Source organism: Flavobacterium aquicola (genome assembly GCF_003385115.1).
GTDB classification, from domain to species: Bacteria; Bacteroidota; Bacteroidia; order Flavobacteriales; family Flavobacteriaceae; genus Flavobacterium; species Flavobacterium aquicola.
Window position 1 is genome coordinate 1 of record NZ_QUNI01000007.1, and the last position, 115343, is coordinate 115343.

The 115343-nt window shown below is 34.4% G+C and carries 93 protein-coding genes and 1 tRNA gene (1 of these 94 running past the window's edge); 51 read left to right on the forward strand and 43 right to left on the reverse strand.

Going from position 1 to position 115343, the window contains the following annotated elements; genetic code table 11:
• The first annotated feature begins 407 nt into the window (after positions 1–407).
• The 6 genes from C8P67_RS22140 to C8P67_RS12780 all read left to right on the forward strand — a co-directional run bounded on the left by C8P67_RS22140 (position 408) and on the right by C8P67_RS12780 (position 11692).
• Entirely contained in the window at positions 408–548 is a 141-nt protein-coding gene (locus C8P67_RS22140) for a hypothetical protein (protein ID WP_170141462.1), read from the forward strand.
• Between the two features lie 1407 nt (positions 549–1955).
• Complete coding sequence (locus C8P67_RS12760) at positions 1956–5042, forward strand: SusC/RagA family TonB-linked outer membrane protein (RefSeq protein WP_115813571.1); 3087 nt, start codon at positions 1956–1958, stop codon at positions 5040–5042.
• A 30-nt stretch (positions 5043–5072) separates the two neighbouring features.
• Complete coding sequence (locus tag C8P67_RS12765; RefSeq protein ID WP_115813572.1) at positions 5073–6602, forward strand: RagB/SusD family nutrient uptake outer membrane protein; 1530 nt, start codon at positions 5073–5075, stop codon at positions 6600–6602.
• Positions 6603–6863: 261 nt separating this feature from the next.
• A complete protein-coding gene (locus C8P67_RS12770) occupies positions 6864–8324 on the forward strand; it encodes a glycoside hydrolase family 30 protein (protein ID WP_115813573.1) in 1461 nt (486 codons plus the stop codon).
• A gap of 46 nt (positions 8325–8370) precedes the next feature.
• Positions 8371–10638: a glycoside hydrolase family 3 N-terminal domain-containing protein gene (locus tag C8P67_RS12775; RefSeq protein ID WP_115813574.1), complete on the forward strand. Its 2268-nt coding sequence runs from the start codon at positions 8371–8373 to the stop codon at positions 10636–10638.
• A 211-nt stretch (positions 10639–10849) separates the two neighbouring features.
• Positions 10850–11692: an endonuclease/exonuclease/phosphatase family protein gene (locus C8P67_RS12780; protein ID WP_115813575.1), complete on the forward strand. Its 843-nt coding sequence runs from the start codon at positions 10850–10852 to the stop codon at positions 11690–11692.
• Positions 11693–11875: 183 nt separating this feature from the next.
• Here the strand turns inward: C8P67_RS12780 and C8P67_RS12785 are convergent, their stop codons facing one another.
• Complete coding sequence (locus C8P67_RS12785; RefSeq protein ID WP_115813576.1) at positions 11876–14761, reverse strand: helix-turn-helix and ligand-binding sensor domain-containing protein; 2886 nt, start codon at positions 14759–14761, stop codon at positions 11876–11878.
• 324 nt (positions 14762–15085) lie between these two features.
• On the opposite strand from C8P67_RS12785, the gene C8P67_RS12790 reads away from it, so the two are divergent.
• The 11 genes from C8P67_RS12790 to C8P67_RS12840 all read left to right on the forward strand — a co-directional run bounded on the left by C8P67_RS12790 (position 15086) and on the right by C8P67_RS12840 (position 33370).
• Positions 15086–18214 carry a SusC/RagA family TonB-linked outer membrane protein gene (locus C8P67_RS12790; protein ID WP_115813577.1) on the forward strand — a complete coding sequence of 1043 codons (3129 nt, stop codon included), beginning with the start codon at positions 15086–15088 and terminating at the stop codon, positions 18212–18214.
• A 12-nt stretch (positions 18215–18226) separates the two neighbouring features.
• Entirely contained in the window at positions 18227–19738 is a 1512-nt protein-coding gene (locus tag C8P67_RS12795; protein WP_115813578.1) for a RagB/SusD family nutrient uptake outer membrane protein, read from the forward strand.
• A gap of 17 nt (positions 19739–19755) precedes the next feature.
• The gene (locus tag C8P67_RS12800) at positions 19756–20622 is read left to right on the forward strand and encodes a hypothetical protein (RefSeq protein WP_115813579.1); all 867 of its coding nucleotides are present in this window, start codon (positions 19756–19758) and stop codon (positions 20620–20622) included.
• A 118-nt stretch (positions 20623–20740) separates the two neighbouring features.
• Positions 20741–21808 carry a glycoside hydrolase family 16 protein gene (locus tag C8P67_RS12805; protein ID WP_115813580.1) on the forward strand — a complete coding sequence of 356 codons (1068 nt, stop codon included), beginning with the start codon at positions 20741–20743 and terminating at the stop codon, positions 21806–21808.
• Positions 21809–21999: 191 nt separating this feature from the next.
• A complete protein-coding gene (locus C8P67_RS12810; protein WP_115813581.1) occupies positions 22000–23460 on the forward strand; it encodes a glycoside hydrolase family 30 protein in 1461 nt (486 codons plus the stop codon).
• A 29-nt stretch (positions 23461–23489) separates the two neighbouring features.
• Positions 23490–24947 (forward strand): glycoside hydrolase family 30 protein, encoded by a 1458-nt coding sequence (locus tag C8P67_RS12815; RefSeq protein WP_115813582.1) that lies wholly within the window; start codon positions 23490–23492, stop codon positions 24945–24947.
• 6 nt (positions 24948–24953) lie between these two features.
• A complete protein-coding gene (locus tag C8P67_RS12820) occupies positions 24954–27365 on the forward strand; it encodes a cellulase family glycosylhydrolase (RefSeq protein WP_115813583.1) in 2412 nt (803 codons plus the stop codon).
• A 15-nt stretch (positions 27366–27380) separates the two neighbouring features.
• Positions 27381–29108, forward strand: coding sequence for a cellulase family glycosylhydrolase (locus C8P67_RS12825; protein WP_115813584.1), 1728 nt, complete (start codon positions 27381–27383; stop codon positions 29106–29108).
• Positions 29109–29180: 72 nt separating this feature from the next.
• Positions 29181–30545, forward strand: coding sequence for an ADP-ribosylglycohydrolase family protein (locus C8P67_RS12830; RefSeq protein ID WP_115813585.1), 1365 nt, complete (start codon positions 29181–29183; stop codon positions 30543–30545).
• Between the two features lie 11 nt (positions 30546–30556).
• The gene (gene bglX, locus C8P67_RS12835) at positions 30557–32773 is read left to right on the forward strand and encodes a beta-glucosidase BglX (RefSeq protein ID WP_115813784.1); all 2217 of its coding nucleotides are present in this window, start codon (positions 30557–30559) and stop codon (positions 32771–32773) included.
• A gap of 195 nt (positions 32774–32968) precedes the next feature.
• Positions 32969–33370: a DUF2059 domain-containing protein gene (locus C8P67_RS12840; protein ID WP_115813586.1), complete on the forward strand. Its 402-nt coding sequence runs from the start codon at positions 32969–32971 to the stop codon at positions 33368–33370.
• A gap of 286 nt (positions 33371–33656) precedes the next feature.
• Here C8P67_RS12840 and C8P67_RS12845 read toward each other — a convergent pair whose 3' ends face one another.
• On the reverse strand, positions 33657–35984 hold the full coding sequence (locus C8P67_RS12845) for a glycoside hydrolase family 3 C-terminal domain-containing protein (protein ID WP_211319913.1): 2328 nt from the start codon (positions 35982–35984) through the stop codon (positions 33657–33659).
• Between the two features lie 250 nt (positions 35985–36234).
• Between C8P67_RS12845 and C8P67_RS12850 the strand changes: the two genes are divergently transcribed.
• Positions 36235–36990, forward strand: coding sequence for an NUDIX hydrolase (locus C8P67_RS12850; RefSeq protein WP_115813587.1), 756 nt, complete (start codon positions 36235–36237; stop codon positions 36988–36990).
• Between the two features lie 70 nt (positions 36991–37060).
• On the opposite strand, the gene C8P67_RS12855 is transcribed toward C8P67_RS12850, so the two are convergent.
• From C8P67_RS12855 to C8P67_RS12875, 5 genes are all read right to left on the reverse strand, one after another.
• On the reverse strand, positions 37061–38371 hold the full coding sequence (locus C8P67_RS12855; RefSeq protein ID WP_115813588.1) for a TolC family protein: 1311 nt from the start codon (positions 38369–38371) through the stop codon (positions 37061–37063).
• On the reverse strand, positions 38364–40784 hold the full coding sequence (locus C8P67_RS12860) for an ABC transporter permease (protein WP_115813589.1): 2421 nt from the start codon (positions 40782–40784) through the stop codon (positions 38364–38366). The genes C8P67_RS12855 and C8P67_RS12860 overlap by 8 nt, the downstream gene beginning before the upstream one ends.
• Before the next feature lie 2 nt (positions 40785–40786).
• On the reverse strand, positions 40787–43216 hold the full coding sequence (locus C8P67_RS12865; RefSeq protein WP_115813590.1) for an ABC transporter permease: 2430 nt from the start codon (positions 43214–43216) through the stop codon (positions 40787–40789).
• Between the two features lie 103 nt (positions 43217–43319).
• Entirely contained in the window at positions 43320–44021 is a 702-nt protein-coding gene (locus C8P67_RS12870) for an ABC transporter ATP-binding protein (protein WP_115813591.1), read from the reverse strand.
• A gap of 55 nt (positions 44022–44076) precedes the next feature.
• Positions 44077–45315 carry an efflux RND transporter periplasmic adaptor subunit gene (locus C8P67_RS12875; protein WP_115813592.1) on the reverse strand — a complete coding sequence of 413 codons (1239 nt, stop codon included), beginning with the start codon at positions 45313–45315 and terminating at the stop codon, positions 44077–44079.
• A 140-nt stretch (positions 45316–45455) separates the two neighbouring features.
• On the opposite strand from C8P67_RS12875, the gene C8P67_RS12880 reads away from it, so the two are divergent.
• Both C8P67_RS12880 and C8P67_RS12885 read left to right on the forward strand, forming a co-directional pair.
• Positions 45456–46805, forward strand: a complete 1350-nt coding sequence (locus tag C8P67_RS12880) for a sigma-54-dependent transcriptional regulator (RefSeq protein ID WP_115813593.1) — start codon at positions 45456–45458, stop codon at positions 46803–46805.
• Between the two features lies 1 nt (position 46806).
• Positions 46807–48144: a sensor histidine kinase gene (locus C8P67_RS12885; protein ID WP_115813594.1), complete on the forward strand. Its 1338-nt coding sequence runs from the start codon at positions 46807–46809 to the stop codon at positions 48142–48144.
• 68 nt (positions 48145–48212) lie between these two features.
• Here C8P67_RS12885 and C8P67_RS12890 read toward each other — a convergent pair.
• From C8P67_RS12890 to C8P67_RS12900, 3 genes are all read right to left on the reverse strand, one after another.
• Positions 48213–48290, reverse strand: a tRNA-Val gene (locus tag C8P67_RS12890).
• Between the two features lie 173 nt (positions 48291–48463).
• Entirely contained in the window at positions 48464–48817 is a 354-nt protein-coding gene (locus C8P67_RS12895) for a DUF1772 domain-containing protein (protein ID WP_317125452.1), read from the reverse strand.
• A gap of 339 nt (positions 48818–49156) precedes the next feature.
• Entirely contained in the window at positions 49157–50407 is a 1251-nt protein-coding gene (locus C8P67_RS12900) for a glycosyltransferase (RefSeq protein WP_115813596.1), read from the reverse strand.
• Between the two features lie 108 nt (positions 50408–50515).
• On the opposite strand from C8P67_RS12900, the gene miaE reads away from it, so the two are divergent.
• Together miaE and C8P67_RS12910 are read left to right on the forward strand one after the other, a co-directional pair.
• Positions 50516–51097, forward strand: coding sequence for a tRNA-(ms[2]io[6]A)-hydroxylase (miaE, locus tag C8P67_RS12905; protein WP_115813597.1), 582 nt, complete (start codon positions 50516–50518; stop codon positions 51095–51097).
• Between the two features lie 57 nt (positions 51098–51154).
• Positions 51155–53911, forward strand: coding sequence for an AsmA family protein (locus C8P67_RS12910; protein ID WP_115813598.1), 2757 nt, complete (start codon positions 51155–51157; stop codon positions 53909–53911).
• Between the two features lie 73 nt (positions 53912–53984).
• On the opposite strand, the gene C8P67_RS12915 is transcribed toward C8P67_RS12910, so the two are convergent.
• Positions 53985–54560 (reverse strand): hypothetical protein, encoded by a 576-nt coding sequence (locus C8P67_RS12915; protein ID WP_147298234.1) that lies wholly within the window; start codon positions 54558–54560, stop codon positions 53985–53987.
• 364 nt (positions 54561–54924) lie between these two features.
• Here C8P67_RS12915 and C8P67_RS12920 point away from each other — a divergent pair, with 364 nt between their 5' ends.
• Genes C8P67_RS12920 through C8P67_RS12930 form a run of 3 tightly spaced genes read left to right on the forward strand, consistent with a single transcriptional unit; the run spans position 54925 to position 57479 of the window.
• The gene (locus tag C8P67_RS12920) at positions 54925–55719 is read left to right on the forward strand and encodes an MlaE family ABC transporter permease (protein WP_115813600.1); all 795 of its coding nucleotides are present in this window, start codon (positions 54925–54927) and stop codon (positions 55717–55719) included.
• A gap of 2 nt (positions 55720–55721) precedes the next feature.
• A complete protein-coding gene (locus C8P67_RS12925) occupies positions 55722–56498 on the forward strand; it encodes an ABC transporter ATP-binding protein (RefSeq protein ID WP_115813601.1) in 777 nt (258 codons plus the stop codon).
• Between the two features lie 3 nt (positions 56499–56501).
• A complete protein-coding gene (locus C8P67_RS12930) occupies positions 56502–57479 on the forward strand; it encodes an MlaD family protein (RefSeq protein ID WP_115813602.1) in 978 nt (325 codons plus the stop codon).
• Between the two features lie 97 nt (positions 57480–57576).
• On the opposite strand, the gene C8P67_RS12935 is transcribed toward C8P67_RS12930, so the two are convergent.
• Positions 57577–58275: a hypothetical protein gene (locus C8P67_RS12935; protein ID WP_147298235.1), complete on the reverse strand. Its 699-nt coding sequence runs from the start codon at positions 58273–58275 to the stop codon at positions 57577–57579.
• A 214-nt stretch (positions 58276–58489) separates the two neighbouring features.
• Positions 58490–59725 (reverse strand): bifunctional folylpolyglutamate synthase/dihydrofolate synthase, encoded by a 1236-nt coding sequence (locus C8P67_RS12940; RefSeq protein WP_115813604.1) that lies wholly within the window; start codon positions 59723–59725, stop codon positions 58490–58492.
• 129 nt (positions 59726–59854) lie between these two features.
• Between C8P67_RS12940 and C8P67_RS12945 the strand changes: the two genes are divergently transcribed.
• From C8P67_RS12945 to C8P67_RS12955, 3 genes are all read left to right on the forward strand, one after another.
• Positions 59855–60547, forward strand: coding sequence for a MotA/TolQ/ExbB proton channel family protein (locus C8P67_RS12945; protein ID WP_115813605.1), 693 nt, complete (start codon positions 59855–59857; stop codon positions 60545–60547).
• Between the two features lie 3 nt (positions 60548–60550).
• Positions 60551–60946: an ExbD/TolR family protein gene (locus tag C8P67_RS12950; RefSeq protein WP_115813606.1), complete on the forward strand. Its 396-nt coding sequence runs from the start codon at positions 60551–60553 to the stop codon at positions 60944–60946.
• Between the two features lie 395 nt (positions 60947–61341).
• Complete coding sequence (locus tag C8P67_RS12955) at positions 61342–62496, forward strand: Gfo/Idh/MocA family protein (protein ID WP_115813786.1); 1155 nt, start codon at positions 61342–61344, stop codon at positions 62494–62496.
• A gap of 173 nt (positions 62497–62669) precedes the next feature.
• Here the strand turns inward: C8P67_RS12955 and C8P67_RS12960 are convergent, their stop codons facing one another.
• From C8P67_RS12960 to C8P67_RS12975, 4 genes are all read right to left on the reverse strand, one after another.
• Positions 62670–63572: an energy transducer TonB gene (locus C8P67_RS12960; protein ID WP_115813607.1), complete on the reverse strand. Its 903-nt coding sequence runs from the start codon at positions 63570–63572 to the stop codon at positions 62670–62672.
• A 167-nt stretch (positions 63573–63739) separates the two neighbouring features.
• A complete protein-coding gene (locus tag C8P67_RS12965) occupies positions 63740–64966 on the reverse strand; it encodes a Glu/Leu/Phe/Val dehydrogenase dimerization domain-containing protein (RefSeq protein WP_115813608.1) in 1227 nt (408 codons plus the stop codon).
• Between the two features lie 257 nt (positions 64967–65223).
• A complete protein-coding gene (locus C8P67_RS12970; RefSeq protein ID WP_115813609.1) occupies positions 65224–65811 on the reverse strand; it encodes a chalcone isomerase family protein in 588 nt (195 codons plus the stop codon).
• A gap of 250 nt (positions 65812–66061) precedes the next feature.
• Positions 66062–67144 (reverse strand): anhydro-N-acetylmuramic acid kinase, encoded by a 1083-nt coding sequence (locus tag C8P67_RS12975; RefSeq protein ID WP_115813610.1) that lies wholly within the window; start codon positions 67142–67144, stop codon positions 66062–66064.
• A 97-nt stretch (positions 67145–67241) separates the two neighbouring features.
• Here C8P67_RS12975 and C8P67_RS12980 point away from each other — a divergent pair, with 97 nt between their 5' ends.
• The 12 genes from C8P67_RS12980 to C8P67_RS13035 all read left to right on the forward strand — a co-directional run bounded on the left by C8P67_RS12980 (position 67242) and on the right by C8P67_RS13035 (position 75848).
• On the forward strand, positions 67242–68381 hold the full coding sequence (locus C8P67_RS12980) for an acyl-CoA dehydrogenase family protein (RefSeq protein ID WP_115813611.1): 1140 nt from the start codon (positions 67242–67244) through the stop codon (positions 68379–68381).
• Positions 68382–68504: 123 nt separating this feature from the next.
• Positions 68505–69182 (forward strand): Crp/Fnr family transcriptional regulator, encoded by a 678-nt coding sequence (locus C8P67_RS12985; RefSeq protein WP_115813612.1) that lies wholly within the window; start codon positions 68505–68507, stop codon positions 69180–69182.
• A 152-nt stretch (positions 69183–69334) separates the two neighbouring features.
• Positions 69335–69871, forward strand: a complete 537-nt coding sequence (locus C8P67_RS12990; protein WP_115813613.1) for a carboxymuconolactone decarboxylase family protein — start codon at positions 69335–69337, stop codon at positions 69869–69871.
• A gap of 153 nt (positions 69872–70024) precedes the next feature.
• Positions 70025–70438 (forward strand): nuclear transport factor 2 family protein, encoded by a 414-nt coding sequence (locus C8P67_RS12995; protein ID WP_211319914.1) that lies wholly within the window; start codon positions 70025–70027, stop codon positions 70436–70438.
• 5 nt (positions 70439–70443) lie between these two features.
• The gene (locus C8P67_RS13000) at positions 70444–71073 is read left to right on the forward strand and encodes a pyridoxamine 5'-phosphate oxidase family protein (protein WP_115813614.1); all 630 of its coding nucleotides are present in this window, start codon (positions 70444–70446) and stop codon (positions 71071–71073) included.
• Positions 71074–71097: 24 nt separating this feature from the next.
• Entirely contained in the window at positions 71098–71979 is an 882-nt protein-coding gene (locus C8P67_RS13005; RefSeq protein WP_115813615.1) for a helix-turn-helix domain-containing protein, read from the forward strand.
• Between the two features lie 96 nt (positions 71980–72075).
• On the forward strand, positions 72076–72537 hold the full coding sequence (locus C8P67_RS13010; protein WP_115813616.1) for a YHS domain-containing (seleno)protein: 462 nt from the start codon (positions 72076–72078) through the stop codon (positions 72535–72537).
• Between the two features lie 6 nt (positions 72538–72543).
• Positions 72544–72933: a DoxX family protein gene (locus C8P67_RS13015; RefSeq protein ID WP_115813617.1), complete on the forward strand. Its 390-nt coding sequence runs from the start codon at positions 72544–72546 to the stop codon at positions 72931–72933.
• 1 nt (position 72934) lies between these two features.
• Positions 72935–73423: a DinB family protein gene (locus C8P67_RS13020; RefSeq protein WP_115813618.1), complete on the forward strand. Its 489-nt coding sequence runs from the start codon at positions 72935–72937 to the stop codon at positions 73421–73423.
• A complete protein-coding gene (locus C8P67_RS13025) occupies positions 73411–74121 on the forward strand; it encodes an NRDE family protein (protein ID WP_115813619.1) in 711 nt (236 codons plus the stop codon). The genes C8P67_RS13020 and C8P67_RS13025 overlap by 13 nt, the downstream gene beginning before the upstream one ends.
• A gap of 50 nt (positions 74122–74171) precedes the next feature.
• Positions 74172–75209 carry an ATP-grasp domain-containing protein gene (locus C8P67_RS13030; protein ID WP_115813620.1) on the forward strand — a complete coding sequence of 346 codons (1038 nt, stop codon included), beginning with the start codon at positions 74172–74174 and terminating at the stop codon, positions 75207–75209.
• Positions 75210–75848 (forward strand): hypothetical protein, encoded by a 639-nt coding sequence (locus C8P67_RS13035; RefSeq protein WP_115813621.1) that lies wholly within the window; start codon positions 75210–75212, stop codon positions 75846–75848.
• 2 nt (positions 75849–75850) lie between these two features.
• Here C8P67_RS13035 and C8P67_RS13040 read toward each other — a convergent pair whose 3' ends face one another.
• Complete coding sequence (locus C8P67_RS13040) at positions 75851–76420, reverse strand: GNAT family acetyltransferase (protein ID WP_115813622.1); 570 nt, start codon at positions 76418–76420, stop codon at positions 75851–75853.
• 125 nt (positions 76421–76545) lie between these two features.
• On the opposite strand from C8P67_RS13040, the gene C8P67_RS13045 reads away from it, so the two are divergent.
• The 3 genes from C8P67_RS13045 to C8P67_RS13055 all read left to right on the forward strand — a co-directional run bounded on the left by C8P67_RS13045 (position 76546) and on the right by C8P67_RS13055 (position 79010).
• Positions 76546–77223, forward strand: coding sequence for an SDR family NAD(P)-dependent oxidoreductase (locus C8P67_RS13045; RefSeq protein WP_115813788.1), 678 nt, complete (start codon positions 76546–76548; stop codon positions 77221–77223).
• Between the two features lie 94 nt (positions 77224–77317).
• Positions 77318–77917, forward strand: a complete 600-nt coding sequence (locus tag C8P67_RS13050) for a SprT-like domain-containing protein (protein ID WP_115813623.1) — start codon at positions 77318–77320, stop codon at positions 77915–77917.
• 37 nt (positions 77918–77954) lie between these two features.
• Positions 77955–79010 carry a mannose-1-phosphate guanylyltransferase gene (locus tag C8P67_RS13055; RefSeq protein WP_115813624.1) on the forward strand — a complete coding sequence of 352 codons (1056 nt, stop codon included), beginning with the start codon at positions 77955–77957 and terminating at the stop codon, positions 79008–79010.
• 101 nt (positions 79011–79111) lie between these two features.
• Here C8P67_RS13055 and C8P67_RS13060 read toward each other — a convergent pair whose 3' ends face one another.
• From C8P67_RS13060 to C8P67_RS22145, 12 genes are all read right to left on the reverse strand, one after another.
• Positions 79112–79873, reverse strand: a complete 762-nt coding sequence (locus tag C8P67_RS13060) for an ABC transporter ATP-binding protein (RefSeq protein ID WP_115813625.1) — start codon at positions 79871–79873, stop codon at positions 79112–79114.
• Positions 79870–80619, reverse strand: coding sequence for an MlaE family ABC transporter permease (locus tag C8P67_RS13065; RefSeq protein ID WP_115813626.1), 750 nt, complete (start codon positions 80617–80619; stop codon positions 79870–79872). Before C8P67_RS13065 ends, C8P67_RS13060 begins: the two co-directional genes overlap by 4 nt.
• 106 nt (positions 80620–80725) lie before the next feature.
• Positions 80726–81574, reverse strand: a complete 849-nt coding sequence (locus tag C8P67_RS13070) for a glycosyltransferase (protein ID WP_115813627.1) — start codon at positions 81572–81574, stop codon at positions 80726–80728.
• Between the two features lie 102 nt (positions 81575–81676).
• Positions 81677–82336 carry a WG repeat-containing protein gene (locus tag C8P67_RS13075; RefSeq protein ID WP_115813628.1) on the reverse strand — a complete coding sequence of 220 codons (660 nt, stop codon included), beginning with the start codon at positions 82334–82336 and terminating at the stop codon, positions 81677–81679.
• Positions 82337–82535: 199 nt separating this feature from the next.
• Positions 82536–83063, reverse strand: a complete 528-nt coding sequence (locus tag C8P67_RS13080; protein ID WP_115813629.1) for a methyltransferase domain-containing protein — start codon at positions 83061–83063, stop codon at positions 82536–82538.
• A 183-nt stretch (positions 83064–83246) separates the two neighbouring features.
• The gene (locus C8P67_RS13085) at positions 83247–84305 is read right to left on the reverse strand and encodes a 3-oxoacyl-ACP synthase III family protein (RefSeq protein WP_115813789.1); all 1059 of its coding nucleotides are present in this window, start codon (positions 84303–84305) and stop codon (positions 83247–83249) included.
• Between the two features lie 388 nt (positions 84306–84693).
• Positions 84694–85332 carry a hypothetical protein gene (locus tag C8P67_RS13090; protein ID WP_115813630.1) on the reverse strand — a complete coding sequence of 213 codons (639 nt, stop codon included), beginning with the start codon at positions 85330–85332 and terminating at the stop codon, positions 84694–84696.
• Between the two features lie 379 nt (positions 85333–85711).
• Complete coding sequence (locus tag C8P67_RS13095) at positions 85712–86257, reverse strand: glycosyl-4,4'-diaponeurosporenoate acyltransferase CrtO family protein (RefSeq protein ID WP_115813631.1); 546 nt, start codon at positions 86255–86257, stop codon at positions 85712–85714.
• 748 nt (positions 86258–87005) lie between these two features.
• The gene (locus C8P67_RS13100; RefSeq protein WP_245980448.1) at positions 87006–88001 is read right to left on the reverse strand and encodes a phosphotransferase; all 996 of its coding nucleotides are present in this window, start codon (positions 87999–88001) and stop codon (positions 87006–87008) included.
• 178 nt (positions 88002–88179) lie between these two features.
• A complete protein-coding gene (locus C8P67_RS13105; RefSeq protein ID WP_115813633.1) occupies positions 88180–89187 on the reverse strand; it encodes a hypothetical protein in 1008 nt (335 codons plus the stop codon).
• Positions 89188–89486: 299 nt separating this feature from the next.
• A complete protein-coding gene (locus C8P67_RS13110; protein ID WP_115813634.1) occupies positions 89487–89969 on the reverse strand; it encodes a hypothetical protein in 483 nt (160 codons plus the stop codon).
• Positions 89970–90113: 144 nt separating this feature from the next.
• Complete coding sequence (locus C8P67_RS22145) at positions 90114–90278, reverse strand: hypothetical protein (RefSeq protein ID WP_170141463.1); 165 nt, start codon at positions 90276–90278, stop codon at positions 90114–90116.
• Positions 90279–90891: 613 nt separating this feature from the next.
• Between C8P67_RS22145 and C8P67_RS13115 the strand changes: the two genes are divergently transcribed.
• A complete protein-coding gene (locus C8P67_RS13115; protein WP_115813635.1) occupies positions 90892–91644 on the forward strand; it encodes a DUF3667 domain-containing protein in 753 nt (250 codons plus the stop codon).
• Positions 91645–92062: 418 nt separating this feature from the next.
• Here the strand turns inward: C8P67_RS13115 and gcvP are convergent, their stop codons facing one another.
• A complete protein-coding gene (gcvP, locus tag C8P67_RS13125) occupies positions 92063–94912 on the reverse strand; it encodes an aminomethyl-transferring glycine dehydrogenase (protein ID WP_115813637.1) in 2850 nt (949 codons plus the stop codon).
• A gap of 240 nt (positions 94913–95152) precedes the next feature.
• Here gcvP and C8P67_RS13130 point away from each other — a divergent pair, with 240 nt between their 5' ends.
• Entirely contained in the window at positions 95153–95965 is an 813-nt protein-coding gene (locus tag C8P67_RS13130) for a UbiA prenyltransferase family protein (protein ID WP_115813638.1), read from the forward strand.
• A 171-nt stretch (positions 95966–96136) separates the two neighbouring features.
• A complete protein-coding gene (locus C8P67_RS13135) occupies positions 96137–97255 on the forward strand; it encodes an ATP-binding protein (protein WP_115813639.1) in 1119 nt (372 codons plus the stop codon).
• On the opposite strand, the gene C8P67_RS13140 is transcribed toward C8P67_RS13135, so the two are convergent.
• The 9 genes from C8P67_RS13140 to C8P67_RS13180 all read right to left on the reverse strand — a co-directional run bounded on the left by C8P67_RS13140 (position 97233) and on the right by C8P67_RS13180 (position 106022).
• Complete coding sequence (locus C8P67_RS13140; protein WP_115813790.1) at positions 97233–97700, reverse strand: SRPBCC family protein; 468 nt, start codon at positions 97698–97700, stop codon at positions 97233–97235. The genes C8P67_RS13135 and C8P67_RS13140 overlap by 23 nt on opposite strands.
• A gap of 60 nt (positions 97701–97760) precedes the next feature.
• Positions 97761–98147, reverse strand: coding sequence for a hypothetical protein (locus C8P67_RS13145; protein ID WP_115813640.1), 387 nt, complete (start codon positions 98145–98147; stop codon positions 97761–97763).
• Positions 98148–98165: 18 nt separating this feature from the next.
• The gene (locus C8P67_RS13150; RefSeq protein ID WP_115813641.1) at positions 98166–98513 is read right to left on the reverse strand and encodes a hypothetical protein; all 348 of its coding nucleotides are present in this window, start codon (positions 98511–98513) and stop codon (positions 98166–98168) included.
• Between the two features lie 65 nt (positions 98514–98578).
• Positions 98579–99082 carry a GbsR/MarR family transcriptional regulator gene (locus C8P67_RS13155; protein WP_115813642.1) on the reverse strand — a complete coding sequence of 168 codons (504 nt, stop codon included), beginning with the start codon at positions 99080–99082 and terminating at the stop codon, positions 98579–98581.
• A 145-nt stretch (positions 99083–99227) separates the two neighbouring features.
• Positions 99228–101255 (reverse strand): M3 family metallopeptidase, encoded by a 2028-nt coding sequence (locus C8P67_RS13160; protein WP_115813643.1) that lies wholly within the window; start codon positions 101253–101255, stop codon positions 99228–99230.
• Positions 101256–101543: 288 nt separating this feature from the next.
• Complete coding sequence (gene purE / locus C8P67_RS13165) at positions 101544–102029, reverse strand: 5-(carboxyamino)imidazole ribonucleotide mutase (RefSeq protein WP_115813644.1); 486 nt, start codon at positions 102027–102029, stop codon at positions 101544–101546.
• A gap of 95 nt (positions 102030–102124) precedes the next feature.
• On the reverse strand, positions 102125–103276 hold the full coding sequence (locus C8P67_RS13170; RefSeq protein ID WP_115813645.1) for a 5-(carboxyamino)imidazole ribonucleotide synthase: 1152 nt from the start codon (positions 103274–103276) through the stop codon (positions 102125–102127).
• An 80-nt stretch (positions 103277–103356) separates the two neighbouring features.
• Entirely contained in the window at positions 103357–103908 is a 552-nt protein-coding gene (locus C8P67_RS13175) for a hypothetical protein (protein WP_115813646.1), read from the reverse strand.
• A gap of 23 nt (positions 103909–103931) precedes the next feature.
• Positions 103932–106022 carry a TonB-dependent receptor gene (locus C8P67_RS13180; RefSeq protein WP_115813647.1) on the reverse strand — a complete coding sequence of 697 codons (2091 nt, stop codon included), beginning with the start codon at positions 106020–106022 and terminating at the stop codon, positions 103932–103934.
• Positions 106023–106258: 236 nt separating this feature from the next.
• Here C8P67_RS13180 and hpt point away from each other — a divergent pair, with 236 nt between their 5' ends.
• The 5 genes from hpt (at position 106259) to C8P67_RS13205 (ending at position 112552) form a co-directional block, all read left to right on the forward strand.
• On the forward strand, positions 106259–106792 hold the full coding sequence (gene hpt, locus C8P67_RS13185) for a hypoxanthine phosphoribosyltransferase (RefSeq protein ID WP_115813791.1): 534 nt from the start codon (positions 106259–106261) through the stop codon (positions 106790–106792).
• Positions 106793–106824: 32 nt separating this feature from the next.
• Positions 106825–107397 (forward strand): adenylate kinase, encoded by a 573-nt coding sequence (locus C8P67_RS13190; protein ID WP_115813648.1) that lies wholly within the window; start codon positions 106825–106827, stop codon positions 107395–107397.
• A 209-nt stretch (positions 107398–107606) separates the two neighbouring features.
• On the forward strand, positions 107607–108881 hold the full coding sequence (locus tag C8P67_RS13195) for a hemolysin family protein (protein ID WP_115813649.1): 1275 nt from the start codon (positions 107607–107609) through the stop codon (positions 108879–108881).
• 145 nt (positions 108882–109026) lie between these two features.
• Complete coding sequence (gene obgE, locus C8P67_RS13200; RefSeq protein WP_115813650.1) at positions 109027–110028, forward strand: GTPase ObgE; 1002 nt, start codon at positions 109027–109029, stop codon at positions 110026–110028.
• 154 nt (positions 110029–110182) lie between these two features.
• Complete coding sequence (locus tag C8P67_RS13205; RefSeq protein ID WP_115813651.1) at positions 110183–112552, forward strand: T9SS type B sorting domain-containing protein; 2370 nt, start codon at positions 110183–110185, stop codon at positions 112550–112552.
• Positions 112553–112690: 138 nt separating this feature from the next.
• Here C8P67_RS13205 and C8P67_RS13210 read toward each other — a convergent pair whose 3' ends face one another.
• The 3 genes from C8P67_RS13210 to C8P67_RS13220 form a co-directional block, all read right to left on the reverse strand.
• The gene (locus C8P67_RS13210) at positions 112691–113683 is read right to left on the reverse strand and encodes a glycosyltransferase family protein (RefSeq protein WP_115813652.1); all 993 of its coding nucleotides are present in this window, start codon (positions 113681–113683) and stop codon (positions 112691–112693) included.
• A 48-nt stretch (positions 113684–113731) separates the two neighbouring features.
• Positions 113732–114547, reverse strand: coding sequence for a UDP-2,3-diacylglucosamine diphosphatase (locus C8P67_RS13215; RefSeq protein ID WP_115813653.1), 816 nt, complete (start codon positions 114545–114547; stop codon positions 113732–113734).
• Between the two features lie 121 nt (positions 114548–114668).
• Positions 114669–115343, reverse strand: partial view of an alpha-2-macroglobulin family protein gene (locus tag C8P67_RS13220; RefSeq protein WP_115813654.1) — the end only. The gene runs 5637 nt beyond the window's last position; the window shows 675 of its 6312 coding nt (coding positions 5638–6312); its start codon lies off the right edge, out of view; it ends in the stop codon at positions 114669–114671.

A 115343-nucleotide genomic window follows, 5' to 3' on the forward strand; every position in this document is an offset into this window, starting at 1 on the left:
ATGATAATTCAAATTTCATTCTCGAATGAAAAAATGAGGGACTTTCAGTCCCTCGTAAAACAAACCTCTGCACTTTCAGTGCAGAGTGGTTTAGTTATAAAAAACTCAAAAAAAGCACTACCCAACTTGAAAAAGCCTCCTAAATAATAAAATGGATAATCAGGAAAACAAAGAGGGATTTAAATGTAAAGTGTTGGTAATTATTTATCTCAAATGATAAAAATGTTTCTGATTCCCAATAGGTAATTTATTGGATAATTGAAAAAGATTTCTTTGATAAAGTCTCCACTTTTGGAATTGGGTTTCATTAATGAGGCATATTGGTTTTTGATGGAGCTTATTTTTCAAATGACATTTGCTTAGTAGTTTGTAAATGCTTTCATTTTGAGTTAATACAACTTTACATAATGACTAATAGAGAACATTTTGAAGAGATCGCTGAAGGTTTTTTGAATCTTTTGAATATGGGAATCAAAATAAAAAGGATTATATCCGATGGAGACAAAGCATCTGTAAAAGCTATTAAAATTTCCTCGCCAAGTCTCTAAAGAATGCTAGGTTCATATCTTACGGATGTATAGTACCTAGAACCCTCAGCATAGATTTGGTTTTGAACTTAATTAGATTGCCGTTAAAATCCACCACATTTATTCAGAATGTTAAAAGGTAATTATAGCTCATAGAACTGGTCAATGGGAAGGGTAGTATAGGAAGTTCATTAACCAAAAATGATATAATATCTAAACAGGATGGTACTGGTACATCCATAAAAATGATTAGAAGGTCGTCTATCATCTAGCAAGAAGGTATTGTCTTACATCTTCTTGTATTTTGAATGCTGGTAGAATACCCAGATCAATAAATTTTATAGATGTTTCGGATGTTTAGAAGGTAATTTAAACATTCATAGTAACTTAAGCTTACTTAGTGCAAAGAATTTATTGAAATGGAAAATCAAATCTGTATAGGTTTTGAGATATGCTGACTTCATATGACAGTGTTACAGTAGATGTTTTGTTGATTTCTTTTTTCAATGCCAATGCATCACTAATTTTTCATCTATAAAATGAAATGCTATTTGAATTCTGTCTTTTGTTATGGCTGATCTCTTAACTCCTACAAAAGTATTCCTGATGCTGATATGGACCTTTTTCATTTTGTTTTCAGGATATTTACAAGTTATTAAATACAGTAGTTGGAAATGAATCTCTTTAAGCAAAATATTAGAATAAAAGCTCTAATTTTTTGTGCATTTTATTACATATGAATAGGTGTTATAAAACTTGAATAAAATAATTGATCCCTCATGAATCATTTCATTGTGAGAACCTATAATTATTCAAGATAATTTACTACAAATTAATGCTTAGATTATATAAATAAACTATCAGTTGTTTTCATGTTTAGAAAGTTTTAATCTCGAGAGTTCGATTAGTTTATATTACACATAAAGTGAATTAATCATCATTTTCATTTTAAACATTAATAATGTGAGAAGAATTTATTGAATTAAGATTTTATAATGTTATTATTAATTAAGTACGGGATATTTATCTACTTAATAATCTTTAAAAATCATATAAATAAAATATTTCGTTCAGGTGGGTGATATTGCTAATTTATTAGTTAATGTATGAAATTTTTGCATAATACTCAGTACTGATATTATTTTAACATTATTACCTATTTTTTATATATTATTTATCTTATAAATATGGTCCTATTTTGAATTTGTAATTTTGTAGGTTTATTTAATAAATTAACAATTTAATAACAAATTATTTTACATTTTAAATAATTGATTTTTAGTTTTTTATATATCTTATGATGTGTTTTTATAATGGAGTATTTCTTGATTTGATGTGTTTTTGTAAAGTTTTTATATTACTGATATTATTATTTTTGTCTTATTATTGCTTCAAATTATTAATTAATTAACCAAAATTTTAAGAAAAATGAAATTAACAAGATTGTTTATTTTTTGTGTTTCTTCATTACTTTTTACGGTTATCATGCAAGCGCAGGACATAACTATAAATGGAAAAGTGAATGATGAAAAAGGAATGCCTATTCCGGGAGCTTCTATTTTAATAAAAGGGACAGCTACAGCTGCTTCCTCAGATTTTGATGGTAAGTTTGAAATTAAAGCACCATCAGACGGTACTTTAACGATTAGTTTTATTGGGTATGGAACTTCAAATGTACAGATTGACGGTAGAACTCAAATTACAGTGCAGTTAAAATCTGAATCACAAAATTTGAATGAAGTTGTAGTTGTTGGGTATGGTACTCAAAAAAAGAGTGTTGTAACAGGAGCAATTTCTTCAATAAAAGCGGATCAGTTATCTCACTTATCCGTTGGTAATACTGCACAGGCATTGCAAGGGCAAACAGCTGGTGTTACGGTTTTACCTCAGTCAGGTGCTCCAGGAGCGGGGACTAAGATTCGTATTCGTGGTGCTGGATCAAATGGTAATTCCGATCCAATTTATGTTGTAGATGGAATGCGTACCAGTAATATTGATTACTTGGATCCAAACGATATAGAGAAGATTGAGATTTTAAAAGATGCTGCTTCAGCAGCAATTTATGGAGCTGATGGAGGTAATGGCGTTGTAATGGTTACAACTAAAAAAGGTAAAGCTGGTTCTATGAATGTGTCATTCAGTACGCAATTTGGTTTTCAATCTCTAAGAACTAAACTGGATATGATGGATGCTAATGAGTATGTTCATTGGATTAATGAAACTAACCCATCTGGAGCTCACCCGAGCGTTACAGAATGGTCTGGTAAAAGAGGAACTAATTGGGTTGATGAAGCTGCAGAAGACGCTGCGCCTATGTCCCACACTACTCTTCAGATATCTGGCGGGAATGAGGTATCAACATTTATGCTTTCAGGTAACTTTTTTACTCAAGATGGGCTTTTTGGAGGGGATAAAACCAATTTCAATCGTACTACCGTGAGATTTAACTCTAATCATAAAATTAGTAAGTATCTTGAAGCAGGTGAAAATTTCTCTTATTCTGTAAACAAGCGTAAGGCTTTCACAGAAGATGATAGTTTCAATGGAGTTATGAATCATGCTATGCTGTTGGATCCTACAACTCCTGTTTATTATCCAAGTGGAAGTACTTTGCCTGCGCATGTACAGACATATTTAACTGATAATCGCCCTCTAATAAAGAATGGAAATGGAGAATATTACGGTCTTTCTCAATATGTTCAGGGAGAAATTGCGAATCCAGTGGGTCAGATTGCTATTGATAATGGTCAAAATGTTGAAACTAAAATTATAGGGAATGTTTATGCTAATATCAAACCTATTAGCGGACTTGTTATTACTACACGTTATGGTATTGAGCAGCGTTTTACTAATTTTGAGGATTGGAATCCAAAATACTGGTGGAATTCACAAAAACAAACCGATACAAATACTAAGACATTCAACCATTCTGAGTTTAAAACTTGGCTTTGGGAAAATTTTGCAACTTACAGCAAAACAATTGATAAACATGAATTCTCTGGTATGTTAGGAATGTCGGCTCAAGAAACTGAATCTAGTTATTTGAATACTACTACCAGCGGTATGATTAAAGAAGGTGATACTTGGGCGCAAGTTGGAGAAACTCCTGTAAAAGGTACTGTTGCTGGAAATAAATACCCTACGTCTATGAATTCTTATTTTGGACGTGTTACTTATTCCTATGATAATAGATATTTGTTTCAAGCTTCTTTGAGAAATGACAATTCCTCACTTTTTGCACCAGATAAGCGTGCAGGTTATTTCCCGGCGGTATCTGCAGGATGGGTGATTTCAAATGAAGCTTTTTGGAAGGTTGAAGCTATTAATCAGTTAAAGTTTAGAGCTTCTTGGGGACAAAATGGATCAACATCTAATATTAGTGCTGGTCAATGGAACGCACTTATTACAAAAGATGGTTTAAAATATCCTGATGCACTTGGTAACTATCTTCCTGTTGGAGAGTTAAAAGTTTTACCTAATGAAAATATTACATGGGAAACAACTGAGCAGACTGATTTTGGATTTGATGTAAGAGCTTTAGAGAATAGATTAACATTAGGTTTTGATTATTATAACAAAGTAACTAAAGATTTATTAACACCTTCATCGCCTCCTCCGTCAATAGGTCAATTGCCACCATATGCAAATGCTGGAGATGTGACTAATAAAGGAATTGAAATAGAATTAGGGTGGAGAGAACAAAAGAAAGATTTCGGTTATGGCATAAACTTTAATTTCACTACTATGAAAAATGAAGTTACCTATTTGAATCCTTTACTTGATAGAGTGAATGGAGCAGAGATTCCAACATTAGGAACTGTTACCGTTTTTGAATTAGGTCAGCCAGTTTGGTACTTTAGAGGATATAAAACAGATGGTATTTACCAAAATCAGGCGCAAATTGACGCTTACAAAGCAAGTTTAGGTCATGTTACAACTTACAGTCCAGTACCTGGAGATCCAATTGTAGTTGATGCAAATGGTGATGGTGATATCAATTCTAGCGATAAAACATATATTGGATCCCCTCATCCAGATTTTATGATTGCTTCAACTATTGATTTAGACTATAAAGGTTTTGATTTTAAATTGTTTTTGCAAGGTGCTTTTGGAGGTGAAAACTTTATGGCATTATCTAGAACTGACCTTTCTTACACCAATCGCCCATCATTCTTTTATAATGACAGATGGACTAAAGAAGGAAGTACCAATAGTTTTCCAAGAGCTTCTACATCAGACCCGTATACCTATTCTAGTGATTTAATGGTTCAAGATGCGTCTTATGTAAAAATTAAACAAATTCAGTTAGGATATAATTTTAAAAGTGGTTTAATTAAACAACTGGGAATGACAAGCTTAAGATTTTATTTATCGTTAGATGATTGGTTTACATTTACTAAGTACAAAGGAATTGATCCAGAGGTAGGAAGTTTTAATAACAACTCTCAGGGTATTGACAGAGGTTTATATCCTACAGCTAGCCGTTTTATGACAGGCCTATCAGCAACATTTTAATTTTACGACAATTACTATAATTATATAACAATGAAAAGAATAATTTATAAATTATCAATTATTACAGGTTTAGTATTGATGCTAACTGCTTGTGACAAAGATTTCTTAGACAAACCATCTTATGGTCTTATAGATGCGAGTGATTATTATAAGACGGATCAAGATTTGCAGGAAGGTGTTTTGGCCTGTTATGATGCTTTACAATGGGCTTATGGCACAGACTGGAATTCCATGTTTGTTGTAAGAGCGTTTCCTTCTGATGAATCACATGCAGGAGGTGGTGACCAAGCGGATCAGCCAGCATACCAGGAATTGGATAATTTCTCATATACAGCAGAAAACAAACCAATTGAACATTCATTTCAAGGAATGTATTTTGGTATAATGAGAGCTAATGCAATTATTAACATTGCAGTGGGAGATACTCCAACAAGAGTGCATTTGATAGCAGAAGCTAAGGCTCTGAGAGCTTACTGTTACTTTGAATTGGTTTCAATGTGGGGCGGTGTGCCAATAAGACTGAAGCAAACTACAGGAAGTGAGTTTGCAATGGCAAAATCTACACCAGAGGAAGTGTATGCTCAAATACATAAAGACTTAGATGAAGCGATTCCAAACCTGCCTAAAAAGAGTGAGTACTCCGCAGCAATGCGTTTTAGAATGTCACAAGGTACTGCTTGGGCTTTGAAAGGAAAGGCTTTTTTATATCAAAAAAAGTATGCAGAATCAGCTAAGGCTTTTGATGAAGTGATTAAATCAGCAGAATACGCACTAGTACCAGATTACTCAAAGATATTCTTAAAAGGACAGGAATTTGGTGTAGAATCTTTATTTGAAATTGGTTATAGTGAAACTGGCGGGAATGATTGGGGTAATTTTCAATGGGGAGGAAGCCGCGCTATGGAAAATCAAATTAACTGGCAATTGATGGGGCCAAGAGATACTAAATTTGATGGCGGGGATACTGGACTTGCAGATGGCTGGGGATTTAATTACCCGACTGCTAAATTAGCACAGGCTTTTATTGATGAAGGGGATGTTGTTAGAAGAAAGGCCTCAATATTATCAGTGGCTGAATTAGAGGCTGAAGGTGGAGAATGGACAGCGGCACCTGGAGAACAATGGGGAATGGATGGCTACTTCAGACTTAAATATGGTACATTAACTGCTGAAACTGCAGGACCTGCTACTGCATTAAACTATGGTACAAACATTCGAGCAATTAGATATGCAGACGTTTTATTAATGGCTGCTGAGGCAAACTTTTTGGCTAGCAATACAGGGGTGGCACAAGGTTATTTAAATTTAGTGCGTGATAGGGTAGGCTTGCCATTTAAAGCTATCAACATGGATGCAATTAAAACAGAGAGAAAATTGGAATTAGCATTTGAGGGTTTCAGATTTCTTGATTTAGTTCGTTGGGGAGATGCTGCAACTGTATTGAAAGGCCAAGGGTTTACTAAAAACGGAAACTTTTTCGAAGGTAAACATAACTTGTTTCCAATACCAGATACTGAAGTTAAGAATAACAAATTGATGGTGCAAAATCCAAATTGGTAATTTATTATTGTAGCTAAAAGCAGTGTTTTTAAAATACTGCTTTTAGTTTATTACACGTTGATAAAAACTAAAAAATGTTATTTATTTACTTTTTTTGCAAAAGTGTTTGTAGAGAGTAGATTATATTACATAAAGATTAATTTGAGTTTTGAGTTAAATTAGTTAGGTTTTAAATAGCTCATTATCGTAGTGATTATGAGCTATTTTTTAATTGATGTGATGATTCTAAAAGATTGAAATATAAAAAAGAATAATAAGGCAATGAAAAAAAATGACTTAATAATTATTTTTGTTTGCTTTTCTTTGTCTGCTTTTTCACAGCAGAAAAGCCAAAAACAAAACATTAAATATACCACATCAAACAAAGAAATTTTAGTATACACTACAGCCGAGAATACAAAAAACCGTTTAACCTCTACTGCAAATTTGAAGTTTGAACCTTCTAGACAACCTATAGAAACTGAAATTGCCGTATTTGTTGAACCTGATATCACCTTTCAGGATTTTATTGGAATTGGAGGGGCGATAACAGATGCAAGTGCCGAAATTTTTGCTCAATTATCAAAAGAAAAACAGGAGGAACTCTTAAATGCTTATTATTCTTCAGAGAAAGGAATTGGCTACTCACTATTGAGAACAACCATTCATAGCTCTGATTTTGGGAGTGGCAGCTATACTTATATAAACGAGGGAGACAAAGACTTAAAAACATTTTCTATTGATCCGGATAAAAAATACCGCCTTCCAATGATTAAAAGAGCTATTGCCATCGCTGGAGGAAAATTATTGACCTATGCTACTCCTTGGTCGCCGCCAGCATTTATGAAAACCACTAATAATATGCTTAAAGGAGGAGTTTTGCTTCCTGAGTTTTATCAGGAGTGGGCCAATTACTATACTAAATTTATTAAGGCATATGAGAAGGAGGGAGTTCCAATTTGGGGCACTTCAACTCAAAATGAGCCTTTAGCTACACAAACTTGGGAATCGTGTTTGTATACTGCTGAAGGAGAGAGAGATTTTATTAAAAATTATTTGGGACCTACTTTGAAAAAAGAAGGATTGGGTGATAAAAAAATTGTGATATGGGATCATAATCGTGATTTGATGTATCATAGAGCTAATGTAATTTATTCAGATCCTGATGCGTCAAGATATGTATGGGGCTTAGGTTTTCACTGGTATGAAACCTGGACTGGTGCTTCGCAAAATTTTGATAATGTTAAGAAAGTTAAAGAAGCTTATCCAGATAAAAATTTAATGTTTACAGAAGGCTGCCTAGAGAAATTTGATGCAGCAAAATACCAATTTTGGACAAATGCGGAACGTTATGGAATTGCTATGATTAATGATTTCAATAATGGAACTGCTGCCTGGACGGACTGGAATATTTTATTAGACCAGCATGGAGGTCCAAATCATGTTGGTAATTTCTGTTTTGCACCAATTCATGCCGATACCAGTACAGGAGAATTAATATACACTCCTTCGTATTATTATATTGGACATTTTTCTAAATTTATAAAACAGAATGCAAAAAGAGTAAGTTCAGCAGTGAGCAGAACGACTTTGTCGAGTACTTCGTTTATCAATACTGATGGCAAAGTAGTAACTGTTATTATGAATGCAACCAACAATCCTGTGGACTATAATTTATTTGTGCATGATTCGAAAGCCAAATTGCAGATTCCAGCGCATGGCATTCAAACATTAGTATATTAACATAATTAAAATTGAAGATTTTAAGGTCTTCTGAAAAGTAATAAAAATGAAAAAGAAAATTCTATTTATTTGCGCTTTATCCTTTTACAGCGTATCATGGTCTCAATCTTCAAATGCAAAGTCAGCTGAAATTAATGCTAAAGTTTCGGAATTAATTTCAAAGATGACATTGGAAGAAAAAGTGGGACAAATGACTCAAATCACCGTTACCATATTTGAAAAGCAAGGTGCAAAAGGTGTATTCGATATCGAAAAATTAAAAAATGGAATCCAAACCCATCATATTGGTTCCATATTGAATGTGCCAAATCCAGGCGCTCCAACTCTGCAAAAATGGCAGGAAACGATGAATGTTATATCAGGCGAAGCAATTAAAACAAGGCTCAAAATCCCTGTTTTATATGGTATAGATGCTATTCATGGAGCAAGTTATACTACCGGGGCAACATTGTTTCCTCAGCAAATTGGTTTAGCAGCTACATTTAATACTGAGTTGGTAAAGCGCAGTGCGCAAATTTCGGCTTATGAAACTAGAGCTTCTTCCATCCCTTGGGTGTTTTCGCCCGACTTGGATTTTCCTAGAAATCCTGCTTGGTCTAGAATGTGGGAATCCTTTGGCGAAGATGCTTATTTATCATCCCAAATGGCAGTTGCTTTAGTTGATGGTTTTGAAGGTGATAACAATGTTGGTTCAAAATATAGCGTAGCTTCCTGCATGAAACACTACATTGGCTATGGCAGTACAACAACAGGAAAAGATAGGACTCCCAGCATCATTCCAGAGCGCCTCTTGAGACAATATGATTTAACCATTTATCAGGCAGCAATTAAGGCGGGAGCAAAAAGCGTTATGGTAAGTTCTGGAGAAATTAATGGAACTCCGGTACATGCGAGCAAACATTTACTGACCGACATTCTTAAAAATGAGCTTGGTTTTTCAGGTGTGATTGTAACAGATTGGAAGGATATTATTTATTTGCACACACGTCACAAAGTGGCAGAGACTCAGAGAGAGGCTGTCCGTATGGCTGTTATGGCCGGAATTGATATGAGCATGGTTCCAGAGGATTATTCATTTTATACTCTTTTACTGGATTTAGTCCAAAAAGGAGAAGTGCCAATGTCTCGTATAGATGATGCTGTTTCTCGTATTTTGAAAATGAAATTTGAATTGAATTTGTTTCAAAATACGGTAGCTAATTTAAAAGATTATCCCAAATTTGGTTCGGCAGAACATATTGAGGAAGCATATAAAACAGCTGCAGAATCCATTACATTGCTAAAAAATGACAAGTCAGTTTTGCCTTTGGATAAAAATGAAAAAATTTTAGTTACAGGAGCAACTGCCAACAGCATGAAATACTTGAACGGAGGCTGGTCTTATACTTGGCAAGGCGAAAATTCAGATACGTATGCAGCAGATAAATTTACCATTTTAGAAGCTTTTCAAAACAAATTAGGTGAAGAAAATGTATTGTATACAAAAGGTGCCGACCTGGAAATTGAAGATGATGGCGAAATTCAGAAAGCAGTTGATTTAGCTAAAAATGCTTCAAAAATTGTATTATGTCTGGGCGAAAAAAACTATACTGAAACGCCTGGAGATATCAGTGATTTGTACATGAGTAAATCTCAAATAAAGCTGGCATTAGCTTTGGCGAAATTGAACAAACCAATTGTTCTGGTTTTAAATGAAGGAAGGCCAAGACTGATTAGCGATTTTGCTGATCATATGAGTGCAGTTCTACAATGTTATTTACCAGGAAATGAAGGAGCAAGAGCTTTGGTTGATATTCTTTATGGCGATGTAAATCCAAGTGGAAGATTGCCTTACAATTATCCAAAATATCCAAATTCATTAGAAAAATATAATAGAAAATATACTGAAAGTATTTCTGAAGGAGAACAAAATGATGATGCTAAATATGAAAAGAGCTATTCACCACAATTTGAATTTGGTACTGGCTTGTCATACACTACTTTTAAATATTCAAACTTAAAAATTGATAAAGCTGAAATTTCTAGTTCAGATGATGTAAATGTTTCGGTAACGGTAACAAACTCAGGAAGCAAAGCAGGAAAAGAAACTGTTTTGTTGTACTTATCAGATAATTTCGCGACTATTACACCTGAATTTAAATCATTGAAAAGGTTTCAAAAAATTAATTTAGCACCAAATGAATCAAAAACAGTAACCTTTACTTTGAATCAGAAAGATCTACAGTTTGTGAACAATGATTTAAAATGGGTTGCAGAAAAAGGAACTTTTACAATTCGAGTTGCTGATCTGAATCAAGACTTTTTGCTTAAATAAGAATAACTAAAGCAGAGATTGTTAATTATCGCTTAATTTAATGTTAAGCGATAATTTTTAATAGAAAATATTACATTTTTACTGGAGTTTTAATGCTTTTTACTATGATAGATGGGATTTCGAATCACGCTTTATCTTTTTAATTTTAGGAGTTCATATGTATAAATTATATAAATTTATTAGATGAAATAAAATCTTAATAATTGAGAATATGAACAAAAGAAATATTGCTTTGACAATTTGTTTTGGTTTGATGAATTTTTTTGTACAAGCCCAAACCTTAAAAATAATGACTTATAATATTCGATTAGATGTAGCTTCGGATGGGGAGAATGATTGGACGCATCGAAAAGATTTTTTTAATGGACAGCTTCAGTTTTATGCTCCAGACATTTTTGGGGTTCAAGAAGCAAAGCCAAATCAGGTATTGGACATAGCCGATGCACTTCCGCAATATGGGTATGTAGGAATAGGAAGGGATGGAATTGGAAAGGGCGAATCTTCTAATATTTTTTATGCTAAAGAAAAATTCAAAGTAATAGAATCTAGTACTTTCTGGTTATCCGATACTCCCGACGTTATTTCAATGGGGTGGGATGCAGCCTGCAACAGAGTCTGTACTTATGCACTTTTAAAAAATGTCAAAAATAATAAGCTGATCTGGATTTTTAATACCCATTTGGATCACATAGGCGAACAAGCCAGGACTAAGGGACTAGAATTAATTCTATCAAGAATAGAAAAATTAAACAAGAACAAATATCCTGTTATTTTAATGGGAGATTTCAATTCAGAACCCGAAACAGAACGTATAATTGCATTGAAAAGCAAAATGGATGATGCCCGAACGGTTTCGAAAGAAAAACCTTTTGGACCATATGGGACTTTTAATAATTTTAAATACAATGAAGGTGCAGGACCATTGATTGACTACATTTTTATATCCAAAGGAAAAGCGCTTACAGTTAATAAATACGCTGTTTTATCGGATGCTAAAGATTTGAAATATCCATCAGATCATTTTCCAGTCTTTGTCGAAATTAATTATAAATAACAAGCAGTTTCTTGATTGAAACGATAAAATATTATATGATTTTGACTTGCATGCCACTCCTGGAGGTCAAGGAAAGATGCTGCAATATCTGCTAAGATGATTTAAAATCATCACTCTGGGAGAAGTAATGCAAATCAGCAAAGAATTGAGGCTGTTTCACGAGTGAGACAGCCTCTTTTTTATCTATTTTATACTCATGAAATACCCGATTAAGTTTTCTTTTTGATTTAGTTCCAGTTTTTTTCTTAATCGATATCTGGCCAAATCGACTCCTCCTGTAGATATATTCATAAATTCTGCAATTTCTTTGGTTGACATATTCATTAATAAATAGGTTGCCAAATCCATTTCCCTTGGAGTAATGGAAGGATGTTTCTCCTTTAATTTTTTAAGAAATTCGAAGTGGACATTTTTCAGGTGCTTTTCGAGATCTTTCCAGCTTTTGTCTGTATTTACTTCTTTGACAATACTCCGGTTTAGTTTAGTAAATTGATTTTTTGTTGCTTCGTCAAATGAGCTTGTGTTTATGTCTTTTAGTTTATGAATGATACCGTTTAGTATTTTATTTTTCTTGACGACCTGCAATGTGTTATTTACTAGCTCTTTGTCTTTGGAGAGTAATCTTATCTGCAGTTTTTCGTTTTCCAGCTTTTCAATTTCTTTTTCAAGCTCGTATTGTTCCTGTTTAATTTTAGTTTCTTTTTCTAAATATAATCTTCGCTGCTCTAAGGTTTCGACATATCTGTTTTTCCTTATTTTCATCTTTATATTAAATCTAATATAGTACACAAGGCAAGTAAGCAGCAGCAGATAAAATAAATAAGCTAATGAATGTCTGTACCAAGGTGGAAATACTCTAAATTCAGTAGAAGTTTCGTCTGATTGGATTTTAAAGCTATTTCGTGCTCTTACTTTCATTTTATAATTGCCCTCCTTCAAATTGGTATATTCTTTTATAGTACTGCTTGACCAAGCGCTCCAGTTTTCCTCAAAGCCTTCCAGCTGATAGGAGAATTCAATGTTTTCAAGATTTTCGTAAGAAGGTGAAGAGAATGTAAATTTTACCTGATTCGAGGCATACGGAAGTTCGTACACCTCCTTTTTGTTCTGTTTGTTTCCTAAAAGTATAGTATCGCCAGGAAAAGCAAAGCTTCTTATATTAGCAATAGGTTTTAAAATAGATTTATTTTCAATGGTAGCATCATAATGCGCCAGTCCATCTGTTAAGCCTATAAAAGTGTTTTTTGAATCAATTGTGTTTATAGACATATAATTGGCAACTAACTTCCCTGTTAAATTCGAAAAGGGAGCAATGACATGCTTATATTTATTGTTTCCTGTTTTTATTAATGCCCCCATCGATTCCTTGAAGGTGTACCATATATTTCCATTGGCATCTTCTGTTAGTCTTGTAATTTTTGGAATTGACTTGAATATATGGGTAATCGGAATATCTTTTATGAACCTTCGTTGTTTTGTAGAATAAGTGTAAAAAATATTATTCGATTGAAAAAAGATCTTATTGTTTATGCGCTGAAGACTTCCTGTGCCTGGGTTTTCTTTAGAATATTGTGTAAATATCTTAACAGTTTTAGTTCTCTGCAGATTGTCTTCTAAATCAATTTGATAGAGGTATTGGTCTTTTTTCAGCCATAAATAGTCATTATCAATTTCAAAAGAATTAGAAGATTTATCAATACCCTCAATTTTATTCCTGAATTTTATTCCCGAGCTGGTTTTTTCAAAAACAGAAAAACCATTATAATTTGCACCTATGAAAAAATTAGGATGATCAGGTATTGGTTTAAAACCAAAATATCCTTTTGAATCCAGATTTTTAATAATCTTGCCATTCTCTAAGAGCAAAGCTCCTTTATTGCTCGCACATATTAATTCTCCATTTATTATCTGAACATTCCATGCCTGAGTAGTAGTTCCTTCGACGAGTTTAAAAGAACCTTCTTTAAAATCCGTATTCCATGGATGACAAAAAACGCCTTGGTTGGTTGCGACATAGAGATTGTTTCTATGAACGACAGAAGAGTAAACTGTTCCTAAATTATAGCTAGACCCAAAATAGGTGAGAAATGAATTTTCGTTAATATAGGCAATTCCATTATCCAGCCCAAGCCATAAATTATTGCTGTTGTCAATAAATGAAGCAAGGACGGTATTGTTTTGAAGCCCTTTACTGCGGTCAATATGCTGTATGATATTTCCTTTTAGATCACAAACTATAATACCATCAAGAACTGAGTTAATGACTACATATTTATTTTTATAAAGGATGCACCCTAGAGAACCATTCTTCTTTATAAAGGTGTTGGCTTCGGTGTTCCAGGGAACAATTTGATTATTTGTTATTATAAAAAGCCCCCTGTCTAAAGTAGCGGTTAAGATCTTATTTTTTTCTAATTCAATCATCCCCCAGATTTCCGAATTATTCAGCGTATTTAATCCTTTAAGGAAATTGAGTTTACCATTTTTATATTCTAAAATACCAGATGAAATATCTTGAATATATAGCTTAGAGTTGAAAAAGAAAGAAAACTGAAACCTTTTTGGAGCATTTATAATTTTTATTCTATTGTTCTTATATATATAGAGATGATCAAATGATTGAAAAATAACTTCATCTTTATAGAGATGTATCTTCCAGATGAAATCAATTATGCTCAGCGTTTTTTTATCCAAGAAGCTAGAAATTGAAAAGTATTCTAGTTTCCCTTTGGAATTGGCTTTGAAATAGCCAAACTCATTGTAACAGCCTACGTATATTTTTCCAGAGGGACCAACTTTTAAGCATTTAATGGCATCAGAATTCTTTGCTTTGTATTTGCTCCATGTGGCACCGTCAAACTGCAGCAGTCCGTCATTGTTTCCAAAATAGAGATTTCCATTTTTATCCTGATCAATATTCCAATTTTGGGTACCTCCTTTATAGTCAGTTCTACTATAATTCTTGATTTGTGGAAGCCCAATTTTTTTTACTTGTCCTAAAGATAATTGAGGTATGCCAAACAAAAAAAATAGCAAAATAAGGCTGGCTGATTTCGTGAATTGTTTCATTTATTTTTTTAATTAATGTAAGCTGTGAATTTGTTAAAAGGTGCTATTACTGTGTTTTAAAAAGTTCATTTTTTCGATTTTTTTGCTAAAGTATCTAAATAATGCCAATTGTAATGATTTTTTAAAATTAATATTTTTTTAAGTAATGTTTTTTAGATTTTAACTTGTTAAAAATCAATTATTTATTTTTTTTATGATAATATTTTGTAATACTACTATAACGTTATTGATGTGATTTTGTAGTGATGTTTAATTCTCAAATTAAAAATTTTAGACATAACATTGCATCAAATAACTAAATTTTTAACCAAAATAATCAGAAAAATGAAATTATTAAAAGTATTTATTTTTTGTGTTTTGTCGGTCTTATTCTCGGCTTATGGGCATGCGCAGGAAACGCCCGTTAACGGAAAAGTGATTGATGAAACGGGGATGCCAATACCAGGGGCAACCATAGTTTTAAAAGGAACAGCATCATCTGTCGCTACAGATTTTGATGGTAAGTTTCAAATTCATGCTCCTAAAAATGGAGTTTTGTTAACTAGTTTTGTAGGTTACAAAACTGTTGAGACAGTAATTAACGGTCAAACATCTCTGCAGGTAAAAATGTATGCTGTATCACAAGACTTAAATGAAGTTGTGGTAGTAGGGTATGGTACCCAAAAGAAGGTTTTGATAACTGGAGCAATATCAGGAGTTAAAGCGTCTCAACTAAAAGATTTGCCTATTACTAGGGTAGAACAAGCGCTGCAGGGTAGAGTTTCTGGAGTTACTATAGCAGCAAATGCGGGACAGCCAGGGTCTTCTTCTACAATTAGGGTAAGGGGTATTACTTCAATAGGTAATAATGATCCTCTTTGGGTAGTTGATGGCGTTGTAGTTGATAATGGAGGAATTGGTTATTTAAACCAAGCTGATATCGAAACTATGGATGTTTTGAAAGATGCTGCTTCTCAAGCTATATACGGTGCCCGTGCCGCAGCGGGAGTAATTCTTATTACTACCAAAAAAGGAAAATCTGGTAAAATGAGTGTGTCTTATAATGGGTATGCTGGTTTTTCTCAAGCAGCAAGAAAGCTAGACTTATTGGATGCTACTCAGTACACTACATTAATGAACGAGCGTTATGCTAATGGTTATGTTCCAAAACCAAACGAATCGTATACACTTCCTTATCAATCCACTACAGGTTATGGTAAGGGAACTGATTGGCAAGATGCTATTTTTAATGACAGTGCATTGCGAACTGGACATGAATTAAGTATAAGTGGCGGAAACGATGCATCGACTTTTTATGTATCTTTTGGATTATTAGACCAAGAAGGGATTGTAGCTACTCCAATTTCTGATTACAGTAGAAAGAATTTTCGTTTAAATTCTACACATAAAATTGTGAAAGGGCTGACTTTTGGTCAAACATTTGGTTATTCTAATGAGAAAAATATTGGATTAGGAAATACAAATAGTGAGTTTGGCGGACCTTTAAGTTCTGCAATTAATCTTGATCCTACTACACCGCTTGTTGTAACGGATCCTGTTGACGCTAATCTTCCACCATATAGTAATCAGGCTGGAATTATTAGGGATGCAAATGGAAATCCATACGGGATATCTGAGGTAGTTACTCAGGAAATGAGTAATCCATTAGCATATATTCAAACTAGATTAGGGAATTATGGATGGTCTGATAACTTTGTTGGAAATGCCTATTTAGAGTTAGAAGTGATTAAAGGATTGAAAATAAAAAGTACTGCAGGTGCTAAATTAGCATATTGGGGTTCAGAAAGTTTTACTCCCGTATCCTACCTGAACTCTTCTACTATAACTCCCGTGAACAGTTTAGGCAGAGGAACCAATAAAGGTTTTGGATGGACAGTTGAAAATACCATTTCGTATAACAAAAAAATTGGCGACCATAATTTTACCGTTTTGGGTGGTCAGGGTACATACGTTGATAATATTTCTTCTGGGACTTATGTAACTTATAAAAATATTCCTGCCGATAATTTTGATGATGCTTCATTCAATTACGGTGCTGTAAAAGATGATATTACTGCATCAGCCTATAATGGTTTTGAGCACATTGTGACATCTTTGTTTGCTAGGGCTACTTATGATTATAAAGAAAAATATTTATTTACAGGAAATATTCGCCGCGATGGTTCGTCTCGTTTTGGTGACAACAATAAATATGGTGTTTTTCCATCATTCTCTTTAGGCTGGGTTCCTACAAATGAAGATTTCTGGCCAGAAAATAATGTTGTAACAAGTCTAAAAGTAAGAGGTGGTTATGGAATTGTAGGTAGTGATGCCATTGGTGATTTTAAATATCTACCTACTATTAGTGGTGGACGAAATTATACTGTTGGTAATCAAGGTTCGGTTGTAATTGGAAACAGTCCAAATGCGCCAGCCAATCCTGATTTAAAATGGGAAGAAACCAGTCAAGGTAACATTGGTTTTGATGCAACATTTTTTAATGATCTTAACCTGACAGTCGATTTTTATGACAAAAAAACTACTGGAATTCTGCAAGATGTCAAGCTTCCAGGTTATGTAGGAAGTACTGGAAATCCTTCTGCAAATATTGCTGACATGGAAAACAAGGGTATAGATATCGAATTAGGGTATAGAAAAAAAATAGGAGAAGTTAACTTTAGATTAGGAGGTAATATTTCATACGTAGAAAATAAAGTAACCTTTTTAGGAAATGATATCAAGTTCATAGATGGAAATGCTTCATTCCAAAGTATGGGTAATATTACTAGAACGCAGGTAGGACAGCCAATAAATTCATTTTACGGCTATAAAACCCAAGGGATTTTTCAGAATCAAGATGAGATTAATGCCTATACAAATGCTTCAGGAGGCTTAATACAGCCTAATGCTCAGCCAGGAGATTTTAGATGGCAGGATACAAATGGTGACGGAAAAATTACAGATGATGATAAAACATTCATCGGAAGTTCAATTCCAAAATTTACGTATGGTATCACTTTAAACGTAGATTTCAAAAATTTTGATTTACTTGTATTTGCTCAAGGTGCTGTTGGAAATCAGATTTTCCAAGGTTTGAGAAGGTTAGATGTTGTAAATGCCAATTATCAAACCTCAGCTTTAGGACGCTGGACTGGAGAAGGAACTAGTAATTCTTATCCAAGATTATCAACAGCAGATACTAATAAAAACTTTACAAATGCATCTGATTTTTATTTAGAAGATGGTGATTATTTGAGATTCAAAACGATTCAATTAGGATACAGTTTACCAAGTGATGTAATTGGTAAAGTGGGATTGTCAAAAACTAGAATTTATGTAACAGGTGAAAATTTATTCACATTTACTAAATACACAGGTTATGATCCGGAAATTGGAGGTGGTGTAATTGGTGTTGATAAAGGATATTATCCTCAGGCAAAATCACTTATGTTGGGAGTTAATTTACAATTTTAAAAAAAAAAGATTATGAAATTTAAAAATATAAAATATTTAGGCATTGCTGTAGGTTTGCTTTTTACAGCATCCTGCAGTGAAGAATTCTTGCATGTTGAACCTAAGGGGCTCAACTTAGTGGAGAATTATTACCAAAACGAAAATCAGGCATATTCTGGGTTAGTCGCTGTTTATGATATTATAGGCAAACAGTCTAAAGGGTTTGAAAATATGATCTGTATGCTGAATGCAGGATCTGATGATTTTTTTGCTGGTGGTGGTAATGCTGGAGATGGAGCTGGAATTCATGCATTCGATAATTATACGTTAGATCAAATCAATATGCCGGAAAGCTTTTGGAGTGATTTCTATCAAGGAATTGCAAGAGCTAATATTTTATTAGAGAAGTTACCAGAAACTAATATGGATGCTGATAAAAAAGCACGCTTTGCAGCAGAGACGAAAGCACTGCGGGCGTACTATTATTTTGAGTTAGTGCGTACTTTCAGAAATATTCCTTTGATTTTACAACCTATTTCACCATCACAAACTTATAATACAGTACAAGTTTCACCAGAGGAGGTTTATGCTCAAATTGAAAAAGATTTGATGGAAGCCAAAGGAGTTTTGCCTAATAAGCTGGCAGATATTAAAACTGAAGCAGGCCGTCTAACTAAAGGTTCTGTTCAAGCTCTATTGGGTAAAGTGTACTTGTATCAAGGGAAGAATGCACTAGCTGCAACTGAACTAGCTGAAGTAAATGGTACGCCAGGAGGCACAAGCATTTACGGATACAAACTCTTGGACAATTTTGCGGATCTCTGGAAAATTAGCAATAAATTTAACTCGGAAGCTATTATTGAAATTATGCATACCGACAAAAGTAATGCAGACTGGGGATTTTGGGGTAGTGGTGCCGATGAAGGAAATAGTATAAATATTATGGTAGGGCCTCGTGGCTATACAAGATCTGGAGGTTCACCTGCTCCAGACTATGTTTCTGGATGGAGTTTTAATACAGTTACACCTGCCTTGTATAATGTTCTAAAAGGAGATCCTCGTTTTGATGCAACCATATTAGATATGAAAGCATTGGAAACAGCTGGAGAAGCTGATTGGGAGCCTCATTATCAAGACACTGGGTATTTTTTGAAAAAATTTGCGCCATTAAACTCTGATACTTCATCAGGAGGAGGAGCACCAGCATTAAATTACAAACAGGACGTTTATGCTATCCGTTTAGCAGATACTTATTTAATGGAGGCAGAGGCACTTGGCGGAACAGGAGCGAGAGCACAAGCATTATTAGATGCAGTTAGAGCGAGAGTAGGTTTGGCTTCAGTGCCGGTTTCTAAAGATGCAATCATGTTAGAAAGAAGAAAGGAACTAGCAGGAGAAGGTCACCGTTGGTTTGATTTAGTACGTACTGGAGCAGCAGCGACAGCCCTAAAAGATAAAGGGTTTGTAGCTGGGAAAAACGAAATCTGGCCAATACCTTACAATAACTTGCCAAACACAAAAATCGTTCAAAATCCTAATTACTAATATTAAAATGATATTTTATGAACTTACATATAATTAAAAAGAAAGGAATTTTATTATTGTTTGCGGTTGTGGCAATCGCAAATTTCACAAGATGTCAGCCTGAAGATTCTTTTACTGACAATGGCTTAACTCCAGCAAGTGTTGACGCGTCATTTACAGTTACACCAGTTGAAGGCAAAGTGAATGTATACAGGATTGCTGCACAGCCAAAAGGAGTTATAAGATCTCTATGGGATACTGGTACAGGATTGGCAGAAGGGAAAATGGATTTTGAAATTTCTTTACCAGATGCTGGAACTTATACTATTTCTCATACAGCTATAGGTGCAGGCGGTGCAACAGCTGTATTAGCTCAAGATATAGTTGTGGCAACCTCAGATCCAGTGAAAGGAAATATCCTTGCAGGGGGGAAATTAACTAATAGTGATGATTGGTCAAAATGGACGGTTACAAATCCAGCTTCTAGTGCCAATATTGCTTTTGCAAGCGGTTCGGCTACATTAACTGCTAGTGGTTGGGCTGGTAATGGTATTTATCAGGCAATTAATGTTGTAGCAGGTAAAAAATATGTAATCGATATGCTTACTTCTTCAACAACAGGCTGTAGTAATACTTGGTTTGAAGTGTATTGCGGTTACTCTGCACCTGTAACAGGAACTGATTATTCAGAAGGAGGAAAATTAAGAGCTTTGAGTACTTGGGACGGCTGTGCAACAGCTGCTTTTTCAGGGAAAATTTCAGCTGTTGGCTGTAAGGCAGAAAACAATTTAGGAATATTCACTGCTACTCAAACAGGTACAGCCTATCTGGTAATAAGAGGTGGTGGTGAAGACATGAAGGCTGGTATCAAAATTCAAAATATTGAAATGAGACCGTCTTTGTAGTTGTTTTTAATTAAAGAAATTAATTAGTAGTTAAGTTAGGTTGAGTTGGTAGAATGGCCCATTCTCTATGATTATGGGCCATTTTTTTTAATGGAATGTTTTTAACGTAGAAAAAAAAATGAAAAAATATCTTTCAAGAATTAATTTGATTATTGTACTAAATTGTTTTCTGTTTATTTCCTGCAGTGGTTCAAATTCAGACGAACCGGAGGCAGAAAATAATACACCGACAAATCTAAAAGTCATAGCCACAATAGCTGGAGCTTCTGCAAAAAATCCAAATGGAGACGGAACCGGAGTTGTAAATTTTAAATTATCAGCGACCAATGCAACATCCTATAAAATAGTACTTGGTAATGGAGAAACAAAGGAAGTGACAAACGGAAGCTTTTCTTATACTTATACTGCATCGGGTACTCATACTTATGTGCTATATGTGTCTGCTTATAATGCCGGTAAATTTGTGAGTACTTCAATCTCTATTACCGTTTTAGTGGAATCCAAGTTAGTTTGGGCTGATGAGTTTAATACTGATGGAGCACCTGATCCAACAAAATGGACTTTCATGATATGGGATCCTGGACATGTAAATAATGAATTGCAGTCATATACCGATCGTTCTGAAAATACAATTGTACAAGGCGGTGTTTTGAAAATAAAAGCCATTAAAGAAAAATACGGAAAAGGAGATTTCAGTTCTGGAAGATTAGAATCTAATGGAAAATTTGATTTTACTTATGGCAAAGTAGTAATTAGAGCAAAACTGCCTACAGGAGTTGGAACATGGCCTGCAGTCTGGATGCTGGGCAGTAATATAGGAAGTGCTGGATGGCCAGCCTGCGGCGAGATAGATATTTTAGAATCAGTTGGAAAAGATCCGCATGTTAATCATTCGTCATTACATTCTCCCGGACGTTCAGGAGCTACTCCAGATACAGGAACTATTAACGTGCCTAATGATAATACGGAATTCCATATCTATACAGCCGACTGGACTGCCTCGTATATCAAATTCTATGTGGATGATAAATTGTATTACACTTTTATAAATTCAGATAAATTTCCTTTCAACAAAAACTTTTACCTGATTGTCAATCTTGCAATGGGAGGAGTTTGGGGAGGCCCGGTAGATCCAGATTTTACATCTTCTACTCTTGAAGTGGATTATATAAGGGTGTACAATTAAAAAAGTTTTAGTTAAGTTAAGTTTGGTAGTTACCTCTTCATTAGCAGCTTCTATTTTTTAAATGAGATAGAAGCTCTAGTGAAAAATTGATTAAGTATTTAGATGAAAATACCGTTTTATAGGACACCAAAAGTTTTTAAATACCATAAAATTATTCTGTGTTTGTATCGAAATTAAATTATAAAATAATAATGAAAAAAATTCATCAATTAGGCAAGCTGTTCTTGATATTAGCATTTTCAGCCATACACATCAGCTGCTCATCTTCTAACGAAGGCGGAGACTCGACAGCGCCAGCTCCGACACCATCTCCGGTAGTAAAAAATGAAGTAGATTTTTGGCTGACTAAAGGTGATCAGACAGTGCTTTTGAAAAAACAGACAGGTGTTTTAGCTTTTGGCAATAAGGTAAATATTTATCAGAATATTGAAGTTAATGAAGCTCAGACCTATCAGACAATTGATGGTTTTGGATTTACGCTGACAGGCGGAAGTGCACAGGTAATTAATCAGCTAACTGCCCAGAAGAAAAAAGAATTATTGCAGGAATTATTTGGTTCAGGCGAAAATTCGATAGGGCTGAGCTATTTGAGAATCAGTATCGGTGCTTCCGATCTGAGCGCTGCGCCTTTTACCTATGATGATATGCCGGCTGGGCAGACTGATGTTAATTTGGACAGCTTCAGCCTTGCACCTGATATGGCAGATTTCATTCCGCTATTGAAAGAAATTCTAGCTATTAATCCTAAAATTAAAATAATGGGTACTCCTTGGTCTGCCCCTGTCTGGATGAAAGATAATGGCAGTTTTATGGGAGGAAGCTTAAAACCGGAATATTATGAGGTATATGCACAATATTTTGTGAAATTCATACAAAAAATGAAAGCTCAAGGAATCGTAATCGATGCGGTTACTCCTCAAAACGAGCCATTACATGGGGGTAACAATCCTAGTATGATTATGACAGCTCTACAGCAGGCCGATTTTATAAAAAATAATTTAGGCCCTGCATTTAAAGCAGTAGATATTGCCACCAAGATTGTTTCTTATGATCATAATTGCGATAACCCCCAATATCCAATTACGATTTTAAAAGATGTGGCAGCTAACCCTTTTGTAAATGGTTCGGCTTTCCATTTGTATGGGGGAGATATTGGCGCACTTTCAATTGTTCACGATGCCTTTCCAGGCAAGGATGTTTATTTTACAGAACAGTACACTTCATCTACAGGTGCTTTTGATGGAGATTTAAAATGGCAGGTAAAAAATGTAATTATTGGATCAATGCGTAACTGGAGTAAAACCGCTCTGCAGTGGAACCTTGCTAATGATGGTTCTTTTGGACCACATACAGATGGTGGGTGTACAACGTGCAAAGGAGCAATAACAATAACAAGCAGTGAATCATTAAGCCGTAATGTTGGATATTATATCGCTGCTCATGCTTCTAAATTTGTACCTGCTGGCTCTGTAAGGATTTCGAGTGCTATTGTCGGTAATCTGCATAATGTCGCTTTCAAGACTCCTGCAGGAAAAAAAGTGCTGCTGGTTGTAAATGATGGAAATACTGCCGAATTATTTAATATTAAATATAATGGAAAATGGATAACCACTTCACTGGAAGGGGGAGCTGTAGGAACATACATTTGGTAATAGCTTATCTATGTCCAAAAAAACAAATTATGAAAAAAATAACCTCCACAATATTTGTACTAGCATCTTTTTTTGTTTTTGCACAGCAAAAAAATAAAGCAGCTGCGAATTCTTTTTCGACAAAAAATAAAACGGTTACAGTTTATACTACGGCCGAAAGCACCAATTTGAGATTATCTAAAACTGAGGATCACACGTTTTCAGATCTCGCACAGCCTGTAGAAACTCAAATTTGTGTTTTTGTAAATCCAGATAAAACGTATCAGTCCTTATTGGGAATTGGCGGAGCTGTAACAGATGCAAGTGCTGAGGTCTTTGCTAAATTATCTAAAGAGAAGCAGCAGGAATTCTTAAACGCATATTACAGTGCCGAAAAAGGAATTGGCTATTCGTTACTGCGAACCACAATTCACAGTTCCGATTTTGCATCTGGGAGTTATACTTATATAAATGAAGGCGATACTGAATTGAAAAGTTTTTCTATCGAACATGACAGAGAATTTAAAATACCGCTGATAAAAAAAGCAACCGAAACTGCCGGCGGAAAAATAATTCTGTACGCAAGTCCATGGAGTCCTCCTGCTTTTATGAAAAGCAATAAAAATATGCTGAAAGGCGGAACATTATTGCCTGAGTTTTTTCAGCCATGGGCCGCTTATTATACAAAGTTTGTCAAAGCCTATGAAAAAGAAGGCATGCCAATATGGGGAATTAGTGTTCAGAATGAGCCTATGGCGGTACAAACGTGGGAATCTTGTGTGTTTACAGCTGAAGCGGAAAGAGATTTTCTAAAAAATTATCTTGGGCCAACTATGAAAAAAGAAGGTCTGGGAAGCAAAAAAATAATTGTTTGGGATCACAATCGTGATTTGATGTTACAGCGGGCTAATATTATTTTTAATGATCCCGAAGCCTCAAAGTATGCATGGGGAATGGGATTTCATTGGTACGAAACATGGGCAGGAGGCAACCAGATGTTTGAAAATGTCGGGAAAGTTCATGCAGCATTCCCAGATAAAAACTTAATGTTTACCGAAGGCTGTGTCGAGAAATTTGACGCTGATAAATATCAATTCTGGGTCAATGGGGAAAGGTATGGATCATCGATGATACATGATTTTAATAACGGAACTGTAGGCTGGACGGACTGGAATATACTTTTGGATGAAAAAGGTGGTCCTAATCATGTGGGGAACTTTTGTTTTGCCCCTATTCACGCCGATACTAAAACCGGAGAATTAATTTATACTCCATCTTATTATTATATTGGACATTTTTCTAAATTTATTCGCCCAGAAGCCAAAAGAGTTAGTTCTGCAGTAAGCAGAAGCAATCTTTTGAGTACATCATTTTTGAATAAAGACGGAAAAATGGTAACGGTAGTTATGAATCAAAGCAATACTGCTGTAATCTATAACTTATGCGTAGGAACTCAGGCTGCCGAAATTTCTATTCTGCCAAATGCAATTCAAACACTTATTTATTAATTTGCTATGAAAAATAAAAAGACATTTTCTAATCAACTATTTTCATTATTAATATTCATTTCTATCTTATCGAGCAATGCTGCTTCGGCACAAATGTTAAAGGTAGAAGGACAGAAAATAGTGAACAGCTCTACAAACGAAGAGGTGATTCTAAACGCTATGAACTTCGGAAACTGGATGGTAATGGAAGGATATATGATGAATTCCGCAAACCAAGCACCTGATCAGCACACTTGGAAAAAAAAATTAACAACTTTGATTGGTGCCGCAAATACTAAAACTTTTTATGATAAGTGGCTAAATAACCATGTTACACAATCGGATATTGAACAAGTTAAAGCTTGGGGATTTAATGCTGTGCGTATACCTATTCACTATGAGTATTTTGTCAATCTAGGCACACCGGATGCTTGGAATAATCAAGGATTTACTCTTTTGGATAATGTAATTTCCTGGTGTACGAATGCTGGGATTTATGTCATAATTGATCTGCATGCTACTCCTGGCGGACAAAGCAATAATGCTATTAGTGATTATGACAGTACTAAACCTTCCTTTTGGGAAAGTGATACCCATAAGACAAAAGCTGTTGCATTATGGAAAAAAATATCAGAAAGATATAAAGGTGAATCCTGGGTTGCAGGTTATGATTTGATAAATGAGCCTGCTTGGAATTTACCAAACGGAACTGCTTTAAGAAATGTTTACGGCAGAATGACAGATGTTATCAGAGCAAATTCAGATAATCATATTTTATTTATTGAAGGGAACTGGTATGCAAATGACTATACTGGTTTGACTCCAGCTTGGGATGCAAATATGGTTTATACTTTTCATAAATATTGGTCGGCTACATCAAATCAGGATATTAAATGGATAACAGATTTTCGAACAGCACAAAACAGGCCTATTTGGTGTGGCGAACATGGAGAAAACAGCAATGATCATTTCACTAGAACGGTTGAGGTTTTTAATGATAATGGAATTGGAATGTCATGGTGGCCTATGAAAAAATTTGGCAGTATAAATGATTTTGCTGATGCAAAATTCCCTTCAGGCTATACTGCTTTGTTAAATTACTTTGGAGGAACAAATCCAAGTCTTGATCCTACCACCGCATTCAATACAGTTATGCAATTGGCTGAGAATGTCAAATTAGCAAACTGTACGTTACAGACAGAAGTTGTTAGGTCAATTTTTACACAGCCGGGTACTAGAGATACACAAGCATTCTCAAGTAATGCTATACCAGGAAAACTTTATACAGCCAATTATGATTATGGAATGAAAGGATATGCATATTCAGATCAGGCGTGGGAAGATTTCCATATTACAACAGGAACTTATACCGCATGGAATAATGGCTGGGTGTACCGCAATAATGGAGTTGATATTGAAGCCACAACTGATTCGCAGTCTAATGGATATACTGTAGGATGGTTTGTTTCTGGAGAATGGATGAAGTATACGGTAAATGTTGATCAGCCGGGTACTTATACGGTAGAACTTAGGGTAGCTAATGGAAATGCTGCCACTGGTAAAATACAAATTCAAAATGCTGATGGAACTGAAGTTGTAGCCACATCAGATATTCCTGCTACAGGGGGCTGGACGTCTTGGAAAACATATAAAGTTACAGGAGTTTTTAAATCGGCAGGGTTACAAGCAATAAGAATTGCTAATTTGTCTGGGGAGTTTAATATAAATTCTGTGAATTTTATTTATGAAAATGCCAATGTTCCAGCAATAGTTCCAGTTGTTAAAACGGCTAATATCATTTATTTAAAAGGAAATAATGCTAAATATGTAACGTTCACCAGTACAGATTATTTAATGAGCAGTACCAATGCAAACGCAAATGCAAATGAAAAATTTACCATTGTTGATGCCGGTAATGGGTTAATTGCACTTAAAGGAAATAATGGTTTGTATGTAACATTAGACAGTTCAACCAATAAATTGTATTGTAATTCAAGAACAATTGGAAACTATCAAAAATTTACTCTTGAGGATTTGTGCGGAGTATATACAATAAAAGGATTCAATAATTTATATGTATCCTCAGAAAATGGGGCAACTTCAGGTCTTACTTGCACCAGAACTGCACCGGGCGGCTGGGAATATTTCAATTGGGGAGTAACAGGTACAATTGAAGTTTTAGGAACAAAATCATTTCAAAGTAATACGAATTCGTTCGAAGTATACCCTAATCCGGCACAAAATAGTGTAACAGTAAGTTCAAAGATTGATGAAGATTTAACTGTAAAGATCTATGATATAAATGGCCGGGAATTAATTCATTCTTCAATTCAAGGAAAGCAAAATAATATTGATGTAAATCAGCTTTATTTGGGCGTTTACCTAATGAAAATTAGTGGAGCTGATACAACGCAGACTGTAAAATTTATTAAAAAATAATAAAACACCATATAAATGAAATCTATTTTTTTAGTATGCCTTTCAGTACTGTCTTTCAGTTCTTTTTCACAAAGCTTTCTGCATAGAGACGGTCAAAATATTGTAGACGGAAACGGTAAAAATATCGTTTTGCGAGGATTGGGATTAGGTGGCTGGATGGTACAGGAAGGCTATATGATTCAAACGGGGGCCTTTGCAGGTTCTCAATATAAAATTAAACAGAAGATCACAGATTTAATTGGTGCAAAAGACACAGAAGAATTTTATAAGGCCTATAAATCAAACGGAATAACAAAGAGAGATATAGACTCTTTAGCTGCGTGGGGATTTAATTCCATCCGTTTGCCAATGCATTATAATTTATACACTCCAGCGATTGAGACCGAAAAAGACGGTGAAGTCACTTGGCTGGAAGAAGGTTTTAAAATGACAGATGATTTAGTAAAATGGTGTGCTGCCAATAAAATGTATTTAATTCTAGACTTGCATGCTGCTCCTGGAGGCCAAGGGAAAGATGCTGCAATATCCGACTACGATGATTCAAAACCATCACTTTGGGAGAGTACTGCAAATCAGGATAAAATGGTAGCACTTTGGGAAAAATTAGCGCAGCGCTATAAAGATAATCCTTGGATAGGAGGCTATGATATTATCAATGAACCCAATTGGAATTTTACTGGAACCAATCAAAACGGCTGTGATGAAACATCTAATGCTCCTCTAAGAGCACTGCAGCTTAGAATCACAAAAGCAATAAGAGCGATAGATCCGAATCATTTAGTTATTATTGAAGGAAACTGCTGGGGTAATAATTATAACGGAATATTCCCGCTTTGGGATGAAAATATGGCTTTGAGCTTTCATAAATACTGGAATACAAACGATACAGCTTCTATACAGACTATGTTAAATTATAGAACACAGTATAATGTGCCAATCTGGTTAGGCGAAAGCGGGGAAAACTCAAACGTATGGTTTGAAGAAGCAATTTCATTAATGGAATCCAATAATATCGGCTGGGCTTTTTGGCCAATGAAAAAAATTGAAAATTTAGCAGGAGTTACTTCGGTTACTAAGCCTGCAGGCTATGATCAGTTATTAGAATATTGGAAAAACGGCGGTACCAAACCAAGTGCCAGCTTCTCCAAAAAAGTACTGATGCAAGTAGCTGAGAATTATAAAATGGAACATTTGACGATTAGGTATGATGTGATTGATGCTATGTTTAGACAAGTGCAGGACAATAACACCAAGATGTATAAAAAACAGCAGCTTCCCGGAAGAATATTTGCTACCGAATTTGATTTAGGTCAAAATGGTTTTGCTTATTCTGACAATGATGTAGCAAATTATGATGGAACAAAATTTACCCAATGGAATAAGGGAGGTAAGATGCGAAACGATGGTGTGGATATTGAAGCCTGTACTGATAAAACAACGAATGGCTTTCAAGTTTCATTTATTGAGGATAAAGAATGGCTGCAGTTTACCACTGAAGTAAAAAAAGAAGGCAGTTACGATGTTGAGGTTCGGTATTCAAATGAAAAAGCGGGAGGTAAACTGTATTTGGAACTGGACAATGTAAAAATATCAGAAACAATTGAACTGCCGGTTTCTGGCGGGTTTGGGGTATGGAAAACTGTTACGCTTAAAAATGTTAACCTTAAGCAGGGCATAAATAAAATACGTGTTCACTTCGAGGGAGGAAACTTTAATCTTAACTATTTAGAGTTTAAAAAATAATTTGTGATTGTTCTATATTTTTCATCTATTTAATATTAAATTTCTTAATTTTAACAGAATAGGAATACGTGTATGAAAAATCTGAAATCAAGTTATTTTCTTATTTTGAAATTGTTTTTCTTTTGCAATATTGCATTAAGTCAAAACGATTCTAATTTAAAACTAACTGAAAAGGAAGGTAATTGCGCGTATAAACCCAAAGCTGCAGACAGAATAATATCTAGAAGTAAATATAAGGAAAAACTTTATGGTTTTTGGCTTGGACAATGTATTGCAAATTGGACTGGCTTGGTGACTGAAATGGACAAAATTGGCTCTATAGGAGAACTAAAAACTGGAGCTTTTTATACACGTGACGATTGGGGAAAACCAGATCAGCCAAGTATTTGGGGACAGGGAGTTCCAAGTAATTTATCAGCTGTTATTGATTTTGTTTTTTCAGAACCGGGTACTGTCTGGGGGTCAGATGACGACACAGACATAGAATACATCTATCAGGAACTGCTGTACACAAATAAACAATCTATATTAACAGGTGAGCAGATTCGTTTAGGATGGCTTCAACATATCAAAAAAGAAGAAGAAAATTTTTTGTGGGTTTCAAATCAGAGAGCTTTTGATTTAATGAATGAAGGAATGATTCCTCCAGCAACAGGAGATCCAGAAAACAATCAGGAATTTGAAATGATAGACGCACAATTGACAACAGAAATTTTTGGTCTTTTTGCCCCAGCAAGACCAGATGTTGCTTTAAAAATGGCCAAACTTCCCATTCAGACCACTGCTAGATTTAATTCTCAATGGATTTCGGAGTTTTATGTTACAATGTATTCTATAGCTTCGGCTGCTGATGAAAAAAAGACAAACAAAGAAAAGATACTTTGGATGGCAGATCTTTCTAGAAAACAGCTTCCTAATGATTCCTATTCAGCCAAAATGTACGATTTTGTAAAAAGCAGATATTTGTCAAATATACCTTGGGAAAAAACCCGGGATGAGGTGTATCAAAGATATCAGGTAGATCAAGCCGATGGTTATGATATGACATCAAAAAACAAATACTGCAATGGCTGTTTTGCGGCGGGTATTAATTTTGCTTCAAGTTTGATCAGTTTATTTTATGGAGAAGGCAATATAGTCGAAACCATTAAAATTGGAACACTTGCTGGCTGGGATTCAGATAATCCTACAGCAACTTGGGGAGGTTTGCTGGGATTTATGATAGGAAAAGAAGGAGTTGAAAAAGCCTTCAACCGTAAATTTTCAAACCAGTTTAATATTCATAGAACAAGAATCGGGTTCCCAAATAATGGTATTGACACTTTTGAGAATATGGCTGAAAAAGGAGTATTTGTTATTGATAGGGTTGTTCAGGAGCAAATGAGTGGTGGCATCGATTTAAAAAATGAAATATGGTATATACCTGCATTAAAATAAAAATATCAAAAATGAAAAAATTAACAGCATTGGCGTTTGTATTCGCCTCGGTTTTTGCCTTTTCACAGGAATCGGTAGACCAAAAAGTCGAAAACTTATTAAAGAAAATGACTTTGGAAGAAAAAATAGGACAGCTTAACCAATACACAGGCGATAATGCTGCAACTGGACCTATTACCATTAATGCCAATAAACAAAATGAAATAAAAAAAGGATTAATTGGTTCGATGCTGAATATTATGGGAACCAAGTATACAAGGCAGTACCAGGATTTGGCAATGCAGTCGCGGCTAAAGATTCCATTGCTGTTTGGCTTGGATGTGATTCATGGTTACAAAACTACTTTCCCTATTCCGTTAGCAGAAGCAGCCAGCTGGGATTTGGATGCAATGGAACTATCAGCTAGAATTGCAGCAGTAGAGGCGGCAGCTTCGGGAATTCATTGGACATTTGCACCAATGGCTGATATTTCTCGTGATCCGCGCTGGGGAAGAGTGATGGAAGGAGCTGGTGAAGATACCTATCTGGGATCCAAAATCGCATATGCCAGAGTGAAGGGATTTCAGGGTAATTTAGGAGATGTGAATTCGGTTATGGCCTGTGTAAAACATTTTGCAGCTTATGGAGCTGCCGTTGGAGGACGTGATTATAATTCAGTTGATATGAGTAACCGAATGCTTTGGGAAACGTACCTGCCTCCTTATAAATCGGCTCTTGATGCTGGAGCGGCTACTTTTATGAACTCGTTCAATGACCTTAATGGAATACCTGCTACAGGAAATAGTTATCTGCTGAGAGATATCTTGAAAGGAAAATGGAATTTTCAAGGTTTTGTGGTTTCCGATTGGGGTTCGATAGGAGAAATGGTAGCTCACGGTTACGTAAAAGACAATAAGGAAGCAGCTCTTTCTGCAATAACAGCAGGAAGTGATATGGATATGGAAAGCAATGCATATCGTTATAATTTGGAACAATTGGTTAAGGAAAATAAAGTTCCAGTTGCTTTAATTGACGACGCGGTAAAGAGAATTTTACGCAAGAAGTTTGAATTGGGATTGTTTGATGATCCTTATAAATTCTGCAGTCTGGAAAGAGAACAGGCTGCATTAAATAATCCGGAACATACTAAAGCAGCTAGAGCAATAGCAACCAAAAGTATAGTGCTGTTAAAAAATGAAAGAGATGTTCTTCCGCTTTCGAAAGGGCTTAAAACAATTGCTTTTATTGGACCAATGGTAAAACCAAAAAGAGATAATCATGGATTTTGGGCAGTAGATGTAAAAGATGTGGATTCCACATATATTGTATCGCAATGGGAAGGGCTGGTGAACAAAGTAGGCAAAAAGACTAAAGTTTTGTATGCCAAAGGCTGTGGAGTAGAAGACAAAAGCAAGGAAGGTTTTGCAGATGCTTTGAATGTCGCTAGTCAGGCGGAGGTTATCATTTTAAGTATAGGAGAAAATTTTAATAAAAGCGGAGAAGCCAAAAGCAAGAGTAACCTGCAATTGCCGGGAGTTCAGGTAGAGCTGATCAAGGAACTTCAAAAGACAGGAAAGCCAATTGTTATTTTGATAAATGCAGGAAGACCTCTTATTTTTGATTGGGTTGCCGATAATATGCCAACAATTGTTTATACATGGTGGTTAGGATCAGAAGCTGGAAATGCTATTGCAGATGTTCTTTTTGGAGATTATAATCCGTCAGGAAAACTGCCAATGACTTTTCCAAGAACCGAGGGGCAAATTCCAATTTACTACAATCATTTCAGTACAGGAAGACCTTCTTTTAATGAGGATAAAAATTATAAATCGGCTTACATAGATTTGCCGACAACGCCTAAATTCCCTTTTGGATATGGATTAAGTTATACAACTTTCGAATATTCTAATTTGAAGCTTTCTAAAAAAACAATGAAAAATAACGAATCAATCACCGTTTCATTAAATATAACCAACACAGGAAGTGTAAAAGGCGAGGAAGTGGTTCAGCTGTATTTGAAAGACAGATTTGGTTCTGTTGTGCGCCCGATCAGTGAACTGAAAGATTTTCAAAAAATCACTTTGAACCGAGGCGAAACTAAAACAATTCAGTTTACAATTGATAATCAGAAATTATCTTTTTACAACAATGCATTGGAGTTTGTTTCAGAGCCGGGAGATTTTGATTTGATGGTTGGTTCTTCTTCGGCAGATATTCGTTTAAAGGATAGTTTTGAATTGGTAAAATAACTGTTTTTTAATAATTCAAATACCTGCAGACTTTTTGTTTTTATGGTTTGTTAAGTAATTTACTGCAAAAAATCTGCAAAAATTATCTTTTGTAATAAAGGATCGAAATTTATTTCGGAACTTGGTTGATTTTTATAGAGTTTATTAGAAAAACTAAATAATTACCTAATCAACACAAACCAAACAAAAGATATTATGAAGAAAACATTATTAATTTTCGCATTAGTTTTAACGGCTCAATTTGTAACAGCTCAAGATGCAGCTTTCAAAGCTGAGGTATTAAAATTCATAACGATAAGCGGTGGCGATGCACAGATAAAAACGGTGAAAAATCAAGTTGTCAAAATGATTGCTGCCGATAAACAAAGTGAATTTCTGAAAGATTTTGATGCAACATTACCTAGTCTCTATGATAAATTGGCAAAAGTATATATGGAAGTATATTCACCAGCTGATATAAAAGCAATGATCGCATTTTATGAAAGCCCGATAGGATTAAAAATGCAGTCCAAGTCTGTAGAGCTGTCCGAAAAAAGTTTAATTGCCGGTCAGGAATGGGGACAGGAGTTTGCTGCAATTATGCTGAAATATCAATAGAAATATTTTAAATAAAATAGTATAACTGCAAAAAAGAGCGTTAGAATTCTTCTGAATCCTAACGCTCTTTTGTAAAATTGCCATTGGTTTTATAAAAAGACCGATATTTTTTTCCTCTTTTTTCGAAGAGGATTGAGGGATGTGTGGTATTCTAAAGGACTTTTTCCCCAATGGCATATCCATTTGATTCAAAAGAACAGATTTTTTTAATAAAAGAGGCTGTTAAAATAAACAGCCTCAGCATTCACAACTATAAAATTACTAATTAATTATAGAAGTCTTTATTTTAATTGGAATTAACGCTGTTTAAAACGGCCTGTAATTTTTCTTCTGTAAATTTTCCTCCGGACATTAGTATAAATTTACTTATTGGCATATCACCCAGCATTGCATCCAAGAAGGCTTCTCCTTTTTTGTCTTCTTCAGTTACTGCCTTTTTTCCATTGGTAATTCCTTTGAAAAGCATCTCGTATATGGGAGCTCCTTTAGGTGATTTTTTAAATACTTTTAGCAAAGTGTTCCGAGTGAAAACAATTTCGGCACTTTTAGTAGACTGAATATCGATGGTTTGCTGCAAAGGCAAATCTCTGGAAGAAGCTCCCACTCGAATATCAAATTTCCCTGATTTTGTTACCCACTCGTGTAAAGCTGTATTGTAGTATGCAAAATCGCGAGAGGTTAAATGAAAACTAACTGTTTTTTCTTCCCCTGGATTCAGGCTGATTTTTTCAAAATGCTTCAGTTCATTTTCAGGACGGGTAACTTCAGTTTCTTGTTCATGTACATAGAGCTGTACAACTTCTTTTCCTGCTGTTTTTCCAGTGTTTTTTACTTTTACAGAAATAATAACAGCATCGGTGTCTTTTGCGGAAGCAGTATTTGTGCTAATATCAGAATAGCTAAAAGTTGTGTAACTCAATCCATATCCGAAAGGGAAATTAGGCTCGATTTTTCTTTTGTCATAATAGCGATAACCAATAAATATTCCCTCTCCATAATTAGCATTCCCATCTTTTGAAGGAAAATCAATTGCTGTTGGGGTATCTTCCAAACGAACAGGAAATGTTTCCGATAATTTTCCGGAAGGATTTACCTTCCCAGTCAATACATCTGCAACTGCTCCACCACCAGCCTGACCGCCAAGATGAGCTTCTATGATTCCTGAAACATCCTTTTTCCAAGGCATCGAAACCGCAGATCCGTTCATTAAAATCACTACTGTATTTTTATTGGTTTTCGCTACTGCTTCAATCAATTTATTGTGTCCATCGGGCATATCCATATTTTGCCTGTCATATCCTTCAGACTCATAAATGTCTGGCAAGCCGGCAAAAATTAAAACCGTTTCAGCATTTTTTGCATTCAGTACTGCTTCAGACATCATGGTTTCAGTTGTTGTACCATCTGAATTATATCCTGGAGTAAACGTTAATGAAACTCCTTTAGACAGTTTCTGCAGTTCATCGAAAGCATTTTCTATTTGGGTAGGTTTTACCTGCGAGCTTCCTGCACCTTGGTAGCGGGGTGTTTTTGCAAATGCACCAATAACTGCGATTTTTTTGGTGGAAGAGGCGAGTGGTAAAATTTCGTTATCATTTTTTAATAAAACAATACATTCTCCGCTTACCTGTCTTGCGAGAGCATTATGTTTGGACTTATCTGCTGTTATTCCTTTTTTATGACTGTCCTTTGCTTTAAGAGTTATAGCAAGAGTCTCAATTACGATTTCGTTTAATCTGGCTTCCGCCAAAGTTCCGTTTTTTACCGCTTCAACAATTTTTTGGTTATTAAACCCGCCATTTGAAGGCATTTCGAGATTTAGACCAGCATTTACGCCCAATGGTCTGTCATTTACTGCTCCCCAATCTGAAACAACAAATCCTTTGAAACCCCATTTTTCTTTTAAAACATCATTTAACAGATATTTATTTTCGGAGGCATAAACACCATTCAGTTTATTGTAAGAACACATTACGGTCCATGGCTGCGCCTCCTTTACAGCCATTTCAAAAGCGGGAAAGTAGATTTCATTTAAGGTGCGTTCATCAACATTGGAACTGTTGGTCATTCTTTCAAACTCTTGGTTATTGGCAGCAAAATGTTTCATCGAAGTTCCCACGCCTTGACTTTGCACGCCTTTTATAAATGCTGTTGCAATATTACCAGCCAAAATAGGATCTTCAGAAAAATACTCAAAATTACGCCCGCCCAATGGTGATCTTTTCATATTAACACCGGGACCCAGCAATATCTGAACATCATTAGCCTGTGATTCTATTCCCAGTGCTTCTCCCATTTTTTGAGCCAGAGCGGGATTCCATGAAGATGCCAAAGCAGAAGCAGTGGGGAAACAGGTTGCCGGAACGCTATTGGTAAAATCGAAGCCCTCAGCTTTGCGTAGACCATGTGGCCCGTCAGTCATAAAAATTGATGGTATTCCAAGTCTTGCAATTCCTTGTGTTGACCATGCTGTTTCTCCGGAGCATAAGGAAGCCTTTTCTTCCAGGGTCATCTGCGAAACTAATTTTTTAGCTTTTTCCCGATAATCAATCGTTTGGGCAAGTGCTGTTGCAGTAACAAATAGTCCCATAATGAGCATTACTATATTTTTCATAATTATAAGTGGTTGTTTTTTAGTAAAATACAATGTGTTAATATGACGCAATGTACATTTAATTTTGATACAAAAAACATTTTAGGTAAAAAAAATAGATTTGAATATTGATTTAGGTAAATTTCCCAGTCAACAAAACAAATTTTCTGTCAAAGTAAGTTTCGAAAGGGAAGAATTTTTAATTAATTTTCGATGCAAAATGAACTAACTTGCAAAACAATAATTTAGGTAGAACACTATTCTCAGAGTCATGTTAAAAACACAGCTAAAAAACAGCAAAGAATATCAGCCCGGATTGTCTATTGATTGTGTAATCTTTGGTTTTGATGACAATCAGCTTAAAGTCTTGTTAATCAAAACCGGTTATGATGACAGCTGGTCTTTGCCTGGCGGATTTATTTCGATTGATGAGGATATCGATACGGCAGCTGTTAGTGTTTTGCAGGCAAGAACAGGTCTTATGGGAATTTTTCTGAGGCAGTTTGCCACTTTTGGTACGGTGGGCAGAAATCAAAATCATTTTAGCAGTGATTCTTTGGCTTATTTTGGAATTCCGCCCGAAGAGGAAAAGTGGTATAAAAGCAGGTTTGTAACAATAGGATATTATGCCTTAGTGAATTTTTCGAAAGCAATTCCAAGGATTGATAATCCTAGCGAAACTGTACAATGGGTCGACCATCACAAAGTTCCTGCATTGATTCTGGATCATAGAGCCATACTTGATAGAGCACTTGAAACTCTAAGAACTGAACTTAGTTTAATGCCAGTAGGCTATAATCTGCTCCCAGAGAAGTTCACGATTCCCGACCTGCAAAAATTATACGAAACCATACTGGGAAGAAAACTTGACCGTCGAAATTTTCTGAGGAAAATAACCGCTATTGGTATACTTACTAAATTGGACGAAAAAAAGAGCAACGTAGCTCATAAAGCACCCAATTTATATTGCTTTGACAAAAATAAATACGAAGAGGTGCTGAAAAATGGACTTACTCAGGGTTGGTAGATTAAGGTATTATTTTTAATACGGTATGCAGAATACGGATTGTTATGCGACGTAGACCATAAAAATTTGCTTATATCTTCAAGCTGTTGTATTTCAATAAATTTATTTTCAAGCTAATATACTGCAGCTGAAGCCCATTCTTTAATACATCATATTCAGCTGAAAGTAATTGGTTTTTTACCGAAGAATACAAAATAGCTTCTACCTTTCCGTTAGTAAATTTAGCTTGGGTAGTGTTTAGAGATGCTTTTGCGTATTGCTGTTTTTCATTCAGTTTTTTCTGAAGCTGCAGATAATTCTTTTTGTTTTGTTCTTCAAGTGCAATCTGTTTATCCAATTCCTGTTTTTCCTGTTCTATAGTCTGTTTCGATTTTTCGCTCTCAATTTTCGAAGCAGTTATTTTTTTATTATTTCTAAATCCATTAAAAATGGGAACATTCATTTGGATTCCAACTTGCTGGTTTTTGTTGTCTGCCAATTGATTTTTAAAACTATCTGTATTTCCAGTTGGATTATTCAAAATAGTGTAGTAAAAAGTAGAGTAGCCGTAATAAGCCGAAAGTACGGGTAAATTATTCGCTCTTTCTAAATTTACAGATTTCAAACTATTTTGATACCGAAGTTCGGCACGCTGTATTTTTGGGTTATTGATTGTGTTTTCAAGATCATTGGCTGCACTTTCATTTAATGCATTTACTAAAACTACTTCTTCGGTTGCAATAGCTGTAGCATTCATCAATTGAAATAACTGCAATTTTTTTATTCCGTAAAGCTGTTCGGATTCCAAATTTCTATTTTCTTCTTCGGCAAAACTCAATTGCATATCATATAAATCGCTTTGAGGTTTACTTCCAATAGCGACTTCTTTTGTTACTCTGTCTAAATTAAAAACAGCTTGTTTGAACTGTTCTTTCTGAATTTTTAATAGTTCCTGAACATAAAGTGCCTGATAAAAGCTTTCCAAAATTTGTAATTTATATTCATTTTCAATGACTTCCTTATCAGCTTTGGCGAGTTCAATGGTAATTTTATCTTTTTTGGCATTTGCAAAAGCACTAAAATCTATCAAATTTGTTCGGGCATTCAGATAGAAATTATCATTTTGAATATTGGAACTTACCCTCCCGTTTGATGCTGGATCTATGGTTGAACCAAAATTATAACTTTGTTGTCCAGTTAAATCCACAATAGGCAGCATTCGGTTTAAAACGGAATTTTGAGATTTCTGAGTTCGTTTAATTTCCAGCTGTCTTATTTTTATTTCTAGATTATTCTGCAATGCAGTTTCAATGCATTTAGTAAGCGGCCAGGAATTTTCCTGACCCCTTACTAAGGCAAAAAATGAAAAAAAGATAATGGTTAAAATGATTTTATTATTCATACTTTAAATATTTTAAAACATCAGTTTTTGTAGCCTGATAAGCCCTTGACAGTACAATTGTCAGTGTTAAAGCTAATAGAATTACAAATCCGGATAGGAATGGAAATGTGGTCATGTCAATTCTAAAAGCAAAATTCTCGAGCCATTTGTTCAATAAATAATACACCGGAAATAATGCAGTCAGGAAGCCTATAATGCAATATAAAATGTATTGTTTTGAGAGTTCTTTCAATAAAGCATTCGTTTCTGCACCAAGCGTTTTGCGGATTGCGATTTCTTTCATCCGTCTTTGTATCGAATAAGAAGCCAAAGCAAATAATCCGAAAAGTGCAATACAGACAACTATAATATTAAGCAGCGAAAACAGGTTCTTTTGTTTTACGTAAGTTTCATAAGTTCTAGCATATTCTTTATCTACAAAATCATATTTAAAAGGATATTCGGTATCGACAGTTGTCCAGAATTTCTCGATATCGGCTATGGTGTTTTCAACATTATCTGCTCTTAGTTTTATATAAACTTTGCTAATATTTTGAGCTATATCAACAGTTTTTGGATGATAAAAACACATTGGCGGTACTTCGGATTCTGGACTCAATATATTAAAATCTTTAACAACACCTATAATTTTTAATGGTCTGTTTCTAATGTGGATTTCTTGCCCGACCGGCTCCTTCATACTCATTAATTTTTGGGCTGCTTCATTAATTAAAACAGAAGAAATAGAATCAGAAGCATATTTTTCGTCAAGCCCTCTGCCTTTTATGATTTTTATTTTCATCATTTGCAGAAAATTATAATCTGCTGCCACCGAACGCTCTTTAAAAAGTACATCTTTATACAGTACCGGACCTGTTGAATTGTCAGAACCATCAAAAGACATAAGAGCTGTTGAAACATTTTCGACTCCCTTTATTTTCGCCAGCTCATTCTTGATTGTTATATATTTATTATAAATATGCTGTCCAGGGTTTTCTGTTTCGTAATCCGAATTTGGAAAATTTAAGTTAATTTCAATTACCTGATCTCCTTTGAAACCTAAATCTTTATTATTCAGATAGCTGATCTGCTGGTATACAATATGTGATCCAATGATGAAAAATGCTGCAATGGCAAATTGAAAAACCAGCATTCCGTTGCGCAGCCAAACGCCGCTTTTACTTCGTCCAAAATTTCCTTTCAGTACTTTTAAGGTTTCGAAATTAGAAACATAAACCGCCGGAAATATTCCCGCTAATAAAATGGTAATTATAAAAACCAGAATCAATTGTGAATAAAAATGAGTACCAATAATTCTTAAATTTTTATCCAAAAATTCGTTGTAATACGGCAGAGTCAGCTCAACAATTACCAATGCTAATAATATTGAAAAGGAACTGATCAAGATAGTTTCAAAAATGAATTGGGTAACTATATTGCCTTTTGATGCCCCAGCGATTTTGCGCACTCCCACTTCTTTGGCACGTTTTATAGCATTGGCTATAGCCAGATTAATATAGTTGACAATCGACAAAATGAGAATTAAAATGGACAGTCCTGCCATAATCATTAAGAATTGATAATTACCCCGGCCTTCCGGATATCCGTCCATTACCGAATGTAATCTTGCTTTTGAGAGCGGTTCGATGAAAACAGTAAAATGCCCAATTTTCTTTGCCATTTCTTCAGGTGTAAAACCAGCTTGTTTTGCTTCTAAAACAATAACTTCATCGTAATATGCTTTTTCAAGCATCTTTTTAGTGGCTTCTGCTTTTGCCGGATCTTTTAATTTTAAAAGGATTTTTAATGAAAATAGGCCGTATTGTTTTTGCGGATCCATTATATCATTCATTGTATTAACCACAGCATCAGGAGCAATTGACGAATTACCCGGAATACGATATACAGCACGAACTGTAAACATTGTATCAAAGCATTTGATTTGTTTTCCAATTGGGTTTTCATCCCCAAAAATACGTTTCGCAAGATTTTCGGAAACTGCAATTCCAGAATCGTCTTTTAATGCTGAAACTGCATTTCCCTGAATTATTTTAAAAGGAAAAAGAGAAAAGAAATTACGCTCAGTATTGATGATTTTATCTACTAAAGTTTTCTTTCCTTTGTAAATAATTTTGTCTTTTTGGTACCAATCGTCAGCAAATACAATAGTTTCAACATTTGTGTCTTTTTCTAAATAAGGTTTTAACCGCGCTGGATGCTCAGCCATAATCGGCATATCGGTCAATTGCACCAATACCTGATAAACACTATCCTTTTCAGGATTCCAGGCATCATAGCTTTGTTCGTCATTCCAATACAGGAGTGCGAAAACCAGTCCTGAAATCCCGATACTCAAACCCAAAATATTTAAAGCTGTAAAAAACTTGTTCTTTTTGATATGATATAAAAATATATTAATCCAATTTTTCAGCATGGTTATTCGTATTTTAAATATTTTAAAACATCTACTCTTGTGGCCTGATAGGCTTTTGATAGTACTACCAACAGTGTGAGTGACAGTAAAGCGGCGAAACCAATTATAAATGGATAAATCGAAATGTCAATTCTATTTGCGAAATTTTCTAACCATCTATTGAGTAAATAATAAACAGGGAACAAAGCAATTAGAAATCCAATTAAACTGAAAATGATATATTGTTTGGAAAGTTCTTTTAGCAAAGCATTTGTTTCGGCACCAAGTGTTTTTCGGATAGCAATTTCTTTCATGCGTCTTTCGATAGAATAAGAAGCCAAAGCAAATAACCCGAAAAGAGCAATCATAATTACTATAACATTTAGTAGAGAGAAAAGATTTTTTTGCTTCACATAAGTTTTATAAGTTCTCATATAACTTTTGTCAATAAAATCATAGTGGAATGGGTAATCTGAATCTACTTTTGCTGTCCAGAATTTTTCAATAGCTCCAATAGTCTGTTCAGTATTTTCGGCTTCTAGTTTTACATAAATGTGATTTATGTTTCCTATCATCCAATCCACAGTTTTGAAATGAAAAAACACCATTGGAGGCACTTTTCCTTGTGGACTGAAGAGACTGAAATCTTTAACAACTCCGATAATTTTGAGTTTATGGTCATTCCAATCGACAATTTTTCCAATTGGATTTTTCTCGTTCATTATTTTTAAAGCAGCCTCATTGACCATCATCGAGTTTATAGTATCCGAAGCTATTTTTGGATTTAAATAACGTCCTTGTGCCATTTCGATTTTCATCATTTCGAGCATTCCAAAATCGACAGCCAGATTTTGACCTTGAATATTGTTCCCTTTGTAGCTAAAACCAGATGACGAATCATTTCCGCCGCCAAAACGGAATGCCCCTGTTGTTACCTGCTGTACGCCTTTAATTTTTGATAATTCATTTTTTATAGTTGTGTAACGATCAAAAATTAACTGCTCTGGATTTTTTGCCTTAAAAACTGCTTCTGGTTTAAAGTAAAAAATTTCTAAAACTTGAGATCCCGAAAAGCCCAGACTTTTGGTGCTTAAATAGTGTACTTGCTCATACACAATGTAGGAACCAATAATAAAGAAAGAAGCAATGGAAAATTGAAGAATCAGCATTCCGTTTCGAAGCCACACGCCGCTTTTATTTCTGCCAAAATTTCCTTTCAGTACTTTTAAGGTTTCAAAATTAGATACGTAAATCGCTGGAAAAACGCCTGCAAAGATTACAGTAATTATAAAAATCAATATGATCTGCAGGTAAAACTGATTTCCATAAATGATTAATGTTTTATCTAAAAATTCATTGTAATATGGTAATGACAGCTCAACGATAGCTAGAGCAAGCAGAATAGATGAGAGAACAGTGATGACAGTTTCAAACAGAAACTGCTTTATTATTTCTGTTTTCGAAGCGCCTACAATTTTGCGGACACCTACTTCTTTTGCACGGCGAATGGCATTTGCTGTAGCAAGATTAATATAGTTGACAATTGATAATACTAATATCAAAATGGATAATCCTGACATTATCAGCAGAAATTGATAATTGCCTTTTCCCTCTGGTGATCCCTGGCCTTGAGTATGTAATCTAGAAATTGAAAGCGGTTCCAGAAAAAAATTAAACTTCCCATATTTTGACTCGAATTCTTTGGGAGTAATTCCTTCGGCCTTCGCATCTTTAATTGTTTTGTTCTGATAGTAAATAGAGGTAAGTTTTTTTGAAATTTCACCGGCTTTTGATGGATCTTTTAATTTGATATACCAGCCATTATTAAAATTCCCCCAGCTGGTTTTATCTCGATCTATTCTTGGTTTCATATTATTCACTACCGCATCAGGAGCAATAGATGAGTTTTGAGTAATTTTATATACTGCGGTTACTGTAAGAAATTGATCTTCATACTGAATTTGTTTTCCAATAGGATTTTCAGTTCCAAAAAAAAGTGCTGCAGTTTCCTCTTTCATGGCAATGCTGTTTTCATTTTGCAATGCTGTTTTTGGATTTCCCTTAACAAATTCAAAAGGAAAGAAGTCAAAGAAATTATTTTGGCTGTTAAATAATTTTTCGATAATTATTTTTTTGCCATTGTATTTATACAGCGGTGATTCGTACCAGTTTTCGCAGTACATCATCTTTTCTATATTGGCATCATCTTTTAATAATGGTTCGAATGTTACAGGTGCATTTGTCCAGACTCTTTCCTCCCCAATGTCGACCAAAACTTGAAAAACGGTATCTTTTCCAGGATTCCAGTCATTGTAACTTTGCTCGTCATTCCAATATAAAATCGCAAAAATTAATCCGGCAATTCCAATGCTCAAACCAAGAATATTTAAAGCCGTAAAGAGTTTATTGTTCTTGATATGATATATAAATATAGTTGTCCAATTTTTTATCATGTGATTTGATTCTTTAATTTGATTGATGAACTTACTAAAATGCCAGATTAAGCCATTCGAGTAAGATGGTGATGATTGATATTATAATTTTAAAGAGCATGTTTTATACTTTAAAAACATCGACGTTTCTTTGATTTACTTTTTCAGAAATGACAGCTCCATCTTTCATATTAATCGTTCTTTGCGAAAAAGAAGCATCATAATCAGAGTGGGTAACCATCATTATTGTTGCGCCGTTAGCATGCAGATCGGTTAATAATTCCATTACTTCATTTCCGTTTTTACTGTCAAGGTTTCCTGTTGGCTCATCGGCAAGAATAATTTTCGGGTCGTTTATTAAAGCTCTAGCTACGGCAACACGCTGCTGCTGTCCTCCGGAAAGCTGCTGCGGATAATGTTTCAAACGATGCGAGATATTTAGTTTTTCGGCTATCGTTTCTACTTTTTGTTTTCTTTCTGATGAAGGAACATTGTTGTAAATAAGTGGTAATTCAATGTTATCATAAACTGATAATTCATCGATCAGGTTGAAATTCTGAAAAATAAAACCAATATTTTCTTTTCTTGCTTTTGATTTTTGTTTCTCTTTCAGCCCGATCATCTCTTGATTAAGTAATTCGTAACTGCCGCCAGAAGCACTGTCTAAAAGCCCGACTATGTTCAGTAAAGTTGATTTTCCGCTTCCCGAAGATCCCATGATGGATACAAAATCACCTTGATTGATGGTTAGCGAAACTTCACTTAATGCTTTGGTTTCTACTTCCTCGGTTCTAAATACTTTTGAAAGGTTTTTAATTTGAATCATAATTATTGTTCGTTTTTTGATTGATGATATTTTTTATAATTGTTTATTTTTCTCTTTACTCGAAATTCAGAATTTCTGCCTGTTTATAATCTTTATACGATGAGGTAATTACTTTTTCACCCGCTTTCAAACCGCTGAGCACTTCATAATACAATGGGTTTTCTCTTCCAAGTTTAATTGCTCTTCTTTCGGCTTTATTTCCGTTGACAACAAAAATCCATTTTCCATTGGTTTCTTCATAAAAACTTCCTTTCGAAAGTACTACCGTCTTGGTTTTTTCTGAAAGATTTAATTTTACACCAAAACTCAAACCTTGTTTTAAATCCATTTTTTCGTTTGAAACGAAATCTAACTCGACCTGAAATCTTCCGTTTTTAACTTCGGGAATTAACTTTGTTATTCGAACATCGACATTTTTATTGTCAAAACTGACGGTTCCTTTTTGGTTTTCGGCAACTTTATCTAAATAAAATTCATCAATATCTGCCATTAATTTATAACCTTTTTGATCGTCGATAAAACCAATGCTGGTATTCTGAGCATATGTTTTCCCGAGTATTGGTTCAAATGATGAAAGCCTGCCGGAAATTGGTGCGGTTATTAAAAAATTCTTTTTATTGGCTCTCAAAATGCCCAGACTTTTATTCATGATTCCAATTGATTGATTGAGCTGTCCAATCTGAATCTGGTTTGCCTGCTTTTCCTTGCTCACACTTTGTTTAATGATACTCATCCTTTCTTTCTGAAAGCGATAATTTTCTTTGGTTTTCTCCCATTCGCTTTTAGCGAGAATCTCCTGTTCAAACAGACTCTTATTAGAATCCAATAAATTTTTAGAATCCAGATAATCGTGTTCTATGGCGATTAAATCTTTTCCTAAATTCAATTCCTGATTTCTCAAATCAAGTTTTGCTTTGTTCAGATTATTAATCTGTTCAATAATCGCCGTTTCCTGCTGCATGTAAGCTAATTCAGCATTTGGATTATATAATCTTGCCAGCGATTGTCCTTTCGTAACCATGTCTCCGTTTTCTACAAATATTTCCTGTACGGCTCCGCCTTCAATAATATTAATCAGCATTGAATTTAGCGGCACCGCTTTTGCCTGAAAGGACATGAAGTCTTCAAAAAAATCATTCTCTACAGTTTTTATAGTAATCTCTTCTTTCTTTACATTCAGACTTCTTTTCTTGGTTGCCGAAATAAAAACGAAGTAACCAATGACTAAGATAATTGGCAAAGCGATTAAAAGATACTTATTTTTGTTAGTTTTACGTGTAATTATAGTGTCCATTTCTGATGATTTGATTAACCTAAGGGGATAATCGTGCCACAAATTAAAACATTGTAATGTCTTTATTTTTAAGGCTTTATTTTTAATCGAATTTTTAAAGTGTTCATTATCGAACACCTTTTGTACGAAACCGAACAGTAATGAAGAAGACCAACGCCTCCATTTTAGTTATAGACGATCAGGAAGACATTCTTTTTGCTTCCAAAATGCTCCTTAAAAAGCATTTTGAAAACATTTTTACACTCAATAACCCAAAAAACGTGGTTGAATTATTAGCAAAAAATACCATCGATGTAGTTTTGCTCGATATGAATTACAGAATAGGATTTGAAGACGGGAGGGAAGGTTTGTATTTATTGAAAGAAATAAAAACGCTTTCACCAAAAACTATTGTTATTCTGATGACTGCTTTTGGTAAAGTGGAAACAGCTGTTGAAGGATTAAAAGCTGGGGCTTTTGATTATATTTTAAAGCCTTGGGAAAACGAAAAATTACTCAGCGTTGTAAAACAAGGCGTTGATAAAAGCCGGAAAGAACAAAAGAAACCTGTCATTATTGAGGAGTCTAATGATTTTTTTGTTGGTAATTCGGATGTTATAAAAAAGGCATATTCACTTGCAGATAAAGTGGCGAGAACTGATGCTAATGTTTTAATTCTTGGCGAGAACGGAACTGGTAAATTTGTTTTGTCGCATCATATCCATCAGCAATCGGAGCGAAAAAGCAGTCCGTTCATTCATGTTGATTTGGGTTCATTGAATTCGAATATTTTTGAAAGCGAATTATTCGGTTACGTTCAAGGTGCTTTTACCGATGCAAAAACGGATACGCCCGGACGTTTTGAAATGGCGCAGAACGGAACAATTTTTTTGGACGAAATTGGTAATGTTCCATTGCATTTACAGTCGAAACTCCTGCAGGTTATCCAGACCAAAACGGTAACCCGATTGGGAGAATCAAAAGCGAGACCGCTGAATGTCCGCATTATTACTGCGACCAACCTGAATTTGAAACAGGAAGTTGCTGATAAAAACTTTAGAGAAGATTTGTACTATCGTATCAATACTATGGAAATTGTACTGCCTCCGTTACGGGAGCGAATTGAAGATAAAATTCCTTTGGCAGAATATCTTCTACAAAAAATGACTGATAAATATGGGCGTGACGAAATCACTTTTGACGAAAAAGCATTGGGACAAATTGCAAAACACGCTTGGAACGGGAATATTCGGGAAATGGAAAACCGAATTGAACGTGCTGTAATTCTTTGTGAGAACAATCATATTACCGTTTCCGATTTGGATTTGGAACAAATAACGGCTTACGAGGATAATCAAGATGACATGCAGCTTTCGGCTGTTGAAAAAACTGCAATCGAAAAAATCCTTTTTAGAAACAATAATAATATCAGTAAAACTGCCGAAGAATTAGGATTGTCAAGAGCTTCATTGTACCGCCGTTTAGAGAAATATAATATCAGCACAAATTAGTATGCATAAATCGCTAAAAATATATCAGCTTCTTTTCCTTCGATTGATTATTATTCTTTTAGGTGCAGGGATTTTAATTTTCTTTTTCCAAAAAGGATTGTTTTTTACTGCTGTATTTTGTCTGATTATAATTTTTCTGCTCATTGCTGAAATGTATTTTTATATCAAAAATGCCTTTTTAATTTATGACAGAACTATAACTTCAATTCTTCAGAATGATTTCACTTCCGATTTCTCTAAGCATAAATCGTATCAAAACTATCCCAATTTATTTAAGCTGTATGAAACATTAAAAGGCAAACAAAATGAGCAGGTTTCAAAAGAAATTGTCTATCGTTCTATTCTAAACAACATCGAAACGGGAATTATTATTCTGAAAAAAGAGGAAGCGGATTGGAACATTTTTTTAATGAATAATTATTTTTCCAAACATTTTGATGTCCCAAAAGTTTCCAAATGGAAATATTTGAAAAGTCATCTGCCTTCGCTATGCGAAATTATTGAAGAGCAGAATTTTCAGGAAATAAAGACATCGTTAGACATACGCATTAATCAGCAGGATACGCAGACATTTGTAATGCAGACTTCGAGAAGCGAAATTTACAATCAGGATTATTTTATTGTTTTACTGGATTCAATTCAAAATGTAATTGAGAAAAAAGAGAAAGAAGCATGGATTAATCTGATGAAAGTGATTTCGCATGAACTATTGAATTCGATAACTCCAATTCGGTCGCTTTCACAGAATCTGCAGGAGTTGGTACAGCAGGAAACTATTTCGGCAGAAGATTTGGACGATATGAAAAGCAGTGCTGCAACGATGCTAAGACGAAGTGACCATTTACAGCAGTTTGTCGAGAGTTATCGAAAACTGGCGATGCTGCCTTCTCCAAAAAAGGAAAGAGTGAGCCTGCAACAATTGCTCGGAAACAGTTTCCAGATCATGTCGCCATTATTTAAAAAAGAACAAATTGAAGTTATAAATACAATTTCTTTCAATCATTGGCTGCAAATAGACACGCAACAGATAGAGCAAGTTTTAATTAATCTTTTTACAAATTGTATTTTTGCTTTGAAAGAAATTTCAAAAAAAGAAATTACTATTTCGGCAGAAATCAAAGAAAAAAGAATCTTCATTCAAATTTCAGATAATGGAAATGGAATTGAAAAAGAAATTGAAAATAAAATATTTCTTCCGTTTTTTACCACACGAAAAGAAGGTGCCGGAATTGGACTTACTTTATCCAAAAATATTGCAGAATCTCACGGAGGTTATCTTGCATACAGAAAAAGCGATGATGGCAAAACTACTTTTATAATTTGCTTAGTCGATCAATAAAAATTCTTGAGGAACAAATGTTTCAGTTTACTGCAAAAAAAAACTCCTTAATTTCTTAAGGAGTTTCTTGGTGGGCGATGAGGGGTTCGAACCCCCGACCCCCTCGGTGTAAACGAGGTGCTCTGAACCAGCTGAGCTAATCGCCCTATTTTACTAGGTTGCTATCATTTCGTGATTGCGAGTGCAAATATAGGCAGGTTTTTCGCTTATGCAAAATTTTTTGAAAGTTTTTTTCTTTTTATTTTGAAAAAAAAATCAGTTTGCTGGTATTTAGTATTTTAAAAAATAAAAAAATGCAGTAAAAAATCAAATACTATGATTAATTATTGCGATTGAACTGTTTCTTATATAATTGTTTTTTGAAAAAAGTTGCAATTAACATCATTATAAAACTTGCTATGGCTGCAACTGTCCTGCAAGTGTGGTAAAAATCCCAAAGTTTAAGAATCTTAACCCAGTTTTTTGGAGGTGAGGTTTGCGTCCAAGTTCTAAGCTGCGCATTGATTGGTAAAGTCCCAAAAGAAGTGATTAAATAGGCTGTTATTGCTAGCATTGCTGCAAAACCAGTAAAAACACAAATATGTTTTAGTGATCTTATTCTCCATGTAAACCATATACAGCTTATAATCGAAATTATCATTAATGACTGGAAAACAACGTCATTATGTTTCATTAGAGTAGATCTAAAACGGAGATGAACAAAGGGTGGTACTTCCCAAAAAGTTGGTAATACATTAAATTTTACATAGAAAAAAGTGCCCGCAAGTAAGCCTGTTGAAAATAAGGCAATAGCATTTGAAAGTTTATTATTGGAAGTCATCGTAGGTAAAAACTGATTTGTTATGGGGTTCTATAGTAAGCTGGTGGCAAGCTCTATAGATTACAAATGTATGATTTTTTTTGGTAATGTCTTACTATGAAAAGCTGAGTAAATACAGTCGTTTAAAATAAATGTAAAATATCTGAACCATCCTTTTTTATTCTAAAAAATAATAAAACATAACATAGAATTTTAAAGTCTCTTGTTTTTCTCTTCGATCCAGCGGGACATGTATTTGGTACTGCTTAAAGTATGATGCTGCAGCAAAGAGCCTAAGAAATTGTCCAAACGATGCTGGGCTAAATTAGATTGTAAAAATTCTATTTGGTTAGCAAATTCATTTTCAAAGCGTTTTTTCGAATAGCGCTGATTGATAATTGCTATTCCATTTTGCTGGGCGGCTGTCCAAAGTTTTTTGTCTTGGTACAATTGTACCGCAGAATTTGTAAACTCGTTTACATCATCAGTTACAAATCCGTTCCAAGGAAGATTTCCCTGCATCGATTCGGCACCAATAGTGGTGGTAATACTTGGTGTACCGCATTGCATTGCTTCAATCAGTTTTCCTTTTATGCCGGCTCCAAAGCGTAATGGAGCCAAAACAATTCGAGCGTTTTGCACAACTTCATTAGCATCATCAGCGCGGCCTTTAATATGGAAACCTTCTTTAGGCTGGTGTAACTGCATTACTTTTTGCGAAGGATATGCTCCATAAATATGAAGTTCAGCTTCGGGTAATTGTTTTCGAAGTAAGGGCCAAATTGTTTCTTTTAAATACTGAACAGCATTCCAATTGGGTTCATGAAGAAAATTACCTATAAAAATAAAACCGTTTCTTTTTTCAAAAGGAGGAAGGTTTTCAAATGTTTCTTTTGAAATTGTTTCTAATAAAAAAGGCAGATAATACAGAAGTTTTTCATCTATTTTAAAAGTGGTTTTCAATACTTCTATTTCAAATTCAGAAATAATTAATGATAAATCACATCTCAAAATACTGGCAATTTCTCTTTTGGCTACATCTTCTTTTAAAGTATCCGAAATTGTAAATTCTGTATTAGCTTTAAATGCTTTCTGTCTTGCCTGCCGCAGACAGTGTAAATCTTCGGTGTCTAAAATTCGTATCGCGTTGGGGCAATTTTCTGCCACTCGCCAGCCAAATTGTTCTTCAATCATAAATCGGTCAAATAAAACGGCCGATGGATTCAGTTCTTTTACAAAAATATCAAAACTCGAACAGTTCAAAGAAATTGATTTTTTATCCACATTTAGTGTAGCTAAATCAACCATAAAGTCACTGTCCATGGCTGGACTGGCAAATGTAATGCTGAAACCCTGCTGTTGAAATTCGTTGATTAATTGCAGCATTCGTCCGCCGGCGGCAGAAGAATTGGGTTCAGGCCATACAAAGCCAATGATTAAAAGTGTTTGAGATTGTGGCGTCATGATAAGAGATAATAGTGCAAAATAATACAATTTGGTTGGTTAAAATAGCATTTTAAATGGAAAATACACGGGAAAACACTAATTTTGCAGAATGTAAAAAGGTGTATTATGCTTGGATTAAAGTTAGTTACAGACCCGAGATGGGTAAATATAGTAGAGTCTAATATCGAAGAAATATTGACAGATCACGCTTGGTGTGAGCAAAAAGCAGCGTCAAATGCAATAAGTTTGATTACCTATAATTCAGAGCTGGAGGAATTAGTGACAGAGCTGCTGGTTATTGCCAAAGAAGAATTAGACCATCTACAATTGGTGCATAATTTAATAAAAAGCAGAGGTTTGACTTTAGGCAGAGAACGCAAAGATCATTATGTAAATGAACTTTTTAAATTCATGAAAAAAGACGGAAGCCGAAAAGATGCTTTAGTAGACCGACTGCTGTTCTCGGCAATGATTGAAGCCAGAAGCTGTGAACGATTCAAAGTTTTATCTGAAAATATCAAAGACCAGGAATTGGCAAAATTTTATAGGGATCTTATGATTTCGGAAGCGGGACATTATACAACTTTCCTTGGATTTGCCCGAAAATATACTGATAATTTTGATGTGGATAAACGCTGGCAGGAGTGGATCGAGTTTGAAACTTCTATAATTACCAATTACGGTAAAAGCGAAACCGTTCACGGTTGATATTCGTTTGAAACAGCCAATATTTTTTCATTTTTTTAAATACAGTACACCAAATATATGTCAGCAGCCAATTATAAAACTATCGGAGTTAAAATTTTAAAATATACTGGAATTACTCTAGTCGTTTTATTAGCTCTGATGTTTATTACGCCTCTAATTTTTTCAGATAAAATAAAAGAACAGGTCAAAAAAACTGCCAATGAAAAGTTAAACGGAGAGCTGAATTATTCAGATGCCCATGTTTCTTTTTTTACACACTTTCCTTCGCTGACTTTAACTTTGACAAAGTTTAATCTTAATGGATCTGCTCCTTTTCAAAATGAAAAGCTAGTTAGTGCAGATGGAATTGCTTTTGGAATTAACTTAAGCAGTCTGGTTTTTGGCGAAAGCATAAAAATTGATCAAATCTTCCTTTCCAATGCATTGGTAAATATAAAAGTCAATAAAAAAGGAGAGGCTAATTATAATGTTTATGCAGCCGAAAAAGAAACGGCGAAGAAAGAGGAAGAATCCGAGACTGGATTAAAACTGGAAGAAATAGAGATTAATAACAGCACACTTATTTATGATGATCAATCGACTAATGTCCATGTAGATGCTTCAGGATTTAATTATTTGGGTAACGGAGATTTGAGTCAGGCAATATTTGAGCTGCATTCGAAATTGAAAATTGAAAAGCTGAATGTCATTTATGCAAATGAGCCCTATCTGATGAACAAAAAAATAGACGGGGATTTGATTACCAAAATAAATACCAATTCACTGTCTTTTGTTTTTGAAGAAAACGACTTGTCGATAAATAAATTTATAGTTGATTTCAAAGGGAAATTCGATTTCTTAAAAGATGGCTATAATATTGATTTTCTTTTAAAATCGAATAAAAGTAATCTCTATGATCTTTTTACTGCGTTTCCGCCAAAGTATATTACATGGTTAAAAGACACTGAATTAAAAGGAAATGTAGATTTATTGTTTTCTCTAAAAGGAAAATATATTGCTTCACAAAACATTGGGCCAGATTTAAATTTGGATTTTAAAGTTAAAAATGGTTTTGTAAATTATAAAAAAAGTGCATTTCCTGTTTCTAATTTAGATATTGATATTTCTTCCAAAGTGCCTAATTTAAATCCTGAACTTTTAATGTTAGATGCCAGAAATCTATCTTTAAATGTGGATAAAAATTATCTTAAGACCAAATTGAAAATGAGCGGTATGACCACTCCTGATATTGATATGGCCTTGAATTCACAAATAGATTTAGAGAAATTAAATCGTGCTCTTGGAATTCCTGATATAGAATTAAAAGGAATGCTGGCTGGTGATTTAAAAGCTAAAGGAAAATTTGATCAAAAAAACAAACTTTTTCCAAATGCAGACGGTACCTTAAATTTAAAAAACGGATTTGTTAAAACCCAGTATTATCCAAATCCAATAACTGATATTAATGTAGTTACCAATATAAACAATCAAAAAGGAACCTTCGACGGGCTGTCGGTAATTTTGAAACCTGCTGCATTTACTTTTGAAGGAGAACCATTTCGAGTTGAAGCTGATTTGAAAAACTTTGATGATTTAAATTATGATATTAAAGCCAAAGGGATTTTAAATATCAGTAAGATCTACAAAGTGTTTTCGCAAAAAGGATTGGATGTGGATGGTTCTATTAAAGCTGATTTAGAGCTGAAAGGAATTCAAAGTTATGCCCAAAACGGAGATTATAGTAAATTACAAAATAAGGGAATTCTGGAACTTCGAAATATAAAAGTTGCAACAGAGTATCTGCCAAAATCATTGCTGATTAAAGAGGGAATTTTTAGATTCAATCAGGACAAAATGTCTTTTAGTACATTTTTGGCTTCCTATGGTGAATCAGATTTTAAAATGAATGGCTATCTGCAGAATGTATTCAATTTTATGTCTTCTAAAAATGGAACTTTAAGAGGGGCGTTTACCTTAAATTCAAAATTCATTAATGTAGATGAGTTTATGTCCAGCACCGCTTCATCGTCTGTATCTCCTACGGATGCAGATTCAAACAGCATACCAAAACCTGCCCCGCAAGAAACGGGCGTAATTCTGATTCCGTCTAACCTAGATTTGCAGTTTTACGCTACAGCTCACAAAATCAATTATCAGGGATTGATACTGCAGGACGGAAAAGGATCGGTGAAAATGAAAAACGGTAAAATAGTGATGCAAAACACGGGATTCAATTTAATAGGATGTAACGTCGCTATGAATGCAGCCTATCAGGGTATCACACCACAAAAAGCTATTTTTGAATATGAAATTAAAGCTAATGATTTTAATATAAAAAGAGCTTACAATGAAGTGAAAATGTTCAAAGAAATGGCCAGCGCAGCCGAAAATGCAGAAGGAATTGTATCGCTGGATTACAAAATAAAAGGAAGGCTGAATCAGCAGATGATGCCGGTTTATCCGTCACTAATAGGAGGCGGTGTTCTGTCTATTAAAGATGTAAAGGTAAAAGGAATGAAAATGTTTAACGCAGTGAGTAAAAAAACTGATCACGAGGAAGTTAAAAACCCGGAACTTTCTAAAGTCGATATTAAAACTACTGTAAAAAATAATATTATTACTATTGACCGTTTCAAATTTAAGTTTGCTGGTTTTAGGCCAAGAATAGAAGGAACTTCCAGCCTTGATGGGCGATTGAATATCAAAATGAGATTAGGTCTGCCTCCTTTTGGAATTTTTGGAATTCCGCTGACTGTTACCGGAACCAACAGTAATCCAAAAGTCAAAGTTGGTAAACAGGGTCAGGATATCGAAGAAACTCAGGATACCGAATAAAATTAGAAAAAAGCAATTTTAGATTATTGCTGTTTACTATAAAATAACAGAGCTCCCTCATTCGGGAGCTTTATTATTTATGACATTCTGTATAAACAGGTGAATTAAAAAAATCTAAAATCCCCAGATTCTGGTCCTTTGCCGATAAGTTATCATAGGAATCAATTCTCTTCATCAGCATATCGCAGTCACTAAAATAAAATTGTATTTTAGAATAAATATCTCCACGGATATTGCTGGATTTTAAGCTTTTAATATTGTCAAATTGAAGACTGTCTATGATATTATTGTTTGAATCCAATATATAAAAAGCATAGTTCACTTTAGTGCTTTCCTCATCTTCATCGGTTTTAGTTGTGAAAATAAGTGTTTTTGAAGTTGTTTCTGATAACACAAAATAGCCGACTATTTCTTTAGAATTATTTAATTTATAGGTTTTAAATTTAGAAGATCCTATGTGAATGTAATCAAAGTCTTTAAATTTAATTCTGCTTTCAGCATCTGAGTTGGGCAGTTTATAAAAAACTATTTTTTCGGCATTATCAATTCGGAAAAAATTTGTTTTTATGTTAATCTTTGAGCCGTCGTTGGTGAGTATAAAACTTTCGGAAAAAGGCATAGAAAAAGCGTTCATGCTAAGAAATAGCATTAAAAAGTAAAATTTTTGCATGTTGTGGTTAAATTGTTTTTTTTTTTTTTCAAAACTATGCTAATACTATGCATCCTTTGTTAATAAATTATAAAACTTCGATTATCAAAATTACGCTGAGGTGTTTTTCAATTTAAAAAAAACGATCTTTCCGTTACTATATTTAAGCGGTCTTTTTTGAAGTAATTTTTTGGAGCCACAGATTTCAAGTAGAAATCTTATAAAAGTAAACTGCTAAAACATAATATAGTAAATGATGATTTTCATAAATTTATGAGTTGTAAATCTTTTAGTTGTAAATGTTTTTTACCGTTGGAAAATAATATTTCAATCTTACCCAATTACATAAAAAAAAATAAAAACCATGAATAGAGTAGGAGCTAGAAAATATTTGTTTTCAAAAAAAATCGATTCTTATTTTGAAGGTATTTACAAAGGATATCAATTTGCACTTCGTTTTTTTAAAGAAGCTTTTACTTCTCCTTTTCATTTACGAGAAATTATTAATCAGTGTTTTGAGATTGGGTTACGATCACTTCCTCTAATCACAATGACCGGTTTTATAATTGGTATCGTTTTTACCAAACAGTCCCGGCCTTCTTTAGAAAATTTTGGAGCAGTATCGTGGCTGCCATCATTAATGGGAATCGCTATTGCGCGAGCGCTTGGACCATTAGTTACATCGCTGATTTGTGCAGGTAAAGTGGGGTCAAGCATTAGTGCCGAATTAGGATCCATGAAAGTAACGGAGCAAATCGATGCGATGGAAGTATCAGCTATCGATCCCTTTAAATATCTTGTTGTTACAAGGGTTTGGGCTACTAGTATTTCTATTCCCGTCCTTTCGTTTTATTGCAGTTGTGTAGGATTGCTGGGTTCTTATTATAATGTTTCAACTGAAGAGGCGACAAGCCTGCAAGTATTTTATACAAATGCTTTTTCGAATATTTCTTTTTTGGACCTTTTTTCATCGATGACAAAATCTATAGTCTTCGGGTTTACTATTGGAATTATTAGCTGCTATAAAGGTTTTTTTGCATCAAATGGTACAAGTGGCGTCGGGAAAGCAACAAATCAGGCGGTAATATTGTCTATGTTTCTTATTTTCCTCGAAGAGTTAATCATTGTTCAGATTGTTAATTGGATTAGATATTTTTAAGCATGGAAACAGATAAAATTCAATATGGCAATAGCCAAGATCCAGTTATAAAAATTGAAGGATTGTATAAATCTTTTGATGAACTCGATGTTTTAAAGGGCGTTGACTTAATGCTGAAAAAAGGTGAAAACTTGGCCGTATTAGGCAAGTCGGGAACTGGAAAATCGGTCTTGATAAAGCTTTTGGTAGGATTATTAAAACCAGATAGAGGCAATATAACAATCTTGGGTCAACAGCTGGATAAATTAAACCGAAAAGAATTAAATGCATTGCGGCTGCGTATCGGTTTTTCATTTCAAAATAGTGCTTTATATGATAGTAAGAGTGTATATGGCAATCTGTCTTTTCCTTTGACAATGAATGTAAAGAATCTTACGAAGAAGCAGGTGGATGATGCTGTAGAAGAAGCGCTGGATGCCGTTGGTTTATTGGATAAAATTGGACGGCGAACCGAAGAGCTTTCGGGCGGACAGCGAAAAAGATTGGGTATTGCAAGAACGCTGATTTTAAAACCAGAAATAATGCTGTACGATGAACCCACAGCGGGTTTGGATCCAGTAACATGTATTGAAATAAATGCATTAATTGTAGAGATGCAGCAAAAGTATAAAACCAGTTCCATCGTTATTACACATGACCTTACTTGTGCCAAGACCACTTGTGAACGCATCGCCATGCTGCTTGATGGAAAATTTTTGAAAACGGGAACATTTGAAGAAGTCTTTGAAACAGAGGAAGAACAGATAAAACAATTTTATTCATATAATTTTACACTTTAAATTATGGACGAATCAACACGTAAACACAATATATTAGTTGGTCTATTTATTTTCGTCGGATTAATATTTCTGCTGGGAGCTATTCTTATGGTAGGTAATCTTCATGAAACTTTCAAAAGTAAAATGCAGTTAGTTACTGTTTTTGATGAAGTAAATGGATTGCAGACGGGAGCAAATGTTTGGCTTTCTGGTGTGAAAGTTGGGAAAGTAAAGAACATCAGAATCAATCCCACGAGGAATGTTGTCGTAGTTTTAGATGTTGAAGAAAACGCACAGCAATTTATCCTTAAAAATGCTAAAACTAAAATAGGTACAGACGGACTTATTGGCAATAAAGTAGTTATCGTTTATGGTGGAACTGCAAATTCTCCAGCAGTACAAGATGGGGATACTTTAGTTGCAGGCAATACGTTTTCTACAGAAAACATTATGCTTAAATTGGAGAAAAACAATGAAAATCTTCTTGCTATAACTTCTGATTTTAAAAAGATCAGTCATAAGCTGACAACGAAGGAAGGAACAATTGGGAAATTGATAAACGACGATGCTATGTACGATAATATTAATTCAATTGCCGTTTCTCTCAACAAAGCCTCTGTAAAATCCGAAAAACTTATTGCTTCTCTTAATGAGTATACATCCAAATTAAATAAAAAAGGAACTCTGGGTAATGAATTGGTTACCGATACAATTGTTTTTAATTCTATTAAAAAATCTGTTTTAGAATTGCAAAAAACTTCCAAAACAGCCAATGAATTTATGACTAATCTTAAGGAAGCTAGCGCTAATCCCAATTCAGCAATTGGAGTTTTGTTACATGATGAACAATCAGGAGCGAGCTTGAAAAGAACAATTCAGAATTTAGAAACTAGTTCTGAAAAATTAGATGAGGATCTGAAAGCTGCTCAAAGTAATTTTTTGTTAAGAGGTTATTTTAAGGATAAAGAAAAAGAAGCTAAAAAACGTGCGGCTCAAGACTAACTCTTTTCTAATTTAATGATAAAAGGCATTACAATTTATAAAATAAACAAACAGCACAAATTGCATTTATGATATGCAATTTGTGCTGTTTATTTTTTTATTTAGAAACTCCGGGCAGGTTGTGATAGATGAAATCTCCGTGAATACCTGTGAATACAAGTTTTAATTGGTCAAAAAAAGCTTTGCTATCGGCTTCATTAGGCCAGGCGGCTTTAATCAGTTCATCTTGTTTAAGGCCTGATTTTTCTATATCAGCAAAGGAATCATAGAAGTAGGCTTCCATAAAATCTCTGCTGTCAGCTCCCCATGCATGGCGAAATGGATAATAAGCTTTAATGAAAGGATCTTTCAATGTGACTTTCTCATTGTATTCTTTCATGCCCTTTCCTTTACCGCTCATTGACATTTGTGATTTTCGGATGTAAACAATCATGGGTTCTTTTGTAGTGGCTTTGAATTCTTTCATCCCAATCGTTTCGATAGAATTATAGATTTCATCAGAGTGCATCGGCATGTAATAGCTGTTTTGTTTGTCAAAAAAAGCGGCTCGTGCTTTTTCATCCGGCCAGGCTTTTTTGGCAAGTTCGTCTGAGACGGTTTGTGCTTTTTCGATGTCTTCCCAAGTTTTGAAAACACTCACCAAAATAACTTCCGAACTGTTTTCGGTGTAATAATGAGTAAGGATTTCCGAGCCGATTATTAAGTCATTTTTGCTTGTTACCTTGTCAAAGTACTCTTGTTCCGTTGCCTTCCAATCCTTGCTGTCGGTATTGTAATTTCTGTGTAGGGTAGTCATTGTAATAAAAACAGGTTTGGGGGGATCTTGTGCATAAATAGTTATGCAGAACAGGAATGTTAAAATTAACATCCGCAACGAAAAAAAGTTTCTCTTTCTCATAATAAACTAACGATTAAATGATTAATTAATAAAAAACACTTATAAAGTTAGTTAATTGTTAATCAAGTAATTATGAAGTATTAGTTTATTTTAAAGAAATTTTAAAAAGGAGTTAGTTACCGATATTTAACGGTAATTCGGCGACTACAAAGGTGCTTCCGCCAATATAAATGAAGTCATTTTTTGCAGAATTCCCCTTCGCTTCTTTGTAAGCGTCTGTTACAGAGTTATAGGTGTTTCCTTGTAATGAAAAAGAAGAGGCTTTCTCTTGTAAAAGAACAGCGTCTAAACCACGCGGAATATTCGGTCGGCAAAAGTAGTACGTCGCATTTTTTGGAAATAAAGGCAGTACTTCATCAAGTTCTTTATCATTGACTACTCCCAGTACAATGTGCAGGTTCTCAAAATTCTCCTTTTGAATCTGTTTCAAAACGATTTCAAGACCATTTTTGTTGTGTGCCGTATCGCAGATCACTTTTGGATTTGCACCCAATTGCTGCCATCTGCCAAGTAAACCGGTATTTTTTACGACATGCAGCAAACCCGATTTTATATGCTCGAAACTCACTTTAAAATTCGTTTGATCGTTTAGAATTCTAAAAGTCTGTACAACTGTTTTTTTATTGTATTCCTGATAATCACCTATTAAATCCGAAGGATATATTTCTGTAATCAATTCGGATGCGAAATAAATTCCAGAGCTGTTTTCTTTGGCTTTCGCCAAAAAGACAGGCTGTGTTTCTGGAGTATATTCGCCGATAACAACAGGAATTTCAGGTTTAATAATTCCTGCTTTTTCAGCTGCAATTAGCTCCAATGTATTGCCTAAAAACTGAACGTGGTCAATACCAATGTTTGTTATTACTGAAACCAAAGGCGTAATGATATTCGTGGCGTCCAGCCTTCCGCCCAAACCCACTTCAATAACAGCAATGTCTACATTTTCCTTTACAAAATAATCAAATGCCAAACCAACCGACATTTCGAAAAAACTCATATCATTTTCTTCGAAAAAAGTTTTATGCTGTGCCACAAACCCGCAGACAAATTCTTCGGAGATTTCCGTTCCGTTAATTTTGATTCGTTCTCTAAAATCTTTTAAATGAGGCGAAGTATACAGTCCGACTTTATATCCGGCTTCTTGCAGAACCGAAGCCAGCATATGCGAAGTAGAACCTTTGCCGTTAGTGCCTGCAACATGAATGCATTTTAGTTTTTTTTCAGGATTATCAAGATGATTGGCAAGCAGATTAACATTAGTCAAATCTTTTTTATATGCCGATGCTCCCTGTAATTGATACATTGGGAGCTGATTAAACATCCAGTTTGTGGTTTCTTGATAGTTCATTAATTTTTGATAAAATAGTTGTAAATTGAAATAATTTTCCCTTTTTTTAGTTTAATATTACAGTGAAAAATAGTTTTTACAAAATTGAAATATTTTTTAGAATTAACGATTATAAACCCAGAATAAAATATGTTTAGTTTAATACAATTACAGGCTGACACCCTTGCTACTGCTTCCAGTGCTGTTGTCGAAAAAATTGCGCCAAATACCGAAATCTCCGTTTTGGGGTTCATTCTAAAAGGAGGATTTTTTTTAATACCTATTGCAATCTTACTATTTTATACTTTTTACCTCATTATAGAACGTTATTTGTACATAAATAAAAAGGCCAAAGTAGATCCGCTTATGATGCGCGATGTCAAAGATCACTTGACTTCGGGAAAATTTGATCTGGCGTTTAACATTACAGACCGCTCTAACACCGCTTCAGGAAATGTTATCAAAGAGGGAATCACATTAATTGGCCGTCCAATTGCCGAAATCGAATCGAATATGGACCGCGCCGCCGATATCGAAATTGCCGAAATGGAACAGCATCTTGGACAATTGGGATTGATTGCCGGTATCGCGCCAACGCTCGGATTCATCGGAACAATTTCTGGAGTAATCAAGATTTTCTACAGCATTTCGGTGACCGAAAATATTAGTATCGGTAATATCTCTGGAGGTTTATATGAAAAAATGATCAGCAGTGGTTCCGGACTTATAGTTGGAATTATTGCCTACAGTGCTTACCACTTACTGAATGGAAAAATTGACAGTTACGCACTGAAAGTGCAAAAACAAATACTGGAATTCGTAAACATCATCCAAAAAGCATAAACTATGTCCATCAAAAGAAAAAGAAGATTTCATGCTGAGGTCGCCACTTCGTCCTTGAGTGACATTATGTTTTTTTTACTGCTGTTTTTCCTGATTATCTCGACTTTGGCAAATCCAAACGTTATAAAAATGACACTGCCAAAGGCCAAAGCCAACGAAAAAACCAACAAGCAGTTCATCAGTTTGTCGGTTACCGAGGACAAGAAGTTTTACATTGATAAACAGCCCGTTGCTTTCGAAGAACTGGAAACTACGTTAATGTCCAAAATAGATACCCAAAAAGACCAAACCGTAGTTGTGCGAATTCCGTTCAATCTACAAGTTCAGGATTTGGTTGATGTATTGCAGATTGGAGTGAAGAACAACCTGAAATTTGTAATCGCCACCAGCCCCAAATAAATTTTGTGAATAGCCTCCTGCTTTAGGAGGATTAAAATTTTAATAATCATTTGGGCGTGCCACCATAAAGAAAAGGAGCCAAATCATCGCAACGGTGATTCGGCTCCTTTTCTTTATGCTGTCGGGCTATTACGAGCGCTTTGGCGCCTTGTTCTATCCCTCACGCGGGATGCTGCAAAACGAGATATTTGCTTGTCCTAACAGGTTTCTTTTAACCTGTTAGGTATATTTAATTATGAAGATTTATACCTAACAGGTCTCCAAGACCTGTTAGGATCTTTAAGCAGATCCGCTCTGTATAGCCTCACCATAATTAATATCTAAAAAAAGAAAAGCGTAACATTTTATAAAAGAGTATACTAATAAATTCAAGAATGAACTTAAAAGTATATTTTATGAAAAACATTTCAAGACGGTCTTTTGTTAATAAATTTGGTTTGGGTGTCGGAGCAGCTGCTGTTATGACAACGCTTCCTTCCTACATAACTCAATCAGAAAAAATTGAGAAACTATATACTGGGAAGAAGTTAAATATAGCGCTTTGCGGTTTAGGAAATTATGCCGGTATGTTAGCGGCAGGAATTGAAGTTTCCGAATATTGCAATTTAGCAGGAATCGTAACCGGAACACCTGAAAAAGCGGTAAAATGGAAGAAGCAGTATAATATTCCCGAAAAGAACATTTATAACTATCAGAACTTCGATGAAATCGCCAATAATAAAGATATAGATTTAGTTTATGTGGTTTTACCAAGCGGTCTGCATAAAGAATTTGTAATCCGTTCTGCAAAAGCTGGCAAGAATGTAATTACAGAAAAGCCAATGGCAATTTCAGCTGCTGATTGTGAAGAAATGATAAAAGTCTGCAATGATAATAATGTTCAATTGGCGATTGGTTATCGTCTGCATTATGAGCCAACGCATTTGGAAATTAAAAGGCTGGGACAGGAAAAAATCTTTGGTCAGGTACGGTTTATAGAAGCATCACTTGGTTATCAAACGTATGACATTCTCGACAAAAAAACAATCGTTGACAAGAATAACAAGAGCGAATGGAGGCTGAATAAGAAATTAGGCGGAGGACCTTTAATGGATTTAGGGATTTACTGCATTCAGGCAAGCCGTTACGTTTTAGGTGAAGAGCCAATTGCTGTTACGGCGCAATTTGGTACAGTGAATAATAAAGACAGGTTTTCGGAAACTGAGGAAAGCATTTCCTGGCAGATGGAATTTCCTAGCGGTGCTGTAGCAAATTGTAATACTTCATGTGGCTACAATATAGACAGGTTTTATGCATCGGCAGATGAAGGAAGTTTTGAACTGAGCCCTGCTTTGAGTTATGGTCCCTTTGTAGGTAAAACATCTGAGAAGGAATTGAAATTTCCGGTAATAAACCAGCAGAAAACACAATTGGATGAAATCTGCAAAGTACTATTGGAAAATAAAAAACTGCCCAATCATATTACTGGAGAAGAAGGATTAAAGGATATAAAAATTATTAATGCTATTTATAAAGCGGCACAGACTGGGAAGAAAGTTTTCATAGTATAGCTCATCTTTTAAAAAACTAAACTTGTAAACTAGCCCCGATGGGAGGGAATATCCTTTTTAAAAACACCCCTTTCAAAATCCAGAACTTTGAAAGGGGTGTTTTTAAAAAGATAGGAAGGACAGCGGGACAGCTGTTGATCTAATTTACAAAAGCCCTGCTCCTAATTATTAGATTAATTCAGACTGAAGTTATAAATAATTTTCCCAACTTGTTTTACTGGAGCATTGCTGTCTGATTCCCATTTGGTATTCATAGCAGCTATTCGGGCTTGGTCTAAAAGACAGCTTGCCGTATTAGTTGTTCCTTTTACTCCTGGTGTTGCACTTATGGTTTTTCCGTTTTGATTAACAGAAATTTCCACAACCACCTTTCCGGATTCGTTGCAGGTATATTTTGGAGCTGGTTTAGAGAGCGCTTTACGGTTTCCAAGCAAGTAGCCGGATCCGCCTCCTGTGCCGCCACCAGAACCTCCGCCGCTTCCTGCACCGTAACCGCTGCCATTGCCAATGCCGTTTCCTGTTCCGTTACCGCCGCCAGTTCCTCCGCCAGTACCGCCTGTGCCATAGTAGCCGGTTGCGGTTAAACTTCCGTTGGATTTCCCTTTGTTGCCGGCAGTATTATCGTCGCCGTCACCACCCTTTTTAGAACCTTTTAGTATGCTGGACAAGGCATCATTCGTAGAATTGGATACTTTTGGTTTCACGGCTTCGGGCTTCGGAGTTTCTTTGACAACCGGTTCGGGTTTCTTTGGTTTTTCTTTCTGCGGAATTACGACACTTTCTTCGGTGGTATTTTCCTGTGATAAAATGGATTCCTGAGGCGTGCTTTTTGCAGGAGTTTGTTTGGCTTCATTTTGAACATTCAAAGCCTCACTTTTTGTGTCCCTGCCTGATCCCAAATCGCTGTCACCAAAATTTATGGTAACGCCGCCACCCCCGCCACCGCTTCCGATAAGTTCTTCGAGATTGGAAGGAGGCCAAAATCGGATGAAAAATAACAGCACCAATAGTGATGCATAAATAAGTATGGATAGGACTAATGATTTCTTTTGATCGCTTGAAAGTATAGAACTCATTGTGGAATTTGAATTAAAAAGTGTACTTGTAAAAACGCTGAAAATTAGTAAAAATTGTCAAGAATAAAAAACGGGCTAAGTGTTAAACCGCAATGCACTATTAAAAAAGCGGATCAAATTAGATTTTCAAAATCCATTTGATCCGCTTAGTTTATGGTATAAATGTGTTATACTAATTGTTTCAATGCAATTTCAAAAGCTGTTGCACTGATGTTTGTTTTGGAAGGATTTAAAGCATGTGTTTTTTCAATGGCATTTTTGATAATTTCGGAAGCATCGTGAAAAATAGCTTCATCTGTCATTTGTACTTTCTTTTCCATGAAATAGGCAAAAACTCTCGCCATACCACAATTGGAAATAAAATCAGGGATTAAGCTTACCTTATGATCAACATCCTCCATTATCGGGCCAAAGAAAATGGCCGCATCTGCAAAAGGAACATTTGCTCCACAGGAAATTACTTCCAGTCCATTGGCAATTAAACTGTCTATTTGATTTTGTGCTACTAATCTTGAAGCGGCACATGGAGTAAATATTTCGGCACCTATTGTCCAGATTTTTTGATTGATTTCTTCAAAAGGAATCATGTTTTCTGCGACTAATTTATTTCCGTCTTTGGAAAGGAATAATGCTTTTATTTCTTCAAAAGTAAAACCTTCTTCATTAATCAATCCTCCGTCCCTGTCAATAATTCCGATGATTTTGGCTCCCATTTCGGCTAGATAAAAAGCTGCCGCAGATCCAACATTTCCAAAACCCTGTACAATGGCTTTTTTCCCTTTTACTGAACCTCCGTAGATGTCGTAGAAATGACGAACTGCTTCGGCAACGCCATAACCGGTAATCATATCGGCTACTGTGTATTTTCTAGTAACGTCTGGAGAGAATTTCGGGTTTTCGATTACTTTGATAACACCTTGACGCAATTGCCCAATTCTGTTGATTTTATCTGCTTCGGTCGGTTTGAAGTGACCATTAAAAACACCTTCCTGCGGATGCCACACGCCACATTCTTCGGTCATAGGAATTACTTCGTGAATTTCATCTACATTCAAATCACCGCCTGTACCGTAGTAGCTTTTCAACAAAGGAGAAACCGCTTTGTACCAGCGCTGTAAAACACCTTTTTTGCGAGGATCATTTGGGTCAAAATTTATTCCAGATTTTGCGCCGCCAATTGCTGGCCCAGAAACCGAAAATTTGACTTCCATAGTTTTTGCCAATGACAAAACCTCATTCATGTCAAGTCCTTTTCTCATGCGGGTTCCTCCGCCTGCAGCACCTCCGCGAAGGGAGTTTATTACTGTCCAGCCTTCGGCTTCGGTTTCGGAATCTTTCCAGTTAAAAATGATTTCAGGAGCTTTATCTTCGAATTTTTTTAACAAATCTTTCATTAGGTGTGATATATTTATTTTTGGCAAATATATAAAAGGTTTGCTAAAAAGGTGTAGTTGTGTATTTTTTTTGAATTTTAGGCATAAAAAAAGTGCTCTCCTTTTTTTAAATAGTAAAGCACTTTCGTGTTTGGGGATACTCTGAATTAATAATTTTATTTAATAAAATGAGCATAATTTAATTGGTATTGGCAACCAACTTCAGTTTATGCTCATTCGTAAATGTGGTATTTAATCTGTGTTTTTGGAAAAAATATTTAAAATATGCCTAATAAATTATTTTTTAAATCTTCATCAACTGGTTTGTCACCAAGCCAAATTCCGAAAAACACTTTTTTGAAATCAAATCCGGGTATTTTTCCTTTAAGTTCGCCATTTTTTATAATCCAAATAGAAGTGTCTGCTGGAGAATATGTTAGTTCGTAAACATCTCCTTTGGTAATTTCATCGGCTAAGAAACCTTTAAGTAATTCCATTCTTGGTTTAAAAGATTCGAATGTATCACCAGCAGATTTTTCAAATCCTGCATTTATCGCCCGAGTTAATTTACCTGATGATACTAAAGCAGATGTAATTTCAATTCGGATTGACATTTCTACATTGTCATTAATAATCTCTTTAGGGTTTTGAGATAATTGGCTTAAATATAATGCCTGAATATAAACTTCTACCCACATTTTTGATCTCGATCCAGCACCATTCAGCTGCAGCGTTTTATTTTCAAATTTCATAGTTCTTGGGATAGTTACTCCTTCAAACACAATTTGCTTTTGCGCGATAGCTTCTGATGAAAATAAGGCAGAAATAATAAGAGTTAATCCTAGTACTATTTTTTTAGCAATCATAGAAATATTTATTTTCGCGCAAAATTAATGCTAAATTATTATAAATGATGCCTTAACACGGCTTTATTTTGTTAAATCAGCATAATATAACGTTGTAGTTAGCTATTTATTATAAAAACACAAGTGCTTAGTAAATAAAGACTTACATGCAAAGTAGGAAAATATATTGTTTTTTTGCTTTTTGCAAGAAAAAGATCTAAATCGAAAATGATTCTAAAAAAAATAAAAAAAACAAACAAACCACTATTATTTAACGGCTGTAAATTACCCCGGAACTATGATCATGAAAAGCACCGGTGACGCTTTGAAGCGCATTTACTTCTTCTCTCATTTTCAAGACACCTAATAATCCAAAAATTAAAGCTTCTTTAAATTCTAAAATTTTTGCCGAAGGTATAATTATTTGCATTTCGGGAAGATGAAACTGGATTCTTTCAATCAGGAAGTCATTATAAGCACCGCCGCCAGTAATCAGCATACTTTTTTGATTCTTTTGAGTTTCAAAACTATTTAAAGCCAATGCTATTTGAATAGAGACGTGCTTCGTAAATGTATGCAGTTTATCTTCAACAGAAATAGAATAACGTTCAATCATTGGAAGAATAATTTCCTTTACGAATTCAAAACCTAATGATTTTGGTGGCGGCGTTTTGTAAAAATCTAGTGAATTTAATTCATTCAGTAAATCAGAATTGCATTGACCGGTCCTGGAAATTTTACCTTTATCATCATAATCCAGCCCCAATTGATTGGCATAAAAGTTAAGTACCGTATTGACAGCAGAAATATCAAATGCAATTCGGCTGTTGTTTTTTTCAAAAGACACATTCGAAAATCCTCCTAAATTCATGCAGTAATCGTATTCATGAAATAAGATTCGGTCACCAATAGGAACTAAAGGTGCTCCTTGCCCTCCCAATAGAACATCCTGCACTCTAAAATCGCAGACTATATTTTGCTGCGTTAATTTTGCAATTTCAGGTAAATTTCCAATCTGAAGCGTAAAACCGTTTTGTGGCTGATGTAAAATAGTATGTCCATGAGAACAAACGGCATCTAGATTTTCAAGAGTGTGTCTGCTGATAAAATTTGTAATGATTGAAGCGAGCAGTTTTGTATAGTTTTTATTTAGTTCGTCCAGCTGATTTTCGGTGTAATCTACAGCCGTTTTTAAGATGCTGATCCAATCTGAATCGTAAGAAATGGTTTCACATTCTAAAATTTCAAATGTCCATTTTTTATTTTTTATATGGAATTGAATATGAGCCAAATCGACCCCATCAAGCGAAGTTCCTGACATAACTCCGATAACGTTATAGTAATCTTTTTTCATAGGCCAAATTTACGATTCAAAAATGAAAATTTCATAATTAAAAAATTATCTTTGGCGATATTTTTTTAACAAAAACCACACTTTATTTTATATTATTATGGATTTTAATCTAACCGAAGAACAATTAATGATACAACAGGCAGCGCGGGATTTTGCCCAAACTGAATTGTTGGAAGGAGTAATCGAACGAGACGAACACTCCAAATTTCCCACTGAGCAGGTCAAAAAAATGGCCGAACTTGGGTTTTTAGGAATGATGGTTGATCCAAAATACGGAGGTTCCGGACTGGACAGTATTTCCTATGTTTTGGCCATGACAGAAATTGCCAAGATTGACGCTTCCACTGCCGTTATTATGTCTGTGAATAATTCTTTGGTTTGTGCAGGATTAGAAAAATATTGTAACGAAGAACAAAAAATGAAATATCTTGTTCCGCTTGCCAAAGGAGAGGTAATTGGAGCATTCTGTCTGTCTGAACCTGAAGCTGGATCTGATGCAACTTCGCAAAAAACAACAGCAATCGATAAAGGAGATTATTATTTGCTGAATGGAACCAAAAATTGGATTACTAACGGCGGGACAGCTTCCACTTATATTGTGATTGCACAAACAGATGTTGAAAAAGGACATAAAGGAATCAATGCTTTTATTGTCGAAAAAGGATGGGCTGGGTTTGATATTGGTCCAAAAGAAAAGAAAATGGGTATCCGTGGTTCCGACACGCATTCGTTATTGTTTAATGATGTAAAAGTGCCAAAGGAAAACAGAATTGGTGCCGATGGTTTTGGATTTAACTTTGCTATGGCAGTTTTAAACGGCGGGCGTATTGGTATTGCTTCGCAGGCTTTAGGAATTGCAACCGGCGCATACGAACTGGCTTTAAAATATTCGCAGGAGCGTAAATCTTTCGGCAAAGAAATTTTCAAGCATCAGGCGATAGCTTTCAAATTGGCAGATATGGCAACACAGATTTCTGCTGCCAGATTGCTATGTTTTCATGCCGCTTCTCAAAAAGATGCAGGAATGGACATTTCACAGTCAGGAGCAATGGCCAAATTATTTGCTTCCCAAACTGCTATGGATACGACTATTGAAGCTGTACAGATTCACGGCGGAAACGGTTATGTGGCCGAATATCACGTAGAACGTATGATGCGCGATGCTAAAATTACCCAGATTTATGAAGGAACTTCCGAAATTCAGCGTATCGTGATTTCGAGAACCTTAATCACATAATTGATTTTTTCTTAAATATATAAATCCAAACTTGAATCTCGAGTTTGGATTTTTTATTTCACGATGTATTTTTTGTTCAGGACTTTGTTTATTTTTACATGAGTTGGGAAAACACTTATATTTATGTACGACGAATTAAAATATTGGTACCTTCGGGATCACAAGCTGTTTTGGACATTGAGTATGTCACAAATCAGACAGTTGTGCATCATTACAGGTTTTAAAAAAGCCAAAAAGGGAGATATTATCTATTTTTCTTCCTCAGATGTGCCTAGAGTTTTTCTGCTTAAAAAAGGGAATATCAAAATCGTTGCTGTCGATGAAGATGGAAATGAAACGATCAAAGACATTATTCAAAAAGGAGATTTGTTTGGTGAATTGACATTAGAAAATGATGTGAATTCCAATGAATATGCAAAAGCTCTAACAGATGAAATCATTATCTGCAGTTTCTTATTATCTGATTTTGAAAATTTATTACTTCAAAATCCTAGTTTGGCGTTGTCTTATACCAAGTTTGTTGGATTGAAAATGAAACGCATCAAAAACAGTTATGCTAATTTAATTTCGAAAGATGCCAAAACAAGGCTGCATCAATTCCTAAAAGACTGGGCCGAAAGAGAAGGCAGGCGGACTGACAATAGAGTTGTTCTTGAAAACTATCTGACTCAGAATGATATTGCTCAAATTATTTGTACTTCCAGGCAGACAGCTACACAATTGCTGAATGAGATGGAAACAAACGGCCTGCTGTATTACAACCGCAAAGAGATTATCATTGAAGATATTGCTAAATTATAGTTTTTTCAACCTTTTTACCTTCGTTATAGATAAGTATATTTTTAGTAAGGAAAATTGTCCATCACCTTGCGTTTATTATCCATTTTATAACTTTTAAAGCTGTCGCATCTTTGTAATGTCAATAAAGACAAGCAATTTTAAAAACAAATAAAATGACTACTACAACATTTTCAGTTCCAACAAGATCAGAAGTTTCAGAAAACAATCAAGTAATTTTTGATAATCTACAAAAAGCATTAGGATTTGTACCAAATTTATATGCTGTAATTGCAAATTCAAAAAATGGCTTAGAAAAATATTTAGCGTATCAAAATGCTAAAACATCTTTAAACAATAAAGAAAAAGAAGCTGTAAATTTAATCGTAAGCCAAGTTAACAACTGTATTTATTGCGTGAGCGCCCATACTGTTATTGGGAAAATGAATGGCTTTACAGATGAACAAATACTCGACATCCGAAAAGGAAAAGCTGCTGATGCCAAATTGAATGCATTAGTACAGCTTGCTGGCGAAATTACACAGAATAGAGGAAACGCTAATTCTGATTTAGTTAATGCTTTTTTTGCTCAAGGTTATACTAATGAAAATTTAGTTGATTTGATACTTCTAATAAGTGATAAAACAGCGATGAACTATTTGCACAATTTGACAAAAGTGCCAGTTGATTTTCCTTTGGCGCCATCTCTATAATTTGTATTTTAAAAAAAAGTAAATTTACCATATAAGGTATTTAAGGTCATTTAAGAAGAAAGATTAAAACTTGTATGAACTTAAATACCTTATATGGTTTAAAAAAATGTGATCTTATTTTGCATTAGGATATTTCAAATAAACTTAATTATTATGGGACAAAAACATCCGCTTCCTCCATTTAATATGGAAACTGCTTTACAAAAAGTACAAATGGCAGAAGATGCCTGGAATAGTAAAGACCCAGAACGTATTGCTTTGGCATATACTATTGATACAGAATGGCGTAATCGAACCGATTTTATTAATGGACGTGATGCCGTAAAAGAGTTTTTAAAGACCAAATGGGAGAAGGAACTTGATTATAAACTAAAAAAAGAGTTATGGGGTTTTCGCGAAAATCGAATGGCTGTCCGTTTTGAATATGAATACCGAAATAGTGCAGGACAATGGTTTCGCGCTTACGGAAATGAAAATTGGGAATTTGATGAAAATGGTTTGATGCGCAAACGTTTTGCCAGTATCAATGATTTGCCAATAGACGAAAAAGACAGAAAATTTAAATAATTCTCATGGCTAAAAATTTTGCAGAAATTGCATTTACAGATGCTGTTAAAGCGTTGCAAGAAATGCACGGTAGTAGAAAAGGGTATGAACGAATGGAAAAATTCAATATCATTGAAGGTTTATCCGAAAATGAAATGGGTTTTATAGCCAATCGGGATAGTTTTTATTTGGCATCCATTGGCGAAAAAAACTTTCCTTACATTCAGCATCGAGGCGGACCCAAAGGTTTTGTGAAAGTCTTAGATAAAAACACTATTGGTTTTATTGATTTTTCTGGAAACAAACAGTACATATCAGTTGGGAATTTTGTGACCAACAATAATGTAGCATTAATTATGATGGATTACCCATCAAGAACAAGATTGAAAATTTATGCCAAAGCCGAAATTATTGAACTCAAAGACAATCCAGAATTACTGTCAAAACTCGATTTAGGTGATTATCAGTTTCGTCCAGAACGGATAATGCTTTTTCATATTGAAGCTTTTGACTGGAATTGTCCTCAGCACATCACACCGCGTTTTACCATCGAAGAAATACAAATCGCTTTTGAGCCAAAATTTCAACATATTTTAAAATTAGAAGAAGAAATAGAAAATCTTAAAAGCAGACTAAAAGAATCTGGTTTAAATTAAATTTGTTTATAAAAATAGCATGCTATGATAGATCAATCTGCGTTTACTTTAGTCAATCCACAAAATGGAAATTTAGCTTTCAAACTTTTTTCTTTTGAAAGCATATCTTGTTTTGACCACATTCAGCGATTGAATTATTATTCCCTAATTTGGATTCAAAAAGGAGAGGGTAAAGTAAAGGCAGATTTTTCGGAATATGATTTTACAAAAGACCAATTATTAGCTTTTGCGCCATATCAGCCTTTTATGCTGTCATCTCAAGATGCTATTGAAGGGAAAGTAATTCATTTTCATCCCGATTTTTTCTGCATTATGAAACATCATGATGAGGTAGCATGTAATGGAGTTTTATTTAATAATATTTATGAACCGCCGTATGTGACTATCGATGAAGGGACTAGAAATACATTCAATATGGTTTTGGAACAAATGAAGATTGAAATGCAGAATCCTGCGCTGGCACAATATGAGCTGTTAATATCCTATTTGAAAATTTTTCTCATTACAGCCTCTCGATTAAAAAAAGAACAGCTTGCAGATACTGCTAGGCCCATTGAAGAAAATACAGCACCATTTATTCTTCAAAATTTAAAAAATTTCATTGAGCAAAACTTCAAAACCAAACATTCTGCCAGTGATTATGCAGATCTACTTAATATTTCTCCAAAAGCTTTGGCCAAAATCACAAAAAATCATTTCAATAAAACGCTGACCAATTTAATAGCAGAACGAATTATTATCGAAGCCAAAAGGGAATTGTATTTAACAAACAAACCGGTAAAAGAAATTGCCTATGATCTCGGGTATGATGATGAGCATTATTTTAGCCGTTTCTTTAAAATTAATGCGGAAGTTTCTCCTCAAACCTATCGTGATACTGTTGGTTTTGCTAAAGCGGTCAGTTAATTTTAGAAATTTTGCCTCCAATGTAAACTACCCGACATTTTGCGCTTTTTTACTGCTTTAAATTTGTAATATCAAAATCGATAAAAATAGATTATTATGAAAAGAGTAGTAGTATTACTGTTGATTGTCTTTGTATCTTCAGTAGCAGTGGCACAAAGTGCGGGTAAAAGAACATCCGAATATAATTTGGATAATAAAGTTGGTATTCAGGGATATGATCCTGTTTCATACTTTAAACAAGGTAAAGCTATAAAAGGCAAAAAAGAATTAATTGTAACTTATGAAGGTGTAATTTATCAATTTTCGTCAGTATCAAATAAAGAATTCTTTGCGAAAAATCCTTCTTCTTATGAACCGCAGTACGGTGGCTGGTGTGCCTATGCTATGGGAAGCGCAGGAGAAAAAGTCGAAATCAATCCCGAGACATTTAAAATCATTGATGGAAAACTGTATCTGTTTTATAATGCTTATTTCAATAATACCTTAAAAAGCTGGAATAAAAATGAAGCCAGCCTGAAAGCAAGTGCAGGAGCAAATTGGAATAAAATTATAAAATAAGAAATCATGAAAACATCAATTGTACAATGGATATTTCGGCTGACAGCTTCAGCCATTTTACTGCAGACTCTGTATTTTAAATTTACAGCTGCCGAAGAAAGTGTTTATATTTTTTCGACTTTGGGAATGGAACCCTATGGAAGAATTGGATCAGGAATTGTTGAGTTAATTGCTTCTGTTTTAATTTTAATTCCCCGTACTACTTGGTTAGGAGCATTAATGGGAGCGGGAGTAATGCTGGGTGCTATTTTTTCACATCTTTTTGTACTTGGAATCGAAGTTAAAAATGACGGAGGGGAGTTGTTTATTTTGGCAATAATTACCTTTCTTTGTTCCACTGCATTAATTTATTGGAATAAAAGTAAAATTATCAACCTCTTAAAATTGAAATTATAATATGCTGATTCCATGTATAAATAATAGCCTTGACGAATTGATTGCATTGCTCAATCAGCTGTCTCAAGAGGAATATTCAAAATCGTGTTTTGAATTGAGCGGTTCCAGCATTGGAGAACATACCCGACATATTATTGAAATGTTTCAGTGCTTGAATCAAAATTATGATTCAGGAATTGTAAATTATGATAAAAGAGAGCGAAATACATTGATTGAAACCAATACTGATTTTGCAGTTCAAATGATTTTGGATGTTAAAAACTGTATATCAAAAGAGAACAGAAATCTAGAATTGAAACAGACTATCGATGGGAATGCTGTAAATATTCAAAGTAATTATTACCGCGAACTGTTATATAATTTTGAACATTGTATTCATCATCAGGCATTGATTAAAGTGGCGGTTTTACAATGTGAAAACGTAGCTGTTGATGCCAATTTTGGAGTGGCACGTTCTACAATAGAATACAGAAAACAATGTGTACAGTAAGTTTTGTTTGTTCCAATGATAAAGTTATCATTACTTCTAATAGGGATGAAAAAATAATCAGGCCGGGTGCTGTCCCTCCAAAAAATTACACAGTAAACGGTAAAAATATCATTTATCCAAAAGATTCCAAAGCAGGCGGGACTTGGTATGTGGTTGACGAAAAAGGGACGGTTTTGGTTTTATTAAATGGAGCCGATAAAAAACATCTGGTGAAATTGCCTTATCGCAAAAGCCGTGGTTTAATCGTTATTGAAATGATTGGCAGTGCTTCGCCAAAGGATTTTTGGAATGGAATAAATTTAGAAAATATAGAACCTTTTACCCTAGTTTTGTTTCAGGATAAGCAGCTTTTTCAATTACGCTGGGATGGAACCGAAAAATCTACTGTAGATTTAGAGATTGATAAAAATTATATTTGGTCATCATCGACCTTGTATTCTAAAGAAATTCGAGAACAGAGATCAAGCTGGTTTTACACTTTTTTAGATTCAAATCCTGAAATTACGGAGAGTAAAATGCTTCATTTCCATCGTTATACCGAAGCAGAAAATGATCAGGACGGTTTGGTTATAAATAGAAATGGCGAAATGAAAACGCTGAGTATTACTCAATCGGTTATTGAAAAAAACAAAGTAATCATTCATCATTTTGACTTGATTACAGAAAAAGAATATTCTAAAACATTTATTTCCATTTAATAGCTTCTGCAAATTTTAGAACTTTTCAAAGCTTATAAAAAATTAGAAAATTGAAACTATTCATTCATAAATTGACCCACTGGGAATATTGGCCTTTTCAAATGGTGTACATACCAATATATTTTTTGTGGGCTTATTATTCGGTTAAAGCAAGATCCATTTTTTTCTTCAATGCTTCCAATCCGACCATCAAAAATGGAGGTTTTATGATGGAAAGCAAAAAGCAGATTTATAATTTGATTCCCGAAAAATATTATCCCAAAACGGAATTGGTCAAAGCTGGAACTTGTATTGAAGACATAAGTAAGGTATTGGAAAATGCAGGAATCAGATATCCTTTTATTGCTAAACCAGATATTGGTCTTCGGGGTTCTGCTGTGAAAAAAATAGAAACACCAGCCGATTTGAAACAGTATTCTGAAAGAGCTCATTTTGATTTTATTGTTCAGGATTTGATTCCGTATAAAAACGAAGTAGGTATTTTCTATGTACGCTATCCGCATGAAAAGAATGGCCGAATTACTGGAATAGTCGCCAAGGAATTTTTAATTATTACCGGAAATGGTGCAGCTACTATTGAAGAACTGATAAAAGAAAATCCCAGATATGAATTTCAGTTAAAAGTCCTGAAAGAGGAATACGGAAGTAAATTACAAGAAATCCTGCCCGACGGCGAAAAAATAAATCTTGTGCCTTATGGGAATCATGCGCGCGGAGCTAAATTTTTAGATGTAAGTCATTGGATTTCGCCGGAGCTTACAAAAACTTTCAATGAAATGTGTGCGCAGATTCCAGGTTTTCATTTTGGAAGACTGGATATTATGTATGATTCATTTTCAGATTTGGAACAAGGAAAAAACTTCTCGATTGTTGAGCTGAACGGCGCAGCCAGTGAACCAACACATATTTATGACCCCAAACACAGTCTGTTATTTGCATGGAAAGAACTCGCTCGGCACATTACTTATATGTTTGAAATTAGTGCAGCTAATTATCAAAATGGATTTCCGTATCTGTCACACAAAGCAGGAATGAAAGAATATCGTCTGCATCAAATGCAAAATAAGAAAATAATAAACTTTCAATAAATGAAAGCTTTTAAAAATATAGCAGTTGGATTTGTAGTGAGCTTTCTAGGCTCACTACCGCTTGGTTATTTGAATATCATTGGAGTTGAGGTTTTTTCTAAATTTGGAATAAATCCTTTGGTTTTTTATTTGTTGGGCGTTATTGTTGTTGAAGCTGTAGTGATTTATTTCACGGTGATTTTTGCCAATAAACTAGTGAGCAATAAAAAGTTAATGAAAGGGATTGATTTCTTTGCCGTATTTTTTCTTTTTCTGCTGGCTTATTTATTTTATGCCCATTCGAATCAATCAGTCGAAGAACATAATTATTTAGAAAGTTATGTTCGGTATTCTCCCTTTTTAATCGGAATGGTATTGTGCGGGCTAAATTTTCTTCAAATACCGTTTTGGATGGCTTGGAATTTATATCTGATGAATGCTAATCACATAGTATTGCATAGTAAACTAAAATTCCATTATATTTTTGGAACTTTAGTTGGAACTTTTTGGGGAATGTTATTAGCAATATTGGTACTGGATTCTTTATCTCAGAACGCATTTTCTTTTTCAAAATACATCATGCCGGTATGTATTCCGTTATTTTTTGTGGTTTTGGCTTTCTTCCAGATTTTTAAAGTCTATAAAAAATACATTAGATAGAATCACAAAGACGATTGGCTCATGTCGTATGCCAAAATGAAATAGTTGTTATTATTGAATTGAAAATCACCAATAACAGACCATTTTAGTTTTTCAATATGTGCTTTTTGTGAGGGTATATTGGTTTTGTTGATAAAAGTAATCCCCACAGGAAATTTTTTCAGAAGATGAATCCTCATAAAGTCAAAGAAAGGATTGATCAGCCCTTTTCCTCTATATTTTTTGTCAATGCAGATTGGACCGTATTGAAAAGTATTGGTATCAGTCATTTTGAAATCTTTGAAAGTAAGTCCCGGAAGCATTGGCGTCATGTAATTAAAAATCGCCCATTGGCTGAAATACTGCCAGCTTGCTGCAAAAATGTAAGCGATAATTTTGTCATTATCTTTGGCAGTAAATAAACCTTCCTGACGAATAACTTCTTCTAATTGTTCAATAGAAAAGGGAGTTGTTACAAAACCAGCAGTTTTTTCTTCTTCGGTCATGTTCGAGACCAGATAAATTTTCTGTAATGCCAATATACCTTCGATGTCAGTGATTTTTGCTGTTTCAAATTGGATATGATCAATCATTTTGGCAATTCTATTTTTTTGTAAAAATAAGTAAAATGCAGCTATAATTTTTTGCGATCTAATGGATGTGAGTTTTTGAAATTTAAAAGTTGCAGTTTTTTGACCGTTTTGATTATTTTTGCGGTATGAAAAATATTATCGTTACAGGAACAAGCAGAGGAATAGGTTTTGAATTAGCTTTGAAGTTTGCAAATGCAGGTCATCAAGTGCTGGCTCTGTCGAGAAAAGCTAATCAGGAATTGCTTTCTCATAAAAATATAACTTTTCTTTCGGTTGATTTGTCCAATGAATCAGAACTGCAGCAAGTGACAGAATTTTTATCCAGTACTTGGAAAAAAATAGATGCAGTTGTTCATAACGCTGGGAGTTTATTATTAAAACCTTTTTCGGAAACGACGCAGCAGGATTTCGAAAACATATATAAAGTAAATGTTTTTGGTGTTGCTAATTTGACTCGAATCTGTATTCCATTTCTTCAAAAAGGCAGTCATGTTGTAACTATCAGTTCTATGGGAGGAATTCAGGGGAGTCTAAAATTTGCAGGATTAGCAGCTTACAGTTCCAGTAAAGGAGCCGTAATTACTTTATCTGAATTATTATCCGAAGAATATAAAGAGCAGGGGATTTCTTTTAATGTTTTGGCTTTGGGCTCTGTGCAGACTGAAATGCTGCAGGAAGCATTCCCAGGTTATCAGGCACCGCTTTCAGCAGGTGAAATGGCCGATTATATTTACGATTTTACAATTACTGGAAATAAATATTTTAATGGTAAAGTGTTATCAGTCTCTTCAACAAATCCATAAGAATTATAAGTTATGAATTATAAGATATGAGTGAAAGCATTATCATCACTTCGAAGAAAAATTCATAACTCATAATTTATAACTCATAACTATTTTGTCAGAAACGCTTTTAAAATACTTGCCGGAGCATGCCGTAAAACCAGTTTTTGAACTGATTGTGGCAAATCAAGTGCATCTTAAAATTGTCAATGAAAGACAGACACGCCATGGTGATTATAGAAAAGGACCGAGCGGGAAACATGAAATTACAGTAAATGCAAGTCTTAATAAATATAGATTTTTAATTACGCTGATTCATGAAATTTCGCATTTGGTAGCTTTTGAAAAATTTGGGAGAAACATTAAACCACATGGAGAGGAATGGAAATATTCTTTTCAAAGGCTGATGATGCCGTATATTCGCCCTGAAATTTTCCCAAATCATTTACTGCCTTTGCTCGCGAGACATTTTAAAAATCCGTCAGCTAGCAGTGACACAGATGCAACATTAGCGCTGGCTTTAAAGCAGTATGATAAACCCAATGATAAAAGTTATATCTTTGAAATTCCATACGGAAGTGTTTTTAGAATTTCAAATGGGAAAATCTTTAAGAAAATAGCAATACGAACTAAGCGATACGAATGCTTAGAAATAAGTTCCGGACGATTATATTTATTTAATCCAAATGCAGAGGTAGAGTTGCTGCCAAATTGATAAAAGCCGTTAAAAGGCGATTAAAAGAAATTAAAAAATGAACAAAAATTATTACGCAATATTGATGGCAGGCGGAATCGGTTCGCGATTTTGGCCAGTAAGTACAAAAGAGTTCCCAAAACAGTTTCATGATATGCTGGGTTCTGGAGAAACTTTAATCCAGAAAACTTTCAGCCGATTGTCACAAATTATTCCAAAAGAGAATATTTTGATTTTGACTCATGAGAGCTACAATGATCTGATTCTAGAACAACTGCCAATGGTGAAGCAGGAGCAGATTGTTTTGGAGCCGGCCATGAGAAATACTGCACCTTGTATTTTGTACGCTTCGTTAAAAATTAAAAAAATGAACCCAAATGCTGTGATGGTTGTCGCTCCAAGTGATCACTGGATAGAAGACGAAATGCAGTTTGTGGCCAATTTACAGCGTTCTTTTGATTTATGCGAAAGAGAAGAGTCTTTAATGACTTTGGGGATTTTGCCAACTTCTCCTAATACAGGTTACGGCTACATTGAATTTGATAAACTAGACAGCCGATCGATAAAAAAGGTAGTTCAGTTTAGAGAAAAACCAGATTCAAAAACGGCTAGAAGATTTATACAAAGCAGAAATTATTTGTGGAATGCAGGTATTTTTATATGGAGCGTGAAATCTATTTTAAAAGCTTTTGAAGAATTTCAGCCCGAAATGTATGCTCATTTTATGAAAGGTTTTGATGTTTATAATTCAGAGGATGAACCTGCTTTTATACAGGAGAATTATCCAAATGCTGATAATATTTCCATAGATTATGCAATTATGGAGAATGCTCAGAATGTGTACGTGCTTCCTGCAACTTTTGATTGGAATGACTTAGGGACCTGGGGCTCATTACACGAAAAACTGCCAAAAGACGATAATAATAATGCAGTGGTAAATGCTACGGTATTATTGCAGAATTCATCCAATAATATTGTAAGAACGGCTTTAGGAAAACAAGTAATTGTTGACGGATTGGATGATTATATTATAGTTGATAAAGATTCAGTTTTATTGATTTATCCAAAAAGTAAAGAGCAGGAAATAAAAGGAATTATTTCTCAGCTGAAATAACCGAGAATATATTTTTACTTAAAAAGGCAGCAATTATATTATTGCTGCCTTTTCTTGTTTTAATCCAATGATGGATGTTCTTATATATTTTGCTGAAGAGATCACTCTTTTAAATGCGCTTCCCTAACTTTTTTGAACAATTCCGAAGAATAAACAAATTCTACAATTGCTTCATTGTTAGTTCTGAAAATCTCTTCTTTATTTCCCTGCCAGGCTTTAACTCCGTTTTTTAGAAATAAAATATTATCGCCAATTTCCATTACAGAGTTCATATCATGTGTGTTTACGACAGTTGTAATATTGTATTCTACGGTTATTTCCTTGATGAGGTTGTCAATTAAAATTGCCGTATTTGGATCTAGTCCCGAATTTGGTTCATCACAAAATAAATATTTTGGATTGTTTACGATGGCTCTGGCAATAGCAACTCTTTTTTGCATTCCTCCAGAAATCTCAGAGGGTAATTTTTTATGAGCGCCCACAAGATTTACTCTTTCTAAAACAAAATCTACTCGTTTCTGAATTTTTAATTTACTGTCATTGGTGAACATTCTTAAAGGAAAAGCCACATTCTCGGAAACAGTCATGCTGTCAAAAAGAGCACTTCCTTGAAAAAGCATTCCAATTTCGGTGCGTATTTCTCTTTTTTCATCAGCATTTAAATCTGAATAAATTCGTCCGTCAAATGATATGGTTCCTACCTCTGGAGTATGGATTCCCAATAATGATTTCAATAAAACAGTTTTCCCAGATCCACTCTGTCCGATAATTAGATTAGTTTTTCCTGCTTCAAAAACGCTGGAAATCCCTTTCAGAATTTTGACGCCGTTAAATGATTTTTCTATGTTTTTTATTTCTATCATTTTGTTAAGAGTAATTGGGTAATAACATAATTGAGTACAATAATGGTAACCGAAGTCCAAACAAAGGATACAGTACTTGCCTTACCTACTTCAAGTGCCCCGCCTTTCATATAATAACCATGAAAAGAAGGAATTGTTGCTAAAAGCATACCGAAAATAAATGTTTTAGTGAAAGAATATACAACATGAAAAGGAAGGAAATCCCGCTGAATCCCTTCTATAAAATCGACATCGGCACCAAAACCGCCATAAACGGTTGCGATATATCCGCCTGCGATACCTAAAAACATTCCAATTCCGATAAGGAATGGATATAAAAGCAAAGCTATTATTTTTGGGAAAACCAAATAATTAAGAGAATTAACTCCCATCACTTCAAGCGCATCAATTTGTTCTGTAACACGCATTGATCCTATGCTTGATGTTATAAATGAACCCATTTTACCAGCCATAATAATCGACATAAAAGTTGGGGCAAATTCTAAAATCACTGATTGACGAGTGGCGTATCCAATAAGGTATTTTGGGATGAAAGAATTGGTCAGATTTAAGGCGGTCTGTATAGAAACAACCCCGCCAACGAAGAATGAAATAAAAGCAACAATTCCTAATGAATCAATAATTAAATCGTCAACTTCTTTAAAAATTAAACCTTTCATTACAGACCATTTTGTTGGCTTCTTGAAGATTTCTTTCCACATTAAAAAATATTTCCCAATTTGGGATAAATAGCGAATGAGCATCATTTTCTAGTATTCAGTTTACGGGTTGCAGTATTCAGAAAAGAATACAGGTATGCAAAAATACTGTATTTTGTTGGAATTTTTGTTTTTAATTACAGAAGGGTAAATATTAAAATAATTTCTCTTTCATTTTCTGCAAGCGGTAATTACGAATGAATTTTGCCTGTTCATCACTAACCAATAACGGCCTTTTTGCTGATTTTGCTTTCCAGAAACCTTGGATATAATCAAGGAAAAGTAAAGGTTTCTTTTTCATCATTGCCAATTTTGCCGAAGCAATTGCTGTAATCCAAAAACCATATCCAAGTGTGTAAAATGCTTCGCCCTGTTTGTAGCGAGCAGTTTTGTTATAATTTGCACCTGTTGGTTTAAGGTGTTTTACATGTAAACTTTCGTTGGTAACCACTTTCCAATTGTAATATTTGCAAAGCAGTTCGTCTACAGTATCCCAGCCCATAGCAGGTTTTAATCCGCCAATTTGTTTAAAAGTTTCTTTTCGATACGCTTTTAAAGCGCCGCGGATATGGTCTTTATCAGTAAGGTTTTCCAGAATCCATTCGCCATTTTTCTCAATATAGCAAAATCCGCCTGCCATTCCAATTCGGTCATCCGATTCAAAATGTTTGATTACGGTTTCAAAATAATTAGAAGGAAAAATTAAATCGGCATCTATTTTTACGATTACGTCGTAGTCTTCGTCCAAAGTTTCAAAACCTTTCTGAAAAGCCTGTATAACTTTGCTTCCCGGTAAATGTATTGCTTCGGAAGTTTTGTTTACTAGAGTAATAAACGGATTGTCTTTGGCGAAAGCCTCTACAATTTCGGCAGTTTTATCGGTAGAATTATCATTGACAACAACTACTTTTTTTGGCAAAACGGTTTGATTTATTAAAGATTGTAATGTTGGTCTAATAAATTTTTCTTCATTATGTGAAGGAATAACGACGTAATAATTCATAAAAAAGTATTTGTAGAAATTGTAAAATTATGAATAATATTAATTAAAGAGGGGATTCCTGTTAAGAAATCCCCTCTTTAATTTTTTAAATAATGATGCTAATTAGTTAACACTTGCCTGATCATTTTTTATGCTTGAATTTTCAGCTGTTTTTTTATCTGTAAAAGCATCAATACTATCATAAATTACAGGGATAATTTCTTTTCCAGATTTATCAATGAAGCCCATTTTTCCGTTTGGATCCTTAACTAGAGCCCAGTCTTTTCTTATTTTATCAAATTCCTCTATTGTAGCATATTTCAAAGGGACAATAATAGTACCATCCCCATTTATAAATCCTTTAATGTTTTGAGATTCAATTAATACCCAGTCTTTAGTGTATTCTCCAAATTTGCCTATTTTATCATAAATAGAATGGACTATTTCTTTTCCTGTATTGTTGATGAAACCATATTTTCCGTCTTTTTGTACCAAAGACCACCCTTTTTTGTATTCATCATAAACACCTATTGATGAATATTTTGCTTCGGTAATAATTTTCCCTGTTTTGTCAATAAGGCCATATAGGTTTTTCTGTTCTATTTTTGCCCAATCTTGATGAATTTTACCAAATGCTTCAATGGAATTATATGTAGGAGATACTATTTCGATCCCTGATTCGTCAACGAGCCCAAATAGGTCATTTGATTTGACAATGTATAGTTTTTGACTAAAAGATACTGTAACTAAGAATAACATGCTAATAGATAAAATTGTCTTCATAAAAAGTTTAGATTTAATTATGCTAATTTATCACATCGCCGATTAAATGCCAAATAAAAACGCTTAAATGCGTAAAAAATAATTAATTATATTATCATGCTTACAAAAGTAAAAAAATCTAAATTTTGTATTATTCTAGAATAAAAAGATTCTAAATCAATAAATTTAATACAGGATAAAGATTACAAAAATATGATTTCTAATTTCTAATCTTTTCCGCATAAACAATATAGTATCTCGGTGTGAAAGACCGCAATAAGGGACGAAATCCAATTTTTTTAACCGGATGGGTGAATTTTTCTCTGTCGATGATTTTCCACCCCGTTTTTTCTAATAACCAGTCTAATTGCCAGTCTTCAAATTCATGATAATGTCTGTCCCACATGTCGGTTTTACTTCGGTAGGCTGATGAAAACCAAAGACGCAGCGGAATTGATATTAATAACTTTTCAGACTTTATTTCGCTTAAAATGGTGTAGGGATTTAGTAAATGTTCGAAAATTTCAAAAGCAGTTACCACATCGTGTTTACTTTTCGAAAAAACGTTTTGATTAACATCCAAATCTTCGCCAGTTGTGTTTGTAACAGTATAGCCTTCAGCTTTCATGATTGCAGAGAAAGGATTGTCAACACCTAAATCTAATATGGTTTGAGAAGGGGAAACATGTTTCTTTAAAAATTCTAAAGTATGTTTGAATCTTTTACTGGGAAATATTTTTTCGTACATGATTTTAATTTTGACTGCTGCTTTTGTTTAAGTGTCTGCAAATATAAAGATTCTCTTTCTTATACAGTTTGTAATTTTAAATTTGTCCTAACATAATTTAGTGTTCATATTTTATTTAAAGCGAAAGCCCACATCACGAATAAAGTGATGTGGGCTCTGCAATATAAAAATACAGGTAATCTCTTAATATCGATAGACAAATGCGTTGATATTCATTCCTGCTCCTACCGAAGCAAAAATGACAACATCTCCTTTGTTTATTTCCTGATCTTCAATTTGTCCTCTAATCAGCAGGTCAAATAAAGTAGGTACAGTAGCAACACTGCTGTTTCCTAATTCATGAATACACATTGGCATAACATTTTTAGGAGGAGTCTGTCCGTGTAATTTGTAAAAACGATGAATGATCGCCTCGTCCATTTTTTCATTGGCCTGATGAATTAGGATTTTTTTCACCTCTTCAATTGCAATGCCGCTGCTCTCTAAACAGCTTTTCATTGCGGCCGGAACCTGACTTAATGCAAATTCATATATTTTGCGGCCATACATTTTGATGTACTTGGTGTCTGGATCTAATTCAGGATTGTATGATTTTCCAAAGAACAGAAAATTAGCTTCTTCGGCAGCATAAGTAGCACTTTCATAAGAGAGCATTCCAGATTCATCATCTGAGGCTTCAATAATCGAAGCGCCGGCTCCGTCAGAATAAATCATAGAGTCTCTATCGTGAGCATCAACAACTCTGGATAAAGTTTCTCCGCCAATAACAAGACATTTTTTTGCCATTCCTGATTTGATAAAAGCATTGGCCTGCAGCACGCCTTCAATCCAGCCAGGGCAGCCAAAAAGGATGTCATAAGCAACACATTTTGGGTTTTTTATCTGCAGTTTATGTTTAACTCTCGTTGCTAAGCTGGGAATAATATCAGATTGGCTTGTGCCGTATTTTACATCCCCAAAGTTGTGTGCAAAAATAATATAATCTAGAGTTTCCGGATCGATGCCTGCATTTTCTATGGCTTTCTGCGAAGCAAAGAAAGCTAAGTCAGAAGCTGTATATTGATCCTCGGCGTATCTTCTTTTTTCAATACCTGTAATACCTTTGAATTTGCTGATTACAACTTCGTTTGGATATGCAAATGGAGAACCGTCTTCGTTTAAAAAAATATGGCCGCCAAAATCAGTATTGTCTATTTTTTTCTCAGGAATATAGCTTCCTATACCAGTTATTTTTATTTTCATTTTGATAATATCCAGATAAATTTTGGCTAAAGTAATTATAAAAAATGTATAAAGAGCAAAAAAAATATTATGCATGCATATAATTACATTATTTTAACTATATGGCAAAATTATTAAATATTTTTTATTGAAAATTAATAAACGATGCATTTTATTCTGTGAATAACTATAAATAACAAAGTGGCGATTACTTGTTAAAAAGTTATTTTTTGATATTAAAAGGATAAATATCATTTTTTTTAAAGAATAAATTTGATCGCTTAGGATTCTCAATTTGTATAAAATTGAAGCTGATTTTTTAAGAATTGAATACGTGAAAATGTTAAGAATTGACAAAAAGATATGAAGGAGAAATGCGTTTTTTTGTTTTAGATTATTTGTATTGAGTTTAAAGGTGCAAAAATTCATTAATCAGGTAATGGAAAATATTTTCCTCTGTCCCAAAATTATTTATAAATCTATTCCAAGTTTTACTGCTGAATTTCAATTCATTGCCAAAAGAGTCTTTGTATGTCCATTTATTAAAACTGTCTTTTTCTAATATAGCATTTTCATTATTTGCTTTATATTCTAATGCTCCATTAAAGTTTCTTTCTATAGATTTAGATTCACCATCAACATTTTCGTTGTAGGTTTCATTGCCGAAAAAATCCTTTCCAATTTCTATTTTCCCATTCCTATTATCTTCAATAACTATTTTGTTAAATATATCTATGGAATAAGTTACTTTGTAATTTTTATCTTTTCGGTATTGATAAATCATATTTATAAAAACATCATTTTTTTCTTGTGAATTATCAGATAGGTGACCGTATTTTAATTCTATGTATTCCTTTTTTAAAGTTACTTCGTTGCTCCTATTGTCTGAAAATATCAAATCTCCAAATATGTTTCTCTTGAAATAAGACTTATATAATCTATCTTGTGATTCGTATGTTAGATTGTTAAAAATATCAGTATCAATATTTTGGGAAAAGCTTTGAATACTTACAGTAATTAAAACTAAAATTAGCAGATGTCTTTTCATTGATGTTATTTGGTTTTATTGGTTTAGTTATTGACTTGTAGCAATATTTATGCCATACCATAGAGCGAATTAATTTAAAACCAATAATTGTAAGTTTCGCGCATTTTAGCAATTTATGAAAATTGTATAGGTAAGCCACCTCATGGAAGCGGTATCTCCCGATTTACAAAAGCAAGGCTTTTCCAGCCGTAATTTTTGTTAATCGGGAATATAGCGGACAGCAGCTGTAATGCTAATTTATGAGCAAAAATTAATGCTCCTAAAATATTTAAAAACAAACCTCTTTCTGTATTAAAACTGAAAGAGGTTTGTTAGTTTTTTTTTTATTTAAATTTCTCCTGGTTTTTACTTTTGGACGGATAATTGCGATAAATTACAATCAGCGGTTTAATCTCTGGCTGAAAACATTTATGGCTCTTTCTATCCGCGGGCGGTTGTACCGCTGCAGAAAAATAGGGTATAGATTAAGCAGTATATTGAGTATAAACAGCCATGAAGATTTGAGGATTCCAAATTTGAATGCCACAAAAATATTGAAGCCAAACACTATAATAAAAATAATCAGATGGCCCAGTTCATCTTGTTTTGTGCGGTAATACAGATTTATCAGTGCTTTGGCATTCCTCTCTACTGGTTTTGTTTTTTTGTTTAGTTTTTCCCAGCCGGTGACAACCAAAAATTTCCTAAAAAGATGTATTCCCAGTGACTCATATACACTGCCTTTGTGTTCCCACGGTTTTTCATTAAAGTAAGGAGAAGCCAGCGGGCTTTTTAGTGTTTCAGTAAAAGTAAGTACACATGCCATCAGCAGAAAGTTAAGGCTGAATGCAAATGAAAAGCCCTGCATCCCGGTATAGTAAACAAGGACATGCGTCAAAGCAATGGTAATCAAGACTATTAAAATTAAAACTATGTTTTTTTTCATTTGATTAATTTTGTTTGTTTTGATATTGCATATCGTCCGTTCTGAGAGTTAAATTTAGCTAGATTTTTGGTTGAAACGAATCATCCCAAATACAAAACCATTTTTTTATTAAGCCAATTGCTCAAATCCGTTGTAGCAGCTGTTAGTGGTAGTGTTTTTACTCCCAAAACATTTTTCCATTATGAGGAGCAAGATATAAAACAGCTTCTCCATTTAGATCAAGTTCTGATTTTATGTCAAACTCATAAGTTCCATTAGATAGTGAATATCTTTCGGTTCCACAGTCACTCCAAAAATTAGGTTTTAATATTTTTTTTTAATCTTTCCGCTAACATTTTCATAAGGAAAACCACTATCAAATTCAAATTCTTTAAAATTGATGTACTCTGTAAATCCATCTTTTTTTAACTTTCCTATTAATGTATTTCCAATCATCAATGAATCAATATTTTCGCCAGTTTTATTGAAAAATTTAGCGTGGAAATTTTTTAGATTAAAAAAAACTATAACGCAAAATATGCTTAACAGAATAATAATCGCAATTAATTTTTTTTCTTTATAGTTGTCATTTTTTCAGAATTTCGGTGCAACATTACTACTAACGTCCTGGTACTAAAGCGGGTTTGGGGTTTAAATTAAACCTTATCTTCGGATTTGCCAAATCTTTCAAATACAAAACCATTTTCAGTTAAGCGAACTGCTCAAATCCGTTGTAGCAGCTGTTAGCCGTTCGTTGTTTTGCCAATTGTTATTCTATTTCAATTTTGTTGTAAGCAATCCATCGTTTCAGATTTCCAATTATTCTTTTTAAATGGTCTTCATTCAAAAATATATTTGTCCAATATTCAAATCTGTCACACTGAATACTAATGTAATATGTCATAATTGCTAAACAAGCAAAGGGTAAAAACTTTTTTTCTTCCTCACTAATTTCTGTTACAGTTTCGTAACCTTTTAAAAAGCTTTCTGCTTTTACTTGATATTCTTCTTCGTTCAAATTAGTTGAAAGTAACTGAAATAGGAAATAAGAAATGTCGAAACATAGATAACCGTTACCACAAAAGTCAAAGTCAAAAAATGTTATTTCCTTTTCATCATCAATGTGTAAATTGTCAAACCAAACGTCAAGATGAACACTTCCATATCGCATTTTTTGTTTGTCAATATTGTCAATTTTTGGCGTTAAAAATGCAGATAGTTTTTCTAAAAATTCAATTTCATTAATGTTTTTATCAAAGAATTTTTTTGTTCTTAAAACAGATATTTGAAGTAAGTTATGACTGTTGTAAAATATTCTGTTTAGTTCAAAATATTCTGTGGATTGATGAACTTTTGCTAATGCTTCTCCAATTAGAAAACTTGCTTGATGTGAAAACTTTGCTGTCTTTGTTCCTTTGGCATATGAAAATAAAACACCAAATCTTTTTCCTTCAGGTACCTCAATTTCTTGAATGTATTCGCTGAGTTTGTCCGCGATTGGATAAGCAACTTGTCGGTTGGTTTCCTTTAAGTGAAGTAAAAGTCTCAGTTCTTCTTCAATTTCTAATTTTGTCCGCCAATTATAAGTGTAAACTCTAAAAACGTATTTCATTTCGTCATCGTGAACAATATATAAATGGTTCATTGCAAGTCGAAATATGCTACATTCGGTGTTGTCGCTTAGTTCATATTTTTGTTGAATAAGTCTTCCAAGTTCATTTGGTGATAGTGTGCTATTTATTGTTGAAAATTTATCTGTCATCATTTGTTAGTTTGTCTTTGGTTTCGGTCACTTTAAAATGATAGCTCAAGTTCTGGTACTACAGCGGATTTGGGACTAAATCACCCCATTCTTCGGATTTGCCAAATCATCCAAATACAAAACCATTTTTCCATTAAGCCTATTGCCCAAATCCGTTGTAGCTGTTGGTAGATAGTGCCTTTTATTCCTTTTTATATGATATTACATAATATCTTTTGTTTAAATCAATTGCTAATTTTTTGTTTTCTTTCCATTTTTTGTAAGCATCAAAATTAAATTTCCTTTCATCGGGAATAATTAAAAGCATATCATATTGCTCCATTAAAAATTCATTTATAAATCCCGATTCAACAATTGATTTTAATTCATCTAAGTATTCGATTGTGGTTTGTGTCTTTTTGTATTTATATTTATCTTGAAATTTAAGAAGCTCTTTAATACTTTCAATATGCATATCAATATACAAATCAGGGAACCCAGATGCTCTTTCATTTTCTTTTACATTTTCCAGTGCCCAATTAATTTTCTTAAATGCACTTCCCATTGTTGAACCTAACATTATAGAATCACAGAAAGCATTTTTAGAAAAATATACATTTGCTTTTGTGTTTAATTTTTTTATTCCAGATAATCTTGTTGGGTCAAATTTTTCTATAATTTTTTTTTCAATATTTTCAGCTTGAATTGAATCCAATTCGTTTGTTGTCAATCTAATTTTATAAAACCAAGTTCCACATTCAAATAAAGATAAGTGAGTCAGTTCATTTTTGTCATTTTTCATTTCTGCTTTAATCCCATTGCAAATATATTTTTCACCAACTTTTCTAATTAGTTTTTGTGTTGCATTTATTCCATTTTTTGAGAAGTTTGCAATTGACTGCATTGAATTAAAATATTCATTTTTTAGTCTACCTTCGGATGCCTCTTCTGTAGGATATAAATAAATTGAAATAGTTGTTTTTTTATCGTTTGTTTCGAGCTCATATGTTACACCAATATTTTTATCTTTCTTATCAAAAGAATAAATATCAGTTCGATTATAGTTTTCAAATTGTTCGGGAAAACTTGTCTCTGTTTCAGAATGAATGTAATTTCCACTAACTTTTATTCTTTTTGGACTTTTCCTTTCTTGACCTTGTACTTGGAATACAAATAAAATTAGGATTGATATTGAAATTATTCTTTTCATTTATTGCATTAAGTTATTTAATTCTTCTACTGTTATTTGGGCATTTCTGTCAATGTTCCGCTACTACAGCAGGTTTGGTACTAAATTAAGCTCATTCTTCGTATTTGTCAAATCATCCAAATACAAAACCATTTTTCCATTAAGCCAATTGCCCAAATCTGTTGTAGCAGTTAGCAGTAGATTAGGTTTGTTTAATTGAATCGGCGATTTTAGTTATTCTATCATAGCAATCTTTTTCTGTTCTTAAGGATAAAATATAAACTGAAAATCCTAACAAAATTAAAAGAATGGAAAGCAGACTAAAGGCGCAAATAAAATGAAAATAAATTTGACAAATAATATTTGTCAAGCCACAAAACATCATTCCTGCTGATAAATTCCAACGCATCAAATAGAGTTGTGTATGTATGTCTCTCAATAAATTGATCGTGAAGATCTTTCTTGTTTACAAATATTGTAATTTCTTTCTCAAAGTCAATTATAAAAGCCTTTGGATTATCGTCACCACAATTAAGTGGAAATAGTTTTTTCTTTAACCAATTTTCAAAATTAGTACCCTCAAAAACAATATACATTAATGCGAATACTAAATGTCCAATTGCAAAAGCAATAATTGTGGAACTAATTGTCCAGTATGGAATTGTCTTTATGTATTTTAGGGTAATTTCTGAGTTAAATAAATAGTCAAGATATGCAAGGTCGATAACAACGATAAAACCCGTCAAGAAATATATAAATAGATCTCTTGAAAGATGGCTGAATATTTTACTTAGTTCTGTCATAGTTTGTATTTGGATAATTTACAGCTAACTAGTCTATATGTCTGACGACGTCAGACATATCACCCATAAATTAGGTAGCTTTGTCTTACAAACTTAGCTTTTATTTTTGTAATAAAAATATATTACAAATACTTTGAACATAAATTATTGCTTACGGATTGTTTCTTTAATTGTCTCAAGCTGGATTTCCAGTTTTTGTATAACAGCCTCCTTTTCTGCAAGCTGTTTCAGCGGCGCTTTTTCGCGAATGGTTTCAAAACGATAGTGCAGGTATTCGCCCAGCTGTGCAATGAAATTGTGTTTCAGCACCAGGTTCAGTTTCCATAATTTTTAATTTTTAAATTGTTTATGGGGTATAAAGGGGGGCAGACCATACCATAATACCCCCCTTTACTACCCTTTATAGGGGGGTATGCTCCCTATAAACACCCCCTATACTACTGTTTTTAACATGTTGTGTTACCATAAACAGGGGTTATACCCCTTAAAATGGGTAGGTATGCCCCCTATAAACACCCCCTATACTACTGTTTTTAGTATGTTGTGTTACCATAAACAGGGGCTATACCCCTTAAAATGGGTAGGTATGCCCCTGTTTATAGGTACTTTGCGGGGGTTATTAGGTGCGTGGGTAACTATAAACATCCCTATTAGTCCCTTTTTTCGTCCCCTCCAGTCACAAAAAAGCTCCATTATAGAATAATGTGGCTGATACCATTGTAGCGGCTGTTACTGCACCGGCAAAGGCGGTGCTGTATTCACAGCCGTACATACTAATACAGGAAAATTAGCATTTGTAAATAATAAATAGTAAAGTATTTTCTTATTCACAAATTTAGATCGCCGGCACATTTGCATTTACAACTATTTAAGAGTAGTTTTAACTATCGGCTATAATCGTTTTTTTAAACCCCTGTCATCCATGAGTATACCCCAAACAGTAACCTGCAAAAACTGTCAGCATCAATACATAGGGAATTATTGCAACATGTGCCGGCAGTCTGCCGATACCTGCCGCATAACCTGGAAAGAAATCGTAGAGCACGTTCTCGAAGTAGTGTTTGATGTCGACAAAGGCTTTTTTCACACTGTAAAAGAAATGATGCTAAGACCCGGCACAACCATTTCCGAGTACCTGCAGGGCAGGAGAATAGCACATTTTAATCCCCTCATGTTTTTAATTCTCTTGGGCGGAATCGCATCGGCGCTCTATCATCTGTTACACGTCAATCTCATCGTCGAAAAAGTCAATTTCGACTCCATGGACAAAACAATTCCCATACTGGCACACAAATATTTCATCATCATAGCCGCCATCATGCTGGTCTACCTTACCCTGACCGATTTTATTTTGTACCGTCAAAAAAAATATACAATCCCCGAATTATTCGTCTCCAACTGTTTTCAAATAGGCGAAATTTTAATTTTCCAAATCCTGCTCTTGCCGTTCCTCTACCTCCAGAAATACCTCAATACCGCTTATGCGCTGGGAATCGAGATTCGGTATCTTGTCATAATTCTGTTTTTTTCGTATCTGTTTTTTGCCCGGTATCAGTTTTACGGAGCAAGAAAAAATATATCGCTCCAGCTAAAGATTGCCCTGCAGGTCATCGCTCTCTACATCATCATCGACGCCATCGATCCGCTGCATTTCATTATGGAAATACGCAGATAAATTCCCATATACAGCAGTCCCCAAAAACTTTTTGCTAAACGCCTCGTAAGCAGAATAAGGAGCAGAAAGATGGGGCATTTTCAGGAAACATAGTCCCGCCATTCGCTGCAATCTCTTGTCCTGAACCCCAGGACAAGAGGATTTTCGCTGCTGTCGGGGCTAGAGAGAAAGATTTTTGCATTTTAGTGATTATCAAAAGCTCAGATTTCAGCCTTAAACACCAAATAACTGCCATTCATAATATAGAGTTTTATCCGCGCAAATCCGTTTAATCCGTGTCATCCGCGTACCAATTACAAGCATGTAGCTGTTCCAAATTCTGACAAAATAAAAAACCCCTTCAGCCAAAACTGAAAGGGTTCCGTATAATCTAAATCTGCAGTCTAAAACCTGAAATCTGCAGTCTGAAATCTCTATTCTAGCTCTCCATGTAAGCCTCGATTGGCGCACAGCTGCAAACTAGATTCCGGTCTCCGTAAGCATCATCAATACGACGCACAGATGGCCAGAATTTGTTGTCAGCGATGTAGTCCAAAGGATAAGCCGCTTTCTCTCTTGTATATGGTAAATCCCAAGAATCAGATGTTAGCATTGTCAATGTATGAGGCGCATTCTTTAATGGATTGTTTTTGTCTTCAGCAGTAGCTGCTTCAATCTCTTCTCTGATAGCAATCATAGCATCACAGAAACGGTCTAATTCAGCTAAATCTTCAGATTCAGTTGGCTCGATCATTAATGTTCCGGCTACTGGGAAAGAAACCGTTGGAGCGTGGAAACCGTAGTCCATCAAACGCTTAGCGATATCACCAACTTCGATTCCGTTTTGTTTGAATGCACGGCAATCCAAAATCATTTCGTGAGCAGCTCTTCCGCATTCTCCAGTATAAAGAATTGGGTAGTGACCTTCGAAACGTGCTTTCATGTAGTTCGCGTTAAGGATAGCGTGTTCAGTAGCGCTTCTCAAACCTTCAGCACCCAACATAGTTATGTATCCGTAAGAGATCAAGCATACTAAAGCAGATCCGTAAGGAGCAGAAGAAATAGCTGTAATCGCTTGCTCGCCACCAACGTGCAATACAGGGTTAGATGGCAAGAAAGGAAGTAATTTTTCGTTCACGCAGATTGGCCCAACACCAGGTCCGCCGCCACCGTGAGGGATAGCGAAAGTCTTGTGTAAGTTCAGGTGACAAACGTCAGCACCAATAGTCGCAGGGTTTGTTAAACCTACTTGTGCATTCATGTTGGCACCGTCCATGTAAACCAATCCTCCGTTATCGTGGATTAGCTGAGTAATTTCGATGATAGTAGACTCATAAACACCGTGAGTAGATGGGTAAGTTACCATCAAGCAAGACAAATCGTCTTTGTGCTCGATAGCTTTTGCTCTCAAATCCTCAACATCGATGTTTCCTTCCGGAGTTGTTTTTGTAACAACAATTTTCATTCCCGCCATCGCAGCAGATGCTGGATTCGTTCCGTGAGCAGAAGAAGGGATCAAACATACGTTACGATCACCTTCGCCGCGAGACATATGGTAAGCACGGATAGCCATCAAACCAGCATATTCACCTTGAGCACCAGAGTTTGGCTGCAATGTAGTTCCTGCAAAACCAGTGATTATGCTTAATTGATCTTCTAGTTTTTTAAGCATAGTGATGTAACCTTCTGCTTGTTCAACAGGAGCAAACGGGTGAATGCTGTTCCAGTTTGGCATTGACAGAGGCAGCATTTCTGATGCAGCGTTCAATTTCATTGTACAAGACCCCAAAGAAATCATAGAGTGGTTCAATGATAAATCTTTACGTTCTAATTTTTTGATATAACGCATCAGCTGGCTTTCAGAATGATGGTTGTTGAAAACTCCATGAGTCAAGAAAGAAGAAGTTCTTTCTAAAGAAGCTGGCAATTGAGATGCAGTCGATAATTCAGAAACTGTGAAAGCATCTTTTCCTGTAGCTTCAGCGAAAATTGCGATGATTTGGTTAACGTCAGAAATTGAAGTAGTCTCGTTGAAAGAGATTGAGATCGTTTCAGCGTCAACATAGTAGAAGTTTACTTCGTTTCTTTCAGCGATAGCTTTTACTTTCTGAGCATCAGCTTTAACTAAAATAGTGTCGAAATAAGCAGTGTTAGTTTGGTAAACTCCCAATTTGTTCAAAGCTTCTGCAGCAGTTACTGCCGATGCGTGAACTTTGCCTGCAATATATTTTAAACCTTTTGGTCCGTGATACACAGCGTACATACCGGCCATAACTGCCAATAATACCTGAGCAGTACAGATGTTTGAAGTCGCTTTTTCACGTTTGATGTGTTGTTCACGAGTTCCTAAAGCCATACGCAATGCGCGGTTTCCGTTAACATCGATAGATACACCAATGATACGTCCCGGCATAGAACGTTTGTATTCTTCTTTAGTTGCGAAGTAAGCAGCGTGAGGGCCGCCGTAACCCATTGGAATACCGAAACGCTGTGTAGTACCTACAACTACGTCAGCTCCCATTTCTCCAGGAGAAGTTAATGTAGCCAAAGATAAGATATCAGCAGCAACAGCAACTTTAATTTCGTTTTCCTTAGCTTTAGCGATAAATGCAGCGTAATCATTAACTTGTCCGTATTTACCAGGATATTGAAGGATTGCTCCGAAGAATTCTGCAGAGAAATCAAAAGTTTCGTGGTTTCCAACTACCAATTCAATTCCTACCGGAGTAGAACGGGTCTGCAGTACAGATAATGTTTGTGGTAAAATTTCTTCGGAAACGAAGAATTTGTTTATGTTGTTTTTCTTTTGATCACGTGAACGAACGTCAAACAGCAAAGCCATAGCTTCTGCAGCAGCTGTACCTTCGTCAAGAAGAGATGCATTGGCGATTTCCATACCTGAAAGTTCAATAACAGTAGTTTGGAAATTAAGGATTGCCTCTAAACGTCCTTGAGCAATTTCTGCTTGGTAAGGAGTGTAGGCAGTATACCATCCCGGGTTTTCAAAAATGTTTCTTTGAATTGGAGCAGGAACAATCGTTGGGTGATATCCTAAACCGATGTATGATTTGAAAACTTTATTCTTTTTGCCTAATTCAAGAATATGATTTGCGTATTCATATTCAGTCATTTCGGGGTCTAACTGTAAATCTTCTTTTAAACGAATTCCATCAGGAAATGTTTCATATAGTAATTGCGTCATGTCATTAACGCCAATTGTTTTGAACATGTGTTCAAGGTCAGTTTCTCTTGGCCCAATGTGTCTTAAAGCAAAAGCATCTGTTTTCATATTTGTGTGTAGCTTCGGTTTATTATTTTAAGTCTAAAGGAAAAGCCTGATTGTTAAATATTCATTATATATTTGAATTTCGTTTGAATCAGGATAATTTATTCTAGAAATAAAAGTGTCGTGTTTTTTTGTGGTGCAAAAATAAATATTAATCTCATAATATTACCCTTTTTTAACTTGTTTTTATAGGGATTTTTCAACTAACGAACTGATTTATTAACAATTGATTAAATTTTTTAAATGACGCTTTTGAAAAATATTCTCCGGTTTTACTTAAACAGCAGTATCCATGTGGCTTTGTCCTGCTATGCCTTAGTAAGGATAACGTTTCATGTGTTTCATATTCAGTACGATGAACCGATGGCTCTGTTTGTTTTTTTCGGAACAATTGTAGGCTATAATTTTGTTAAGTATGATGCTTTGGTTCGGGTGAAGAAAAACATAGTACGAAACCAACTGAAGATTATTGCCGTTTTGAGTTTTATTTCAGTGCTTTTGGTTGGTTATTATTTTTTTCATCTAAAGCGGATAACACAGCTTGTTTCAGTTGGGATTCTAGCCATTACGGCATTGTATACCCTTCCTTTTTTTCCAAATAGAAGAAATGCTCGAAACTGGGCTGGCGTAAAAATTTACATAGTTGCACTTTGTTGGGTGGGGGCGACCTTGGTTTTACCTTTGATAAATGCTGAAGTTCCTTTTTCTTCCGATTTTTTCATAAAATGTATTCAGCGATTTATTTTGGTTTTTGTGCTGATTCTTATTTTTGAGATTCTTGATTTGGCCAATGATGATCCGCATTTAAAAACTGTTCCGCAAATGATTGGTGTAAAAAACACTAAACTTTTAGGTTTTCTACTACTGGTTCCATTCTGGTTTTTGGAAGTTTTTATTTCGACATTCAATTATCATGATGCCGTCATAAATCTTGTTATGGTAATCATGCTGATGCTTTTCATAGCATTTGCAAATCCAAACCGATCTAAATATTACACTTCCTTTTGGGTTGAAGCAGTACCGATTTTTTGGTGGCTGATGGTAGTTTTTTTGTAAAGTTGCTGCGTTTCTGAGTGACTAAGATTCTAAGTTTTTCTTTGAAAAAAGTATGATTTCGGTGAATACGTTCACCAAATTTACACTAATATTGGTGAATACATTCACCAATATTAGTGTAAATTTGGTGAATATAAATTTAAATTTTATTTTTGTCTAAAATTTATAGTTATGATTTCTAGAGATTTAACGGCAAGGATAAAAGAAAGACTCAACAAGGGGAAAGTAATTTTGCTTATCGGTCCTCGACAAGTGGGTAAAACAACATTGATAAATACTTTGTTACAAGATACTTCGTTTCTTTTTTTGGATGGTGATGATGCTGTTGTGGCCGATACTTTGGCGAATGCCAATACCGAAACATTGAAGAGTATTATAGGAAATTATAAATATGTGTTTATTGATGAAGTACAGCGGATTCCAAATATTGGCTTGAAGCTAAAAATCATTGTGGATCAAATAAAGGATGTGCAGGTAATTGTGAGTGGTTCTTCGGCTTTGGATATTAATCAGGCTACGCAGGAATCACTTACGGGACGTAAATTTGAGTATCATTTGTTTCCTGTTTCTTGGAACGAGTTTGAGGCAAATGTAGGTTATATTAAAGCGCAACAACAATTGGAACTGCGTTTGTTGTACGGAATGTATCCTGATGTTATCAATAATTTTGGGGATGAGTATGAAATCTTAAAGAACTTGGTTTCGAGTTATTTGTACAAAGATATTTTGAGTTTGGCGGGCATTCGAAAATCGGAAGTTTTGGAGAAAATTTTGCAGGCTTTGGCTTTGCAGGTTGGGAGTGAGGTTAGTTATAACGAAGTTGCACAATTGGTTGGCGTAGATAAAAATACGGTTAGCAATTATATTGATTTACTCGAAAAAGCATTTGTGGTGTTTAGGCTGAACAGCTTTAGCAGAAATGTTCGAAATGAAATCAAAGCCAATCGGAAAATTTATTTTTATGATAACGGCGTTCGTAACATGCTGATTGGGAATTTCAATAATTTGGAATTTCGTCAGGACAAAGGCGCGCTGTGGGAGAATTTTTTGGTTTCCGAGCGAATGAAAATGCTTTCCTATACCGATAGTTTGGCGAAACCATATTTTTGGCGCACCACTCAGCAACAGGAAATTGATTATATCGAAACGGTTGCCGACGAAGTGAGCGCTTTTGAATTTAAATGGGCTTCATTAAAGAAAAGCAAATTGCCAAAACCATTTGAAGAAGCGTATCATCCAAAGTTTTTGGTAGTGACTAAGGAAAATTTCAGGGAGTTTTTGAAGATTTAGTTTCTGAAACTTTTTTTAAAACCTTATTTCTTTCCAAAATGAAATTGGTTAAATGTTTTTTCAAAAATAAAAAATCAAATGGTTTGCCAAAAATACCAAACGGAGTTTCATATTGCAGTTTATCTGTCATAATGGTAACTCCGTTTATTTCTTCAAAATAATGCCGATGTTTGAATGATTTGAAATTGCCTTCTTCCATTTCATCGACAAAATAATCGTAAAGATTCATTACGGGAATTCGGCTTTTATGGGTTAGGTAAAATCCAAAATGTTTTCCTCTCCAAGTCACCGTTTCGTTCAGATTAATCAAACCCGATGTAACGCCGGCAATCGCTTTTTCTTTGGAAGAACTTGCCGACAGCTGGTGAGTATCAATATTTCGGGAAGCATCAAAGACGATGTTTTTTGGTGCTTTTATTTTGGTTGTGAGGTGAATGGTTGTCATTTTTAATTTCATAATAGTAAACCTAACAGGTTTCAAAAACCTGTTAGGTTTGTCGGTAAATTAAGCTTTAAAAACCAATCTTTCTTCTTGCTGAGCTTCTTTTGCTTTTCTCTTTCCTCTGAAGAAGAAATATAAATTTAGGAATAACATCAATCCAAGATAGATAGAAAATCCACCAATTTTATAGCTCAGGGCTTCGATAAGTGACTGATAACTGTTGTCATAAATGCTCAATTGCAGAATCATTAATGCAAAGCCCAGATTGAGAAGATAGAATCCAGTTTCGAAAAGTTTGTTTGTGGCTTGTGCAATATCTTCACGGCCTTTGAAAATGTCGAGCATAAATATTTTTCCGTTTTTGAAAAGTGTTTTTGAAACATAGAAAGTAAGGAATAGAGCGATTGGTAAATAGACAGCGTAACCGATTAAGATTTTTGTAGTTTCCATGATGTTTAATTTTAAAAGTTATTTAATTATTTTATGAATGTATTTGGTTAATATTAAGATGTTTGTGTAATGCAATACCGAAATAATGAAAACGATGATTGCGGTTTTTGTGCCAATAGTTTCAATGAGTTGCGTCGATGAGGTTATTTTTTGCCACGAAATTAAAGTCATGGCGCAATAACCAATATTTAAAAGATAATATCCCAAAAGCAATACCTGATTGATTTTCTGACAGATGTCTGCGTGATTTGGAATCAATTCTGCCACATAAATATTACCGTTTTTGTAGCAGATTTTTCCAACTTTTAAGATGATGAAAATCGTGGTGCTGAGGTAAATTAAATACCCGATGATGTTGAAATTCATAATTTTTATTTTTAAATTTTTAAACTTTCAGAAAAAAATGAAAGTTTAAATTAAATTTTTTTTAGCTATTTCATAATTTTTAAAATCAATTTCCCTAACCAGTTTTCATTGAATTCGGTCATTTTGTCTAGAACATTATCTGCTTTTAAGACGAAATCATACAATTTAGAAGTCTGGTCGACAAAGTGTTTTTCTTCAGCGGAATCTTTGGCTTCAATAGTCGAAACTTCTTTTAGGATTTTAAGAGCAGGCTTGATTTCTCTTTTGCTTCTTTCTCTCGAAATTTTGGAAGCCAGTTCATCTAAATCCTTTTCTGCTGTAAAGAATTCTTTTCTTTCGCCAGCTTTATATTCTTTGTAAACAATTCCCCAATCCATTAAAGCTCGTAGGTTCATGCTTGCGTTTCCACGGGAAATTTGCAATTCTTCCATAATGTCTTCCATAGAAACAGCTTCGTTTGAGACCATCAATAAAGCATGAATCTGTGCCATGGTTTTATTAATTCCCCACTGAGATCCTAGTGCTCCCCATGTTTGTACGAATTTATTTTTTGCTTCTTTGAATTCCATTTTTGGATTTATTTCCTTGTGTTGAGACAAATGTAAGTAAAAGTTTTTAAACTTTCAAAAATAATTGAAAGTTTGTTTTGAATAAAAAAACCGAAGTATTTCTACCTCGGTTTAAATCTGAAATCAAAAATCGTTAATCAACAATCTATAATAGACCAGCTCTCTTCAATAAAGCATCCGGTTTTGGTTCCTGTCCTCTGAAGCGTTTGTATAAAATCATTGGATGTTCAGTTCCTCCTTTTGAAAGTACATTCTCTTTAAATTTTTCGGCCACTTCTTTGTTGAAAATACCATTTTCTTGAAAATATTCGAATGCATCGGCATCGAGAACTTCCGCCCATTTGTAACTGTAGTAACCCGAAGAATAACCACCTTGAAAAATATGTGAAAAAGCAGTACTCATTGCGTTTTCCTTTACATCAGGATACAATTGAGTGGAAGCAAATTGTTCGGTTTCAAAAGTTTTGACATTGGTAATGTTTGTAGGATCTTGTCCGTGCCAGCCCATATCCAATAATCCAAAACTCAATTGGCGCATTGTTGCCATTCCTTCTTGGAAACTTGCACTTTCTTTGATTTTCTCAACATATTCCTGAGGAATAACTTCTCCGGTTTCGTAATGGTGAGCAAACAAAGCCAAAGCTTCCGGTTCGTAACACCAGTTTTCCATAATCTGGCTTGGCAATTCCACAAAATCCCAATATACTGAAGTTCCCGAAAGATTTGGGTAAGTTGTATTTGCTAACATTCCGTGTAATCCGTGACCAAATTCGTGAAATAAGGTTGTCACTTCATTGAAAGTTAATAATGACGGTTTGGTTTCAGTCGGTTTTGTGAAGTTGCAGACATTCGAAATATGAGGTCTTTCGTTTATGCCGTTTTTTACATATTGTGATTTAAAAGAAGTCATCCAGGCACCGTTTCGTTTTCCTTTTCTGGGAAAGAAATCGGCGTAGAAAACTGCAACTAATTCATTGTTTTTGTCTTTTACTTCATAAGTGATAACTTCTTCGTGGTATTTGTCGATATCGAAAACCTCTGTAAAAGTCAATCCGAATAGTTTTCCTGCTATGGTGAAAGCGCCGTTGAGTACTTTTTCCAGTTGAAAATATGGTTTTAATTTCTCATCGTCCAAATTGAATAATTGCTGTTTCAATTTTTCTGAATAGTAAGCGCCATCCCATTTTTCAAGCTGTTCAATGCCGTCTATTTCTTTGGCAAAAGCTGATAATTGTTCGAATTCTTTTTGAGCTGCAGGTTTTGCTTTGTCTAATAAATCATTTGAAAAGGATAAAACTTTCTCTGGACTTTCGGCCATACGTTCTTCAAGAACAAAATGAGCGTGAGTTTTGTATCCTAAAAGATTGGCTCTTTCAAAACGCAGATTTGCAATTTTCAGAACGATTTCCTGATTGTCGAATTCGTTATTCTGAAAACATCTTGCACCAAAAGCAACAGCCATTTTTTTGCGCAGTTCACGATTGTCTGAATAAGTTACAAACGGAATGTAACTGGGATGATCCAAAGTGAAAATCCAGCCTTCTTTTTCCTGCGCTTTCGCCAATGAACGAGCCGCTTCGATTGTGCCTTCGGGTAAACCGGCTAAATCCTTTTCATCTTTTAAATGCAGTTCGAAAGCATGGGTTTCTGCTAGTACATTTTCGCCAAACTGCAGACTCAATTTTGATAACTCTTTATCAATTTCCCTCAATTTGGTTTTCTTTTCTTCGGGTAAATTAGCTCCGTTTCTAGAAAAGCTTTTGTATTGTTTGTCGAGCAGCGTCGTTTGTTCTACATTTAAGTTTAGAGTGTTTCTTTGATCATAAACGCTTTTTACTTTGGCAAATAAATCTGCGTTTAGTGTAATATCATTTCCAAATTCAGAGAGTAAAGGAGAAACTTCTTGAGCAATTTTTTGCATTTCTTCGCTCGTTTCAGCCGAATTTAAATTGAAAAAGATGTTCGAAATTCGGTCTAAAGTATCTCCACTAAAGGCTAAAAGTTCAATTGTGTTTTCGAAAGTAGGATTTTCCGTATTGTTGACTATAGCGTCAATTTCGGCTTTAGCTAATTTAATTCCTTCTTGAAACGCAGGAAGGTAATTTTCGTTTTTTATCTTAGAAAATGGCGCAGTATCTAGCTTTGTATCGAATTTCTGGAGTAATATATTCATAATTCAAGGTCGTTTTTGTTCCAAATAATTGGTATTTATTGCTTTATCTTTATTTATTCTGAAAATAAAAACAAGGAAAAAAATGTTAAAATTTACAGTAAGTATGCGTTTAGTCGGTTTTATGTGTACTTTTGTCGAGTAATTAATTCTTTAAAGGATTAATTCAGTCGAAAATTATAAGCTCTTTTTGTCCCCAAATCAAATAGAACTTTATATTTAAAAACTTCTAAATCTCCCCGAATTTAGAATTTAAAGTATCAAAAAAGCTCCTTTTTATGGAGCTTTTTTTTATTTATCTAAGTTTTTCGAAGATTTATACACAGCTTCTTTAAGTCCTTCTTTATAGCTTATAATTTTATCTAATATGTTGTTATCACTGCTTCCAATAATTTGAGCAGCAAGAATTCCAGCATTTTTAGCTCCGTTTAAGGCTACAGTTGCTACAGGAACACCGCCTGGCATTTGAAGAATTGATAATACAGAATCCCAGCCATCGATAGAATTGCTTGATTTTACCGGAACCCCAATTACTGGAAGCGGAGACATCGACGCAACCATTCCCGGTAAATGTGCAGCTCCGCCAGCTCCGGCAACGATTACTGAAATACCGCGAATATGTGCATTTTTGCTAAAATCAAATAATTTTTCTGGTGTTCTGTGTGCCGAAACAATATCTACTTCGGTTTCGATTCCAAATTCTTTTAATATGTCTATGGCGTCCTGCATGACTGGCATGTCAGAGATACTTCCCATTATGATGGCTACTTTGCTCATTGTTTTTATGTTGAATTTTGAATTATAATTTTTAAATTAAAAACAATTTAGGGCTTCATTTAAAAATTTATAATTCAACATTTATAATTATTTTTTTAACTAATCACCTTAATCGTATTCTTTACATCCTCTGCAATTCTTCTTGCTTCGGCCATATCTTCATTTACTATAGTAACGTGTCCCATTTTTCTGAAAGGACGGGTTTGTTTTTTACCATAAATGTGTGGGGTAACACCATTCCATCCTAAAATAGTTTCGATGTTCTTGTAAGTTACATCTCCCGAAAATCCTTCGGCTCCAACCAAGTTCACCATTATACCAGCTACCTTACTTTCAGTATTTCCCAAAGGTAAATCCATAATTGCCCGCAAATGATTTTCAAACTGGGAAGTATAACTGGCTTCTATGCTGTAATGACCAGAGTTGTGCGGGCGAGGAGCAACCTCGTTTACTAGAATTTCGTCGTTTTGGGTTTGGAACATTTCAACAGCCAAAAGACCTACGTGATTAAATTGCTGTGAAACGTTCAAGGCAATCAATCTAGCTTCGTCAGCTACTTTTTTATCTATTCGCGCTGGACAGATTACATATTCAACCTGATTGGCTTCTGGATGAAATTCCATCTCAACCACTGGATATGTTCTTATTTCTCCCTGTGGATTGCGGCACACAATTACTGCTAATTCATTTTTGAAAGGCACCATCGTTTCTGCAATGCATTCTACGTTTGGTAAATTTTCTAAATCTGATGTTTGCCTGATGATTTTTACGCCGTTTCCATCGTACCCGAATTCGGTGCATTTCCATACAAAAGGAAGCTGAATATTTGCTTCTACTAAATCAACCACTAATTCTTTTAAAGTCGCATAACGCTTAAAAGGAGCTGTTGGAATATTATTTTTGATATAAAAATCTTTCTGAATCCCTTTGTTTTGAATCAGTTTCAAAGTTTTTGGCGAAGGATATACTTTTTTTCCTTCGTTTTCCAATTTTTCTAATGCATCAAGATTGACTAATTCTATTTCAAAAGTCAAAACGTCTACTTGTTTCCCAAAGTTATAAACAGTTTCAAAATCCATCAAATCACCTTTGAAGAATTTATTACAGGCCATTCTGCTGGGAGCTTCATCGCTTGGATCTAAAACGTAGGTTTGTATGTCGAATTTTCGGGTGTCAAACAATAGCATTTTGCCTAATTGTCCTCCACCTAAAATTCCTAATTTAAAATCAGAAGAAAAATAATTCATTGTGATGGTATTTACTTTGTCTGCTCAGCACATTGCTTAGCATTTGCAAAGATACTTTTTCCTAATTGATTAAGAAAATGCTATTTTATTTTCTTCAGCACTTCTTTGGCAACAGCCTTATAAGCTGCTGAATGATCTGCATAATCTTTGTTCAAAATAATTTGCAGTTCCGGATGAATCCAGTCGTAATGATTTCCTAAAAGATATAATGTTCTTATCGAATAAGCTTTGGTCGCGACTTTTGTATCATTAATAAGCCAGTCAAAAGAGGCTTCTATGCAGTTTTGGAGATTTTCTTCAGAAAGGAATATATCGTTTTCATCTTTTGTATAATGTGATTTTACTAACAGCTGAATTACTTTTGCAATTGGTCTGAGTGAACTTTCTTCTTTTAAATGTTTAAGGTTTTCGAATAAAAAATCAAGATGCGGCTGCAACCAAATGAGTTTTTCGTACGACACAAATTCTAAAATCCAGCAGGCTTTATGATTATTTTTATCAGAAGGTGAAAAGCTAATACTGACTAATTCATCAAAGTAATCTTTGTTTTCAATAATTTCACGAGCTGCCTTGAGGCGGTTTTCTCGGTAAGCATTTACATAGTCGAGTTTTGATTGTAGTTCGGAAGACATCTTTATTAAATTTAATAGTACTTCTAAAATAAGTAATTTAGGGAAACCATTCCATAAAAATTTACAGGAAGACCTGGGTAATAATATCTTGGTAAAGCATTTCCAGCAGCGACAGCATTTGGCAGAATTAATGAAGCATATTTTTCGTCAGTTACATTATTAATTCCGCTGGCCAAATGAGCGTTTAATTGAGGCAGTATCTGGAAATGGTATCCAGCTTTTAGATTAATAATATTGTAAGAATCTGTATGGACGGAGTTAGAATCATTTAAAGGAATTTTGTCAACAAACTGAAAGTCGCCGTTTAGATAAAATCCTAAACTTGTATTTAAAGTCATTCCGGCATTGACTTTGTTTGCAGGAACTCCAGTTAGTTTATTTCCTGAAAAATCATTTCCGCTGTCAACGAATTCTTTAAATTCATAATTTCCGAAAGAACCAGAAATATAAGAATGTATATTAAAAATGTAATTTATTGACCAGTTATGGTTTACATTGATTTCGATTCCCTGATGAAGTGTTTTGCCTGCATTTGCACCAACATATTGATCGTCTCCCACTCGTTTGGCTACCAGTAAATCTTTTATTTCCATGCGATAAATACTCACTTCGGTATAAAGCTTTTTGTTGAAAAAGTAGAATTTACTTCCAACTTCAAAATTATAACCATTCTCCGGTTTTATATCTGGATTTATTGTGCCTGAACTCGTTAATGTTTCTTCGGTCGCGGGCATTGAGAATCCTCTGCTTGCCGAAAAATAAATAGTATGCAGCTTATTTGGTTTGAATAAAAAAGACAATTGCGGCGAAAAAATGCCTTCATAACTATAATTTTGATTTGAATCTAAATCATAATTCTCCAGCTCAAATTGCGTTTTATTGTAATTTATACCAGCCTGAATTTCAAATTGTTGAGAAAGAAGTGTTCTAATCTGCGAAAAAATATTATAAAAATGTCTTTTCTGTCCAGTTTCTGTAAGCTGATTTCCCTGCAAACTTCCTTGACCATTATTTTCTTTATATAAATTTTCGAAAGTATTGCCTTTGTAATTGTCTGCGAAATATTCAATTCCGGTAATAAACTGGTTTTCGATTTTCGCCATTTTAAAATTTCCGGAAAATTGAGTTCTTGCACCACTTGCAAAAGTATATTGGCGTAAAATGTCAAAAGGTCTGGGTTCATTACTGTCTTTGTAATTAATGAAAATGGAAGTCGAATTGTTCAGATTTTCATTAAGCTTAAAATCATAAGCCAATCCTGCCAAAGTTGATTTGTACTCTTTAAATCCTTTGGAAGCAACCCAAGTTGGTGCGCCAGCCTGCGGATTTGTATCAAACATTGTTTTATTGATCGAACTGGGTATGTATGCTTTTAAATAAGTATAATTTGAAAAATAAGTGAGCTTACTGTTTTTCTTCCTAAATAAATCGCCTGCCACGGTAATTCCTTCCCGATTATAAGCACTGTTTTCTCTCCATCCGTCTGTTTTGAGTTTATGATAACTCAGATTTAAACTCGCTTGTTTAGTATCCAAGCTGTAATTCAGGCTGTTTTTAAATAATCCATAAGAACCTGCGACAGTACTAAATCCAGCGTTTTGGCCATTTTTTTTCGAAAGCTGTGGCGAAATCAAAATCGCTCCGCCCAATCCTGCGCCGTAAATACTGGAAAGCGGTCCTTTTATAATTTCAATCTGGCTGAGGTTTTCTAAATCTATATCGTCAATAACTGTTTCACTGTTTCCCGAAGTCAGCGGTATACTGCCATAAAAGGCTCTTATTTTATTAGTTCCATACGGCGTTCTAGCGCCAATGCCACGGATTGAAATTCGGGTTGTTGTAAAGTTTGACGATTGCATAAAAACACCTGGAATCGTATTGATGACAGTGCTAATATCGGTTGTGCTATTTTGAAGTAAATCTTTTTTGGATAAAATACCAATAGAGGCGGGTGTATTTTGTCGGTTGTTGTTAATATGGAGCGGGCTAATTAAAACCTCTTCAAGATTTTCAGCAGCAAGAGAATCAATAGTTTTTTCTTTTTTATTTTGAGCCTGAATGGTTGAAAAACAAAGCAATAGAAAATAGAGAGAGTAATAATTTTTTAGGATCATAATTTTGGTTATTTAATTACGCGACATCTATTTTTACTCTGCTCTATGTGGCGGTAATAAAGATTAAGGGGTTTTAAAGTCTGACAATTTAATAATTAAAAAATATTTAAAAGAATTGATTTGTAAATAGTATGTGATATTTAAACAATTTGAAAAAAATATTGTCTAGGTATATTTTGATGTTCGCATTTGTTTGTAATTCTGTATCTTTGCGCATTGTTTTAAACGCAAAAATAATGATACAACTTCACGACAAACAATTTGTTCCATTTATTTCTGCCAAAGAGATAAATTTCGCTATTGAGAAAATGGTTTCACAAATTGAAGACGATTTTTTTGACGAAACGCCAATATTTATTGGAGTCTTAAACGGTTCTTTTATGGTGGTTTCGGATTTTTTAAAACTGTATAAAAAACCCTGCGAAGTTTCATTTATCAAATTGGCATCCTACGAAGGAACAGAATCTACCGAATCCGTTAAGCAGTTAATTGGTCTTAACCAAGATTTAACTGGGCGCACCGTAATTGTTCTTGAGGATATCATTGATACAGGAAACACATTAGAAGAATTGAAAAAACTGTTCAAAAGCCAGAATGTAAAACATTTTAAAATTGCAACACTTTTCTTTAAACCAGATGCTTTTAAAAAAGACCTGAAAATCGACTATGTGGGAATACGGATTCCAAATAAATTCATCGTTGGTTTTGGATTGGATTACGATGGTTTAGGCCGTAATTTACCAGAAGTGTATCAATTAAAAGAAGAATAACTAAAATAGTAAAAACCATATATAAAAAAGGAATGATCAATATTGTTTTATTTGGAAAACCAGGAGCAGGAAAAGGAACTCAGGCAGAATTTTTAAAAGAAAAATACAATTTACAGCACATTTCAACGGGGGATGTTTTTCGTTACAATCTGAAAAATGATACACCGCTTGGTAAAGAAGCAAGAGTATTTATGGATGCTGGAGATTTAGTTCCAGACGAATTAACAACCAAAATGCTTATCGATGAGGTAAATAAACACTTGGATTCAAACGGAATTTTATTTGATGGTTACCCAAGAACTATTGGTCAGGCCGAGGCTTTGGATGCGTTCTTGCCAACAATCGGTTCCAAAGTAAACGCAACTGTGGCGCTAGAAGCTGATGACAACATTTTAGTAGCCAGATTATTGGAAAGAGGAAAAACCAGCGGAAGAATAGATGATCAGGACGAAGAAAAGATCAGAAACCGTTACCAGGAATACAATGAAAAAACCGCTCCGCTGATAGGATATTACAAAGATCAAAATAAGTTTCATGCAGTAAATGGAATAGGAACTATCGAGGAAATTACGGAAAGACTAACTGCGGTTATCGATAATTTATAGGAGCAGTCTCCAGCTGTGCGTTACAAGTCACAGCCATAAAAAACTATTTTTCTATGTCATAAAAGGAGCTTCCGCTGGTCGCTCTTTTATAACAGGAAAAATTAGTTTTTTATAGCTGTAAGCTTTCCACTTCCATCTGGGCTATTAAAATAAGACTGCACAATAACGGGATTCTATGAAATCCAATATATAAACGAATTATCTAAACATTGGAAATAGTTATAATATTTTTTCTGATACTCTTAAACGGGGTTTTCTCTATGTCGGAAATTGCATTGATTTCGGCCAGAAAAAACAGATTGGAAACATCCGCAAAAAAAGGAAATAAAAATGCCCAGATTGCATTAGATCTGGCCAATTCACCTAATAAATTCCTGTCGACTGTACAAATAGGAATCACTCTTATTGGAATTCTTACAGGTATTTTCAGTGGTGACAAAATTACTTCTGATGTAGAAACATTTATTAAGGGATTTCAAATACTGGTTCCTTATGCACACTCAATAGCTGTAGGAATCGTTGTAGTAACATTGACTTTTTTTTCTTTGGTATTAGGAGAGTTATTTCCAAAAAGGATAGGATTAAATTATCCAGAAGGTATTGCGAAAGCTGTTGCTATGCCTATGAAAATAATTTCGATAGTTACCGCTCCATTTATATGGCTATTAACTACATCTACCGATTTTTTACTGGATATTTTACGCATAAAACCTACCGCTGACGGAAAAGTAACAGAGGAGGAGATTAAAGCCATCATCAAAGAAGGTACTGAAGGCGGAGAAGTTCAGGAAATTGAACAGGATATCGTAGAACGTGTTTTTCATATTGGTGACAGGAAAATCAACTCGTTAATGACTCACAGAAAATCAGTGATGATGCTTCCTTTGCGTGCCGATAAGAGTCAGGTGAGAGGATTTATGATTAAAGAACTGCATTCAGTTTATCCGGTTTATAATGAAAATCACGATGATATTGTAGGGATTGTCAATTTGAAAAATATTTTTTCTAATGTTGATAATGACAATTTTAATCTAGCCGAAATTATGACCGAAGCTCCGTTTATGATGGAACAGACCACGGCATATAAGGCATTGGAGCAATTCAAAAAAACTGGAATTCATTATGCATTGGTTTCCGATGAATATGGCGTTTTTCAGGGTATAATTACGTTAAATGATATTCTGGAAGCCTTAGTAGGGAATGCCTCTGATTTTTATAAAGACGATTTTAAATTGATCGAAAGAGAAGATGGAACCTGGATGGTAGACGGGCATTATTCACTGCATGATTTCCTTACGTATTTTGAATTGGATGATTTGACAAATGATTATGAAGTGACTACCGTAAGTGGATTAATAATGACCGAATTGTCACATATTCCAAAAGAAGGCGAAAAACTGATTTGGCAGCGATTTGTGCTTGAGGTTATCGATATGGATGGTGTAAAGATTGATAAAGTAATGGTGAGAGCCTTAAAAGATTAAAAAAATGGTTTAATATTTTAAAGGTTTAAAGGTTTAAGAGTTTAAAAGTTTAAGGGTTTAGCTGGCTTCCAACTAACTTTAAACAATTTTAAACTTTAAACAATTTTAAACTTTTTAAGACACTTTAAGCCTTAAACAAAAGAAAATGACAGAGGGAAATTTTGTAGATTACGTAAAAATTTATGTTTCTTCCGGAAAAGGAGGAAAGGGGTCTACGCATTTGCATAGAGAAAAGTTTATTCAATATGGAGGTCCGGATGGAGGAGATGGAGGTCGTGGCGGACATGTTTATTTAGTTGGTAATAAAGGTCTTTGGACTTTGTTTCACTTAAAATTTGCCCGTCATATTAAAGCAGGTCACGGTGGTGATGGTGGAGGAGACAGAAGTACAGGAGCTGATGGTGATGATAAATATATTGAAGTTCCTTTGGGGACAGTAGTTAAGGACAAAGAAACGGGTGAAACCCTTTTTGAAATAACCGAAGACGGTGAGAAACAAATTCTTTGTCGTGGCGGAAAAGGAGGATTAGGAAACTGGCACTTTAGAAGCTCAACCAATCAGACGCCGCGTTATTCACAGCCAGGTTTGCCAGGTTTGGAAATGGATGTGATTTTGGAATTAAAAGTTTTGGCTGATGTTGGTTTAGTAGGTTTTCCAAATGCCGGAAAATCGACGCTTTTATCTGTATTGACTTCTGCAAGACCAAAGATTGCTGATTATCCATTTACTACTTTAAAACCAAATCTTGGAATTGTGGCTTACAGAGATTTTCAATCGTTTGTAATAGCTGATATTCCTGGGATTATTGAAGGTGCTGCCGAAGGAAAAGGATTGGGACACTATTTTCTGCGCCACATCGAGCGTAATTCGACTTTGTTATTTTTAGTTCCTGTGGATACTCCAAATATCAAGGATGAATACGATATTTTGGTGAATGAGCTGACCAAATACAATCCCGAAATGCTGGATAAAGAACGCCTGCTGGTAATTTCTAAAATTGACATGCTGGACGATGAATTGAAAGCAGAATTGAAAATACAATTAGACGAAGAATTCAAAGGTATTCCTTATTTGTTTATTTCATCGGTTGCACAACAAGGTTTGACTGAACTGAAAGACAAGCTTTGGAAAATGCTGAATGAGTAAATAATATTTTTGAAACATATAAAAAACACTAATGAATTTAATTTGTTAGTGTTTTTTTTTGGACTTAACAGGAGGTTTCTTTTAATAAATAAAATAAAAATAAATTAACATTATTTCTTTTTGTTATATTTACCCAACTCGTTTTAAAGGAATTATGAAACAGATTTACCTGTTATTTTATATTTTATTTCCATTGTTTGTTTTTAGCCAAGGTCTTTCAACAGATTATAGTGTATATCCAAAATTCTTTGGAAAAACAGCTAATACTGCTAAAAAAACAACAGCTTCACCTTTCAATTTTTGTGATACGGATAGTGATGGAATTATTTCAATAGATCTAGCAGAATTAAAAAACTATGTGTTGGACGCTAATCCATCACAAATAACTGAAGAAACTGGTATTTATATAGGTACAAGTTCAGGTGATATATTGTTAGTCAATAATTTAACAGCAAATCCTGCGGTCAAAACGATATGCAATAATTTGGGTATGCCACTATTGGATATTGCTTATAATCAGAAAGGCGATATGTATGTTTCTAATCTATCCAGCATATATAAAATTAATACAACAGATTGTAGTATTGATAATGTACATACATTTAGTGAAATGGGTGTTATTAATTCTCTGTCATTTGATAGGCAGTCAAATATGTATTTTGGAGGCGCCAGTCCACAAGTATATCGTCTCGATAAGGGAAATTATAATCAACTAAAGTTATGGCATGATTTTGCAGATGGTTATGCTGCTGGTGATTTTGTAATGTTTGGTAATAAAATGTATATCGCTTGGATTAAAAATGATATATATGTGCTTTATGAAGTGACTGTTGATGATGATACGAATTATGTTTCGCATAGACTTCTAGGAAAACTGCCATATGGAACTTGGGGTTTAGCAAGTGAACTTGGAAGTTTATATGGTGTTACAGCAAATGAATTGTTTAGGATAAAAATCGATCCAAATTCTATAAAGAATGAAGTTATTTTAAATAATAGTTTATCCGAGGAATGGTGGTTTGGTGCAGCAGGAAAAAATGAAGCTGCAGCTTTTGATGTAAAAGTTTATGAAACAGCTGCTGATGCTCAAAATCAAGTGAAAGCATTGCCGTCCTACTGGAAAAATACAATCCCCGGAGGACAAACTGTGTATGTTGTAATAAAAAATACAGTCAATAAACAGTCTAAAACTGTGCCAGTTGATATAAAAATAGAAATTGCTCCATCATATACAAATCCTAAAAATATTGAACATTGCGAATTAGATACAAATGCATCGCTTTTTGATATTAATCAGACTGTATCTGAGATTATTGGCTCACAAACCAATGTGATAGTCAGTTTTCATAAATCAGAAATAGATGCAGTGAATAACAGTAATCCATTGCCAGGAGTCTATAATATAAACGGGAAATACGAAAAAGTATATTTTAGAGTAACAAATCCGTTGATAGTCTGTTTTTCTATTTCCAGTTTTGATTTAATCATAAACCCATCGCCATATTATAAAACACCAAAAGATATTTCAATCTGCGATATATTTCCTTTAAATTTTAATTTGAAAGCCTTAGAATCTGAGATTATAGGAAACCAATCTAATTTAAGATTGACTTTTCATGAATCTGAATCAGATGCTATAAATAACACTAACTTGCTGCCAGATATATATGTTTTTAATAGTAATCCTAATCATATTTATTTTAAAGTAACCAATTTATTGACAGGATGTTTTAAGATATCTAAATTTGGAGTTAATACAAATTTAAGGACTGATTTTTCTGTTCCTAAAAATATTGTTATTTGTCAGCCGTCAAGTTCAAATTATAAATTGAACGATTTAGATGCTAAAATTCAAGAGATTCTAAGTGGACAAAATAATACTATTACTGGTTTTTACAATTCTTATAATGATGCTGTTAATAAAACCAATGAAATAATTTTTCCATATCATATTGAGGAAAATGATAATGAGGTTTTTTTTAGAATTGAAAATTCATTGATAAATGGCTGTTTTGAGGTAGGTTCTTTTTTTATTTATTTAAGAGCAGAAAATCAAAACGCTAATATTTCTTTTTCAGTAAAAACTAATCATTGGAAAAGTGAAAAAAATGAAATAGAGATTTTGGCAGCTGGGAATTATGAATATTCTATGAATGGCACAACATATCAGGATGTTCCTGTTTTTAAAGATTTATTACCCGGAGAATATCAAATTTTTATCAGAAATAAAGATAATTGCTCTTTAAGCGGTGAAAAGGTTTTTTTAATGATGTATCGAAATTTTTTTACACCCAATGGTGATGGTATAAATGATTATTGGAATGTAATACCTACTTCAGGTGGTACCGATGTAAAGATCATGATATATGACAGATATGGTAAGCTTATTAAGAGTCTAAAAGGTGATAGTATAGGCTGGGATGGAAATTATAATAATAATCCAATGCCATCGTCAGATTATTGGTTTGAAATAATTACAGAACAGGGAAAGAAACTAAAAGGACACTTTTCTTTAAAGAGATAAGATTTGCTGAATGAGTAAATAGTTTTCTTAAAATAATAGCCCGCTTCGTTATTAATGAAGCGGGTTACTTTTTATTGAAATTTGGATTTCATCAGAAACAGTGTTCTGAAAAGATGTATACCTCAATTTGCAGCTATTTTATTTGTCATTGTAAGTGTCAAATAAGAACTGCAAAGTTTCGGGGATGTTGTTGGCTTTCATGACTGGGTATTTTATTGGTGAATCCAGCCAGTTTTCGATAATCAGATCAAAATCATTACCCACATCATACAATACGGGAACTCCCAATTTTTTTAGTGCTGCCGCATTGCATTCCTGTTCATAATGTTTACGGATGGGAATAGAAAGTATTTTTTTACCAAGAAATAACGCTTCGGACGGTGTTTCAAATCCGCCTCCAGTAATGATTCCCTCACAGTTAATAAGGCTTTTATTGAAGTATGCTTGATTAACGGGATAATAAGTTATATTTTTATCTGTGTATTTAGTTTGTATGCCGTTTAAAAACCAATGGAAGGATAAATTTGGAAGCCTGTTGAAGGCCTTCTCTAAACAATCCTGCTGAAAGGAAGGTAAATAGACAGTGATATGTTCCTTGTTTTTTGGATTAGCATTTACAATTTCGTCTTTGATAACAGGAGGAAAAATAAAATCATCATATTTATCAAAATGCAAGCCAATGTTTTTTGGCGATGGAGCATAATGTTTTAGAATCATTTCGCCCATAAGGTTCTTTTTGTTTGGTCTTGGAGTTAAAGGTGATTGGAAACTGGCTTGATGCCCAAATTGTACGGAATGTACTTTTTGCATTTTGCATGCAAGTGACGTGATGGAATCAAAGTCATTGATGACGACATCATAGTTTTTTAGGGGTAATATCTCGGCGTCTTTGTAAATTTGTTTTGGCTTTACATTCTTGACAATATCCCAGTAATTCAAACCGCCACATTTGCTGTAATGCAGACTGCAGCCCTCACTTTTAAATTTTATAGGCAGATTAATATCGAGGCTGGCATTATTACCGCTAAGAAAAAAATCGACTTCGCCAAACTTTTTTAGATAAGGATATAGCTGCTGGGCTCTGCTGATGTGTCCGTTACCCGTTGCCTGAATTGCGTAAAATATTTTCATTGCTGTATATTTTGTTTTTAAAGTACTTGTGAACGAAGATTTGGAATTTTAGGACAGTATTTTGTTTACAATATCGTTTACTGCTTTGTCCTCTTGGGTTTCGGAGCCAGCGTAATGTTCCCTTTTATAGTGATAAAGACTCCATTTTTGTTTTTTATATTCTAATGCCGTCAGGTTTTCTATCCAGTCTCCACTATTTAGATATATTACGCTTCCTTGTTCATTTTTTATCTCCTTCATCTGTGGTTTATGAATATGCCCGCAAATTACGTAGCTGTAATTTTTTTGGATTGCGATTTCAGCGGCTGTGGTTTCAAAATTGGATACAAAAGAAACAGCTTTCTTGACACTGTCTTTAATCATCTTCGAATAACTTCGCTTTTCTTTTCCTAGGAGTCCTAAAAACCAATTGATCAGGCTGTTGATTAAAATCAGCAGATCATAGCCTTTTCCACCAAGTTTGGCTAGTATTTTTGCATAACCCTGAGTAGAGGAATCGAATACATCGCCATGGAAAATCCAGGTTTTTTTGCCATCTAAATCCAGAATGAGTTTGTCTAGCAGTTCAAAGTTTCCTAGAATAAAATCGGAGTATTTTCGCAGTGCTTCATCGTGATTTCCGGTAATGTAGATGACACGGGTTCCCATATTTGACATCTTTATAATCTGTCTCAAAACATTCATATGGGATGCTGGAAAATAGCTTTTGGTAAAACTCCACATATCGATAATGTCTCCATTTAAAACCAATGTTTGAGGATTTATTGATTTTAAATATTGTAATAATTCTTTGGCTTGGCATCCGTAAGTTCCTAAGTGAACATCACTTATAACTACCAGTGGAATTTTTCTTCGTCTTTTCATTTTTAGTTTTTACGAAAGTAAAACCGCTATGTTATCCCAATGTATTCGAAGTGTTATTTGTATATAAAAAATCCATCTCGTTAATTTAACGAGACGGATTTGTAATTGAATGAAGAATCTTCTAGTTTTTTACATTCACTCTGATTCCTTTTGTATGACTAGTATATTCTGGTGCATACATACTTTCGATAGTTGTAATTCCATTGGAGAAATCCCCCACGTTATTCACGCGTATGTCGTATTCCAAAACATAAGTTCCTTTGTTTATCTGGTCAAAAAAGAAATGTGTTGCAACGTCTTTTGTGCTTCTGTAAAAGCCTAAACCGCCTTTGTATTCATAGCCCGAAAGTACATCCGTAGGTTCAAAACAGGAAGCACGCATATCTTTCAGGTGAACGAATTCCATATCTTCTTTGGCCGAAATAACTAATCGAACAGTAACCAAATCACCGATTTTCAGTTTGTTCTTGGATGTGATTTTTTGTAATTCGGGGCCTTTGTCTGTGTTTTTCTTGATGTACAATTCTTTGGCAACAGACAAATTCGTTCCTGAGTTGTTTTTTATTTTATCCAAATCTTCAAAATACTGCCAGTACACACCTCCAAAACCCGGAACTTTGGATTTGTTTTGGATAGAAACTGAAGCCATTTCTTTTTTGACTTCATCCGCTTTCCAGTTGAGTTTGATGTAACCCGTTTCGGCTTCTTTTTCGTTTTCAGACAGTTTTTTGGTTATGATTTTTTCATCTCCAATTTTGATAACGGCATTGTCTTTTACACTCAGCCAATCGGTTCC

What these genes read in the sequence shown, in the direction of transcription:
- C8P67_RS22140 (WP_170141462.1), top strand. Translation starts at nt 408, where the DNA reads ATGACTAATAGAGAACATTTTGAAGAGATCGCTGAAGGTTTTTTGAAT.
- C8P67_RS12760 (WP_115813571.1), top strand. Translation starts at nt 1,956, where the DNA reads ATGAAATTAACAAGATTGTTTATTTTTTGTGTTTCTTCATTACTTTTT.
- C8P67_RS12765 (WP_115813572.1), top strand. Translation starts at nt 5,073, where the DNA reads ATGAAAAGAATAATTTATAAATTATCAATTATTACAGGTTTAGTATTG.
- C8P67_RS12770 (WP_115813573.1), top strand. Translation starts at nt 6,864, where the DNA reads ATGAAAAAAAATGACTTAATAATTATTTTTGTTTGCTTTTCTTTGTCT.
- C8P67_RS12775 (WP_115813574.1), top strand. Translation starts at nt 8,371, where the DNA reads ATGAAAAAGAAAATTCTATTTATTTGCGCTTTATCCTTTTACAGCGTA.
- C8P67_RS12780 (WP_115813575.1), top strand. Translation starts at nt 10,850, where the DNA reads ATGAACAAAAGAAATATTGCTTTGACAATTTGTTTTGGTTTGATGAAT.
- C8P67_RS12785 (WP_115813576.1), bottom strand. Translation starts at nt 14,761, where the DNA reads ATGAAACAATTCACGAAATCAGCCAGCCTTATTTTGCTATTTTTTTTG.
- C8P67_RS12790 (WP_115813577.1), top strand. Translation starts at nt 15,086, where the DNA reads ATGAAATTATTAAAAGTATTTATTTTTTGTGTTTTGTCGGTCTTATTC.
- C8P67_RS12795 (WP_115813578.1), top strand. Translation starts at nt 18,227, where the DNA reads ATGAAATTTAAAAATATAAAATATTTAGGCATTGCTGTAGGTTTGCTT.
- C8P67_RS12800 (WP_115813579.1), top strand. Translation starts at nt 19,756, where the DNA reads ATGAACTTACATATAATTAAAAAGAAAGGAATTTTATTATTGTTTGCG.
- C8P67_RS12805 (WP_115813580.1), top strand. Translation starts at nt 20,741, where the DNA reads ATGAAAAAATATCTTTCAAGAATTAATTTGATTATTGTACTAAATTGT.
- C8P67_RS12810 (WP_115813581.1), top strand. Translation starts at nt 22,000, where the DNA reads ATGAAAAAAATTCATCAATTAGGCAAGCTGTTCTTGATATTAGCATTT.
- C8P67_RS12815 (WP_115813582.1), top strand. Translation starts at nt 23,490, where the DNA reads ATGAAAAAAATAACCTCCACAATATTTGTACTAGCATCTTTTTTTGTT.
- C8P67_RS12820 (WP_115813583.1), top strand. Translation starts at nt 24,954, where the DNA reads ATGAAAAATAAAAAGACATTTTCTAATCAACTATTTTCATTATTAATA.
- C8P67_RS12825 (WP_115813584.1), top strand. Translation starts at nt 27,381, where the DNA reads ATGAAATCTATTTTTTTAGTATGCCTTTCAGTACTGTCTTTCAGTTCT.
- C8P67_RS12830 (WP_115813585.1), top strand. Translation starts at nt 29,181, where the DNA reads ATGAAAAATCTGAAATCAAGTTATTTTCTTATTTTGAAATTGTTTTTC.
- bglX (WP_115813784.1), top strand. Translation starts at nt 30,557, where the DNA reads ATGAAAAAATTAACAGCATTGGCGTTTGTATTCGCCTCGGTTTTTGCC.
- C8P67_RS12840 (WP_115813586.1), top strand. Translation starts at nt 32,969, where the DNA reads ATGAAGAAAACATTATTAATTTTCGCATTAGTTTTAACGGCTCAATTT.
- C8P67_RS12845 (WP_211319913.1), bottom strand. Translation starts at nt 35,984, where the DNA reads ATGAAAAATATAGTAATGCTCATTATGGGACTATTTGTTACTGCAACA.
- C8P67_RS12850 (WP_115813587.1), top strand. Translation starts at nt 36,235, where the DNA reads ATGTTAAAAACACAGCTAAAAAACAGCAAAGAATATCAGCCCGGATTG.
- C8P67_RS12855 (WP_115813588.1), bottom strand. Translation starts at nt 38,371, where the DNA reads ATGAATAATAAAATCATTTTAACCATTATCTTTTTTTCATTTTTTGCC.
- C8P67_RS12860 (WP_115813589.1), bottom strand. Translation starts at nt 40,784, where the DNA reads ATGCTGAAAAATTGGATTAATATATTTTTATATCATATCAAAAAGAAC.
- C8P67_RS12865 (WP_115813590.1), bottom strand. Translation starts at nt 43,216, where the DNA reads ATGATAAAAAATTGGACAACTATATTTATATATCATATCAAGAACAAT.
- C8P67_RS12870 (WP_115813591.1), bottom strand. Translation starts at nt 44,021, where the DNA reads ATGATTCAAATTAAAAACCTTTCAAAAGTATTTAGAACCGAGGAAGTA.
- C8P67_RS12875 (WP_115813592.1), bottom strand. Translation starts at nt 45,315, where the DNA reads ATGGACACTATAATTACACGTAAAACTAACAAAAATAAGTATCTTTTA.
- C8P67_RS12880 (WP_115813593.1), top strand. Translation starts at nt 45,456, where the DNA reads ATGAAGAAGACCAACGCCTCCATTTTAGTTATAGACGATCAGGAAGAC.
- C8P67_RS12885 (WP_115813594.1), top strand. Translation starts at nt 46,807, where the DNA reads ATGCATAAATCGCTAAAAATATATCAGCTTCTTTTCCTTCGATTGATT.
- C8P67_RS12895 (WP_317125452.1), bottom strand. Translation starts at nt 48,817, where the DNA reads ATGAAACATAATGACGTTGTTTTCCAGTCATTAATGATAATTTCGATT.
- C8P67_RS12900 (WP_115813596.1), bottom strand. Translation starts at nt 50,407, where the DNA reads ATGACGCCACAATCTCAAACACTTTTAATCATTGGCTTTGTATGGCCT.
- miaE (WP_115813597.1), top strand. Translation starts at nt 50,516, where the DNA reads ATGCTTGGATTAAAGTTAGTTACAGACCCGAGATGGGTAAATATAGTA.
- C8P67_RS12910 (WP_115813598.1), top strand. Translation starts at nt 51,155, where the DNA reads ATGTCAGCAGCCAATTATAAAACTATCGGAGTTAAAATTTTAAAATAT.
- C8P67_RS12915 (WP_147298234.1), bottom strand. Translation starts at nt 54,560, where the DNA reads ATGCTATTTCTTAGCATGAACGCTTTTTCTATGCCTTTTTCCGAAAGT.
- C8P67_RS12920 (WP_115813600.1), top strand. Translation starts at nt 54,925, where the DNA reads ATGAATAGAGTAGGAGCTAGAAAATATTTGTTTTCAAAAAAAATCGAT.
- C8P67_RS12925 (WP_115813601.1), top strand. Translation starts at nt 55,722, where the DNA reads ATGGAAACAGATAAAATTCAATATGGCAATAGCCAAGATCCAGTTATA.
- C8P67_RS12930 (WP_115813602.1), top strand. Translation starts at nt 56,502, where the DNA reads ATGGACGAATCAACACGTAAACACAATATATTAGTTGGTCTATTTATT.
- C8P67_RS12935 (WP_147298235.1), bottom strand. Translation starts at nt 58,275, where the DNA reads ATGACTACCCTACACAGAAATTACAATACCGACAGCAAGGATTGGAAG.
- C8P67_RS12940 (WP_115813604.1), bottom strand. Translation starts at nt 59,725, where the DNA reads ATGAACTATCAAGAAACCACAAACTGGATGTTTAATCAGCTCCCAATG.
- C8P67_RS12945 (WP_115813605.1), top strand. Translation starts at nt 59,855, where the DNA reads ATGTTTAGTTTAATACAATTACAGGCTGACACCCTTGCTACTGCTTCC.
- C8P67_RS12950 (WP_115813606.1), top strand. Translation starts at nt 60,551, where the DNA reads ATGTCCATCAAAAGAAAAAGAAGATTTCATGCTGAGGTCGCCACTTCG.
- C8P67_RS12955 (WP_115813786.1), top strand. Translation starts at nt 61,342, where the DNA reads ATGAAAAACATTTCAAGACGGTCTTTTGTTAATAAATTTGGTTTGGGT.
- C8P67_RS12960 (WP_115813607.1), bottom strand. Translation starts at nt 63,572, where the DNA reads ATGAGTTCTATACTTTCAAGCGATCAAAAGAAATCATTAGTCCTATCC.
- C8P67_RS12965 (WP_115813608.1), bottom strand. Translation starts at nt 64,966, where the DNA reads ATGAAAGATTTGTTAAAAAAATTCGAAGATAAAGCTCCTGAAATCATT.
- C8P67_RS12970 (WP_115813609.1), bottom strand. Translation starts at nt 65,811, where the DNA reads ATGATTGCTAAAAAAATAGTACTAGGATTAACTCTTATTATTTCTGCC.
- C8P67_RS12975 (WP_115813610.1), bottom strand. Translation starts at nt 67,144, where the DNA reads ATGAAAAAAGATTACTATAACGTTATCGGAGTTATGTCAGGAACTTCG.
- C8P67_RS12980 (WP_115813611.1), top strand. Translation starts at nt 67,242, where the DNA reads ATGGATTTTAATCTAACCGAAGAACAATTAATGATACAACAGGCAGCG.
- C8P67_RS12985 (WP_115813612.1), top strand. Translation starts at nt 68,505, where the DNA reads ATGTACGACGAATTAAAATATTGGTACCTTCGGGATCACAAGCTGTTT.
- C8P67_RS12990 (WP_115813613.1), top strand. Translation starts at nt 69,335, where the DNA reads ATGACTACTACAACATTTTCAGTTCCAACAAGATCAGAAGTTTCAGAA.
- C8P67_RS12995 (WP_211319914.1), top strand. Translation starts at nt 70,025, where the DNA reads ATGGGACAAAAACATCCGCTTCCTCCATTTAATATGGAAACTGCTTTA.
- C8P67_RS13000 (WP_115813614.1), top strand. Translation starts at nt 70,444, where the DNA reads ATGGCTAAAAATTTTGCAGAAATTGCATTTACAGATGCTGTTAAAGCG.
- C8P67_RS13005 (WP_115813615.1), top strand. Translation starts at nt 71,098, where the DNA reads ATGATAGATCAATCTGCGTTTACTTTAGTCAATCCACAAAATGGAAAT.
- C8P67_RS13010 (WP_115813616.1), top strand. Translation starts at nt 72,076, where the DNA reads ATGAAAAGAGTAGTAGTATTACTGTTGATTGTCTTTGTATCTTCAGTA.
- C8P67_RS13015 (WP_115813617.1), top strand. Translation starts at nt 72,544, where the DNA reads ATGAAAACATCAATTGTACAATGGATATTTCGGCTGACAGCTTCAGCC.
- C8P67_RS13020 (WP_115813618.1), top strand. Translation starts at nt 72,935, where the DNA reads ATGCTGATTCCATGTATAAATAATAGCCTTGACGAATTGATTGCATTG.
- C8P67_RS13025 (WP_115813619.1), top strand. Translation starts at nt 73,411, where the DNA reads ATGTGTACAGTAAGTTTTGTTTGTTCCAATGATAAAGTTATCATTACT.
- C8P67_RS13035 (WP_115813621.1), top strand. Translation starts at nt 75,210, where the DNA reads ATGAAAGCTTTTAAAAATATAGCAGTTGGATTTGTAGTGAGCTTTCTA.
- C8P67_RS13040 (WP_115813622.1), bottom strand. Translation starts at nt 76,420, where the DNA reads ATGATTGATCATATCCAATTTGAAACAGCAAAAATCACTGACATCGAA.
- C8P67_RS13045 (WP_115813788.1), top strand. Translation starts at nt 76,546, where the DNA reads ATGAAAAATATTATCGTTACAGGAACAAGCAGAGGAATAGGTTTTGAA.
- C8P67_RS13055 (WP_115813624.1), top strand. Translation starts at nt 77,955, where the DNA reads ATGAACAAAAATTATTACGCAATATTGATGGCAGGCGGAATCGGTTCG.
- C8P67_RS13060 (WP_115813625.1), bottom strand. Translation starts at nt 79,873, where the DNA reads ATGATAGAAATAAAAAACATAGAAAAATCATTTAACGGCGTCAAAATT.
- C8P67_RS13065 (WP_115813626.1), bottom strand. Translation starts at nt 80,619, where the DNA reads ATGATGCTCATTCGCTATTTATCCCAAATTGGGAAATATTTTTTAATG.
- C8P67_RS13070 (WP_115813627.1), bottom strand. Translation starts at nt 81,574, where the DNA reads ATGAATTATTACGTCGTTATTCCTTCACATAATGAAGAAAAATTTATT.
- C8P67_RS13075 (WP_115813628.1), bottom strand. Translation starts at nt 82,336, where the DNA reads ATGAAGACAATTTTATCTATTAGCATGTTATTCTTAGTTACAGTATCT.
- C8P67_RS13080 (WP_115813629.1), bottom strand. Translation starts at nt 83,063, where the DNA reads ATGTACGAAAAAATATTTCCCAGTAAAAGATTCAAACATACTTTAGAA.
- C8P67_RS13085 (WP_115813789.1), bottom strand. Translation starts at nt 84,305, where the DNA reads ATGAAAATAAAAATAACTGGTATAGGAAGCTATATTCCTGAGAAAAAA.
- C8P67_RS13090 (WP_115813630.1), bottom strand. Translation starts at nt 85,332, where the DNA reads ATGAAAAGACATCTGCTAATTTTAGTTTTAATTACTGTAAGTATTCAA.
- C8P67_RS13095 (WP_115813631.1), bottom strand. Translation starts at nt 86,257, where the DNA reads ATGAAAAAAAACATAGTTTTAATTTTAATAGTCTTGATTACCATTGCT.
- C8P67_RS13100 (WP_245980448.1), bottom strand. Translation starts at nt 88,001, where the DNA reads ATGATGACAGATAAATTTTCAACAATAAATAGCACACTATCACCAAAT.
- C8P67_RS13105 (WP_115813633.1), bottom strand. Translation starts at nt 89,187, where the DNA reads ATGAAAAGAATAATTTCAATATCAATCCTAATTTTATTTGTATTCCAA.
- C8P67_RS13110 (WP_115813634.1), bottom strand. Translation starts at nt 89,969, where the DNA reads ATGACAGAACTAAGTAAAATATTCAGCCATCTTTCAAGAGATCTATTT.
- C8P67_RS13115 (WP_115813635.1), top strand. Translation starts at nt 90,892, where the DNA reads ATGAGTATACCCCAAACAGTAACCTGCAAAAACTGTCAGCATCAATAC.
- gcvP (WP_115813637.1), bottom strand. Translation starts at nt 94,912, where the DNA reads ATGAAAACAGATGCTTTTGCTTTAAGACACATTGGGCCAAGAGAAACT.
- C8P67_RS13130 (WP_115813638.1), top strand. Translation starts at nt 95,153, where the DNA reads ATGACGCTTTTGAAAAATATTCTCCGGTTTTACTTAAACAGCAGTATC.
- C8P67_RS13135 (WP_115813639.1), top strand. Translation starts at nt 96,137, where the DNA reads ATGATTTCTAGAGATTTAACGGCAAGGATAAAAGAAAGACTCAACAAG.
- C8P67_RS13140 (WP_115813790.1), bottom strand. Translation starts at nt 97,700, where the DNA reads ATGACAACCATTCACCTCACAACCAAAATAAAAGCACCAAAAAACATC.
- C8P67_RS13145 (WP_115813640.1), bottom strand. Translation starts at nt 98,147, where the DNA reads ATGGAAACTACAAAAATCTTAATCGGTTACGCTGTCTATTTACCAATC.
- C8P67_RS13150 (WP_115813641.1), bottom strand. Translation starts at nt 98,513, where the DNA reads ATGAATTTCAACATCATCGGGTATTTAATTTACCTCAGCACCACGATT.
- C8P67_RS13155 (WP_115813642.1), bottom strand. Translation starts at nt 99,082, where the DNA reads ATGGAATTCAAAGAAGCAAAAAATAAATTCGTACAAACATGGGGAGCA.
- C8P67_RS13160 (WP_115813643.1), bottom strand. Translation starts at nt 101,255, where the DNA reads ATGAATATATTACTCCAGAAATTCGATACAAAGCTAGATACTGCGCCA.
- purE (WP_115813644.1), bottom strand. Translation starts at nt 102,029, where the DNA reads ATGAGCAAAGTAGCCATCATAATGGGAAGTATCTCTGACATGCCAGTC.
- C8P67_RS13170 (WP_115813645.1), bottom strand. Translation starts at nt 103,276, where the DNA reads ATGAATTATTTTTCTTCTGATTTTAAATTAGGAATTTTAGGTGGAGGA.
- C8P67_RS13175 (WP_115813646.1), bottom strand. Translation starts at nt 103,908, where the DNA reads ATGTCTTCCGAACTACAATCAAAACTCGACTATGTAAATGCTTACCGA.
- C8P67_RS13180 (WP_115813647.1), bottom strand. Translation starts at nt 106,022, where the DNA reads ATGATCCTAAAAAATTATTACTCTCTCTATTTTCTATTGCTTTGTTTT.
- hpt (WP_115813791.1), top strand. Translation starts at nt 106,259, where the DNA reads ATGATACAACTTCACGACAAACAATTTGTTCCATTTATTTCTGCCAAA.
- C8P67_RS13190 (WP_115813648.1), top strand. Translation starts at nt 106,825, where the DNA reads ATGATCAATATTGTTTTATTTGGAAAACCAGGAGCAGGAAAAGGAACT.
- obgE (WP_115813650.1), top strand. Translation starts at nt 109,027, where the DNA reads ATGACAGAGGGAAATTTTGTAGATTACGTAAAAATTTATGTTTCTTCC.
- C8P67_RS13205 (WP_115813651.1), top strand. Translation starts at nt 110,183, where the DNA reads ATGAAACAGATTTACCTGTTATTTTATATTTTATTTCCATTGTTTGTT.
- C8P67_RS13210 (WP_115813652.1), bottom strand. Translation starts at nt 113,683, where the DNA reads ATGAAAATATTTTACGCAATTCAGGCAACGGGTAACGGACACATCAGC.
- C8P67_RS13215 (WP_115813653.1), bottom strand. Translation starts at nt 114,547, where the DNA reads ATGAAAAGACGAAGAAAAATTCCACTGGTAGTTATAAGTGATGTTCAC.